At 51.2% G+C, this 115,343-nt stretch carries 104 protein-coding genes and 3 pseudogenes (1 of these 107 running past the window's edge); 45 read left to right on the plus strand and 62 right to left on the minus strand.

The window, feature by feature from the left end; genetic code table 11:
* Nucleotides 1-168: 168 nt before the first annotated feature.
* The 5 genes from B880_RS0116750 to B880_RS0116775 form a co-directional block, all read right to left on the minus strand.
* Nucleotides 169-1,086, minus strand: coding sequence for a nucleotidyl transferase AbiEii/AbiGii toxin family protein (locus B880_RS0116750; protein ID WP_017348601.1), 918 nt, complete (start codon nt 1,084-1,086; stop codon nt 169-171).
* Entirely contained in the window at nt 1,079-1,852 is a 774-nt protein-coding gene (locus B880_RS0116755; RefSeq protein ID WP_017348602.1) for a type IV toxin-antitoxin system AbiEi family antitoxin, read from the minus strand. The genes B880_RS0116750 and B880_RS0116755 overlap by 8 nt, the downstream gene beginning before the upstream one ends.
* A 585-nt stretch (nt 1,853-2,437) precedes the next feature.
* Nucleotides 2,438-2,689, minus strand: a complete 252-nt coding sequence (locus tag B880_RS0116765; protein ID WP_017348604.1) for a hypothetical protein — start codon at nt 2,687-2,689, stop codon at nt 2,438-2,440.
* Nucleotides 2,689-3,045 carry a hypothetical protein gene (locus tag B880_RS0116770; protein ID WP_017348605.1) on the minus strand — a complete coding sequence of 119 codons (357 nt, stop codon included), beginning with the start codon at nt 3,043-3,045 and terminating at the stop codon, nt 2,689-2,691. The genes B880_RS0116765 and B880_RS0116770 overlap by 1 nt, the downstream gene beginning before the upstream one ends.
* Before the next feature lie 325 nt (nt 3,046-3,370).
* Nucleotides 3,371-4,813: an IS1182 family transposase gene (locus B880_RS0116775; RefSeq protein WP_026042722.1), complete on the minus strand. Its 1,443-nt coding sequence runs from the start codon at nt 4,811-4,813 to the stop codon at nt 3,371-3,373.
* Between the two features lie 338 nt (nt 4,814-5,151).
* Between B880_RS0116775 and B880_RS0116780 the strand changes: the two genes are divergently transcribed.
* From B880_RS0116780 to B880_RS26745, 9 genes and pseudogenes are all read left to right on the plus strand, one after another.
* Complete coding sequence (locus B880_RS0116780) at nt 5,152-6,513, plus strand: hypothetical protein (protein WP_017348607.1); 1,362 nt, start codon at nt 5,152-5,154, stop codon at nt 6,511-6,513.
* Nucleotides 6,514-6,848: 335 nt separating this feature from the next.
* Nucleotides 6,849-7,243, plus strand: a pseudogene (locus tag B880_RS27120) (hypothetical protein); the annotation flags it as partial.
* Nucleotides 7,244-7,539: 296 nt separating this feature from the next.
* Nucleotides 7,540-8,703: an FAD-dependent oxidoreductase gene (locus tag B880_RS0116790; RefSeq protein ID WP_071524414.1), complete on the plus strand. Its 1,164-nt coding sequence runs from the start codon at nt 7,540-7,542 to the stop codon at nt 8,701-8,703.
* A gap of 14 nt (nt 8,704-8,717) precedes the next feature.
* Nucleotides 8,718-9,524: a transporter substrate-binding domain-containing protein gene (locus tag B880_RS0116795; RefSeq protein WP_017348611.1), complete on the plus strand. Its 807-nt coding sequence runs from the start codon at nt 8,718-8,720 to the stop codon at nt 9,522-9,524.
* 114 nt (nt 9,525-9,638) lie between these two features.
* Nucleotides 9,639-10,583 carry an amino acid ABC transporter permease gene (locus tag B880_RS0116800; RefSeq protein WP_017348612.1) on the plus strand — a complete coding sequence of 315 codons (945 nt, stop codon included), beginning with the start codon at nt 9,639-9,641 and terminating at the stop codon, nt 10,581-10,583.
* An 11-nt stretch (nt 10,584-10,594) separates the two neighbouring features.
* The gene (locus B880_RS0116805) at nt 10,595-11,410 is read left to right on the plus strand and encodes an amino acid ABC transporter ATP-binding protein (RefSeq protein ID WP_017348613.1); all 816 of its coding nucleotides are present in this window, start codon (nt 10,595-10,597) and stop codon (nt 11,408-11,410) included.
* Nucleotides 11,403-13,412 (plus strand): oxidoreductase, encoded by a 2,010-nt coding sequence (locus tag B880_RS0116810; protein ID WP_017348614.1) that lies wholly within the window; start codon nt 11,403-11,405, stop codon nt 13,410-13,412. The genes B880_RS0116805 and B880_RS0116810 overlap by 8 nt, the downstream gene beginning before the upstream one ends.
* A 26-nt stretch (nt 13,413-13,438) precedes the next feature.
* Nucleotides 13,439-14,251, plus strand: a complete 813-nt coding sequence (locus B880_RS0116815; RefSeq protein WP_017348615.1) for a transporter substrate-binding domain-containing protein — start codon at nt 13,439-13,441, stop codon at nt 14,249-14,251.
* 92 nt (nt 14,252-14,343) lie between these two features.
* Nucleotides 14,344-14,475, plus strand: a pseudogene (locus tag B880_RS26745) (IS3 family transposase); the annotation flags it as partial.
* Nucleotides 14,476-14,644: 169 nt separating this feature from the next.
* Here B880_RS26745 and B880_RS26165 read toward each other — a convergent pair.
* The gene (locus B880_RS26165) at nt 14,645-14,896 is read right to left on the minus strand and encodes a hypothetical protein (RefSeq protein WP_071524415.1); all 252 of its coding nucleotides are present in this window, start codon (nt 14,894-14,896) and stop codon (nt 14,645-14,647) included.
* Nucleotides 14,897-15,099: 203 nt separating this feature from the next.
* Between B880_RS26165 and B880_RS0116820 the strand changes: the two genes are divergently transcribed.
* Nucleotides 15,100-15,288, plus strand: a complete 189-nt coding sequence (locus B880_RS0116820; RefSeq protein ID WP_017348616.1) for a hypothetical protein — start codon at nt 15,100-15,102, stop codon at nt 15,286-15,288.
* A gap of 333 nt (nt 15,289-15,621) precedes the next feature.
* Here the strand turns inward: B880_RS0116820 and B880_RS0116825 are convergent, their stop codons facing one another.
* Complete coding sequence (locus B880_RS0116825) at nt 15,622-16,338, minus strand: GntR family transcriptional regulator (RefSeq protein ID WP_017348617.1); 717 nt, start codon at nt 16,336-16,338, stop codon at nt 15,622-15,624.
* Between the two features lie 117 nt (nt 16,339-16,455).
* On the opposite strand from B880_RS0116825, the gene B880_RS0116830 reads away from it, so the two are divergent.
* From B880_RS0116830 to B880_RS0116850, 5 genes are all read left to right on the plus strand, one after another.
* Nucleotides 16,456-17,250, plus strand: a complete 795-nt coding sequence (locus tag B880_RS0116830) for an ABC transporter ATP-binding protein (RefSeq protein ID WP_017348618.1) — start codon at nt 16,456-16,458, stop codon at nt 17,248-17,250.
* 16 nt (nt 17,251-17,266) lie between these two features.
* Entirely contained in the window at nt 17,267-18,259 is a 993-nt protein-coding gene (locus B880_RS0116835; protein ID WP_017348619.1) for an ABC transporter substrate-binding protein, read from the plus strand.
* On the plus strand, nt 18,256-19,002 hold the full coding sequence (locus B880_RS0116840; protein ID WP_017348620.1) for an ABC transporter permease: 747 nt from the start codon (nt 18,256-18,258) through the stop codon (nt 19,000-19,002). Before B880_RS0116835 ends, B880_RS0116840 begins: the two co-directional genes overlap by 4 nt.
* 15 nt (nt 19,003-19,017) lie before the next feature.
* Nucleotides 19,018-21,381 carry a hypothetical protein gene (locus tag B880_RS0116845; protein WP_026042725.1) on the plus strand — a complete coding sequence of 788 codons (2,364 nt, stop codon included), beginning with the start codon at nt 19,018-19,020 and terminating at the stop codon, nt 21,379-21,381.
* 143 nt (nt 21,382-21,524) lie between these two features.
* Nucleotides 21,525-22,079 carry a GNAT family N-acetyltransferase gene (locus tag B880_RS0116850; protein ID WP_017348622.1) on the plus strand — a complete coding sequence of 185 codons (555 nt, stop codon included), beginning with the start codon at nt 21,525-21,527 and terminating at the stop codon, nt 22,077-22,079.
* Nucleotides 22,080-22,405: 326 nt separating this feature from the next.
* On the opposite strand, the gene B880_RS0116855 is transcribed toward B880_RS0116850, so the two are convergent.
* Together B880_RS0116855 and B880_RS0116860 are read right to left on the minus strand one after the other, a co-directional pair.
* Nucleotides 22,406-23,287, minus strand: coding sequence for an HNH endonuclease (locus tag B880_RS0116855; protein ID WP_202813427.1), 882 nt, complete (start codon nt 23,285-23,287; stop codon nt 22,406-22,408).
* A complete protein-coding gene (locus tag B880_RS0116860) occupies nt 23,284-24,930 on the minus strand; it encodes an AAA family ATPase (protein WP_017348624.1) in 1,647 nt (548 codons plus the stop codon). Before B880_RS0116860 ends, B880_RS0116855 begins: the two co-directional genes overlap by 4 nt.
* A 1,365-nt stretch (nt 24,931-26,295) precedes the next feature.
* Here B880_RS0116860 and B880_RS0116870 point away from each other — a divergent pair.
* On the plus strand, nt 26,296-26,937 hold the full coding sequence (locus B880_RS0116870; RefSeq protein WP_017348626.1) for a helix-turn-helix domain-containing protein: 642 nt from the start codon (nt 26,296-26,298) through the stop codon (nt 26,935-26,937).
* Between the two features lie 33 nt (nt 26,938-26,970).
* On the opposite strand, the gene B880_RS0116875 is transcribed toward B880_RS0116870, so the two are convergent.
* Nucleotides 26,971-27,681: an RES family NAD+ phosphorylase gene (locus B880_RS0116875; protein ID WP_017348627.1), complete on the minus strand. Its 711-nt coding sequence runs from the start codon at nt 27,679-27,681 to the stop codon at nt 26,971-26,973.
* Between the two features lie 502 nt (nt 27,682-28,183).
* Between B880_RS0116875 and B880_RS0116880 the strand changes: the two genes are divergently transcribed.
* Both B880_RS0116880 and B880_RS0116885 read left to right on the plus strand, forming a co-directional pair.
* Nucleotides 28,184-28,960: an MBL fold metallo-hydrolase gene (locus B880_RS0116880; RefSeq protein ID WP_017348628.1), complete on the plus strand. Its 777-nt coding sequence runs from the start codon at nt 28,184-28,186 to the stop codon at nt 28,958-28,960.
* A 27-nt stretch (nt 28,961-28,987) separates the two neighbouring features.
* A complete protein-coding gene (locus B880_RS0116885; protein WP_017348629.1) occupies nt 28,988-29,950 on the plus strand; it encodes a GlxA family transcriptional regulator in 963 nt (320 codons plus the stop codon).
* Between the two features lie 27 nt (nt 29,951-29,977).
* Here B880_RS0116885 and B880_RS0116890 read toward each other — a convergent pair whose 3' ends face one another.
* A complete protein-coding gene (locus tag B880_RS0116890) occupies nt 29,978-30,382 on the minus strand; it encodes a YybH family protein (protein WP_017348630.1) in 405 nt (134 codons plus the stop codon).
* 341 nt (nt 30,383-30,723) lie between these two features.
* Between B880_RS0116890 and B880_RS0116895 the strand changes: the two genes are divergently transcribed.
* Entirely contained in the window at nt 30,724-32,127 is a 1,404-nt protein-coding gene (locus tag B880_RS0116895) for an aminotransferase-like domain-containing protein (protein ID WP_017348631.1), read from the plus strand.
* 108 nt (nt 32,128-32,235) lie between these two features.
* Nucleotides 32,236-32,697 (plus strand): YlaC family protein, encoded by a 462-nt coding sequence (locus tag B880_RS0116900; protein ID WP_017348632.1) that lies wholly within the window; start codon nt 32,236-32,238, stop codon nt 32,695-32,697.
* A 50-nt stretch (nt 32,698-32,747) separates the two neighbouring features.
* Here B880_RS0116900 and B880_RS0116905 read toward each other — a convergent pair whose 3' ends face one another.
* The 3 genes from B880_RS0116905 to zigA form a co-directional block, all read right to left on the minus strand.
* Entirely contained in the window at nt 32,748-33,812 is a 1,065-nt protein-coding gene (locus B880_RS0116905) for a linear amide C-N hydrolase (protein ID WP_017348633.1), read from the minus strand.
* A 145-nt stretch (nt 33,813-33,957) separates the two neighbouring features.
* Entirely contained in the window at nt 33,958-34,806 is an 849-nt protein-coding gene (locus tag B880_RS0116910) for an undecaprenyl-diphosphate phosphatase (protein ID WP_017348634.1), read from the minus strand.
* A gap of 365 nt (nt 34,807-35,171) precedes the next feature.
* Nucleotides 35,172-36,392, minus strand: coding sequence for a zinc metallochaperone GTPase ZigA (gene zigA, locus B880_RS0116915; protein ID WP_017348635.1), 1,221 nt, complete (start codon nt 36,390-36,392; stop codon nt 35,172-35,174).
* Between the two features lie 868 nt (nt 36,393-37,260).
* On the opposite strand from zigA, the gene B880_RS0116920 reads away from it, so the two are divergent.
* The 3 genes from B880_RS0116920 (at nt 37,261) to B880_RS0116930 (ending at nt 39,392) form a co-directional block, all read left to right on the plus strand.
* Nucleotides 37,261-37,809 carry a GNAT family N-acetyltransferase gene (locus tag B880_RS0116920; protein ID WP_017348636.1) on the plus strand — a complete coding sequence of 183 codons (549 nt, stop codon included), beginning with the start codon at nt 37,261-37,263 and terminating at the stop codon, nt 37,807-37,809.
* 160 nt (nt 37,810-37,969) lie between these two features.
* Nucleotides 37,970-38,608 (plus strand): bifunctional 4-hydroxy-2-oxoglutarate aldolase/2-dehydro-3-deoxy-phosphogluconate aldolase, encoded by a 639-nt coding sequence (locus tag B880_RS0116925; protein WP_017348637.1) that lies wholly within the window; start codon nt 37,970-37,972, stop codon nt 38,606-38,608.
* Nucleotides 38,609-38,978: 370 nt separating this feature from the next.
* Nucleotides 38,979-39,392: a DoxX family protein gene (locus B880_RS0116930; protein ID WP_017348638.1), complete on the plus strand. Its 414-nt coding sequence runs from the start codon at nt 38,979-38,981 to the stop codon at nt 39,390-39,392.
* A 156-nt stretch (nt 39,393-39,548) separates the two neighbouring features.
* Here the strand turns inward: B880_RS0116930 and B880_RS0116935 are convergent, their stop codons facing one another.
* Genes B880_RS0116935 through B880_RS0116945 form a run of 3 tightly spaced genes read right to left on the minus strand, consistent with a single transcriptional unit; the run spans nt 39,549 to nt 42,114 of the window.
* On the minus strand, nt 39,549-40,652 hold the full coding sequence (locus B880_RS0116935) for an NADH:flavin oxidoreductase/NADH oxidase (RefSeq protein WP_017348639.1): 1,104 nt from the start codon (nt 40,650-40,652) through the stop codon (nt 39,549-39,551).
* Nucleotides 40,653-40,670: 18 nt separating this feature from the next.
* Nucleotides 40,671-41,621, minus strand: a complete 951-nt coding sequence (locus tag B880_RS0116940) for an alcohol dehydrogenase catalytic domain-containing protein (protein WP_017348640.1) — start codon at nt 41,619-41,621, stop codon at nt 40,671-40,673.
* Nucleotides 41,614-42,114, minus strand: coding sequence for a lactoylglutathione lyase family protein (locus B880_RS0116945; RefSeq protein WP_017348641.1), 501 nt, complete (start codon nt 42,112-42,114; stop codon nt 41,614-41,616). Before B880_RS0116945 ends, B880_RS0116940 begins: the two co-directional genes overlap by 8 nt.
* 93 nt (nt 42,115-42,207) lie before the next feature.
* On the opposite strand from B880_RS0116945, the gene B880_RS0116950 reads away from it, so the two are divergent.
* Nucleotides 42,208-43,074, plus strand: a complete 867-nt coding sequence (locus B880_RS0116950; protein ID WP_026042727.1) for a LysR family transcriptional regulator — start codon at nt 42,208-42,210, stop codon at nt 43,072-43,074.
* 47 nt (nt 43,075-43,121) lie between these two features.
* Here the strand turns inward: B880_RS0116950 and B880_RS0116955 are convergent, their stop codons facing one another.
* The 3 genes from B880_RS0116955 to B880_RS0116965 form a co-directional block, all read right to left on the minus strand.
* Nucleotides 43,122-44,438 carry an MFS transporter gene (locus B880_RS0116955; RefSeq protein WP_017348643.1) on the minus strand — a complete coding sequence of 439 codons (1,317 nt, stop codon included), beginning with the start codon at nt 44,436-44,438 and terminating at the stop codon, nt 43,122-43,124.
* A gap of 82 nt (nt 44,439-44,520) precedes the next feature.
* Nucleotides 44,521-45,468 carry a 2-hydroxyacid dehydrogenase gene (locus tag B880_RS0116960; protein ID WP_017348644.1) on the minus strand — a complete coding sequence of 316 codons (948 nt, stop codon included), beginning with the start codon at nt 45,466-45,468 and terminating at the stop codon, nt 44,521-44,523.
* A 153-nt stretch (nt 45,469-45,621) separates the two neighbouring features.
* Nucleotides 45,622-46,614 carry a LacI family DNA-binding transcriptional regulator gene (locus B880_RS0116965; protein WP_017348645.1) on the minus strand — a complete coding sequence of 331 codons (993 nt, stop codon included), beginning with the start codon at nt 46,612-46,614 and terminating at the stop codon, nt 45,622-45,624.
* A 260-nt stretch (nt 46,615-46,874) separates the two neighbouring features.
* Here B880_RS0116965 and B880_RS0116970 point away from each other — a divergent pair, with 260 nt between their 5' ends.
* Nucleotides 46,875-47,345, plus strand: coding sequence for a YhcH/YjgK/YiaL family protein (locus B880_RS0116970; RefSeq protein WP_017348646.1), 471 nt, complete (start codon nt 46,875-46,877; stop codon nt 47,343-47,345).
* A 40-nt stretch (nt 47,346-47,385) separates the two neighbouring features.
* Here the strand turns inward: B880_RS0116970 and B880_RS0116975 are convergent, their stop codons facing one another.
* From B880_RS0116975 to B880_RS0116990, 4 genes are all read right to left on the minus strand, one after another.
* Nucleotides 47,386-48,777, minus strand: coding sequence for a cytochrome c (locus B880_RS0116975; protein WP_017348647.1), 1,392 nt, complete (start codon nt 48,775-48,777; stop codon nt 47,386-47,388).
* A complete protein-coding gene (locus B880_RS0116980) occupies nt 48,774-50,432 on the minus strand; it encodes a GMC family oxidoreductase (protein ID WP_017348648.1) in 1,659 nt (552 codons plus the stop codon). Before B880_RS0116980 ends, B880_RS0116975 begins: the two co-directional genes overlap by 4 nt.
* 16 nt (nt 50,433-50,448) lie before the next feature.
* A complete protein-coding gene (locus B880_RS0116985; RefSeq protein WP_017348649.1) occupies nt 50,449-51,015 on the minus strand; it encodes a sugar dehydrogenase complex small subunit in 567 nt (188 codons plus the stop codon).
* A 221-nt stretch (nt 51,016-51,236) separates the two neighbouring features.
* Nucleotides 51,237-52,079, minus strand: a complete 843-nt coding sequence (locus tag B880_RS0116990) for an SDR family oxidoreductase (RefSeq protein ID WP_017348650.1) — start codon at nt 52,077-52,079, stop codon at nt 51,237-51,239.
* Nucleotides 52,080-52,173: 94 nt separating this feature from the next.
* Between B880_RS0116990 and B880_RS0116995 the strand changes: the two genes are divergently transcribed.
* Entirely contained in the window at nt 52,174-52,566 is a 393-nt protein-coding gene (locus B880_RS0116995) for a winged helix-turn-helix transcriptional regulator (RefSeq protein ID WP_017348651.1), read from the plus strand.
* A 100-nt stretch (nt 52,567-52,666) separates the two neighbouring features.
* Here the strand turns inward: B880_RS0116995 and B880_RS26950 are convergent, their stop codons facing one another.
* From B880_RS26950 to B880_RS26175, 3 genes and pseudogenes are all read right to left on the minus strand, one after another.
* Nucleotides 52,667-52,993 carry a LysE family translocator gene (locus tag B880_RS26950; RefSeq protein WP_202813428.1) on the minus strand — a complete coding sequence of 109 codons (327 nt, stop codon included), beginning with the start codon at nt 52,991-52,993 and terminating at the stop codon, nt 52,667-52,669.
* A gap of 8 nt (nt 52,994-53,001) precedes the next feature.
* Nucleotides 53,002-53,283 carry a LysE family translocator gene (locus B880_RS26955; protein ID WP_202813429.1) on the minus strand — a complete coding sequence of 94 codons (282 nt, stop codon included), beginning with the start codon at nt 53,281-53,283 and terminating at the stop codon, nt 53,002-53,004.
* A gap of 283 nt (nt 53,284-53,566) precedes the next feature.
* A pseudogene (locus tag B880_RS26175) lies at nt 53,567-53,824 on the minus strand (helix-turn-helix domain-containing protein); the annotation flags it as partial.
* A gap of 780 nt (nt 53,825-54,604) precedes the next feature.
* On the opposite strand from B880_RS26175, the gene B880_RS0117015 reads away from it, so the two are divergent.
* The 4 genes from B880_RS0117015 to B880_RS25190 all read left to right on the plus strand — a co-directional run bounded on the left by B880_RS0117015 (nt 54,605) and on the right by B880_RS25190 (nt 63,471).
* Entirely contained in the window at nt 54,605-59,035 is a 4,431-nt protein-coding gene (locus B880_RS0117015; protein ID WP_017348653.1) for a hypothetical protein, read from the plus strand.
* Nucleotides 59,036-59,227: 192 nt separating this feature from the next.
* The gene (locus tag B880_RS0117020) at nt 59,228-60,775 is read left to right on the plus strand and encodes a hypothetical protein (protein WP_157060578.1); all 1,548 of its coding nucleotides are present in this window, start codon (nt 59,228-59,230) and stop codon (nt 60,773-60,775) included.
* 520 nt (nt 60,776-61,295) lie between these two features.
* Complete coding sequence (locus B880_RS0117025) at nt 61,296-61,766, plus strand: GNAT family N-acetyltransferase (protein ID WP_017348655.1); 471 nt, start codon at nt 61,296-61,298, stop codon at nt 61,764-61,766.
* A gap of 382 nt (nt 61,767-62,148) precedes the next feature.
* Complete coding sequence (locus B880_RS25190) at nt 62,149-63,471, plus strand: hypothetical protein (protein ID WP_051005710.1); 1,323 nt, start codon at nt 62,149-62,151, stop codon at nt 63,469-63,471.
* Nucleotides 63,472-63,515: 44 nt separating this feature from the next.
* Here the strand turns inward: B880_RS25190 and B880_RS0117040 are convergent, their stop codons facing one another.
* On the minus strand, nt 63,516-63,875 hold the full coding sequence (locus B880_RS0117040) for a cupin domain-containing protein (RefSeq protein ID WP_017348658.1): 360 nt from the start codon (nt 63,873-63,875) through the stop codon (nt 63,516-63,518).
* Between the two features lie 242 nt (nt 63,876-64,117).
* On the opposite strand from B880_RS0117040, the gene B880_RS0117045 reads away from it, so the two are divergent.
* On the plus strand, nt 64,118-65,176 hold the full coding sequence (locus B880_RS0117045) for a YeiH family protein (protein WP_017348659.1): 1,059 nt from the start codon (nt 64,118-64,120) through the stop codon (nt 65,174-65,176).
* Between the two features lie 40 nt (nt 65,177-65,216).
* Here B880_RS0117045 and B880_RS0117050 read toward each other — a convergent pair whose 3' ends face one another.
* From B880_RS0117050 to nac, 6 genes are all read right to left on the minus strand, one after another.
* Nucleotides 65,217-65,954 carry an amino acid ABC transporter ATP-binding protein gene (locus B880_RS0117050; protein WP_017348660.1) on the minus strand — a complete coding sequence of 246 codons (738 nt, stop codon included), beginning with the start codon at nt 65,952-65,954 and terminating at the stop codon, nt 65,217-65,219.
* 9 nt (nt 65,955-65,963) lie between these two features.
* Nucleotides 65,964-66,719: an amino acid ABC transporter permease gene (locus tag B880_RS0117055; protein WP_017348661.1), complete on the minus strand. Its 756-nt coding sequence runs from the start codon at nt 66,717-66,719 to the stop codon at nt 65,964-65,966.
* Nucleotides 66,720-66,725: 6 nt separating this feature from the next.
* Nucleotides 66,726-67,421, minus strand: coding sequence for an amino acid ABC transporter permease (locus tag B880_RS0117060; RefSeq protein ID WP_017348662.1), 696 nt, complete (start codon nt 67,419-67,421; stop codon nt 66,726-66,728).
* Between the two features lie 17 nt (nt 67,422-67,438).
* A complete protein-coding gene (locus B880_RS0117065; RefSeq protein WP_017348663.1) occupies nt 67,439-68,191 on the minus strand; it encodes an SDR family oxidoreductase in 753 nt (250 codons plus the stop codon).
* A gap of 130 nt (nt 68,192-68,321) precedes the next feature.
* The gene (locus B880_RS0117070; RefSeq protein ID WP_017348664.1) at nt 68,322-68,738 is read right to left on the minus strand and encodes an acetyl-CoA carboxylase biotin carboxyl carrier protein; all 417 of its coding nucleotides are present in this window, start codon (nt 68,736-68,738) and stop codon (nt 68,322-68,324) included.
* Between the two features lie 123 nt (nt 68,739-68,861).
* Nucleotides 68,862-69,785, minus strand: coding sequence for a nitrogen assimilation transcriptional regulator NAC (nac, locus tag B880_RS0117075; RefSeq protein WP_017348665.1), 924 nt, complete (start codon nt 69,783-69,785; stop codon nt 68,862-68,864).
* A gap of 292 nt (nt 69,786-70,077) precedes the next feature.
* Here nac and B880_RS0117085 point away from each other — a divergent pair, with 292 nt between their 5' ends.
* Nucleotides 70,078-71,280, plus strand: coding sequence for a pyridoxal phosphate-dependent aminotransferase (locus B880_RS0117085; protein ID WP_017348667.1), 1,203 nt, complete (start codon nt 70,078-70,080; stop codon nt 71,278-71,280).
* A gap of 219 nt (nt 71,281-71,499) precedes the next feature.
* Here the strand turns inward: B880_RS0117085 and B880_RS0117090 are convergent, their stop codons facing one another.
* The 4 genes from B880_RS0117090 to B880_RS0117105 are packed head-to-tail and all read right to left on the minus strand — an operon-like array spanning nt 71,500 to nt 74,816.
* Nucleotides 71,500-72,270: a 5-oxoprolinase subunit PxpA gene (locus tag B880_RS0117090; RefSeq protein ID WP_017348668.1), complete on the minus strand. Its 771-nt coding sequence runs from the start codon at nt 72,268-72,270 to the stop codon at nt 71,500-71,502.
* A 14-nt stretch (nt 72,271-72,284) separates the two neighbouring features.
* Entirely contained in the window at nt 72,285-73,271 is a 987-nt protein-coding gene (locus B880_RS0117095) for a biotin-dependent carboxyltransferase family protein (protein ID WP_017348669.1), read from the minus strand.
* A complete protein-coding gene (gene pxpB / locus B880_RS0117100; RefSeq protein WP_051005711.1) occupies nt 73,268-73,927 on the minus strand; it encodes a 5-oxoprolinase subunit PxpB in 660 nt (219 codons plus the stop codon). Before pxpB ends, B880_RS0117095 begins: the two co-directional genes overlap by 4 nt.
* Nucleotides 73,928-73,976: 49 nt before the next feature.
* The gene (locus tag B880_RS0117105) at nt 73,977-74,816 is read right to left on the minus strand and encodes a transporter substrate-binding domain-containing protein (RefSeq protein ID WP_017348671.1); all 840 of its coding nucleotides are present in this window, start codon (nt 74,814-74,816) and stop codon (nt 73,977-73,979) included.
* A gap of 289 nt (nt 74,817-75,105) precedes the next feature.
* Here B880_RS0117105 and B880_RS0117110 point away from each other — a divergent pair, with 289 nt between their 5' ends.
* Complete coding sequence (locus tag B880_RS0117110) at nt 75,106-76,026, plus strand: DMT family transporter (protein ID WP_017348672.1); 921 nt, start codon at nt 75,106-75,108, stop codon at nt 76,024-76,026.
* A gap of 5 nt (nt 76,027-76,031) precedes the next feature.
* Here B880_RS0117110 and B880_RS0117115 read toward each other — a convergent pair whose 3' ends face one another.
* The 5 genes from B880_RS0117115 to B880_RS0117135 form a co-directional block, all read right to left on the minus strand.
* Nucleotides 76,032-76,664 carry a LysE family translocator gene (locus B880_RS0117115; RefSeq protein WP_017348673.1) on the minus strand — a complete coding sequence of 211 codons (633 nt, stop codon included), beginning with the start codon at nt 76,662-76,664 and terminating at the stop codon, nt 76,032-76,034.
* A 156-nt stretch (nt 76,665-76,820) separates the two neighbouring features.
* Nucleotides 76,821-78,191 carry a heavy metal sensor histidine kinase gene (locus tag B880_RS0117120; RefSeq protein ID WP_017348674.1) on the minus strand — a complete coding sequence of 457 codons (1,371 nt, stop codon included), beginning with the start codon at nt 78,189-78,191 and terminating at the stop codon, nt 76,821-76,823.
* Nucleotides 78,188-78,862 carry a heavy metal response regulator transcription factor gene (locus tag B880_RS0117125; RefSeq protein WP_017348675.1) on the minus strand — a complete coding sequence of 225 codons (675 nt, stop codon included), beginning with the start codon at nt 78,860-78,862 and terminating at the stop codon, nt 78,188-78,190. The genes B880_RS0117120 and B880_RS0117125 overlap by 4 nt, the downstream gene beginning before the upstream one ends.
* A 13-nt stretch (nt 78,863-78,875) precedes the next feature.
* Nucleotides 78,876-79,628, minus strand: a complete 753-nt coding sequence (locus B880_RS0117130) for an alpha/beta hydrolase (protein ID WP_017348676.1) — start codon at nt 79,626-79,628, stop codon at nt 78,876-78,878.
* A gap of 148 nt (nt 79,629-79,776) precedes the next feature.
* Nucleotides 79,777-80,190 carry an NUDIX hydrolase gene (locus B880_RS0117135; RefSeq protein WP_017348677.1) on the minus strand — a complete coding sequence of 138 codons (414 nt, stop codon included), beginning with the start codon at nt 80,188-80,190 and terminating at the stop codon, nt 79,777-79,779.
* Nucleotides 80,191-80,441: 251 nt separating this feature from the next.
* On the opposite strand from B880_RS0117135, the gene B880_RS0117140 reads away from it, so the two are divergent.
* The gene (locus B880_RS0117140) at nt 80,442-81,347 is read left to right on the plus strand and encodes a LysR family transcriptional regulator (RefSeq protein ID WP_017348678.1); all 906 of its coding nucleotides are present in this window, start codon (nt 80,442-80,444) and stop codon (nt 81,345-81,347) included.
* A gap of 37 nt (nt 81,348-81,384) precedes the next feature.
* Here B880_RS0117140 and B880_RS27125 read toward each other — a convergent pair whose 3' ends face one another.
* The 3 genes from B880_RS27125 to B880_RS0117155 all read right to left on the minus strand — a co-directional run bounded on the left by B880_RS27125 (nt 81,385) and on the right by B880_RS0117155 (nt 83,701).
* Complete coding sequence (locus tag B880_RS27125) at nt 81,385-81,693, minus strand: hypothetical protein (RefSeq protein WP_237761023.1); 309 nt, start codon at nt 81,691-81,693, stop codon at nt 81,385-81,387.
* A 263-nt stretch (nt 81,694-81,956) separates the two neighbouring features.
* Nucleotides 81,957-82,433, minus strand: coding sequence for an Abi family protein (locus B880_RS27130; protein ID WP_237761024.1), 477 nt, complete (start codon nt 82,431-82,433; stop codon nt 81,957-81,959).
* Between the two features lie 623 nt (nt 82,434-83,056).
* The gene (locus B880_RS0117155; protein WP_017348680.1) at nt 83,057-83,701 is read right to left on the minus strand and encodes a hypothetical protein; all 645 of its coding nucleotides are present in this window, start codon (nt 83,699-83,701) and stop codon (nt 83,057-83,059) included.
* 174 nt (nt 83,702-83,875) lie between these two features.
* Between B880_RS0117155 and B880_RS0117160 the strand changes: the two genes are divergently transcribed.
* A complete protein-coding gene (locus tag B880_RS0117160) occupies nt 83,876-84,571 on the plus strand; it encodes an aspartate/glutamate racemase (RefSeq protein ID WP_017348681.1) in 696 nt (231 codons plus the stop codon).
* Between the two features lie 38 nt (nt 84,572-84,609).
* On the opposite strand, the gene B880_RS0117165 is transcribed toward B880_RS0117160, so the two are convergent.
* The 6 genes from B880_RS0117165 to B880_RS0117190 are packed head-to-tail and all read right to left on the minus strand — an operon-like array spanning nt 84,610 to nt 92,131.
* Nucleotides 84,610-86,007: an amino acid permease gene (locus B880_RS0117165; RefSeq protein ID WP_237761025.1), complete on the minus strand. Its 1,398-nt coding sequence runs from the start codon at nt 86,005-86,007 to the stop codon at nt 84,610-84,612.
* A gap of 49 nt (nt 86,008-86,056) precedes the next feature.
* A complete protein-coding gene (gene astE / locus B880_RS0117170; RefSeq protein ID WP_017348683.1) occupies nt 86,057-87,070 on the minus strand; it encodes a succinylglutamate desuccinylase in 1,014 nt (337 codons plus the stop codon).
* Entirely contained in the window at nt 87,054-88,397 is a 1,344-nt protein-coding gene (astB, locus tag B880_RS0117175) for an N-succinylarginine dihydrolase (protein WP_017348684.1), read from the minus strand. Before astB ends, astE begins: the two co-directional genes overlap by 17 nt.
* A gap of 22 nt (nt 88,398-88,419) precedes the next feature.
* Nucleotides 88,420-89,886, minus strand: coding sequence for a succinylglutamate-semialdehyde dehydrogenase (gene astD, locus B880_RS0117180; protein ID WP_017348685.1), 1,467 nt, complete (start codon nt 89,884-89,886; stop codon nt 88,420-88,422).
* Entirely contained in the window at nt 89,883-90,908 is a 1,026-nt protein-coding gene (astA, locus tag B880_RS0117185; RefSeq protein ID WP_017348686.1) for an arginine N-succinyltransferase, read from the minus strand. The genes astD and astA overlap by 4 nt, the downstream gene beginning before the upstream one ends.
* 17 nt (nt 90,909-90,925) lie before the next feature.
* Nucleotides 90,926-92,131 (minus strand): bifunctional succinylornithine transaminase/acetylornithine transaminase, encoded by a 1,206-nt coding sequence (locus B880_RS0117190; RefSeq protein WP_017348687.1) that lies wholly within the window; start codon nt 92,129-92,131, stop codon nt 90,926-90,928.
* 533 nt (nt 92,132-92,664) lie between these two features.
* Between B880_RS0117190 and B880_RS0117195 the strand changes: the two genes are divergently transcribed.
* The 3 genes from B880_RS0117195 (at nt 92,665) to map (ending at nt 95,073) form a co-directional block, all read left to right on the plus strand.
* Entirely contained in the window at nt 92,665-93,939 is a 1,275-nt protein-coding gene (locus tag B880_RS0117195; RefSeq protein WP_017348688.1) for a Glu/Leu/Phe/Val family dehydrogenase, read from the plus strand.
* A gap of 112 nt (nt 93,940-94,051) precedes the next feature.
* Nucleotides 94,052-94,291: a ParD-like family protein gene (locus B880_RS0117200; protein ID WP_017348689.1), complete on the plus strand. Its 240-nt coding sequence runs from the start codon at nt 94,052-94,054 to the stop codon at nt 94,289-94,291.
* Nucleotides 94,288-95,073 carry a type I methionyl aminopeptidase gene (map, locus tag B880_RS0117205; RefSeq protein ID WP_017348690.1) on the plus strand — a complete coding sequence of 262 codons (786 nt, stop codon included), beginning with the start codon at nt 94,288-94,290 and terminating at the stop codon, nt 95,071-95,073. The genes B880_RS0117200 and map overlap by 4 nt, the downstream gene beginning before the upstream one ends.
* A gap of 37 nt (nt 95,074-95,110) precedes the next feature.
* Here map and B880_RS0117210 read toward each other — a convergent pair whose 3' ends face one another.
* Nucleotides 95,111-96,172, minus strand: coding sequence for a diguanylate cyclase (locus tag B880_RS0117210; protein ID WP_017348691.1), 1,062 nt, complete (start codon nt 96,170-96,172; stop codon nt 95,111-95,113).
* A gap of 333 nt (nt 96,173-96,505) precedes the next feature.
* Here B880_RS0117210 and B880_RS0117215 point away from each other — a divergent pair, with 333 nt between their 5' ends.
* The 5 genes from B880_RS0117215 to B880_RS0117235 are packed head-to-tail and all read left to right on the plus strand — an operon-like array spanning nt 96,506 to nt 102,255.
* Nucleotides 96,506-97,411, plus strand: coding sequence for a polyprenyl synthetase family protein (locus B880_RS0117215; RefSeq protein ID WP_017348692.1), 906 nt, complete (start codon nt 96,506-96,508; stop codon nt 97,409-97,411).
* Nucleotides 97,408-98,679, plus strand: a complete 1,272-nt coding sequence (locus B880_RS0117220) for a glycosyltransferase (RefSeq protein ID WP_017348693.1) — start codon at nt 97,408-97,410, stop codon at nt 98,677-98,679. The genes B880_RS0117215 and B880_RS0117220 overlap by 4 nt, the downstream gene beginning before the upstream one ends.
* Nucleotides 98,676-99,842, plus strand: coding sequence for a lycopene beta-cyclase CrtY (crtY, locus tag B880_RS0117225; RefSeq protein ID WP_017348694.1), 1,167 nt, complete (start codon nt 98,676-98,678; stop codon nt 99,840-99,842). The genes B880_RS0117220 and crtY overlap by 4 nt, the downstream gene beginning before the upstream one ends.
* Nucleotides 99,839-101,317 (plus strand): phytoene desaturase, encoded by a 1,479-nt coding sequence (locus tag B880_RS0117230; protein WP_017348695.1) that lies wholly within the window; start codon nt 99,839-99,841, stop codon nt 101,315-101,317. The genes crtY and B880_RS0117230 overlap by 4 nt, the downstream gene beginning before the upstream one ends.
* On the plus strand, nt 101,314-102,255 hold the full coding sequence (locus B880_RS0117235) for a phytoene/squalene synthase family protein (protein ID WP_017348696.1): 942 nt from the start codon (nt 101,314-101,316) through the stop codon (nt 102,253-102,255). Before B880_RS0117230 ends, B880_RS0117235 begins: the two co-directional genes overlap by 4 nt.
* Before the next feature lie 3 nt (nt 102,256-102,258).
* Here B880_RS0117235 and B880_RS0117240 read toward each other — a convergent pair whose 3' ends face one another.
* The 3 genes from B880_RS0117240 to B880_RS0117250 all read right to left on the minus strand — a co-directional run bounded on the left by B880_RS0117240 (nt 102,259) and on the right by B880_RS0117250 (nt 104,607).
* The gene (locus tag B880_RS0117240; RefSeq protein ID WP_017348697.1) at nt 102,259-102,741 is read right to left on the minus strand and encodes a sterol desaturase family protein; all 483 of its coding nucleotides are present in this window, start codon (nt 102,739-102,741) and stop codon (nt 102,259-102,261) included.
* 65 nt (nt 102,742-102,806) lie between these two features.
* The gene (locus B880_RS0117245) at nt 102,807-103,346 is read right to left on the minus strand and encodes a hypothetical protein (RefSeq protein ID WP_017348698.1); all 540 of its coding nucleotides are present in this window, start codon (nt 103,344-103,346) and stop codon (nt 102,807-102,809) included.
* Between the two features lie 211 nt (nt 103,347-103,557).
* Nucleotides 103,558-104,607, minus strand: a complete 1,050-nt coding sequence (locus B880_RS0117250) for an NAD(P)-dependent alcohol dehydrogenase (RefSeq protein ID WP_017348699.1) — start codon at nt 104,605-104,607, stop codon at nt 103,558-103,560.
* 98 nt (nt 104,608-104,705) lie between these two features.
* Between B880_RS0117250 and B880_RS0117255 the strand changes: the two genes are divergently transcribed.
* The gene (locus tag B880_RS0117255; RefSeq protein WP_017348700.1) at nt 104,706-105,104 is read left to right on the plus strand and encodes a winged helix-turn-helix transcriptional regulator; all 399 of its coding nucleotides are present in this window, start codon (nt 104,706-104,708) and stop codon (nt 105,102-105,104) included.
* Between the two features lie 27 nt (nt 105,105-105,131).
* Here the strand turns inward: B880_RS0117255 and B880_RS0117260 are convergent, their stop codons facing one another.
* The 3 genes from B880_RS0117260 to B880_RS0117270 form a co-directional block, all read right to left on the minus strand.
* Nucleotides 105,132-105,953 (minus strand): Cof-type HAD-IIB family hydrolase, encoded by an 822-nt coding sequence (locus tag B880_RS0117260; RefSeq protein ID WP_017348701.1) that lies wholly within the window; start codon nt 105,951-105,953, stop codon nt 105,132-105,134.
* Nucleotides 105,954-106,192: 239 nt separating this feature from the next.
* The gene (locus tag B880_RS0117265) at nt 106,193-108,253 is read right to left on the minus strand and encodes an FUSC family protein (RefSeq protein WP_017348702.1); all 2,061 of its coding nucleotides are present in this window, start codon (nt 108,251-108,253) and stop codon (nt 106,193-106,195) included.
* Between the two features lie 339 nt (nt 108,254-108,592).
* Entirely contained in the window at nt 108,593-110,665 is a 2,073-nt protein-coding gene (locus tag B880_RS0117270) for an FUSC family protein (protein WP_017348703.1), read from the minus strand.
* Between the two features lie 319 nt (nt 110,666-110,984).
* Between B880_RS0117270 and B880_RS0117275 the strand changes: the two genes are divergently transcribed.
* Nucleotides 110,985-111,932, plus strand: a complete 948-nt coding sequence (locus B880_RS0117275) for a sulfonate ABC transporter substrate-binding protein (RefSeq protein WP_017348704.1) — start codon at nt 110,985-110,987, stop codon at nt 111,930-111,932.
* 38 nt (nt 111,933-111,970) lie between these two features.
* Here the strand turns inward: B880_RS0117275 and B880_RS0117280 are convergent, their stop codons facing one another.
* The 3 genes from B880_RS0117280 to B880_RS0117290 all read right to left on the minus strand — a co-directional run.
* Nucleotides 111,971-113,185, minus strand: coding sequence for an acyl-CoA dehydrogenase family protein (locus B880_RS0117280; protein WP_026042732.1), 1,215 nt, complete (start codon nt 113,183-113,185; stop codon nt 111,971-111,973).
* A gap of 10 nt (nt 113,186-113,195) precedes the next feature.
* Nucleotides 113,196-114,623: an MFS transporter gene (locus tag B880_RS0117285; RefSeq protein WP_017348706.1), complete on the minus strand. Its 1,428-nt coding sequence runs from the start codon at nt 114,621-114,623 to the stop codon at nt 113,196-113,198.
* A 223-nt stretch (nt 114,624-114,846) separates the two neighbouring features.
* Nucleotides 114,847-115,343, minus strand: partial view of an LLM class flavin-dependent oxidoreductase gene (locus tag B880_RS0117290; RefSeq protein ID WP_017348707.1) — the end only. The gene runs 916 nt beyond the window's last position; the window shows 497 of its 1,413 coding nt (coding positions 917-1,413); its start codon lies off the right edge, out of view — the gene reads right to left on this strand; its stop codon occupies nt 114,847-114,849.

Consider the following 115,343-nt stretch of genomic DNA (forward strand, 5'->3'; position numbering starts at 1 on the left):
GCAGATCTCAGCCCTTATCATTAGCAAAAATTAACCATTAAGCTAATCCTTCATAACCATTTGATTTATCAGTTTTTACTACCCTACTGCATTTTGAAAAATGAGTTTAATAGTTTACAAAACACCGAAAACCTACACTAAAGGTGAATCTATAAGTAAAATTCTAAACTATTTTGTCCACTCAGCAATAACTGACTCAAGTTTGACCAGCGCCTGAGCATGCTTATCTTTTGGCATTTGCCCAATATTTTGCAACTTCCATTTTACCGCTGGCAAATGTTGAATCTGCTCTTCAGGAGCCAGACTCCAGTCCGGTTGACCACTTTTGAAAGACATCAAAAAATTATAATCCCGCTGCGTGAATTGTGCTTTGAGAGCAGTAACCATTAATTCGGGTATCGCATTGAGTTCATCAAGAGAGACCACATCGAATGTCATTCCATTAAATTCATTTGCATATGGCAGAGAAATATCTTTCCAATGAGGATCTAAAATTTCTGATAACGGGCGCTTATGTCCCAGTAAATAGGTGATGAAGCCATTAAATATTTGGCGATCAATACCCTGCGTTTCAAGCAGCATTTTGACGTCATAAAAATCACGGGGATGCTGCCTATCGAGCGCGGCACAAAGCTTTCCACCATAGAGATCGGCAAGTGATACAACCTGAATAGTAGCGAAACCGAACTCATCTTCTACCGCTTCAACAACATCACGTTCGTCTGGCGGATAAAGCGTACCTCGTGCAACAGGCGAAACTTCTATTTTTATCTGCGCCCCCTGAGAAGAAACAACAATGCGCATTTCATCAGGATTATTCGTTTGTAGAACTGCCGAAATGCCTGCCTGTTGTTGCAGTCTTTCAGCAATACGCGTCAAAGCAGCCCGAACGTTTGGCAATGCCTCATCTCTGCTTTCCAGTAGAATGTAAGCCAAATCGATATCAACCGATAGGCGTGGAAAATTACGGACAAATAAGTTTATTGCCGTCCCACCTTTTAGCGCAAAGCATCGCTCTGATGCCACAACAGGTAATGCACTAAGCAGCAGCGCAACTTGCTGATAATAAGGAGATTGCTTATCCATATGAGCTCCCTTTGCTAACAAAACTCTCAGGAACAGTGATCTGATATTGTTGATCCAGCTTGCCACCAGATACGATCTGTCGTTTCCCTGCCCCCAAATCAATGCTGGTTTTATCTATTCGCTTAGCCCATGCATGAGCATAGTGATCGGCCAGAAACAGGTAAAGGCGGTTAGTTTTCACTGCTCGACTGGATTGCAACAACACTTCTACTTTACGGGGGCTTAGATTTACCAACCCCTGAAACAGCTCCGCAGCGTGCTCAAATGAAAGCGAACCAGGCACCGCGTTAGTAATCTCGTAAGCAGCTAATTCAGATATACTCGCTCTCAACCGCCCGCCCTTGATTTCTACCTCTGTCAGATACTTTTCGTCATGCATATTGAGCTTCTGATTAGAAAGTAAAAGCCATTCCACATTGGGAAATTCTTTGAACCACTTTGGTAATGAAACTTTATCTTCTACGCAAAGCCAAATTGCCTGACGCGTTAAGTGAAGATAATGAGAGCGTCCCTGCCAGGTCAGGCTAGTAAGCCCCGCCAGATGCACAGAAATCCCCAGCTGATTTTGCAAACATAACACAGCATCGCTCCACTGAGGTTCACGCCCACTCCGCACGTATACACCGGCACGTAGTTTTTGTAACCAGTCACTGTGCATATACTTATTGGCTAATGAAGGGCTAATACCATTTTTTGTCAGCCAGGACTGTAGTACCAGGGAACCCGGCGCAGTATTTTGCAAAAGCCAGTTTAGTTTTGATGGCATACATTCACCATTAGTTTAACTAAGAAGAAAATAGTAAACTCCCGGGTGGGTAAGATGTCAATAGTGAGAGACATCCGTCCAATTACACTAAGGGATATGACTGAGCAGGTACTGACCAGTATCAGTGTTTTTGGAAAGCCCGGCGTTTAAAACGCTGACGCAAGATTTTGGCTGGCCGCAGATTGATACCTGACTGGCGCTGCAACTTCCCTGCATTGATGAAATAAGCAATGCCCCGTGGTTATCTATAGCCAGGCAAACGACCCCACCGCACAGCGACCTGTCTTTGCTGGCGCAGGATGGGGATCTCAGCGCCTGGGATGTCAGCCGCTGGCAGCGCTTGCAGGCTGATTTTGGCGATGTGCCACAGAGAGGAAAAGAAAATTATCGTATTGCTTACATGGCAAGCGGGGCGTGGTGAAAGCTGAGGCTAATAATAGGATGGTATTTCGTATACCCACGGCAAAATGCAGATGCTGTCTGGGACATCAAACATCGACTGGGTTAAACACGTGGTGATGTGTCTTACATAAAATGCCTGCGACATCTTAAAAGTACATCGTATGCCGTAAGATGTCGCAGATCTCAGCCCTTATCAGTGCTTAACTTGCGGCGACGAATCAGCAGTAAACTGATTATAAAAGAGATAATCAGCGCGATACCAAAGGTGAGGTCAACCAGGAGATCCGTTGTTTCTTCCACTCCAATCGTCTTAAACCACGATGCCAGATAGTCAGTGACGTCTGGCCACAACAGCGTAATAAGATTGCCAACGACAATAAACGTCACCACCAAAAGTAATAGAAAAACCATTCCGCGCTTAATCCATTTGAGCATCAATCCAACCTTTGTTGGCCTGTAAGCCTGTTGAGCACAGAAAAAGGGTCTGCGGAGGAATATTCTATAACGTTTAACCAGACTATTTTCTGTTTGTCGAAGCCCCGATGATAGAACTGAAAGCGAAGACCCGGAACGCAGACAAGAAGAGCAGGATCGCGCGTTATCAGCACCTCAATGTCCGACTCGGTATCATCAGCAACAACCTGGTAGTCCATACAGAGCCTATCCAGCTCGCGCTGAAGAGACTTGATAAATTTTTCGGTGAGAGCGTACAGGAAAAAACCTCTTTGCAGCGGTGATCGGCCCAGTGTGGGGTTGGGACTGTGAATAACGTAGATCGTGTTTCTGGTCATAACTCTCCCTGTTTTGTCAGTTCACTGGGATACAGACTGGCAGTTCTATTGCCTTGGTGTCCAGCGAAGATAAGCATAATCGCTCCAGAGCCTCCGCTCTTTTTTGCCATGAATACGGCGGCCTGACTAAGCTGAAGGTCCGCTGTGAGCGCAGGCTGTGTGAAAACTCATAGCGTTAAGTAGCCTAACAATATTTCTCATCTGTGTTTTGAGAAAGCTGTTTAAGTTGACGAGGTAATCTGTGATTCTATTCGGGTGTGTCAGAAGTGTTTATTGCGGGAAAGAGCCTGATATTTGTTACTGGAGGATAAAACGGACGGAACCGTTAGCCGTATTGTTCCTTAAGCTGAAATATCAATCCTGTAGTACCCCATATCGATATCATCCTTTTCAGGTTATAAGCCAATATATGTAGACTCATTTCCGTACTGACATTTTTAAATTTCCGCATCAGAAAGTGCGTTGCACCCATCCACATTTTAATTGTCCCAAACGGATGTTCTACCGTTTGCTTTCGCATGACTACCGCCTGAGGAAATGACTCAAGCCTCGCATGCATTTCTTCCATTTCAGCTTCATGAACCCAACGCCGTATACGCCTTGGTTCACGTTTCGATGTAGTGCATCTGGAGCGCTGACTGCAATCGCGACAGGCAATATTGTTAAAGTACAACTGTTGCTCCAGTCCGTCCTCTATTGAGGTAAAACGATTCTGAAGCTCATTGCCCATTGGGCATACATAAACATCTTTTTCCCTGTTATATCTGAACATTGAGCGATTATAGAGCCCCTTACGTTCAGCACCAGAGGTATCTCCTTTAGGCACTAAGGCTACGGCTCCGCTATCCAGAACCGTTTTAATATCGCTGCGACTGTAATACCCTTTATCGGCAAGTACTGTTATGTCCTTCCGGCCAACAGCTTTCTGAGCCAGTGTTGCTACCAAACCAAGTTGCCCGTTATCTGTTGTGTTGGTGACTTCATGCGCAACAATCAAATGGTTCTTCGTATCCACAGCTGTCTGAACGTTGTAGCAAACTTGCCGATTCATATTATTTGTTTTCATCAACCGGGAGTCAGGGTCGGTTAAAGAGAGTTGTTTATCTGGCTGTTGTGCGACGGCTTGTTGGATCTCCTGAAGCTCACGTAAACGCTTTTTTAGCCAGGCCAGTTTAGTGGCTGTTAACTTTGCGTTTGCATCGGGCTCAGCATTCTTGTCGGCTTCATCCAGCTTATTTAAATAATAAGTAATACTTTGCTCAACGCGCTCAATGTGGTCTTTGGCTTTCTGAGATGTGAAGTTATTGGGTTTACTGTTTACTGCTTTAAATTTGCTACCGTCGATGGCTACAACGGCATCAGTGAACATTTGCATTTGCCGACACAGGCCAATAAAGGCCCGACAGGCATTCCTGATACCTTCACTGTTATCTTTTCTGAAGTCTGCAATGGTTTTGAAATCAGGCGTTAATCGTTCAAGTAACCACATCAGTTCAACGTTCCGATGGGCCTCTTTTTCCAGTCTACGGGAGGACTGAATTCGGTTGAGATATCCGTAAATGTACAATTTTAGTAGGGTGGCAGGGTGATATCCGGGCCGTCCGGTTCGCTTTGCATCAACTCTTCTGAAACCAAGAGAATCGAGCTTTAGTCCATCAACAAAGATATCAACCACTCTGACGGGGTTATCTTCAGTGACAAAATCATCCAGTGCGTCAGGGAGCAATGTCACCTGAAGCCTGCCTTGTCCTTGAATGTGATTGGCCATGTCGGTATCCGCAGTATTCATTTGTATGTTTTTAATTTTAATGAAAAATTCAGTCCGTCGCATGGGTTTATCAAGAATGGTTGATCATATGAAACCATCGCTTAGACCAAAAAGTGATCAGGAGTTTTCACACAGCCTGAGCGAGAAAGAGACATCTAACCTTCTGAACGAATGATTCGTGGTAGCACTACAAAAGTGCCTAGATCAGCCGCAGTAATCCAAGAAGAATAAGTCACACGCCCATATTTTTATCAAAAAAATCCATGATGCAAAACAGCGCTTGTATCTTTTTTAATGAATAGTAGTATTACTTTTTCCCTAAAAATCATCAATCTAAAATGAATATTAGAAAAATAAAGCAGTCCAGATTTGATTCTCTAGCGGCGTATGCGAGGGACCCCCATGCAAAAACCTTTGGTAGGGAGATCGCTTGGTATGAAACTGAAGACAAAAGTATTGTTTCATGCATCATACAAGATTACACTGATAAAGATTTTTTCGGGATATTAATGGCTCGTGATGAATCTGAACGATACCGTTTTATTGATAATTCCGAATGGAATGAAGATTTTTCTCTTTCTGAATCCGCCTTGTTGACCAAAATACTAGAAATACATAAAAATATTGATCAGGAAAGATTGCAAGGGGGGACTCATAAGGCCCCGGTTGATTTTTTTACCCCATTAATAAAAACAAAAAACAAACTATCTCCTCTTTTCAATGAGTTGGTATCTAATTCATTATTTGCTTCTGCAAAGAATATTATTGAACCCATGATGCGTTGGTATGAAGATGCAGATGGTAATTTTGTAGAGCAATTTCAGACAACAGGTTTTAATCAACGAATATGGGAGCTGTATCTATTCGCTCTGTTGACTGAGAATGATATAACATTCAATCAAAAGGAAGCCATTCCTGACTTTGTTTGTGACAGCTTTCAAGGTGAATTTTGCATAGAAGCTACAACTGTCAACCCTTCAATAATAGAGGGTAAAGATGAAGAATTGCCACAATATAACAACTTAAAAGATTTGGAAGATATAAAGAATAACTATTATCCTATTAAATATGGAAGTGCTCTTTTTTCAAAACTTAAAAAAAAGTATTGGGAAAAGCCAGTTTGTAAAGATAAGCCTTTAATTTTTGCTATCACAGACTGCCTCAGTCCTGCTTCCGGTAAGGATTCCCGGGCGTCATTGCCATATTATCTTTATGGGTACAGGCATGAGGCCAAAGTAGACGATAATGGGAGTGTGACAATAGTTCCTGTTAAGATCGAAGAGCATACTTGGGGAAAAAAAGTAATACCTTCAGGGTTTTTTAACCTTCCAGAAGCGGAAAATATTAGCGCTGTGATTTTCTCTAATGATGCATCATTTGGAAAGTTCAATCGTATGGGACTTCTAAATGAATTTGCACCTGAAGGTTCAGAGATGATTAGGGCGGGACTTAGAATTAATCATGATGTCAATGCAATAAGACCTCAATCATTTAGCCTGGAAGTCGGCTCTCCTTCCTACCATGAGCAATGGAGTGAAGGTCTAGAGGTTTACCATAATCCTAACGCTTTACATCCTCTATCCAGGAATGTATTTCAAGAGGCTGCGAATCATTATTTATTAGCTGATGGGCAAATTAAAACATATTTGCCAGACTTTCATCCGCTTGGTTCAATTACTAAAGTAAAACATTTAGAGTAAGCGTTAGTATTTATTTTAAAAGGCTAAAATATACTATTTGGTTACCGAAGGTGGGGCAACCCACCTTCGATTTATGTCAGCAACGTCTGCTTCTGGCACACAGGGGACACCCAGCCCTCTCCGTCCATGGCACGAGGGGTCGCCAGTTCAGGCTAGTGCGTGCATGTCCGCACCGGCGCGGCAGTATCACTGATGCCGGTAAACCTGCCCGGTTTCGTCATTCCTGCCCCAGCTTGTTAGCAACAGTGATACAAGGCCTGAAAACAACACAATTTTTGTCCACTCCACCCAACATGCGCTTCTCATAAGGTTCCTGGGCCTGTCGGAGTTGCCACATGTTAAGCAGAGGGGACTTACTCATGATAAAGCAGATGCGTATTCATGGCGCACACATTATCGACATTGCACACATGTCGGCTGTTCTGAACGCACTGTCCGGAGACACCTTTTCACGCAGAGCAGCGTTTCTCGCCCCCCACGCGAGAAAATGAAAAAGCTGCAGCCTTATATGAACTGGATCGATCAGCGGTTGCGTGAACACGTCTGGAACGCTGAAGTGATTTATCAGGAAATTGCACAGCAGGGGTATACCGGATGCAGAACCCGGCTTCGAAAATACATTCAGCCTAAACGGAGCCTGCGTCCTTCTAAACAGACCGTCCGATATGAGACTCAGCCCGGAGAGCAGCTCCAGCATGACTGGGGAGAAGTCGATGCTGTTATTGCCGGATAGCCCCGATAAGCCAGACGCGGAACACAATTGCAACTCAATCCACTATTGCCGATTTCCTGCTTCACTATGCCGATATAGTTATTTCACGAACTCCCGCCGCCGCCCCAGACTGTCCCCTCTCTATGTGCAGGAATCGATAAGGTGGAGCTGTAGCTTCACCCTGGCGCCCTTCCCCGCACCGCTGATTACCAGACCAGCTGCTAATCAGCCGCATCATAAAAGCATGTAGACCCCCGTGCTGCCCCGTCGCGCGTCGCGCGCACAAGGCGTTTTCTTTCAAAGGTATGGCAATCATGACAAGCAGGATAGCAGTAGTGGGACTTGGTGCGCTGGGCTGCGCGACCTTGCTGGCACTGGCTCGTAAAGGCTATGCAGTCGAAGGCTTCGAACAGTACCGCGTCGGTAATGATATCGGCGCCTCCGGCGGCCGCACCCGCCAGCATCGACTGATTTACGGCGAGGGCGCGGCCTACACCTCGCTACTACAGCGCGCCAGCCAACTGTGGCAACAGCTGGAACAGGAACAACAGACCCAGCTGTTCTGGGGCGGTGGGTTTCTCACCATCGGCACCCCCGAAAGCGCATGGTTTCAGGCGGTTGAGAACTCCGCGAAACAGCAGGATCTGCCACATGAACGCCTGTCGCGCGCAGCGATAAATGCACGTTTTCCACGGCTGAACCTGGATGAAGATGAAGAAGGCCTGTTCGATCCGGCTGGCGGCATTCTGTTGACCCACGAGCTGCTGATTGCCTCGGCTCAGCAGGCGCAACAGCTGGGTGCAGAAGTGCATGAACACGCGACAGTCAGCGAGATTACGGCGAACGAAACCGGCGTGGATCTGCGGGTCAACGGCGAGATCCGCCGCTTCGATCGGGTGATTGTCACCACCGGCGCGTGGAGTAAAAAGCTGCTGCCCGCCCTGCCCATTGCCTCGCGGCGGCTGGGAATGAGCTTCCATCTCGGTAAAGAAAGCGGCTTCGACAGCCAGGCGTTCCCCCCCACTATGCGGGTGACGCCCGGCCGTGCGATGTGGAACACCCAGCCTCTGCCGGACGGCAAAAACTTTAAGTTCTTCGTTGGCGATGCCGAACTGAACGAACAGCACGATCCGCAGCTCGTCGCCACCGAAGCCACCGACAGCCTGACCCCTTTGTTGTATCAGCGCATCGACCAGCACGTGGCCGAAGCGGTCAACGGCGGGCATCGCACGATTGTCGGCGGCGGCACCTGGCCGGAAGCCTACACCTGGGACCAGGCACCGCTACTGGGCGAACTGGCTACAGAGCCGCATGTCTGGATCGGCATTGGCCTCTCCGGGCATGGATTCAAGCTGGCACCCGCGTTAGGCGAGTTGCTGGCTCAGGCTATCGCGGGCGAGGTTGACCTCGCGCGCGACTGGCCGCTTTTTTCGCCTGCGCGGCAATTTGCCGAGCCGCAGGCGGTTTACTCTCGTTAGTTACCAGGACAATCATGAAACGAATCTTACTCACTGCGCTGATCGGCAGCCTGGCGCAGACCGCGCTGGCAGCGCCGTTGCCAACCACCCTACAAAATAAACAGCTGCACGGCATCATGCAGAATGACTACGAGCCGGTGGTATTTGTCGACGATAAAGGCGAAAACAGCGGCTATTTCTACGAAATCGTTGCGGCGGCAGCACAGAAGCTGGGCGCGAAACTGGAGGTGAAAAATGGCACCTTCGATACCTTTATCCCCGGTTTGCAGAGCCATCGCTATGATCTGGCGCTGGGCACCGATGCCACCGTCGCACGTCAGCAGGTGGTGGATATTGTGCCGCTGATTGACGCCGGCTATTCCTTTATCACCCGCAACGACGGCCCGGTAAAACTCTCCAGCGAGCTGACTTCGCTGTGCGGCCATTCCGTGGCCGCGCTGGCCGGGCAGTCGACGATTGATGCACTCAACCAGCAAGTCGCGGCCTGCCAGCAGCAGGGTAAACCGGCGCTGAAAGTGGCGATCTATCCGTCGCGCTCCGCCGCATGGCTGGCGGTAAAAAGCGGCCAGGCCGAACTCACCCCGGTCTATACCGGCGAAGCGGGCTGGATTGTGAAAAAAGATCCGAGCTGGCGCGTAACCGGTCCGGTGTTTAATAGCGGGCAGTCCGGTTTTGCAGTGGATAAGCAGCAAGGTAACGCGAAGCTGTGGGCGCAGGCGATCGATGCATTAATTGCCGACGGCAGCTATCAAAAGATCCTGCAGAAATATGGTGTAGAAAGCGTGGCGCTGAAAAAGGTGGTGGTTAACCCGGCCAGCTAAGCCAGGTAACACGCCGCCGGAAACTGGCAAAGGAATGCACAAATCGGCATTGAGCAGGGAAGTTATTTATGACTCAATGCCTTTTATTTATTGGCATTCTTAACCAGGTAGATCATGAGTGAAATAAATGAACGCTGGGTGGTTTCTGCCCCCAATCATAAAAATAAACTCGCCGTACAGGCTATTTCACGCCAGCAGAGTGAATTCTTTCAGCGTATTAATCAGGCGGAAGAACATCTGGGTATTCGCCAGCCGCGCCGCTGGCGACGCCATATTTCAGCGGTGGCCGTCAGTGCCGTGTTGCTGTTTTTAGTCTGGCAGGCGGCTGAGAACCCGGCATTCGACTGGCCGCTGGTGAGCCATTATCTCTTCGATGCGCAAATTCTCAACGGGCTGTGGACCACGCTCTGGTTGACCGCAGTGGTCACGCTACTGGGCGTGGTGTTTGGCGTAGGTATTGCCCTGATGCGTCTGTCGCGCAACCCGGTAGTCGCGTTGATCGCCTGGAGCTATATCTGGCTGTTCCGCGCCACGCCGCTGCTGGTGCAGCTGCTATTCTGGTTTAACATTGGTTATCTGGTGCCGCGCCTGAAGTTTGGCCTGCCCGGTGCCGAGCCGTGGTTTAGCGTGGCAACCAACGATCTGATCAGCGCGATTGGCGCTTCGATTCTCGGGCTAACCCTGCACGGCATGGCCTACTCTGCCGAGTTTATTCGCGGCGGGCTGCTGGCCGTGCCGCAGGGGCAGAAAGAAGCGGCCGCCATGCTGGGACTTTCTCCCGCGGAGATATTTCGCAAAATCACCCTGCCGCAATCGCTGCGCACCATTATCCCGGCGCTGGGCAACTTTCTGATTGATAATTTAAAAGGCACCTCGATTATCAGCGTGGTGGCAGTCACCGAGCTGCTTTACTCGGCGCAGCTTATTTATAATCGCAATTATAAAATTATTCCCCTTTTGCTGGTGGCGACGTTCTGGTACGTGATTGTCACCTCGCTACTGTCATTATTACAACACTGGAGCGAACGTTATTACGGTCGCGGGTATCGTCGTAAATAATAAGGTTTATTATGAGTGAATCCCTGCTCGCCGTGGAAAATAACCCGGCGACGGTGCTGCGTGCGCGCCGTTTACAGAAACGCTATGGCGCCAACTTGGTGCTACAACATATCGATCTGGATATCGCCGAGGGTGAAGTCCTGTGTCTAATTGGTCCTTCCGGCTCAGGGAAGAGCACCCTGCTGCGTTTACTGGCGACGCTGGAGTCGCCGGATAGCGGAGTGATTTTCTTCCAGAATACCCCCCTCGGTCTGGTCGAAAAAAACGGCCGCGTTTATGCCGCCCCGGAAAAAATCATCCGCCAGCAGCGGGACCGGATTGGCTTCGTCTTCCAACAGTTCAACCTGTTCCCGCACCTAACCGTGCTGCAGAACGTGATGCTGGCCCCGCAGCTACAGGGCCAGCGGCGGGAGGCAGAAGAGAAAGCGCGGGCGCTACTGGCGCGCGTCGGGCTGGCGCACAAGGCGGATGAATGGCCAGGCTCGCTGTCCGGCGGGCAGCAGCAGCGGGTGGCGATCGCCCGTGCGCTGGCTCGCGATCCGGCTCTGATTCTGTTCGATGAGCCGACCAGCGCGCTCGACCCCGAGCTGGTTAATGAGGTGCTGGCGGTGATGACCGATCTGGCCTCCACCGGCATCACCATGGTGGTGGCGACCCATGAAATGCAGTTTGCTCGCCGCGTCGCCAGCCATGTGGCGTTTCTCGATCAAGGCCATATTGTGGAATATGGCCTGCCGCAGCAGGTGCTGGATGCGCCGCAGCAGGCGCGCACGCGGGCGTTTCTGCAGCAAATCTCTTCCCTGCGCAATGAGGTGGCCGATGTCTGACATCATCCTTACCGCCCCGGTGTTTGACACTCTGTTTACACCGCTCCAGGTCGGGCACCTGCACCTGCGCAACCGCATCATCAACTCCGGTCACGGCACTTCACTGGGGCCAGGCACCCACAATGAGGATCTGCTGGCCTATGAGGCCAGGCGTGCGGAAGGCGGCGCTGCGGTGGTGATTACCCAGGCCAATGCGGTCAGCGCCGGCTGCGGTGACTTCTACGTGCTGGATGAGGCGCGGAATGGCAAATATGACCAGCTTGCCGAACGGGTGCAGGCCCACGGCGCGCACTGCTTTGTGCAGCTCAATCACCCGGGCCGCCAGGCGTTTCTGGGGCCGAACCGCGGTGACGATATTCTGTTTTCCGCTTCGGCGATTCCACAGCGCGAATACGGCGGCGTGGTCCGCGTGCCGCTGGCGCTGGATGAGGCGCAGATTGAGCAAATCATCGAGGATTTCGCCACGGCCGCCGCCGCCGTCGCCCGTACCCGGGTGAACGGCATCGAACTGCATTTTGGTCACGGCAACCTGGTGCAGCAGTTTCTCAGCCCGGAGACCAACGTGCGTGAGGATCGCTGGGGCGGCAGCGTGGAAAATCGCCGTCGCTTTGCGCTGGCGATCCTGGAACGGATCCGCGCCCGCATCGGCAATCAGCTGGTGGTAGGTGCGCGGGTCAATCTGGAGCTGGCACCGCAGGCAGAAGCTCAGACCGAGTTGACGGAGCAGATTGTCGCGCTGGGCAACAGCGGCCTACTGGATTATATCTCGGTGAGCGGCGGCAACTTCTCCAGCGGCTGGGGGGTGGCGACCAATCTGCCGGACGCCAGTTTCCCTCCCGCGCTGTGGCAACATGCCGCGGCCACGCTTAAACGCCAGTTACCTCACCTGCCGATCTGGCTGGCCGGGCGGGTGGTGAATGCAGCACTGGCGGAGAGCCTGATTGCCGCAGGCGTGTGCGACGCGGTGACCATGGCGCGTGAGCTGGTAGCCGACCCCGACCTGCCACGTAAGGCGCAGCAGGGCAACAGCGATCGCACCCGCCCCTGTGTCGGCATTCAGTCGGGCTGCTGGCAGCGGGTGGCGGATGGTAAACCCATTCACTGCGCCTTCAATCCGGTTGCCGGGCGTGAAGCCGAGGCAGCACGCTGGCAGGATCCGGCCAATGTGGCAGCGCTGAAAGTGGTGGTGGTTGGTGCCGGTCCGGCGGGACTGGAGGCTGCCCGCAACGCCGCGTTACAGGGCCACCAGGTGGTGCTGTATGACCGGGCCCCGGCGCCCGGCGGACAGCTGGCGCTGATCGAACAGGTGCCACACCGCCAGGATCTGCGGCAGATCGTTGACTGGTTTATCCGCGAACTGACGATCAGCCAGGTGGCACTGCGCTTTGGCCAGTCGGTGACGCTAGAAACGCTCAGAGCTGAAGGTGCGGAGCGGGTAATTATTGCCACCGGTAGTCAGGAATCCTATGCCGACAGCTGGCAGCCGTGGTTCAACGGTGAGATCCACAGCGTAAATCAGGCCCTGCAGCGCCCCGCCGGTCCGGCCGCTTCTGTACTGGTGTATGACGAATGGGGTGGCCGCGCGGCGCTGAGCGTCGCCGAGTTTCTCGCCCAACAGGGTCACCGGGTGCAGTTCGTTACCTCACTGAGTTGGGCGGGTCAGGGACTGAACAGCACGGTGCGCCTGCCGGCGGTGAGTCGGCTGGCGAAGCTCGGCGTAGAGTTCCTGGCGGAGCACCGTATTGCCCCGTGGCAGGATCGGCTGCAACTGCAAAATATGCTTAGCGGTGCCTGGCTGCCGCTGCCGGATGCGCCGGAGCGGCTGGTGACCTCGTTGATCCCTACCGGCAATAACGCACTCTATCTCAGCGCGCTGCATGCGGGGTTTGCCGTGCAACTGGTTGGCGATGCCCGCGCCCCGCGCGGCCTCACGGAAGCCACGCGCGAGGGCTATCTGGCGGCACGTTCATTTGGACAGGTTTCTTCACTTGCGGGGCGCTGAACGCCCCTTATTACCGGGAAAAAAACATGAACAAACTCGTACTTTCGCTTTCAATCCTGCTGGCGGTAAGCCAGGCTCACGCCGCCACCATCAGCCCTTCCCCGTACGAGGGGAAAACGTTGGTGACCGCTATTCAGTACGACTGGACACCGCTCTCCTTTAAGGACGATAAGGGCCAGCCAACGGGTTATTTTTACGACATCGCTAATGCCGCGGCGCAGCGTCTTGGCGCAAAACTGACGGTGACCAGCGGGGATTTCGCGGCAGTCGTTCCGGCGATTCAGTCCGGCAAATTCACCCTGGCGGCGGGTCTGGATGCCACACCGGAACGACAGCAGGTGGTGGATATTGCGTCAACGGTCCGCGCCGGGTACCAGCTGATCGTATTGCAGAACTCCCCGTTGCCGCAGGACGTGAAGCTGAACGATCTATGCGGTAAAACCATCGCTTTGCTTGCCAGCCATCCTTCAACCAAGACCTTTGAGCAGATTTCCCAGCAATGTGAAGCTAGCGGTAAAGCTGCGGTGAAAGTGAGTCAATTCCCCGATCGCGGCGCCACCTGGCTGGCGTTACGTTCCGGCCGCGCGGATGCCACGCTAGGCTATACCGGCGAGAACGGCTGGCTGCTGCAAAATCAGAGTGATTTAAAGCGCGTCGGGCCGATTTTTGACCAGGTATATGCCGGTATTCCGGTTAGCAAATCTTCGGGCAATGCGAAATATTGGGTAGAAGCGATCAATTCGCTGATTAAAGACGGCACCTATCAGAAGATCCTCGCCAAGTATGGTGTGGAGGATGTGGCGATTGACCATTCAGAGCTTAATCCCGCTAAAGGGTAATTGATGTGGGTGGCGCGGTGGAAATCGCGCTGCTGACGTTGGGACGAGGCACAGGGAGTACGGTATTTTGACAGTTCGGGGCTGCGCCAACGGGTGTATCCCTTGACGGTTTTATACAGCAGATGGATGATTACATTCGCGGGTATAACAGTCACCGAATAAAGATGCCTCTGGGTGCAGTCAGCCCTGAAACGTATCGGATAATACTGGGATTCAAATATTAAATTAGTCCAGGTAATCGTCCGCACCCCCTTAACGGTCATTGCTGCTTGTCGCCTTGAAAAAATTAGTTGAGCTACTAAAGGCTGAGGGTACGCCTCGCATGTAGTAAATAGCCGATAAGATATTTACTTAAATTACGTGGCTGGGATTAACTTACCACGTATTTAATCATCAAAGATTATTTGGATTATCCATCATTCTCAAACCAGCCCAATCAGTTACCTCTGATACAACTAAGCGATCGTCACTGTCAATAAATTTTTTAAAGTGATCTCGTAAATGTTTTGATTCACCAGATGTAGACCGAGTTAAACACCAGTTAGATTCGAGCATACGCCGAGCATTAAGTCTTTCTAATTCATCAATAACTTTTGAATAATCTTTGTTTTTAACCAAATCATAACTCACAAAATATAGTACCATGATGTCCCTCGTTATATTATTTTTAGCTTAGCCTAGAAGTAATGAGAATAACCCTGATCACAATATACAGGGTTATTCCTAACATTAATAATCCGTATTTATTTGATCTAAATAAAATTTTCAACATAAGCATTAAGAAGTGCTTGTTTTTTTTAGCCAACGGTTACTGTTTATTTATGTACAACAAGAAAGGATGAAGATGAATGCCTAAGTCAGACTGGGACTATGTAAATACCTCACAAGATTACGAACTTAACGACCTTCTAAGCAAGTATGGCTACAGAGAAACAGCAGCGAACAGAAAATTAATTAAAGATAACCTACCGGCGAACACAAAACACGGTGATGTCGCTAAGTTAATTCACAATATCAAAGGATTAGAGAAAAAATAATCGGTTCACATAATGAAGTTTAGCTCGATAGGCCGCTGCAGTATTAGATTTTCGTAGCGGCCTTAATAACCTTACTGCATGCGGATATCTGAACCTGGCTTCGACATACCGACCCACTTCCAATAGATTAACTTTGCACAATATTGGCAACGTCTGCTCCTGGCACAGAGCAGAAGTAAGCTTCTCAATCAGTCCCCCTCTTTGCTTTTCAGTATTGAGAGGCAAGTATCACTGAAAAGAAAGAGGTCGTATTTGGTATACATCGCCTGAGGGCCGACAGAAATGGCAGGACCAACATCTGAAAAGTGGTCATAGAATAAAACCCGCCATATTTCATCCGTTGCTCAATGTGAACTCATAGTGTTCAGGACGAATGAAGAAACGCGAGTTTTCCGCACACTTCCCATTTTCAAACCAGGATGTCCTCTCCAGCAGAAAGAGTGGCGAGTTTTTAGCGATGCCCAGCACCTCGGCAAGTGCCTTATCGGCAAAGTCCAGCCGGATGGCGATATCTGAACGGCTTATCACACTCTGGGTAGCTTTTTCCAGCAAAGCCCAGGTGGGTTCTTGCTCCGTCTCTTCCCAGCTCAGCGCATGAGGGAAAGCCAGAAAATGGCTGTAACCTACGGCAATTGGCTCGTTATCCACAAGATGCAGTCGTGAGATAAAAGTCAAAGACCGAGCCTTATCAAACAGGTTGAGTAACGACTCGGGGGTGGGAATCTGCTCTTTAGCCAGCAACCGCATACTGGCGTTCAGCCCTTGTTGCTTAAGCGACTCATGAAAGCTGCGTATAACGTTGATGCCATGTGCCACTTTTTTACCTGACACGTAGGTGCCTTTCCCCTGTTTACGCTCGACAATACCCTGCTCGGTGAGAGACTTTAGCGCCAGCCGAACCGTGACTCTGCTGACGGAGAAGCGTTCTTCAAGCGCTGATTCAGAGGGCAGCTTTCCGCTCGGCTGATAGTGTCCGGCTGCAATTTCTTGCTGCAGCGTATCGGCAATCTGTCGGTATAGCGATGTCATATTCTCACGCACCAATGCCATTCAGGTTCCTTCTCCCGTATTCCGTTCGGATCTAGTTTAGTCAGAAGCGATCTAAGACTAACTTGTATTAATACGTATTATAACCATTATCGAATTTACTTACACGTGATGTCCCGCATGACAACTTCTGAGCCATCCGCACTGGCGGTAGACAATATCACCTTTCGTTACCCTGGCGGCGTACCGGTGTTCCGCAACTTCAGCTTCCATGCACGACAGGGCGAATTTGTCGTGTTACTGGGGCCTTCCGGTTGCGGCAAGAGCACTTTGCTCAACCTGCTGGCGGGCTTCACTGAACCGGAGGAAGGGGCAGTTAAAATTGGTGGTCAGCGGACCACACCCGAGAACAACCAACTGGGTTATGTTTTTCAGCAACCACAACTCTTTGGCTGGCTGAGTGCACTAGAGAATGTCCGGTTTGGATTGCGTATGCAGAAACGCGAGGATGTCGCTTCCCAGCGTGAACGCGCAATATCTTATCTGCAACGGGTGGGACTGGCGCATGCCGCCAATCAGTTTCCTCATCAGATGTCCGGAGGAATGCAGCAGCGTGTATCGCTGGCTCGTGCATTGGCACTGGAGCCGAGTGTATTGCTGATGGATGAGCCGTTCGCTGCTCTTGATGCCATCACCCGCGGCGATATGAACGAAGAAACACTGCGCCTCTGGTCAGCCATTGGCCAGACCACCGTATTTATCACGCACGACATTGAAGAAGCAGTCTTTCTGGCCGATCGCGTCATCGTCCTCAATCGTGCCCCGGGCGGCGTGCACAGCGAACTCACCATTTCTCTGCCGCGTCCGCGCAGTAATCTGGAGACGCGCCAGCTTCCGGCTTTTGCTGCGTATCGCAATGAATTACTGAAACGCATTACAGACGTAATGCAGCAGTCCCACAGTCACTCAATCTAATAAAACGGAACGCCAAATGGGTAAATCATTTCTTGCTGTGCTGATATCAGGGGTTTTATTTCAAGCGGCCTACGCAGCGGACTCACAGCCACTGCGCATTGGCTGGGTATATGCGCTGGCAAACGCACCGGCGCTGATTGCCGAAAAAGAAGGTTTTTATAAGCAGGAAGGACTGAATGTGGAGCTGAAGTCCTTTGGCGACGGGCCGGTTATCAGTCAGGCGCTGGCCGCACACGAGCTGGATGCGGCTTACATCGGTGCGACACCGGTGTTTCAGTGGTTCTCTCGCGGGCTCAAGGGGCAAATCATTGCCAAAGTGAACAGCGGGCAGGCCGCACTGATCGTTCCGGCAAAAAGTGGCATTTCAACGCTGGCTGACCTTAAGGGCAAGCGTATCGCTGGAGTGAAAAAGGGCAGCGGGATGGATGTGCTGCTGCGCGGAGTTGTGCTGCAGCCAGCCGGGTTAATCGCGGATAAAGACGTGCAGGTGCTGAGTATGCCACCTGGTAACATGCCCGCTGCATTGCAGCAGGGTGTGGTGGACGCTGCCTTTACATGGGAGCCTTTTATCAGCGAAGCGCTGCTACGCGGTGATGCAAAAGTGCTGCTAGACGTGAATAAAGTTCAGCCTGGATATCCGTGGTACGTACTGATGGCGCTCCCGGAGACCTTAAAAGACCGTCCTGATGACGCGGTGAAACTGATCCGCGCCCACCAGAAGGCGGTGGATTTCATCAACCAACACCCGGCAGAAGCCGATCGCATTATGGCCGAAGCATTTAAGTTGCAGTCCATCAAAACCGCAGACGGCAAAATCCTGGCGCCGGAGGCACTGGTAGAGGAGGCGCGTAAACGCATCCAGTGGTCAGTATCACTGACGCAGAAGGACGGCGCGTTCTTTGAACAGTTGATGAAAGATTCTCAGTCGGTTGGCTATATGCAGAAAGCCCCTGGGCTGAATGAGTTTGTTGATACGCAGTGGCTGAAAAAAGCAGGGATCCCGCAGTGAAGTTAACGCCAAACTGGGGCTGGGCGTCGCTCCCCGTTTTGCTGGTGGTCTGGATAGCGGTGGCCAGTCACTATCCTTCTTACGTGTTGCCACAACCCTGGGATGTCTGGCGTGAAGCTGTGCGCTGGTTCAGAGACGGTTCTATATGGGCCCAACTGGGCGCGAGCCTGCTGGAGGAATTCGCCGGATTTGTTATCGCTGTGGTGTTGGCGCTGATCCTGGGCGTCAGCGCTGGCCTGTCCGATCGATTCAGGGATTTTCTCACGCCGCTGAACAGCCTGTTTATGGCCATCCCGCCTATTGCATGGGCACCGCTTATGCTGCTTATTTTTGGCCTGGGCATCGTCTCTATCGTGGTGGTGATTGTTATCGCCGCACTCTTTCCTATGTGCCTGACTATTCAGGAAGGGATCCGAGGCATTCGCGGGGGAGAAGTGCGCGCGGCGCGCACACTGGGTGCCCGTCCTGCGCAGTTGCTGCTCCATGTCTATCTGCCGAGCTCATTACCGTTTATCACTGCCGCGTTACGTATTGGGTTCAGCCAGGCCTGGCGTGCACTGGTGGCGGCTGAAATGCTGGGAGCCTCCCAGGGTATTGGCTGGATGGTGGCGATGGGCGGGCAGACTGGCAACAGCAGCCAGGTGCTGCTGGGGATCTGCCTGATCGGGCTCATTGCGTGGCTGATGGAAAATCTTGTGTTTCGTCGCATCGAGCAGCGTTACCAGCGCTGGCGTGCCCAATAATTGTGTGAGGTTAATGTGAGTCAGTTTGATATTCGTGATGCAGGTCATTACATCGCCCCTAAAGGCTTATATGAACAAAATAAAGCACGCCCGTTTCTGGGCAGCGTCACCAGCTCACACACTCAGCTAACAGCAGGTGCCTGGGAAGAGATCCAACTGGTCTATACCGTGGGGGCCAGCGGCCTCGCGGATGGCGCATGGCTAAAGCTAGCGTTTAAATTTTACTCAGACTGGGCGCTCTTTCAGACCAGTGACCCTGCTGCTGCGAACTATGTCAGCGCCGAGTATCAGGCCGGCCCCCTGTTGCCGGGACAAAGCCCTGCCACAGTGCAGCACCTGAAAGTACGTTTCGACCAGAAAGGGCATGAGCGGCCATTTCAGAAGGCGATTCTGATTGATATCGTCGACGGCTACATCAACCCTGGAGATAAAATCATTATCCGTCTGGGCGACCGCCGCCGGGGCGGAGGCGGGACCCGCGTACAGAGTTTTGTCGAGAAAGATTTCCGTTTCCGTCTGTTTGTCGACCCGCTGGGCAGCTCAAAATTTGCTGAAGTACCGGGGGACACGCTGCTGGATATCGTTCCCGGTACCCCCGCGTCCCTTTCCGTCATTGCCCCCCGGCTACTGGCTCCCCACACCCCTTTCTCCGTAATCATCCGCCTGGATGACAGCTGGGGTAATACCTGCCGGGAACGACCACTATCAGGACGGCTGGCGCTGACCTCATCGGAAGGGGAAACGCAGCACCATGACTTCCAGCTGGCCGGACAGGGCTGGGCGATTGCACGTATCGGTGATTTGCAGCTTTCTGCGGGAGAGTGGTCAGTCAGCGCGACGCTGGGCGCATTACCGCTACTGGAAGGTAAAGCGTGGGTCACGGCCGAAGAGACAGCGACAGGCCTGCGCCCGCTGTATGCAGATCTTCATGTGCATTCTGATGACACCGTCGGCACCAATGACACGCTGTATAACCTGAGTTACGGACGCGATGTCGCCGGTCTCGATATTCTGGGATATACCGCAAATGACTTTAACGTCACCGAAGCGCGCTGGAAACAGGCGGTAAAGCTGATTAATGAGCTGAACCAGCCCGAGAGCTTTGTCTGCTATTCCGGTACCGAGTGGTGCGGCAATACCTGTGCCGGTGGCGACCACAATGTGGTGTTTCTTGAAGATGACGAACCCCAGTTCCCCTTTGATAATCAGGGCCGACTGGTGCGCTCTTTCGAGTGGAACGAGTTTACCGCCGGCACTATTAAGCCGGGAGCATGGCCGCTGGACGAGCTTTATGCCGCCTATGCGCGCGAGCCGCACAAACATCTGCTTATCCCGCACGTCGGCGGGCGGCGCTGTAACCTTGACTGGCACCACCCCGAACTGGAGAGACTGATTGAAGTCGGCTCTGCATGGGGACAGTTCCACTGGGTCTACGCTGAGGCGCTAGAGCGTGGTTACCGGCTCGGTGCGACTGCTAACAGTGATGAACACCAGGGACGCTGTGGGGGGGGAGTGCCTGCCACGGCGGTATTCGGTTCACGTGGTGGACTGACCGGCGTACTGGCCGAACGTTTTGACCGTAAGGGTGTGGCGATCGCGCTGCGTGCCCGCCACACTTTTGCCACTACTGGTGAGCGCAGCTATGCCGAACTGCGGGCAGGAAATGCACTAATGGGTGACGTGGCTGAGTACAGTTCCGCTGAGGCACTGAGCTACCGGCTGTTGGGTGATGCCGGCTGGGAAGCGATAACGCTTTATGACGGTGAAAAAGAGGTGTGGCACCGGGATTTGCACGCGGAACTGGGCCGTTCACAGCGCCACTTCCGTGTACGCCTGAGTGGCGCGCGTATCAAAGACCGCTACCGTGGGGCTTACTGGACAGGGCATATTGACGTCACCAGGACCCCCATCAATGGCTTTTCCCTGACCGGCGCTGACCACCCTGAACAGACCGTGTGGCGCGAGAGTCATACGCAGATTGGTTTGCGTACGGACACCAATGGAGACAGCGACACGGTAACAGTGAGCACGGGTGGGCTGAATGGGGCAACGGTACGCGTGCATCTGGAGATCAGCAGTTACATCAAAGTAGGTGACCCACTTACACCTCAACCTCATTCATGGTCACCCGTTTTTGACGCAGAGATTGATGGGAAGACCCTTCTGTTATCAGGCAAAGAGACTTTTACGCTGGCGGGCACTGAGCTGCAGGTCGAGATCGAGCTGGTAACAGAACAGCCACTGCCGCGCGACATCCGGGGTGATATACGGCTTTCAGACCTCAATCTGCCTGAAAAGTCTGAACATGCTTTGTTTATCAGTGCAAGACAAAAAGACCAGTCGCGGATCTGGACCTCGGCTCTTTTCCTCACGCGTTAAAATCTTTTGGCAGCGTCTTAGGCGACGCTGTTTTTATCTTTATAGTGCGAAGTGCACTTAATGTGCTGTTGTGAACCTGAAGGATTGTGGTTATAAAAGCAGCAGCGTGAATCATTAAATGAATCAAAAATTCAGGAGGCATTTTGCCGATAACGACTTCCCGACTGCATCTTCGCCCCGTAATCAACTCAGACGGAAATGACCTGTTCAGAATTTATGGCGACCCTGCCACAAATACGTTTAATCCTGCAGGACCGTATCCTGATATTGATTATGCCCGTGATGTTTTGGAACGTTGGCTTAAACACTGGGAAGATTACGGTTTCGGAAACTGGGCTATCTCACTAAAAGATAATCCCGAAAGAATTATCGGTTTTGGCGGGCTAAACATTCGCAGTCATGCCGATATTTCTATCAATAACCTGGGGTATCGCTTCTCCACGGAGTCCTGGGGAAAAGGCCTCGCGACAGAGTTTGCTATCTATGCAGTCAGCTATGGGTTTAATGAACTCAAACTGCCTGATATCTCTGCTACAGTAAGAGCAAATCACCTGGCATCACAGAAAGTCCTGATCAATGCTGGATTAAGGCATGTACAGGACATTAATGATGTTAAAAATTCGCCAGCCAGCATGCTGTTTACACTGACTCGGGACGAATGGTGTTACCATAAGAGCCTGACATCATCCCAACTTTGAAAATAACCTTCTCTGCCATACAGGCCTGAGGCTCTCAGTGCGTTTCGGGGCATTTACGACACATTTCCCCGTGAATATTGTGAAAAAACAAACCTGATGATTTTTTCGTCACCGCATATCCATACTCGAAGATCAGCAAAGAATTATTAAATTCAAATGGTTGCATCACGTGCCTTTGCCATCTAGCCGAAGGGCTTACTGATTTTAAGGTCAGAGCGGAAGTTAGCTTTAAAGGGTAACTAATCCGCTTTACCGGGATACTTATAGAGCCACTTTGCTAAGATACTTACACATAGGCTTATACTGTTCATAAGCCTATGAAAAAATTAGTCAAAATCTAAATCTACCGCATGATTGGACTGTTGATGCAAATTTTCTGCAGGATGCAAGGAATTCATGTAATCAATAATCTCTTGATTTTGTAACAAAGCAGAATAAAATGCACTCTTCCAATCTTTTCCAATGTCTTGCTGTGGAATCTCTGATAAACGTTGCTTTAATGCTGTTCTCACGTCAAATTTTGCATTGGCCAATCTTCTCATCCATTGCCGGAATTCCTTTTTACAATAATGAATAATCCGTGATTTAATTTTTAATTTTCCCGCATGAATAATCACTCTCCTTTGGTCATCAGCCTGAGTTTCTATAATTGCTTTTAACTTTACCACTACAGATATATCATTACTTTCAGTATCCAATGAGACATTCATTGAAAAACGAAAATTCTCCAGAAAATTAAAGTAAATAGGATGTATAAACATAGCTGAATTATTTTCAATGCAATAATATTGCTCGCCTTTTACTGGAGCACAACCCCTACACTGAGGTACTAGATTATTAGGGAAAATAGAAAATTCAGGCCATCTTCCTTTAGGGATAAAATGATCTAAAGTGTCAGGAATCATTGGGTTTCCGCAGTAAGGGCAAAAGGAAAGCTCGTGTTCATTTCGTCTTTCAAGTAATAATTTGTTTAATTCTCTCGGTGCTTTTTCATAATAGTCAATTAATAGATCTGAATATTTTAAGAATGCACTATCAGGTAGCACATTATTACTAGATTCTATCAGGTTGTCATATAACCTGTAATTATCAGAGAGTTCTTCAGCTATAAGATTCAGTTGTTGAACATTTTCTTTTTTACTTTCTCTTGCCGCATTAAGCCATGTGCAAGGCTGATTTTCCATGAGCTCACCTAAGTATTTCATCATTCATCCTCAATAGAAATATTGTCATCATCTGATTTTGAAAGTGCATAGGCTAATGCATCATTGCCGATATACCCCTTAATTTCAGAAATAGATGAGCTGTCTCGAATAAAATATTTATCAATCTCTTTTTGATAAGGCTTGATTACATATTCATCATCGAATACTTCCGAGACTATTACATCTATTGACTCCCCATATGTTTCAACTGAGGATCTAAATACTTTGGTGTTCCCTTCAATTTTTCGCAATATAGTTACTGCATCTCTTTCAACTTCACGTGTCAGTATTGATGAATGAGTGGCAATTATAGAAAAAGATTTTGTTTCATCCAAAATGTTCTTGAGCATGTTTATCAAACCAACTTCAAGCTCAGGGTGTAAGTAAAGCTCAGGTTCATCGAGTATTAATAAACTTTCTTCTTCAAGTTCAGATATTATTGCCGGAATCATATATGTATAAATTTTCTGACCTGAGCTTAGAGGGATTATGGAACCGTTTTTTTTGAAAATTAATCCTTTTTTAAAATTTATGTTTTCTTTAATGCTATTTATTTTGGTTTTTTCGTTTATGCAAACTTCATCACCACCATTATCCAATATCGACACTGAATCAAATTCTATTGAAATAGATAATATTTCTTTTAGAAGTTGAAATCTCGTTTTATCATTCCACCAACCGTTTTCTTCATCATAACTAAGTATTTTAATAATTGATTCAACGCTTTTTAAAACTGGGTATTCTGGGTCAAAGATTCCATCTTGATTTCTAAACCCTATATAAGAGTATTCATTTACATGTAAACGTTTTCGTTTCAAGCTTTTTTTGTTAGCTAATGAGCCTTGCCGTGAATATTTTACGGTCAGCTTGTTGAATATTTCATTTTCCGTATAGAAGTCTTCAAATGGTGAGTGTGCAATAACTATTAACTTGTGAAAATAAGGTGGATGTTCCTCACCGTCTGTAACGCCGGTTATGACTTCACTTATTTTCTTCAATATATGTGTTTTGCCAACACCATTCTTTCCGATTATAAGACAGATATTCGACTTCCCAACCTTTCTTTCCATGTTAAATTTAAAATTAATAGGATCAAAACTATCTCCGAGGCTTTCAATGTTCAGATCAAATTTAGTTTTAGGATTATATCTCCCCAGTGCTATTTGATATCCTTTTTTCAAAATTGCAGCAGAAGAACTCCCTCTCATTAAACTACCTGAATACCCACCCCATTTAGAGTATTCGCCTTGATTCCCGATAAAATACCCAGCATCACATAAAGACTCTAGCAGAATATCTATTTCCTCAAATTCAAATAGTGTGTTTATCTTTTTATAATAGTCTATATCTTCACCAATGGAAACTAACTTAGTTTCAGACAGAGCTCTATTAATGTTAATAATTTTCAATTCAATATCTTTACCATGTTCTTTAAAGTAAATTGATGTATTTTCATTTTCTTTGGAAAGCATTTTTATATTGCCAATTTTTATCTTGTTATTATCTCTGACATAATATACTTTGAACGTAATGATATATCCGAAGTCATCCCATGGGACTCCATAGTTAGTTCCTATATGATCCTGAAGCAAATGAATCCCAGGGTGTTTATCAATCATTAATGTTTCCGAGTAGTAATAATCCATTTTAACTCCTTTGAGTGAATAATTATCTAAAAACGCTCATGAGAATTTATTAATTAAACTTCATACATTCTCTTAACATAGTATGATTTTATAGCGTCGTTCTGAAACTTAATGCTTTGATGGTTTCCAATAAAGCATATAGCCCCAGATTAATAGATACAGTTAACGCCCTAAAACAAGATTTACACTATAAGAAAAATATAACAAAACATTATCATTATGTAACCCCCCTTAGCATAGGTTTATCAGTTTTTTACCGCATAATCTAATAAATATGTGCGTTAGTGAACTATTCATAACTGTTAAACGCTAAGCGAGATTTACAATGTCCGTTGCTGGCACGGAACCGACATATTCAAGAAAAAAAATGTCCGCTCTGAACATGAAGCAGGCGTTTTCCAGATACATAACAAAAGTTGAGCAAGGAGGCCATCCAAGTATTGTTACACCTTGACTGCTGTTATCAAAAGGCCGTAAGTACGATTTCAATGCCTAAAGCTTCGAGTGGCAAACTGAAAACGTCAATTATCGCATAGCGCATCCAACAAAAAAATTTGCAGGCTCATTGGACTCATCGTATGTACGATGCCAGAGCGCAGTCCAAGTGGTATTGATAGCGAATGATTGGCTTAAGAAAATCGGTAAGGCCAGTAAAACCGTAAGCAAACCGATGAGTACTTTTTTGATAATGATATTCATTTACACAACCTCTCAGAGTCTGCTATACATTGCCTAGATCGTATAGGCTTTCTGGCCTCACCCGTTCTTCCACGTGTTCATGAGGGTACCGTAATGAATCAGACTCACACCGTTCCGGAAATCTACAATCCTGATGTGCCGTACGCAGTGAAATGCGAGATAGTCTCGTAGCTTTTCCGGGCGCTGGCTGCCCATAAACAGGTATCTCTCAATGACTTGAGGGATTATCTTTTGGAAAAAATTCACGTTGATTTTGAAACCTTGAGGGCAACCAGGTGGGTATGCTTCTGCTGTATGAGTACCTCTACTGCCAACGCCCTGGAGCCTGCGCCAAAAACAACCTTCACTAATCATCCTCACCACCTCATGGGATAGTTAATGTGATGGTCCCCAACACCTTGTGAGCAATACGCTGACAGGGTGTTTTTTTATTAAGAAGACTATCATCCTAAACGTTACGCTAGTGGTTATCTGATGTTCCCCCATTGCGGGCGATGAACATGGGTATAACTCTAAGGATTTTAGATCTCTTCCCTGATGACACGGTTGCGTTTTGAAAGTGACTTCATGAACTGACAACAAGACACCACTTGTTTACCAGTTCAAATTGTCAAATTGACTAACTGGTAAACTGCGCATATAGTGTTCATCAAATGGAGGTGCAACATGATCAATGCAACTATCGATAAAGATCAGGTCTCTACGGCTGGCCTTAATGAGTACCAGCTTAATCTTCTCAAACGCATCAATAACATCGCTCTGTCTCTGATGCCTGAATTTGAAGATAAGTCAGAGGCGATGGATGCTGTTTGTCTGGATGACAAGACGCTGTTCCAACGTTTATACACGACAATGTTGGAGCAGAACACACGGGTACCGGACAGCCAGTTGCGTAAGAACCGCCGCCGCCGTGAAAATCTTGAGAAGTTTTATGACCAACTTCAGGAGATGGGTGGAACGCTCAAGGTTAACGACGTCGCTGACATCTTAGGTATTACGCGACAGGGCGTGAATGCCCGGGTGAAAAAAAACAAGCTGCTTGCCTTTAAGCAAAACGGCGACTTCCTATACCCACGTTTTCAGTTCACTGATTCAGGCATGCTGCCGGGATTGGAAAAGGTGATGGATGCTTTCAAACCAGGCATTCACCCTGTGATGATTTTGAACCTGCTCAAAGCGCCTGTTGATGTTAATGACGATGGCATTCGTCGTTCCCCTATCGAGATACTGCAACAGGATGCGAATGAAGATGAGATGGCCGTTTTAATCCGTAATGCCGCGCTCTTCGGTTCTGATATAGCAAGCTAAAATAGAGGGGCAGATAGATGCCCCCTCTTAATATTATTGCGGTTCTGACATAATTTCGAAGTTCAAGATGAGCTCAAGCATCTCGTCACCGGACATATAGTCATCTTTCCAGTCCGGCGGGAAAATCGACGAGTCATACTCTTTGTATTCAGCTAACGACACAATGCCCTCAGTGGTGTCTTTGAAGGGCACTTCACTTCCCGGTTTAGACCAAAAAGCGTAACACTTTTTATGGCGTTTATGCCGACTGTCATAGGCGATCCCATCGAACTTATCACCATAGAAAGTATATAGGTGCTCCATAAGCCATTGTGTGAAGTTGTAGTCTTCGCTTTCAAGACTATCCAGAGGGATGTGCAAAAGCTCGCAGAGCCTCACAACATTAATTACCCTCACCTTCTTTGTTACGTCCACAGAGCAAATGACATGAACCGCCATAAGACTCTCTGGGTACTGCACTGTTCCATGCAGCTGTAACACACGACCATAGCTTTCTGCCATACCTGTTAACGCAGCATCGGACGCGTACCATACGGCAATTCGTCCCCCCAGGGGATTGTAACGACCGCAATCACGTGAATCCTGAGGCGCAGTGAAATTGATACTGCTTTCATATCGCTTCCACTGATGACGTTTCAACACTGAGTTTTCACTCAGCTCTATTTTGGTATCTTTACGCTCAGTAACCTTTAGCGCAGCTATTTCTTGCGCAACCTTTTCAGGTACAAAATTCCATTTTTTCATGATGTTTAGCTCCTTCTTCGAACAGATCAAGCCATAGGCTTACTCCATATTGATTAATGTTTAATCTCTGAAGTGCTTGCCCTCCAGAGACGATAACCCATGAAGGGCTGTGCGTATTACACCTTAACCACGTTATTTAACATACTGATTTACATATATTTACTTGAATGTTCGGGGAGTATTACTAAACGAAATTGCATGGGCCCAGAGAGGGGGTTCAAAGTGACGCCAGGCTTTAACGGGATCACAGGCGTAAAAAATGGGCATTGCTGTCAGCCCCACGGGGTATGGGCTGACAGTGAGGCTAGCACGCGTAACATTGCCGGATTCTGCTCTATCATGCGAATCAGTGATACCGCCGTCCCCCCGGACCTTTCTCAGCCTGGCCCAATTCCATCGAAGAATGACCGATGGACATATCACGTCCGGTGCGCCTATTTTCTTATAGTACTTCCTCAACATCTGGGCTGCCTTTGGCGCAGCCTCTAGAGGAGATCACCCCATGAAACTGACGCAAATCCGCAATGCCACACTGAAGCTTGAGTACGCAGGTACACGTTTTCTTATCGACCCGATGCTGGCGGATAAAGACGCCTGGCCAGGCTTTCCTGGTACGGCGCGTTCCCATCTGCGCAATCCCCTGGTGGCGCTACCGCTTTCGCCAGAAGAGATTCTTGATGTGGACGTGATTATCGTCACCCACACTCACCTCGACCACTGGGATGACGCGGCTCAACAGTTAATTCCGAAGGGAAGCCTGATTTACACGCAGAACGAGAGTGATGCCGCGCTGATCCGTTCACAGGGTTTTACCGCAGTAAAGGTGCTGGCAGAGACCAATACCCTCGCGGGGGTTACTATTGTTAAAACCGACGGCCAACACGGCAGTGATGAGGCCTATGCGATCCCCGAGGTTGCCGAGCGGCTGGGCGATGCCTGTGGGTTGGTGTTCTCCCATCGGACGGAAAAAACGCTATATGTCGCGGGAGACACGATTTGGGTAAAACCTTACGAAGATGCTCTGTTAGCCCATCAGCCTGATGTGGTGGTGCTTAATATGGGATTTGCTAACGCCGACGGGATTGGCGCGATTATCATGGGCAAAGACGATGCGTTGCGCACGCTACATACCCTACCCTCTGCGACGGTCGTCGCCTCGCACATGGAAGCGGTTAACCATTGTCTGCTCACCCGTACCGAACTGCGCGAATTTGCCGCACAACATGGCATTGCCGCCAGCGTATTCGTGCCGGAAGATGGTGAAACTCTGGCACTCTGAAAAAACGAACCGCTAAGGTACATAACAATGCCCGCACTCCAGGTTGTGGTTGTCGCCACGCGAAAATTCAGCCCCTTTCACTTTTCAGTGCCATCAATGGTGTTTGATAAAGCAATGCCGGAGCCAGGCTTGTTTAGGGTAGAGATCTGCGCGGAACAACCCGGCCAGGTAGAATCGGATATCGGCATCTCCATCAATGTTGAACATGGCCTTGAGCTAATCGCATCGGCGGACATTATTATTGTGCCGTTTTGGGAACACCCGGAATCAGTCCCTTCCCAGGCGCTTCTTGAAGCACTGCGCATGGCGTGGCAGCGCGGTGCTGAAATCGTCGGGCTGTGTTTGGGTGCCTATGTGCTCGCCTATGCTGGCTTGCTGAACCACCGCCGCGCTTCCACTCACTGGGAGTATGAACGGGATTTTGCCCGTCGTTTTCCTGAAATACGGCTTGATAGCAATGCGCTTTACACTTGCGACGATCGTCTAATCACCTCTGCAGGAACAGCGGCGGGCATCGACTGCTGCTTGCATATCCTACGTGAGCACTGCGGCACAGCCCTGGCAAACCGGGTGGCGAGAAGAATGGTGGTTCCGCCTTACCGTGAAGGTGGCCAGGCTCAGTTTATTGAACGCGTAATCCCGGAGACGACGCGGGATAATCAGATCAATGAGTTAATCGACTATCTGCGGCGCAACCTGGAAAAGCAGCATAATATTGATTCTCTGGCTGCTCATGTCAGCATGAGCAGGCGAACGCTCTCGCGCCATTTCACCAAGGCAACGGGGATGTCCATTGGTGAATGGCTCAGCGTCGAACGCCTGCAACGCAGTCAGGAGCTACTTGAAACCACCGATCACAATATTGAGATTGTCTCCTCACTGTCCGGCTATCAATCCCCTGTCTCTTTCAGGCAGAGTTTCAAGGCCCGTTTCAACGTTAGCCCCAGCGAGTGGCGACGCACCTTTCGGGGCACAAGTGCGGCACGATAAACGTGAGGCCAGTTTAGTCCTGCGGTATCAAACCGCTTCAGCATCCAACAGCGCCGTTCCGTAAGAGTTGTCGATGGTACACAGCCAACGGCCATCACTCTCCTGCCGGAACACATAGGTCGCGCGGCGAGTGGTTTCTACAATGCCATTCTGGCCATCGGGAAAACGCAGCACGGTTTCCATAATCACCAGCGCATTGTCCGCCCCTTCAATGACCTGCATATCGCCCTGTTCTACGACCAACTGCCCCTGAAAATAATCAGAAATCGCCATAAAAGCTTTGCGAATGTTCGCCTTGCCGGTGACGATCATGCCGGGTTTAACCACCAGTGCAGCCTCCTCGGCGTAGTTCTCCATTAAGGCATCAAAATCTTTGGCGGAAATCGCGCTGTCGCAGGATTCAATAACCTGACGTAGTGGATGTGAAGACATAAACATTCTCCCTGTTAACGATATTCACTATCTTACCTTATGCCTCAGACCCGTCTATAAATCGTGCATGGTTCAACTCGCCAGCTCGCGCTGCTATCCGTCATGAGCAGTCATTTAATACACCCACTCATTCAATCACACTTGATTGCTCAATCTATGCGTCAGATCAAAACATAAAAATTAAACATCAAAAACAACAAGATAAAACAATAAAGGTCGAAAAAGACCCGCACTCATTCCAGCACTAAAAAAATCTCATGCAATCAATGATGCAATCAAGTTACACATTGATTTTCGCTGTGCTATTACTGTTTTCACTTTCACCTCCTGAGGGTTGGAAAATGGTCTCTTCACTTTTCATACGCTGGGCAACGCTGCTGCAGCAACAGACCGAACGCCCTGCCTATCTGCGTATTGCAGATTTCATTGCAGAGGGGATTACAACGGGTGAGCTGCCTTCACGTTATCGTTTACCCCCCTTACGCGATCTGGCCGAAACGTTGAGCCTGAACTACACAACCGTCACGCGGGGTTATGCGGAAGCGCGTCGCCGTGGGCTGATTGATTCCCGGCCAGGGCTGGGGAGTTTTATTCGCACTAAGGCGTCCAGCGTTTCTGTCACGCCCATGAGCAATTATGAAATGACCATGAATGCGCCCGTCGAACCCGCAGGGTCTGTTATTGAAGAGGCGCTGCGTACCGGTGCACTCAACCTTTTCAGCAACACCGATATTCAGGGTCTGCTGCGCTACCAGGATTTCGGTGGCAGTGCCGATGATAAAGCGGCGGCTATGCTGTGGATGAATAAAAAATTAACCCTCACGGATGAGTCAGAAGTGCTGGTCTGTGCCGGGATCCATAATGCGCTGGTCGGCATTATGACGCTGCTAAAACGGAAGAAAGGCGCAGTCTGCGTAAGCAATCTCATTTATCCGGGGATGAAAGCGATCGCCAGCCACCTTGAGATTAAGTTAAAAGCGGTACTCTGTGATGAGTATGGGCCCGATCCCGCCGCTTTCGAGGCATTGTGCCGGGCGGGAGAAATCAGCGCGCTGTATATCAATCCAACCTTACATAATCCGACCACGCTGACGATCCCGGCGTTTCGTCGACGCGAACTGGCTGAAGTCTGTACCCGATACAACATCTCCATCATTGAGGACGATGCTTACGCAGCCCTGACCGAAGATAAGATCCCCGCTTTTGCCGAGCTGGTGCCTTCACTGACCTGGTACATCACGGGGATGTCGAAGTGTTTTGGCCCTGGATTGCGCATCGCCTTTTTGAAAGGCCCGGATAACCAAGCTATCGCACGTTTGTCCGGCGTACTTCGGGCGCTGACAATCATGTCCAGCCCGTTAACCAATGCGCTGGCACGTCAATGGATTAACGATGGCACGGCGGATCGCATGCTAAATGAGATAAAAAGTGAAGCCAAAATACGCCAAAATTTAGCGTCTACCTGGCTTTCCGGCTATGAGTATCAGGCAGATAGCAATGGCTATCATATATGGTTGCTGCTGCCAAAAATGATTAACTCAAACTCCTCTGATGTGGCGGCGAAATTGCGCGAAAAGGGGATAAGTGCGGTCTCTGGTATCGCTTTCTGCACTGACAATAAACCGGTTGAAGCATTGCGTCTGTGCCTTGGGGGTTCCCAGACGCGTCAGCAGTGTGAAGACAGGTTAAAAATCTTGTCTGAAATGCTGGCAGACCCGATTTTCTTTTCGAGCATGGCTATATAAATCATGAGCTGAACCTCTATACCTATTTGCAGTAATCAGATTACAGCCCTGACGGGGTTGTATCTCAACACCATTACTACAGCATAACCCGCTGATAAGGCACTATAAATGAACACTGAGCTTAATGTTGTCCTACAGGAAGAGTTGAATAAAATTAACCAGGAAGAGCAGCGTGATGACCGCCCTTATTTTGATGTTTCCTTCATTAAGCAATACCCTGGGCTGTATGGCTTAATGTGTTTCCTGTTTGTCCTCACCATGGGGCTTCTGATGTACTCCGATTCATTTGGCGGCATTGAATACACCGTCTGCTGTGTGATTTTCGCCATCTGTAACTTCTTTTTCTTCTTCCATATCAATCCGTCTTACCGCGTAAAAGACATTGATAAAGGGGCCTGGAAAAATTGCTATACCGGCGACTGGTATATGGAAGTCCATGTTAAAGAAGCCTTTATCGAAAAACTGATTAATGGCAACGTGCTGTCAGAAAATGAAAAAAACACGCTGAACGCGCAGTATAAAAAGAAAGGACATCTTTACTTTGCGGACATTTACCGCCTCAGAAGTTAATCGTCTCATCGCAGGGGAAAGCTACTCAGCCTTTCCCCTTCGTCATCACCTCAACGCCCAAGAAATTTAAACGGTGTCGCTTCCTTGTACGAGGCATTCGCCATCCCCGAATAAATGTGTGTTTGGTTCGGTCCAAGATCGAGCTTCATCACTTTGCCCGTGGCTGCGGAAAAATCGATTTTATTCAGATCGGTCCAGAAGACGTTTGGCGTTAAGGCGGATTCAAAGAAATAGAGGCGACGCTTCTGGTCAGCAACCGTGCGCCAGCGTGTTGAAGAGATATTTGGCTGATCGGGCGTAGAAATCCCATAGGGCACGGAGACATTGCGGATCACGCTGAAGGTACTGGCCACCGCCTCAACGGCACTTTCTGTTTTTGGGATAGCATTGACGTAGAAGCTGGCGCGAGCAAACCGATCCGCAGCCCGGTTGGTGCCAGGTAACATCACCGTCCCCCCAACCTCCTTCCAGTACTCTTCCATTGCGAGTTGTTTATCAAAGGTCGGCGAATTGGTCATCACCTGATAGCTACGGCTGTGATGTATAACCTGTTTGCCATCGATATATTCCACGATGGCGCTGTCGCCCGAGGCATCGGAGATCGCTAAATGCAGGGTTGCTAGCCGCTCCTCACCTGGCACATTGTCGGTGACAATGGTGAATGGTTGTTGACGCAGAGCATCCACGGCTTGCTGCACGGTGCTGAAATTATCCAGCACGTACTGTGCCCAGGCGGCAATGGTTAAGCCCGGTTTGTTATCCCCGTATTCAGGATATTGCGATTCAACCAGCCATAGCACGTTAGCGACCAGGCCCACTTCATTCATGCCATCCGTCGTAGAAATATCATAACCGGTGGCAATCACGCTGCCGTATTTGGAGGTCCAGTGGAGGGAATTAGCGCCGGCTTCCCCTGAGCGCTGCATTCCGCGCGGGAAAATCCACAGGTTGGTGCCAACATCGGTTTTCCAGTCCATCGATCGGGCCGTAATGACCTGATGATCTGCCCCCAGATAGACCAGCCGGGTACAGGCATTTACCGTAGGGATTAATAAACTTACCGCCAGCGCAGAGGCGGTAAGTTTTGCTTTGAGGGTGCTAAATTTCAATAACATAAGCTCAATTCCTTTTGCAGGTGCTGTGCCAGCGGTGAAGTGCCGAGCTGCGACAGCATTAAGCTTAGACTGTTTTACTTATTCGCTTTGAATTTAATCATCGGTTGATAGGCCACAACGCTTGCCCATCAACCAAAGAGTTATCTCAGCCCAACCAGAAGACTAAAGCGGCAGCTGCGATGCAGTAACCGCCAAACAGATGCCAGCGATCTTGTTCCAGCCAGCGCGAAAGCCAGCGCAGCGCCAGCAGGCCAACGACAAAACTCAACACCATGCCAAGCAGTGAGGGCAACAGCAAACCGCTGGTAGCCGAGTCTGATGCGACAGCGCCAGCACCGCTCTGATGAGCAAATACGCGATAGACCTCTTTAGCGACCACCACTGGGGTCAACGTAACGGCCAGCGCAAAGCTGAACTCCTCCGCTCGGCTGCGCGCCATGCCAACTAACAGCCCGGTGGAAATCGTGGCACCCGAGCGGGAAAAACCCCGAAATGGCAGGCACAGCCCCTGAACCACACCAACCACAGCCGCACGCGCCGAGGTCATGTCCCCGCCCTGCCGTTCTTTGATGCGGGCGGAGAGAATAATGAGTATCCCTGCTGCCAGTAATCCGGCGGAGATCAGCTTGCTATTACTGAATAATTGTTCAATTTCAAAACCGGGTGCATTGGCGGCGTAGTAATGGGTAATCAGTTTCAGCAATATCCCACCGGTAATGCCCGTTGCCAGGGTAGCAATGATGATTAGCCAGACGTTACGACGAAATGCCGCACCGGAACTGAAGTACGTCGCTAACCACTGCCGCCAAAAATAGACAATCACCGCAAACATGGTGCCGGTGTGCAACAGCACCAGCAGCAGCGTCATATCTGGCGCGGAGGGATTCAGACCCAACATTTTTTCCGCCATGATGACATGCGCAGAGCTGGACACCGGGAGGAGTTCCGCCAGTCCTTGTACAACAGCCAGTATGGCTACATCAGACAATGTCATGCTTTTACCCTTATAAAGTACGCCATTAATATCGGTGGAATGCGTCGATAGTAATAACCTAACTAAGGGTCAGATTTTGATACGTTTTGTCCGAAACCCGCCATCATTTAACTTCTGTTGAGCTTTTTCTTGCTCTCTATCTGTCAGGCATAAAATGATGACAAAACGATGATCGCGCCACGTACTGCTGCGTTTTGCGGGTATACCGATGACGCAGCCGTGCCAATTTGGTCGTATTGGGGGAAGTGTTAAGCAGGCTAAATCCTGCTCTGGTCGCTATTGACTCAGTAGCCAGGGATAACATTAGCAGTTAGCGCGCCTTATTGGCGCGCCATGCAATTTAAGCAGAGAAAAGATAATGGATGTTAATTAAACCAGGGCTGGAAAGGATCGGCCATTTGCTGCCAGCCTGCACGCCCCAGCGCCATCTCTTCATCGGTCAGCAGCGCCTGCTCAAGTTTTTCTCGCAGCCGTTGCTCGTCCATATCAACGCCGATAAACACGATTTCCTGACGCGCATCACCGGTGCCCTCCTCCCAGTTTTCCATAATGAAGCTGAGCGTTTCATCATCTTGTGGCCAGCGATCCGGTGGCGCACTGACCCACCACATGCCCGCCAGCCCCTGCCGCGATACGCCGCCGGCCTGCGACCATGATCCAGCATGTTGTGGACGAGTCGCCAGCCAGAAAAAGCCTTTTGAACGCACAACACCCTGCATGTCACCTTCAATGACATCAAAGAAACGAGCAGGATGGAATGGACGACGAGCACGGAAAACAAAGTTACGGATGCCATACTCTTCTGTTTCAGGCGTATGTTCACCGCGCAGCTCTTTCAGCCAGCCCGGAGCCTGTGAAGCTGCATCAAAATCAAATAAGCCGGTATTAAGCACTTCATCCAGTGCGACCTGGCCAAAGCTGGATGTCACCACTTTCGCCCGAGGGTTCAGAGAGTGAAGAATAGCCAGCAGGCGCGCCTTTTCAGCCTCATTAATCAGGTCAGTTTTATTCAGGATTAGCACATCACAAAATTCGATTTGATCGACCAGCAGATCAACCACCGTGCGTTGATCTTCTTCACCCAGTGATTCACCGCGAGACTGCAAGCTATCATTAGCTTCGTAGTCACGGAGGAAGTTGAAACTATCGACGACCGTGACCATGGTGTCCAAGTCGGCGACTTCAGACAGGCTTTGCCCCTCTTCATCGGCAAAGGTAAAAGTTTCTGCGACGGGTAACGGCTCTGAGATGCCCGTTGACTCAATCACCAGATTATCGAAACGCCCCTCTTTAGCCAGTCGATCGACTTCCAGCAGCAGGTCTTCACGTAAGGTGCAGCAAATGCAGCCGTTACTCATTTCGATCAGCTTTTCATCCGTACGCGACAGCTCGGCACCACCGTCACGCACCAGCGCCGCATCAATGTTAACTTCGGACATGTCGTTCACGATAACCGCCACACGGCGGCCTTCACGGTTGTTGAGGATGTGATTCAGCAGCGTGGTTTTTCCCGCGCCAAGAAAACCAGATAGCACGGTAACCGGCAATTTTCGAAACGTGCCTGAATTTGAGGTGATGGTTGACATTGCAGCTCCTTACAAAGGTGATCGGTGGCACTGATTTCCCGAAAGCGTGCATAAGCTGCCGGGTGCCACATTTGGTTTTCGTCATGTTATAACATAACAATATACAATGCCACGATCAAAACGTACCGAAGTGGGCAGCCCCACTCTGGAGCCTGGGGATCAAGTGGAACAGTGAGGGGAAAAACCAGGGGAGATCAGCGAAAATGGAGGAAACTCAGAGTACTGCAAACTTGCATATAAAATAAATGTCTGCATCTCCTTAGAGAGAAGCATCGTAAAGATGAAAAAAAGCCACTCTGAAAAACAGAGTGGCAAAATCCTCTTGTAAATCTGATATGACATCAGCATAAATGCAAAACTATCATGCACCGGAATTTATCATTTGTCATCCCCGATGACTTCACAGTTCTTAATGTTTAAAGTGGACTAAATGCAGGTTTAAGTGAAATTTCCTTAAGCTTTTAATATCCTGACATAAAAATGATTCTCTTAACATTTAAACGACAATTATTTCTGACAGTTAAAAATATTTTTCCCTGAAGATTCAATTAATTCATCAATCATACATTTTTCCTATCGCCACTCAGGCTGTTTGCCGCATTGTTACTGGCTTCCTGACGCAGGTCACGCTGAGCACTGAGAAAACAATAAGATAAAACAAAACATACCTGGAATTATCTGGAAATAAATTTCATTAATGGCAGTTAATTAACTCAGGCTCTTGGAAATAACACAGATTTAGCTTGAGTTTTCTTAATCCCTACTATTTACTTATTACTGTAAAAAAAAGGTGGGACGTCTTACACTTTTTTTAATAAAGTGTTAAATACTTAAGTACTCATCGCCAGTATTGATAAGGATAATAACAATGGGCACTGTTCAGGGTAAAACTATTTCACTCCGTTTAGCCGAGGTAAGCGATTACCTCTTCATTCACAGCTTACGTGTTGCTCCAAAAAGCGCACAATTCCTGACGCCGGTGGATGATGATCCACTCCAGCAAAAAACCTGGTTAGAGAATTATAAGTTACGCGAGCAGGAAGGTCGGGAATATTACTTTATTATTCAAAGAACTGATAATAACCAGCCGGTGGGTTCTCTCCGTGCTTACAATGTCAATCATGAGGCCAGCACAGCACAATGCGGCAGCTGGATACTTAACGATCAGAAGACGATCACTTCCGCCATTGAAAGTATTCTACTGATATGCGAATACATGCATAGCATTGGTATCCGCCTGGTGATAGTTGACGCCAGAAAAGATAACAAACCGGCACTACGGTTTATCCGGAAAATATCCCATCGCCCACACAGTGAAGATGAAACCAATCTTTACTATGAAATTGATGTCCCGGTGATGGTGACAGATTTCTATAAAGATAATCATAAGTATATCGATCAGCCGACGCAGTCATAATCAGCGCCCGGGTTACGCTGCCGGGTGTAATTGCAGTGATTCAGTGAGTACGCTCCCCTCTCTTTATGCGAAGGACTTGCAGGCAGCGACATGATTCCACATCATGATGCTACCTTTTCGTCACTGCTGATGAGAGGTATATACACTTTGGGAGCAATACATGGCTGTCACCGCCTACACACCATTACAAATAATGCAGCTCAGCCCGGTAATTCCGGTACTGGTGATTAAAGATGTTGAAACTGCACTGCCCATGGCGAAAGCGCTACTGGATGGTGGGATCAACGTCTTAGAAGTCACGTTAAGAACAGCGGTAGCTCTTGATGCAATCAAGCTGATTGCAGAGACGTATCCTGAAGCAGTAGTGGGCGCCGGTACCGTGCTCAATCCCGCTCAATTTGAGGCAGCTCAAACTGCAGGGGCAAAATTCATCATTAGCCCGGGAATAACGGATTCGCTGCTGAATCATGCTAAGGGTGCCGACCTGCCGTTTATCCCAGGGATCAGCACGGTTTCAGAACTGATGTCAGGTTATGAAGCAGGCTTAAACGCATTTAAATTCTTCCCGGCTGAAGCGAATGGTGGCACGGCAGCACTAAAGGCGATTGGCGGTCCCTTCCCTGATGTTCGTTTTTGTCCCACTGGCGGTATCAGTCCACAGAATGCCGCCAACTATCTTGCGCTCCCTAACGTAGAGTGTGTCGGGGGATCGTGGCTGGTCACCCCTGAGATTTTACAATCCGGTCATTACAGCCGAATCACTGAGTTGGCTAAGGCCGCTCTGGTTCAGTTCCGCTAAGCAAATCAATATACCCGCTGCGAATCCTCTGGCGGTGCGTATAAAAGCCGGGGGTGGCCTCTCACCGCCTGGCCACGTCACATTGATATCACTTCCTTTCACTAAGTCCCGACATCCTCTCTGCTGCAAGGCCACCACTGCGCCAACTGTCAACTAAAATGAGACAGTGATAGCCAAAACTGTAAATTGTTTAACTAATAAGTTTACGTATAATCAGTTTCAGGTCAGGCAGCAAGGTTGCAGATAAGCAACCCACGATGGCTTCAGATAAAGATTTATTCACTGATGAGATGATTGTGATAATGCTCAACAAGCAACACACATCAGGCAACTAAAATTAACGTTAACCTATTTTTTTAAGGAAATTCACATGCGCTACTTTTCATTAGATAATCAAAAAGACGGTATTATCCTGGTTGCCCGTATTGCTCTGATGGTGCTGTTTATTATTTTCGGATGGCAAAAACTAGTGGCATTTAGTTACACCGCAGGCTACATGGCTTCATTGGGCGTACCGGTGCCGGCGGTGGCTACAGCAGTCGCTGTAGCGATGGAATTTGGCGTAGGATTGCTGATAGCGCTGGGTTTTTACACTCGCCCACTGACAGTGATCATGGCGGTTTACGTACTGGCAACCTCATTCATTGGTCACCCATACTGGCACATGACCGGCATGGACCAGTATGCCAACATGATTAACTTCTATAAAAACATCAGTATTATTGGTGGCCTGTTACTGCTGGCTATCACCGGACCAGGTCGTTACTCACTCGACCGTCGTTAATTACGTAGAATAAAACAGGTCATCCATTTCCGGATGGCCTGTTTTACTTTTTAAAGTGGATGACATTCCCACCGGGGAATTTAAACACTTTACCAACTAAAAAAGCCCTCCAATAATGGAAGGCTTTTTTTATTTCTGTTTTAACGATTCTGCGAATCAAGACTCACTGACGCGATAACGTTCCAGCCAGTGCGCGTAAGGGGCTGGCAGCACCCATGACGGTCGATCTTTATTCAGTGCCAACGCAGCCTGATACGGCCAGTTTGGATTTTGTAAATGCGCGCGGCCTACCATCACCAGGTCGAGCTGCTGTTGCTCAATGGTGGTGTTGGCGATCAGCGGCGAATCAATGCCCCACGCTGATGCCACCGGGATCTGTGCTTCACGACGGACGCGTTCTGCAATCGGTGCCAGGAAAGCCGCACCCCACGGGATATTGGCATCCGGTGTTGAGAAGCCGATGCTCACGCTGAGCAGATCCAGACCGTTTTCACGCCAGTAACGCGTCAGTTCGATCGCTTCTTGCAAGGTTTCTTCATCACGACCGTCAAACTCCAGTACGCCAAAACGCGCAGTCAACGGCAGGTTTTCTGGCCATACGGCCCGCACGGCGTCAAAGGTTTCGCGCAGGAAACGACTACGTCCTGCCGCATCACCACCGTATTCGTCGGTACGCTGGTTAGCGTGCACCGAGAAGAAACTTTGCGCCAGATATCCATGGGCAAAGTGCAGCTCTAGCCACTCATAGCCCGCATCACGTGCGCGCTCAGCCGCACGAACAAAATCTTCCCGTACCCGTTTGATGTCATCCAGCGTCATCGCTTTAGGGACGCGCGGCAGATTATTGCCAAACGCCACCGCACTCGGCGAGATCGTTTCCCAACCGGCAGGATCGCCTTCGGCAATGTGATCGTCCCCTTCCCAAGGCTTGTTAGCACTGGCTTTACGTCCGGCATGTCCAATCTGAATGCCTGGCACCGCCCCAGAAGCTTTGATTTCACGCGCAATCTGACCGAGTTTTTCTGCCTGCTCATCATTCCAGATCCCGAGACAGGCTGGAGTGATTCGGCCCTCCGGTGATACCGCGGTCGCTTCCACAATCACCAGTCCCGCACCGCCGCGCGCCAGGCTGTTGTAGTGCACGCGATGCCACTCATTACTGACACCGTCAATGGCGCTGTACTGGCACATAGGCGGCACTGCGATTCGGTTGCGCAGCGTTAACGTTTTTAAACGGAACGTATCGAATAATCCTGACATAACAACCTCTTAGTCTGTTTACAGCACAATAATTTGTTTGCCGCTGAAGTTGCGATACTGCAACGCCTGAAGCTCTGTGGGGAGCTGCTCATAGGGGAATTGCAGTAGCGTCTCGCTCTGCAACCGCCCGTCAGCCAACTGCGCCAGCAACTGCTCGCCCTGCCGGGTTAATGTCTGCCACTGTTGGGCGCTGCCATAGGTGTGAAGTGCACCAAGGGCAACCTCGTGCAGTGAAACGGCACGACCAAAGGGGCTAGAGGGCCACTGTTCCACCCGGCCCTGAATGCAAACCAGATGACCGTTGGCAAGCAGCGCATCTGCCAGGCTTGCCGCATGTTGCGGGCCTACGGCATCGATCACGGCAAAATAGCGTGGCTCCGCATTATGCTCGGTATCTTCCACGCAGCGCTTCGCACCTAATGCCTTAAGACGATCCCAATGCCGTGGGTGGCTGAGCGTGGTCACAACAAAACCACGCACATGCGCCAGCTGTACCAGAAAATGACCGACTGAACCGCCAGCCCCTGCAATCAGGACCTCGGCTCCCGGCTGTAGTGGCAGCTTAGTGATGGCCTGCCATGCTGTCAGCGCCGGACAAGGGAAAGCGGCGGCGCTGGCAAAATCCATCGCCGCCGGGACACGCATCAACACCTGCGCTGCTACCGGGGTATATTCAGCAAAGCTACCGTTGCGTCGCAAACTCTGGTGATAGGCCACACGCGCGCCAAGCCATGCGGGATCAACATCCGAGGCAACAGCAACCACCGTCCCGGCCCCATCGACGCCGGGCACCAGACCAACCAGGCTTTCGAGCACTTTCCAGTCCACCGGGTTGAGGCCAATGGCCGCGTTACGCACCAGAACATCCCCTGGCTGGAGCGGTTGTGCCGTCATCACACTGTCTTGCAGATCCAGCGCTGAATCACCCCCCTGCCACTGCCAGCCGCGCCACTGAGCGATATCAGGCATAGGCACCCGCCGAATAGGTCAGTTCATAGCTGTGGCTATAAATTTCGATGATATTGCCAAACGGATCTTCCATGTACACCATGCGGTATGGCTTCTCTCCAGGGAAATATTCACGTACTGGCATCCGCTGCTTGCCGCCCGCTGCCACAATTTTCTCGGCCAGACCTTCCACATCCGGGTCCTGAACGCAGAAATGGAAGACGCCGGTTTTCCAGTACTCAAAATTGTTTTCTGGCTTTTGCGCGGCTTTGAATTCAAAAATTTCTACGCCCACGCGGTCACCGGTGGAGAGGTGCGCAATACGGAACTTCTCCCATCCCTGACCAAAAACGTCGCTACACATTACGCCAATGGCGGAGTCATCTTCCTGAATCGCCGTCGGCGGCATGATCAAATACCACCCCATGACTTCGGTATAAAATTTTACTGCGGCATCGAGATCGGTAACGGACAGGCCAATGTGGGAAAAAGTGCGTGGATAAGGGGCTGACATGGTAATTCTCCTCTGACAAATTAGCCCCCAGACTAACCAGCAGTCTGTATAATGAAAACAGTGATTTAGTTATAGGTTTTATAAAATATCATTATGCTTAATCCGCAATGGTTGAAGTCATTTGCCATGCTGGCTGACGTTGGCAGCTTTACACAGAGTGCCGACCGGCTGGGAATTACCCAGGCGGGTGTCAGTCAGCATATCCGCCATCTGGAACAACAGCTTGGTCCACTGATTTTACGCAGTAAGCGCCCGCTCGAACTTACGCCTGCGGGGCGTGCCCTACTGGAATATTGTCAACAGGTCGATCGCGCGCAGCGCCACCTTGCCCTGCGCCTTAGTGATGGTGACAGCACCTGTGGTGAAGTCAGCCTGATTTCACCCGGCAGCATCGGCTTGCGGCTTTATCCGCTGTTGCTTTCACTCCAGAAACAGCACCCCGACTTGCTGATCCGTCACCGCTTTGCGCCGGACAGTGAAGTGATTGATGCCGTGCTACACAACCGCTATGAAATGGGTCTGGTCACGCAAAAACCCGATGATAAACGTCTGGTGGCGGAGCAATTTGCTGAGGAACCGCTGGAGTTGGTGGTACCCGCTACCGCTACCGTTAACAGTTGGCAGGATCTGGAGGCGCTGGGTTACATCGATCACCCAGATGGTCAGGCCATGGCAACCCGCCTGTTGAGCCGGCGTTTTCCCGGCAATCCCGGCGTACGCAACCTGCCGCAGCGGGGATTCAGCAATCAAATCGGTTTAATTCTGGAACCCGTCGCGCGTGGGCTGGGGTTCACCGTCATACCCAAATATGCTCGCCTGGCCTTTGCCAGACCAGAGCAAATCAAGGTGGTGTGCAATGAGGTGTTATTGGTGGATACGCTGTGGATGATACACCGTGCGGAGTGGCCGCTGTCGACGCGCGCTCAGCGCGCATTAACGTGGCTACAGCAGCAGCTTTAAGGTAATCGCAAACTGGGCTACCTTTCGCTAGCCCAGTTGCGGAGAGACTACCGTTTTGCCGCGTACAGGCCTGGATTTGCCTTAGCGTCAGTGGAGGGAGTCACCTCACCACTGTCACAGGTTTTAGGCAATCTGATGGCCAACAGTGCTGCCACCAGCAGGAAACCGGCCAGCACGCACATAGCAACACTCTGTCCGTACAGCATGGTCATCAACCCGACCAGATAGGGCCCGCAGAAACCACCAAGATTACCCAGGCCGTTGATAACACCGCGCGCACTTCCGGCCAGTTCAGGGGAAGCGATACGCCCAGGAATGGTCCAGAACGGACTGGTTGCGGCTTTAAGGAAGAAGCCACACAGCACCAGGGCAATATAGGCCGCCACAATATGCTGATGCAGGGCAACCGAAGCCAGCAGTGAAGCGGCGAAGCAAGAGAGTGAGATCGTCACCCACAGACGACGTTTGCCCGAGCGATCGCTGAACCACGAAATCACATAGATCCCCAGTAGCGTGGCGATAAACGGTAGTGTGGCTAGCAAGCCGATACCCGCCATGTTACTGCCCGTCAGATTTTTCAGAATACTCGGCAGCCACAAGGTATAGCCATAATCCCCGGTCTGGTAGAAAAAGTTCAACAGAACCAGTTTAACCAGCGTTGGATGACGGAACACCTCTTTGAGTGACGCTTTCCCCTGTGGAGCCTGTGCCTGTACCGCCGCACGATCCCTGGCTAACTCCGTAAGCAGCCAGGTTTTTTCTGCTTCCGGCAGCCATTTCGCCTCTTCTGGCCGGTCACTAATCACTAGCCACCACACCACCAGCACGACGGCTGAGAGCAGCCCCTCAATGATGAACAACCAGCGCCAGTCGAGCATGTTAATAATTAAGCCTGAAACCGGCGCGGTCAGGATGCCGCCCAGCGGGGCAAACATCATCACCAAGGCATTCGCCCGGCCCAGCTCTTTTTCCGGGAACCAGTTGCTCACCATGGTCAGCACCACGGGCAACATTCCCCCCTCAGAAACACCGAGGATAAAGCGCAGCGCCAGCAGCTCATAGTGGTTTGTCACGAATCCCGTGGCGACAGAAACCACCAGCCATGCAACCAGTGACCAGGCAATAAACCGTTTGCCGCTGCCACGAACCGCGATTCTGCCCCCTGGCACCTGCAAGAAGAGATAGCCAATAAAGAAGATCCCGCTGACGACACCTGCCATCTGGCTGGTAATTGCCAGATCTTGATCCATGCCACCAGGTAGCGCAAAACTGATGTTGACCCGGTCCATGAACGAAATAATGCAGGTAATCAAAATCGGCACTATCACGCGATACCATCGCGTGCGAGGAAGAGACTCGCGCATATGCACCTCCGTGCAGATAAACAGGGAGAACGGGACGTGTCAGGCACGTCCTGTCAGAGGGTTTGACTTGAGCTACGTCGGCTTATAAGCCGTTGGGCAATGGGCGCTGGTGAAAGAAGGCATCCAGGTTGGCAAAGACCACGTCACCCATACGCTGACGGGTTTCATGCGTCGCACTCCCCACGTGCGGTTGTAACACCACGTTATCCAGCGCCAGCAGCGCTTCCGGGACTTGCGGCTCCTCAGCGAACACATCCAGGGCAGCACCGGCAATCTGCTTGTTTTGCAGTGCAGTAATCAGCGCCTTTTCGTCCACCAACGAACCCCGTGCAACGTTGATCAACCATGCATGAGCAGGCATGGCCGCAATGACGTTGGCATCAATCAGATGGCGAGTCGACGCTCCGCCTGAAGCCGCGATGACGAGAAAATCACTTTGCTCCGCCAGCGCATTGACTGACGTTACCGCACGCCATGGCAGGTCGGTTTTCTCAGTGCGACTCACATAGGCGATCTCCATATCAAAAGCCGCTGCGCGCCGGGCAATCGCCTGGCCGATATTACCCATTCCGACAATACCGAGTTTTTTCCCACTGACCTGCACGCCCAGAGAGGGAGCCTGTTTCAACCACTGTTGTTCACGGACGAAACGGTCCCCTGAGCACAGGTTGCGTGCACCGCTGAGCATCAGTCCCAGCGCCATATCAGCCACGTCATTGGTCAGCACACCGGAAGTAATGCTGATGCGGATGTTTTTCTGACGGGTGTAATCGAGATTGATCGCGTCTGTCCCCACACCGAAGACAGCGATCATCCCAACGTTGGAGAGGTTCTCCAGCACGGCGTCACTCACGCCCACATCTCCGCGCGTGACCACGGCCTGAATCTGGTGGCCGGTTTGCGCCAGAAATGCCAGCGGTTCGGCCTGTTCATACAGTTTGTACAGGGTGTAAGTCGCGTTGAGACGCTGGATCAGCGCATCAGGTACGCTGGCAATCAACAATACAGCAGGACGGTTAGAATCAGTCACTGGAACACTCCCTTTAAAAGTCTTAGCCCGATGGCTATCTATTAAAGAGAGTCTGGTAACTATTTGTGAGATCTGCCTCACGCTAAAGCGTGTTAAAAAAAGCTGTTACTGACAGCGTGATCGTACAGACAAATCAATAAGATGCCGCTGGGTTTACAGGCTGGCTCCCATCGACAGACGATAATGCAGATTGACCCGTTCTATCGTTGGTCGCTGCTGAATTTTTTTGATCAGGATTTCAGTCGCCACTTTGCCCATTTCAAAACGCGGCGTCACCACACTGGCGAGCTGTGGCGTAGTCACCTGACCGATATCGAGGCCGTGGAAACCGGCAATGGCCATCTGTTCCGGCACGCGTATCCCTGAAGCACGGCACTCCTGTAACACGCCCACAGCCAGATCATCGTTGGTACAAAGAATACCGTCAATCTCAGGATACATCTGCCTTGCCAGCGTCATCATGCCGGTGCCAATCGACACCGAGGAGACCTTATTCGGTACAATGCGCCCTTCCGGTAAATTGGCCGCCAGCATGGCATCGCGATAGCCTTGATAGCGCTGTTCATCACGCACATCCGACATGGAGCCAAAATAAATAATGCAGCGCCGGTTACTGGCAATCAGCATGTTGGTCATATCATATCCGGCCTGGTAATTATCAAAGCCGACATTAATACGGTTCAGATTCGTGCTGATCCCCATCACTTCCGCGACGGGAATATTGGCAGCATTAAGGTATTTTTCCGCGCGCAGCGTATGCACCGTTTCGGTTAATAACAACGCCTTAACGTTAAACGCTAAAACGGTGGCTATCTGTTCCTCTTCGCGTTGCAAATCATAATCATAATTGACCACCACGGTCTGAAAACCTTGCGCTGTAGTGACCGATTCAATCCCGGCCAGCAAGTCGGCAAATATTTGATTATTGAATGAAGGGATCAACACACCGATGCGCGGCAGTGAATTACTGGCGACAATCGGATTATCCGCATCCGGCTCATAGCCGAGCTCATCAATCACGCTGGCGATACGGGCGGCAGTCTCTTGCGAAACCTTGTGCGGCATACGCAGATAGCGGCTGACGGTCATTTTTGTTACGCCGGAGAGCGTGGCTATATCATGCAGTGTAATACGTTGCATTTTCATCAGAGAATTCCGCCAGACGGCAATAACATCGCGCTATTATGCGCGGGATTGGGTGAAAAATAAATTATTGAAATCGCGGGGTTCTGTGCAATCTTATGCCGGACGGGTGCAGTCGATCACAGCAGAAGTAACGCCGTGAAGTAACATGGCAATAAGTGACGTGCGTCACATTTTCCCCGGCACAAAATTTGTCAGAGTGTACCCATCCTTCAGCGTTTTAAGCGCAATGTATCTGCGCAGCGGTTTAACATGGAGACATTATGATTATTGATGCCTTACAGCATGCACTGGAAAACCCTCTTTATCCGGCCATTATTCGCCAGACATTGCAGCAAATTCAGCTAAGACAGCCCGATGAACTTCCACCTGGTAAATATCCGATTGATGGTGATGAAATATTTTTCAGCGTGATGGAAACTGAAACGCGGGATATCAATCTGCAACAACCCGAATTTCATCATAAGTACATCGACATCCATCTGGTATTAACCGGTGAAGAGATCATTGGCACCGGCACTTCAGCCCTTACCCGCAGCTTGATCGAACCTTTTGATGAGAGCAAAGACTTAGGTTTTTGCCACAGCATTGATAGCGAAACGCTGGTGCATCTGCAACGGGGTGAGCTGGCGATTATCTTCCCGTTAGAACTGCATCGTCCCATGTGTACCCTGAGCGTGGCCCAGCCGCTGCGTAAAATCGTGGTGAAAATCAATCAGGCGCTACTGAAATAGCGCCTGACCCGGCCCCGCAGATCACGCGGGGCCAGTTTCATTAACGCGGGCGACGACGTCGCAGCCAGAATCCAGCCACCAGTAACACAATCACCAGCGCCGCAATGCCGCCCGGCAAGATCCATGGTTGCGCCTGCGCCAGCAGCGGTGGATGACCGCCTTTACGCACCCAGGCCACATCCCCGGCTTGTACCTTGACGTCTGGATTGCCGTAATGGGCCAGGACAAAGTTACTGATGTCCGCCACCTGCTGATCGGTCAGTTGCCCGACATAAGAAGGTGAACTGAACCCAGGCATCAATACCTGATGGTCGGCAGTATCGCGCTGCACGCCAAACAGAATCGCCGCAATCAGGTTATTGGGATTACTCATTCCGGTGGCAGTGTTATGGAACAACGACGGATAGGCCTGGTTCGCACTGCCAGATCCATCCGGCTGGTGGCAACTGGCGCAGTTACCGCTGAATAACGCCGCGCCATTGGTCAGAGACTGATTGGCATTATTCGGATTTCTGCCGCGTACGCTGTTTTCCACATCCATTGGCGCACCGTAATTAAAGGCTGGCTGCGTCTCTCCCTCGGTACGGATCGGCTTAGTGCTTTTCAGGTAGACGGCAATGGCACGCAGATCGCTTTCTGGCAGATATTGCAAGCTGTGCTCTACCGCTTCTGCCATTCCCCCGGCAGCCTGATTCTTACCTGCGGCTCGGCCAGTTTTCAGATACTGCACCAGCTCATCATCGCTCCAGCCACCAATTCCACTCACTTTATCGGAGGTGATGTTTGGCGCGTACCAACTGCCCAGCGGACTGCCAGCCAGCGGCTGATCGTTTTTCTCCTGCATTAACAAACCACGTGGCGTATGGCAGGTATTACAGTGAGCCAAGCCGTTGACCAGATAGTTGCCTCGGTTCCACTCGGCGCTTTGGCTGGCATCGTTTTGATATACCTTGCTGTCCGCAAACATCACATTCCACATCCCCATGCTAAAGCGCAGGTTGAACGGGAATGGCAAGTCGGTTTGCTGATTCGCCTCATCAACCGGCTTTACCCCATGCATGAAGTAGTAATAGAGCGCATGGAGATCGGCATCGGTCATTTTGCTGTAGGAGGTATACGGCATCGCCGGGTAAAGGTTCGCGCCATCTGCACGCACGCCATGGCGCACGGCGGCAGAGAACTCCGCTTCGCTGTAGCGCCCGATCCCGGCCGCAGCGGGAGTGATGTTGGTTGAGTAAATCACCCCCATCGGCGAGGCAATGCCGTAACCGCCGCTAAAGGCGCTTTTGCTGCCCGGCGCGGTATGGCATGCCTGACAGTCTGAAGCGATAGCCACCGCTTCACCCTGTTGTAACAGATGGCTGTCTAACGCTTCCGCCTGCACACCGAATGTCAGCGTGGCGGCTACGAAGCCCGCAAGTAGGTTTTTCATGCGAACTCCTTCATACGCAGGCTCATATCATGTGCCGCTTTTAATGCCAGCGCAGCCATGGTCAGCGTACTGTTCACCACGCTAGCAGATGGGATTGCGCCACCGCCCGGCAGCCACAGATTTTCATGGTCGAAGGCACGACAATTGCCATCAACCACCGCATCCTTACCGCTTTTGCCCATAATCACGCCGCCCATAATGTGGTTGTTGGCGTTGAGCGCCGTGGTGATGTTGAACTCTTTGGCATTAAACAGCTGACCAATGTGTTCCAGCTGCGTATGGCAGGCTTCCGCACCTTTGCGCACGTAGTCACCCACGTCGTAGTGAATATCCGGGCAAGGTAAACCGTGGGGATCTTTACGGGTACTGCTTAAGGTCAGGCGGTTCTCCGGGTCTGGCAGAGGTTCAAGACTGATGGAGAGATCCACGCCGTGGGTGGCACGATAACGAATCTCTTCATCCAGCGCTTTGCCCACCAGGCCTTTTTTCAACGCCTGTTGTGTGGCAGGCACCACGCGGGAAATATTGTTCAGGATCACTTTGTTCGCAGAGTAGTCACGACGGAAATCACCGTCCCGGAAACCGACCATGCAACTGCTTTGTGCCGGCCCGCGTCCCAGCCATACCGGCTCTTCGGTCAGGAATGAGCAGTGGAAGCCAGAGTGATCCATCATGTTACGGCCAACCATATCCGAGCCGTTGGCAATCCCGTTGGGGTTAGCTTTATTCGCTGCCATCAGCAGCAAACGTGGCGTTTCGATACCGTTGCAGGCCAGCGCAAAGGCTTTCGCCGTCGCCTTATGTGATGCGCCAGAGCTGTCGAGCCAGTGAACCGCAGTGATACGGTTGTTGTCATCCGTGTCCATTTTGTAGACCACCGCCTCTGCCAGTACCACCGCACCTGCGCGTTCTGCGCGCTCAACATGGTGGATGCCGTTATACATGGCGCCAATCGGGCAAATGGGCTGGCAGTTATTGTTGCCACAGCAGGTAGGGCGACCTTCCCATGGGCGCGTGCTGCGGCCCTGTGGGATCGGCACCAGGTTGTAACCATGGGGATTCACCACGCTGGCAAAATAGTTGTCGCCATGACCGAACGGCACCATGTCCATCGGATACGGCTGACTGCGCTGGGCAGGAGATTGACGAACAGGGTCGTTTGGCCCGGCGACGCCAATTTCATTTTCAGCACGGCAGTACCAGGGTTCCAGCTCCTCATAGGCGATAGGCCAGTCGCGTCCCACGCCGTATTTTGACTGCATGACGAAATCACTGGGGTGATGACGCCAGCAGGAGGCCGCCCAGTGCCAGGTGGTGCCCCCTACCGTGCGCAGGTAACCCTGCTGGAAACTCCCGGCGCTTGGCCCGGTGACGTTGACATAGTTGTTCGGTGGGAAGTAAAGCGGTGCTGGGGCGAATTTCGACTGAGGATAAAGCCCCTGGAAATCCGAACCCGCGCGATTGGCAAACGGCATGTTACGCCAGTTTTCTACTGCCTGCGCGCGCTCAATACGCAAGCCCGCTTCCAGAACCAGCACCGAATAGCCCTGGCTCACCAGTTCATTTGCCACCATACCGCCGACAATGCCCGAACCGACGACCACAATATCTGCCTCAGCATCACCCTGAGCAGTAAAAACAGGTTGTTTATTCATTATTAGTATCTGTGTGTTAGAGAGAAGAAATCAGCGAGTTGTTGTCATCCGGCAGCGGTTGTGTCCACCACAAAGGCCCGTTGCCGCAGTAGGTCGGAACGATGAGTCCATCACTGACCGGCTGATACATCAATGCCTGCTTATAGGCGATGAGCTTGCCGTGATAATCATTGCCAATCGTGCCGGTATACCAGGCGGTGACAATGGCAGAGAGAAAATCACCCAACCCAGCAGCTCGGGCACGATCCATCAGCTGCTCGGCGCTATCGCCGGGTTGGATCAGACGAGCTAACTGGCCTACACGTTCCGCGAAATGTGCATCACTCTCCGTAAAACCGGTGAAGAAACGCGCACCCAGTTCAACATCCAGGTGCTGATGTTCAGTGATGGAGTGTGATACGGAAATAAAGTCGCGAAGCGCATCACGACCACTGGTGACGCTGGCGGCAAAAGCGCGGCCCGGCAGCGCAGTGAGTGCGCCAGTGAGCGTTAATCCGGCGGCAGCAAGCAGGAACTCTCTTCGGGTGGAACCGGTTCCATTTTTTGATGCAGCAGTAGAATTTGTCGTTATTCGTTGTTTCATCGGGAGCCTGGTGTGAGAAGTTGGAGGTTATTACGTGATTAACCTCACAAATGATACCGGTAACAAAACATTTTTGTTAATAAATATCGTTACTTTTGTGTGGTTTTCGCAGAAAAAGCGCAAAATGATAAAACAGTACAAATATCAACCAACCCTGATTCTTCACACATCAGAATGGACAAAGCCTCCTTGCGGAGGCTTTGTCAGGCTACCCATGTTGGCTACAGTGCCGCCTTCACGCTCGCTTTTAATGGCGTAGTAGGACGACCAATCAGTCGGGAAAGCTGATGATCTTCATCAAACAGCGCATTGTGTGAAGCGCCGGTATCCCATGAGGCAATCGCCTCGGCGAAGAAGTCAGGCAAACCTGCCTGCTTCAAGGCTGCGGCATAATCCGCTTCCGGGAGATTGGTGTAAGGGATGGTTTTACCACTCTGCGCCGAGATTTCAGCTGCCAGCTCGCTTAAGGTATAGGACGCATCGCCCGCCAGTTCATAGGTCTTACCCTGATGGCCCGCACTGGTGAGCACCACGGCTGCCGCTTCCGCATAGTCAGCGCGTGCTGCCGATGAGATCTTACCCTCCCCTGCGCTGCCATAGAGCGCACCTAGTCCCAGGGCTGGCCCCACGGAAGCGGTATAGTTCTCGGTGTACCAGCCATTTCTTAGAATAGTGTAGTCCAGACCAGAGGCTTTAATTGCCTGTTCGGTTTGCGCATGTTCTGGTGCCAGGCTCAGAGGAGAGCTGTCCGCACGTAACAGGCTGGTATAAACGAAATGCTTTACACCGGCTTTTTTGGCCGCTTCGATCACATTGGCGTGTTGCACCGCACGCTGACCAATTTCATTGCCCGAAATCAGTAGCAGGGTATCAACCCCTTGCAGCGCTGCATCCAGCCCCTCAGCCTTACTGTAATCAAATGCACGTGCCGCCACACCCAGATCCGCAGCTTTTGCCGGATCGCGCACTAACGCGACGATCTCACTACTCGCCACTTTCTGTTTCAGTTTTTCCACGACCAAACGGCCCAGTTGGCCAGTCGCACCGGTAATTGCAATTGTCATCATCCGATCCTCGTAATGTTGTTTCGACGGGTTTCAGTTACTATAGTTGCCTAAATTACTTTTAGTAAGTACTTACAAAAAGGTTAGTGATTGAATGACTACAACAAAAAAACTGAATAAGAGTGCTGAAGGCGCAGCACAATTCGAACGCTGCAATGTGCTGGCAGCGGGCTGCCCTTCCCGGAAAGTCTTACAACACCTCAGCAGCCGCTGGGGTGTGCTGATCATGTTAGTGCTGCTCTCTGGCAAACACCGTTTTAGTGAAATTCGCCGGGAAATAGAGGGAGTGAGTGAGCGTATGCTGTCGCAAACGTTGCAGTCACTGGAAGGCGATGGCATGTTGATTCGCAAATCGATGCACACCGTGCCGCCCCATGTGGAGTATTCACTTACCGAGTTGGGTACAGAAGCGGCGTTGAAAATTCAGGGGCTGGTTGCACTGATTGAAGAGAGCCAAATGGCAAAACTGCTGGCGGAGCAAGCTTAGTTTCTACCGCAGCAGTCGGAGAGATCCTGCATTGCACAGCGGGCATTAATGCCCTGCAAATGCAGGGCTATCCCCAGTTTGCTGCGTATCCCTGTTCGTTTCAGAGGAACATTTTTCCAATGGTGATCGCGGCAATGATCATAAACAGAACCGGTGGAACATAGTCAAACCAGCCTGCACGGTTCATCAAGGATTTCATCTTTAAGCCAAGCATTCCTACTGCAGAATTCACAATGATTCCGCCAAGATTAAACACCAGCCCATACGCCAGTAAATACATCCAGGCTGGGCTGGCATTAGCCGGGATAAACTGCGGCAGCAAACTGACAAAGAACAGACCAATTTTTGGGTTGGTTAAATTGATCAGCAAGCCTTTGCTGAAAACATGCCTTGCATCCTGATCGGTTTTGACTTCCTCTGTCGTCATCGTTTTATTTAAAGTTTCGGCCAGGACGCCACAGCCAGCCAGATCAGATACACAGCACCGACTATTTTTATTGCCTGAAAAACCAGTGGGAAGTGGTTAAAAAACACCACTAAACCAAAGCTTACGCAGATCACATAAAAAAATACGCCAACTTCAACGCCAGCCGCCGCCTTAAGGCCTTTACCTATGCCAAATTTGACCGACTGGTTTAGCACATAGAGCATTGCTGGCCCTGGCGCTATATTGATGATAATCACGGTGAGTAAGAAATAATAAAAAACGCCATCCATATTGCGCTCCAGAACAAGTCTGTTGATTTTCACATCTTCAACAGGAAACTTTAAACAAATGCAGCCACAGCTGACATTAAAACGGAATCTGCCAGCCTGTCCTTGTGGAAAGGTAAATTAAGCACCAAGAATATAATCATCAATTTAATTAAAGTAAATAAATAAAATGAAAATATGAGGGTTTCATTTACCACTGGACTCCTGTCAATTTATTTGGTTGCTTTAGAAATCAATATGCAAAATAAATCCTGCTGTTTTTCATTGCGGGTTATTGTGTCATTAGAGTGTGTTTTATCAGTTCAAGTAAAAGTGTGCAGCTCTGCTCAAAAGGCCAGCGTCGAGAGCGGCCTGCGGACAAGGATTTGAGTCCATCAATACCTGACAGAGTAATCAACCAGTTAATCCAGTGGCCGGCAGAGGAGCGGGCACAACAGAGCGTTCTGGCAACGTCACCTACGCGAGCGCCCCGATGCAACATCAGCATGGCAGCTAACCTGCGGACATGATTTTTATCGAGGGTTTTATAGATTGCTTTTTGCATCAGACGTCATTCGTCACCAGGTATTGGTGCTCTCGTCGGCATCGCACAATCCGGGTTGAGTCAACAAAATTCGCCCTGGAAATGTTTTCCGTCTCGGGTACAACTGCACTCAACACGCTGGGCGTTATGGCTACTGCAAAAAGCAACACTCATGAAAAGAAGGATTTATTCAGGGAGAATCTGGCCCGGATAGAGGCGGCTGAAAATGAAATGCTAAGGCAGGACAATAACGTTCTGAGGAGCAGACCTGTCACGAATCGCCGGAGGTACTCGCTTTCGTTCTAACGATACACGCGCCACTATCCGAAAAAGTAGACCCACGATTTGCGTCTTCTGTACTATTTACTATTCTATAGATACAGACCGTCATACTGTACCTAAAAACTACTGACCCTATGCCTCCTCAGGAGAAACGAACCTCATGAGCTATGCGATGGATGAACAGTCCGGGCTCCCTGTTCCTGATAGATTGTATACTGCGGATGTCGATAGAAGCCAGACGACCTCATATTATGGCCGCCGTGGCTCAGGTAGATGCCGGAATATAACATTTTTACCGGGCGTATCAGGGGGAGAATCTGTGTTCACGTTGGTCCAGAACACGCAATGCATACAATTATTCTGAAACCACCTATTTTCATTCAAAAAATCTTCATTGTGCTAATGATTATTTAAATCTGAAATTTTTACACATTAAATAACCCCCAGCAACAGGAAGCGTTTTATTTATTATAACCTTTTCAAGGTTGCCCTCATAAAATCCGTCACCAGGAGCCAATCATGTCTGAGCATTCTTATATCTCTGCGAAAGAAAATTCGGAAAACACAAATAAACATGAAGGCCAAAATACGTCACATTTTTCATTTAAAGCCGTAGCTGATGCACCAAACATACCAAATAACCCAATGCATCAGGCGCTGACAAATACATTAAGTTTCTTTATTAACGGTATCGCCAATCAATGGCTTGTACATTTAGAAAAGCATTTTCTAGGCAGCTGGGTTAGTGTAGCACAAGATCGAGAGAAAATTCGTAGTATACTCGCCAGTACTAAGCCTGTTGCTGAAAAACTCAAGGCCGTAAAAGAGTTAGCTGATAAGGAATCGCACACACTCTGGGCCAGTCCAGCCAGTAATGCCGTTGAATTATTTTTAAGACTGGATGAAGTACTGCGCGTTGGTAAGCGATTGGGTGGTTCATCATTACTTGAGCGTTTCGATAAGGTGATGGATCTGAGTGAGCAGCTATTAAATGTTGTCTCAGTAACGATGAACACCTCTAATATTGAACGCTGGCATGAAGATTTAACGAAACTACGCCATTTCGGAAAAATACTCCTACAGTTGCATAAGGCCCCTGCACATGATCCAAAAGCGATACTTGGCCTATTACTTGAACAAAATTTATTACCAGGTAGCGTTTCTGGTATGATAGAAGAATTAAAACGTTCCTATGACAGGATTAATGAATATCTTGAAATATTAAAAGATGGTGGAAATAATTTATCAGAATCCCAACTCTGGCTTAGTGGCAATATCACCGCAATTGGCATTGCATTAAAAAACAATAGTCCCTCTGATGCATTGTCTCTTTTTATTAATATGGCCTCACAACCCGATGTACTAAAAGAAATTGAACCTCTTTTGAAAGCAAATGCTCCTGAGCTCTCATCTTCCCTGCGTATTTCTGGGTTGGTGAGTAAAGAGATGAGCCTGGTGGATGAGAATGCGGGGCAGATTTGGGGAAGCATAGATCTGGTACAGCGGCTGACGCGCCCACAATTTCTTGAGGCGTTAAGCGATCCATCTGGCCCCCATTCAGAACTCACCAATGGTACGTTAAAAATACTGGAGTATACCGGCAGCTATCTCACGCCCGATACATCAACAGGAAAAATTATAAACAATATGTTCGAGGTTATTCGCGGTGAGAATGATCAAACATGGCGCAAATTCGTTCTGAATTCTCTCAATACCCTTGATTACTGGCAGGCGGGTAGCTTTATTTTTCGTAAGGGCCTGCGCCTGGTTGGCTGGAAAATAGTCTTAGCATCTCAGTTAGCCTATGCTGCGTGGAACAGTGATTTTATCAACCAGTTAAAAGATATTGATTTCAAGGATATTCCAAAATTTGCCATATCCTCGCTAAACAACACACTGCATAAGCCCGATTCACCACTTAATCGGGCTCTGGCCGATATTCCTGTATTTGGTACAACCATACGAATGACAGTGCAGGTACTTAATTCACTGGTAGAAAAAGGCCTGTTAAACAATGACCGCTGGATGGAGGAAGTCGCGGAATATATTCAACAATTCGGTGCTGATAATCCTATGATCATCCTTTTCGAACAGATGACCAAAATCGGCTTGATGATAAAACTCTGGCAAGCGTGCCGCCGAGGTGGCCAGGAATCTGATATTGAAAGTGTACAGGAAAAACTGGCCTGGATGATGGAAAAATTCCCGCAACAGCGCTTTCGTTTTCTGCAGCAGTTTGTCGAACTCATCCCTCTATTGCGCCGCATTTACGATCACAGTAAAGAACTACCTGCCATGCAAGCGGGTGAAAGTGCGCTTGGCTGGGGAGCCAGACTTGCAGCCTTGTTGAATGGTCAGGCGGGAGGAGATGCCGAGGAGGTTCGCAAAACCCAGGCCATGATTGCCGAGAAATTGCTTGGATTTAGCTTCCAGGCAATGGAACAGAGTGTTGAAGCTGCATTGGCAGACGATCGGCCTGACAAAGAAACCAGACCTGAATTACCCACTATGTCTGTTGCAGAGAAGGGGCGAAAAACGGCCTACGGCACGTTTGAGCTTGCCCCTGCACCCGTACCAGATTTTTCTTTACCCGGCTTCAATTTTAAGCAATGGCAACAAAGCTTGAATAAAAGTCGTGAATCTCAGCCTCTGCTAATGGAAGAGAGTAAATGGCGTGAGCAACAGCTGGACAAGAAATGGCAAGCGCTGGAGAAACAGCTAAAAGCTCAGGTTGAAGCAAAAGCAATCAGTGCGCACAGGGTCCTCAACTATGTCACCCATGAGATGAATCAGCGCCTGCACGAAGCTGGCCAATCTGGCGCGGAATTGTTAGCGGCTGCGTCAGAAAAAAGCAGCCGTATTCTTCAGGTTGCGGGAGATAAGGTCCGGACTACGGCAACTAAAACCAAAGAAAGATGGAATGATCTTTCTTACGATCAAAAAGCAATAGTTGGTCTTACCGCTGGCAGCGTCGCCTTCGGCACAGGACTGGGAGTCGCAGCATATTTCATGTCGGGAAGTAGTGAAGAGAATTTCCTGCAGAATATCACGCTGGAAAATCTTGAAGAAGCACGTGCCGAAGTAATCCGCGAACTTGCGTCTGTTAAACGTAAGAGAAATATTGCACGCGGAGTTACGCTGGCAAGTGGCGTTCTATCGGCGACTCTGCTGGGGGGGCGGTTAGCATTAAGAACAGGAAACAAAATAAAAGATGCAATTACTGGCGTGAATAAACCTGCGAATATTCGATATGAGTCTGATAGTGCAGAAGAAGCTCGAGAAAATGAGCAAGCAGCACAGCTTGCAAGAACAGGCGGGTTGGCACAGATAGTTCGGGCAGCACCTGGGGGTAAGGATATTTTAGATTCTTCGTATATTAATGAGGAAGGTAAATATGTGATAAATCCAGGCGTTGCAAAACGTGAAGAAATAGAAAGGATAAGGGAGGAAACAAAAGAACATGAAAACAGGTGGTTCAAAACGCCAGAGAAAATTGGAGCTGCATTAATTGTTCCCACAGGTATTGGCGGGCTACTTTGGTGGCGATACGCAAAACAAGAAAATAATCTTAACAGGAGGCGAGATGTTCTGATGAACAGGCACCTTCCGATAAGGATTATTTTAAACAACGTCATGAGTAAAATAAATAATTTGAGTGATGAGCACATTAAAAATTTAGACTCTATCTCTAAAATACATGGAATGGAATATAATATTTTTAAATTAGAAAAAATTGCGATCGAACTGACTAAGCAATTAGCGCAGCCCGTCACTCAGGATAATACCGCAGATAACTCTATTTTAGGGAAAGATACTCTGGCTATGCCGCTTCGGCTTATCAAACTTGAAGATGGAACCTTCGAGGTAGATATCATTACGCCAAGAACAACCACTCCAGTTGTTGAGACGCAGGAAGATGATGAAGAACCTGCATGGATGGTTTCATACTCCGATATAGCAAAAGCGGGTGCAAATTACCATAGGGCTTTAAGAAATTTTAACAAAATTCACAAAGAATATGTTGCTGATGATTTAGACATGAGTAAAGATAATTTGAGAATAATTAATGAAGCCATTGAAGCCTTAAGAGAAGCCAGAACCAAGTTTAGTAAATTAATATCCAGAATCAATCTTGGTATATTAATATTACACCAGCCTGAGAGTTTTGTCGCTGCAGACTATATCAATGTTTGGCTTGAAGAGGAGTATGCAGGAAGAATTGATGGATCGAAAATCATCCCCGTTGAATACACTTTCAGATCTAGTCAAGCAGGTGACACTGTAGTAAAAAAAACTAAACAGCATTCTTTAGCAGAAGTCCTTTCCCCTGGTTTTAAAATCTGGGCATGGTATGGCGGTGAAGATAGTGTATCAAAAATTGAAGTTAAATGGGGACCCGACATTCCAGAAGAAATAAAGTTGGCTTACCAGAATCGTGAATCTCTTTCCGATTATGATGAGGCTAATGAAATCCTGTCTAAAGATGTAAAAGTGGATGATTTTGAATCAGAAATATCAGGTTTTGTCAGTGAAGCAACGCAGAAATTATCTGATGATCTAACGAGAAATAAAAGACTGGCGCAACTTTATTCCCCCCCTGTTTGGTTACATAGTAAGATAAATGAAGTGGCAAGCAGATTTAATCTTAACAGAACTATAGATCTTAAAACAAAATACTCATTAAGAATAGATTATTATAAAGAAGATGACTCTACTCCTACAAGAAGTGGATTAGTTGGCACTCATATAAGTCGACCAGGCAAAATAAAAACATCTTCGGATACAAAAAGCATCACTATTGTTGATTATCTTTTTTTTAAGAGATCAACGCACAGTGGTTATGAAGATTCTCACGGTGGAAAAGGTGAAATGAATGGGTTTTCATGGCCTGATTATATAAAAAATACACCTGGATTAATAGATGCACTTGAAGGTATAAATTTTGAATAAGATTACAAAGATGATGTAAGCAACATTCCCAGCAGCGATAGAGGTTTTTATAACGACTATGCCAGAAATAAAGTCACTGAATTAATAAAAAATTATTCCTATGCGAAGAATAAAACAAAAGAATTGCTCGATGGATCTAAACGTGTTGCAAAAAAAATGGTTATAGGCATACCAAAGACCATAGTTGCGTCAGTGTTACAAGCGACTCCAGTAGGAGGATGGATATATAGCCATATTGATCAGGAGTCTAAAAAAAGAAATATAGAAGATCCTATCAGTGATTTGGATTATTTCGAAGTTCCTGGCTTGCTGGCAATCCCAGCTGATTTGTCATCGGGTGAGAACAGAATGGTTCTGGTTTCATTGCTCAAAAATAAAATCATAATGTTTGATCGAAAAAAAAACCCGCTGAGACAAACAGTAAGTTATACAGATGAAACAGAAGGCAGAGATAAAAAGGAGCCTGCAACGAATCATTTTTTCACAGAGGATGTTAAAAAACTCATTAAAGAGCATATTTCTATTTATTATGGTTCGGTTGATTTAGTTTATGATACAGCTCCTAAGCTCCCACCACATGCTTTGTACATGTATCAAAACGGCACCATGAATAAAACCAAACGGTTTAAACCTGTAGTTTCATTTTCAACCGAGAAATTTAATCTCGATGAAATGTCGTCTTATTTGATGGATTCCACCTTCAATAAAAACGCTATGGACATTAGTGCATCTTATGTTACATCAGGTGAGGTATTTTTTAATAAAATCAAAGAAATTCTCGCTTCTCTAGCCAAGGTAATAGCCATTATTTTGGCCGCAGCAGGTATAGTTACCGGAAATGCTACTCTACCGTTGGCTGCACTTTTTACAGCCGCCGCAATGGTACTGGTCCCCGAAATTATTAATTATTACACTGCTGATACATTAGCTGAAAAGAATGCCGCGGAAGTAGCGATACTTGCCTGGTTTATTGGGCAAGCCATTGGTTTTTTAGCTGGAAAACTAATTGATGTGGGTTTGCAAAAACTGCTTAGCACCTCACTTGGCATTAAGATTAGATCAGCAATTGAAAAGATAGTTAGATCACGTGCAAAAAGTGATTTGTTGCAATCGGCCGGTGGTAGAAATCTACAATCGAATCCTCTCCAACCAACATCAACATCAACATCAACATCAACATCAACATCAACAGTAAGCTCAGGACTTCCTCGTAATTCAGGAAGTGTTATCTCGAGAGGTACGATTAGGAACCCTGCTTCGTTGGGCACCGGGAGGCAATCTGGGTCAGTAAGATCACAGGCTAAGGCAAAATTAACTTCTCGCTCTACTTTAAAAGTCTCTCGGGCACGGGAAGAATTACCTCCTCAAAGCCCTCCCGTAATCTCTCGGGCCCGGGAAGAATTACCTCCTCAAGGCCCCCCCGTGATCTCTCCGGCCAGGACACAATTACCGGGTAAACTAGTTGGTACGCCTGTTCACTCTCACGCCAGAGCTGAAATGCTGTCACCTGCTGCTCCCAACGAAGCTACCTCAGCTAGTTTAGGAACCGTAATAAACACCCAATTGGGCCAAGCCCTGTCAGGTATGCTGGGCACTATTTATGAAGCTGAAATAGACGATCCGGTAGGCGATTTCGTTGAAGATTTATTTACTGGAAGCGTGACAGATGAGGACGATAATTCAGCGGTTGACGACTTATTAGCTGAAGAGGGTGAACAGCCAGTATCATCAAATAATTAAAATAATTCAGATGATTCAGAAGCGTACGATCCTCATCTAAGTGAAAACATCCTTCCAGGAATCAAGTGGTGATGCGACCGGCAGGGCTGGTGTGGGCAACCACCTGCGCGCGCGGTGCACGCCAGCGCGCTCACCTCCAGCCAGGTTTCCTCGCCACAGTAACGTCCCGCGCGATAATAGCGGTAACGTGTTTCGACGAGTGCGGGGGTAAAAGAGGCTTTGAGTCGCCCTGCCGGGTTCCAGTCCGTCCACCGCTTCACCGGCCGCATTCCACCAGCGGGCAGGTAAGCAGGCGTTTACTTATTCACACCAGGAAAGGGATTGGAAATATAATTACACGTATCGCTAACGCGAAATAACAGAGTTCACCGTGGCGGGAAATATTTATTGCGAGAAAGCGCACAATAAACCGCTTCAATGCGTCATCCGGCAAAGCAAATGCCTTTTTCTCACTTCTCTTCTCTGTGGGATCTCATAGCTTAGGGCGATCAGGTTGAAACGACGTACCACAGGAGTAAGCATGGCCCCCACAACGGTAGTGAAACAGGTCCCCTACGAAGATACAGATGCACAAAGGCTACGAAACCAGATGGTCGAAGAGATTGGCCCACGTTATGCCGATCGAGAATCAAAAACTCAGCCGCTGCCGGAAGGGTTTTATGTAAAACCGCAGAGTGTCGAATTTGTTGCACTGGCTTTGTTAGAGGGCGAGCCCGTAGGCCATATCCTGGTCCGCAGGCTGGATAACGAGCTGGAGATTAAAAATTTCTTTGTTACGCCAGAAGTGAGAGGCAAGAACGTAGCGAGCCAGCTTATTCACGCAGCTGAAGCCTTTGCGATTCAGAAACAAGCCAGAAGAATTATTCTTCAAACCGGCGATCGCCAGCCTGAAGCGGTAAAATTTTATTTTAAACAGGGTTATTCCCGCATCGCGATTTATCCGCCGTATACCACTATGCTGTATTCTAACTGCTTCGAAAAAGCATTTTAAAAACGGCTTTCAGCATGACCTGTCTGTGAAGTCAGGTCATCACCCTCGTGACGATAACTCGCTGCACCATCAACCCTGGCAGGGTAAAAAAGTTCAATATTTCTGCGTAAGCTTTGTCGTTATTTTTCGATAATATGTTGCTAAACGGTATATGCCTGTTACGCAATAACTTTAATTCATTTTCATTATCCCATACGATTATTTTTTTCATCAAGGCTGCCCGACGTCTTAAGAAAAACTTAATCTCTACGCGCTAACATTCATTCCCTGACTCAACCATTATTCAACAAGAGAAAAAATCCCCACAGTGGCAAGAACTTCTACCGGGGGGTGACATATCTAATAGCAACGTTGGGTTTTAATCTTCGTCGGGGTATTTCAATTGCTGAGATTGTTATTTCTGTTAATAGGTGGTACTGCACTGCGGGCGAAATGGCCATGGCTGATGCTGGCTGCCCTTGGTTGTATGGCGGGTGCCGGGGGGATCGTCTCTGATCTTATCCGCCATGGTACGCTCTCCGCCCCCATTACCCTGACCGGACTTTTCATCCTTATGCAGGGTGTGATCGAAGGGTTGCCTGCACTGTCGGGCACTAACCGGCTGACGCTGGGCAAATCCCTGTTGTTAATCACGGCTGGCGCGGGCATTTTGTTCCTGCCCCACTTTGGCAGACCGAGCGCCGCCTGGCTGTTAAGCCTGCTTTTGCTCATGGATGGCGGATTCAGAGTGATTTCCAGCGGGCTGATGCGCTGCCGTCGCTGGCAGATAAAAATGTCTACCGGCTGCGGTGAATTCTTGCTCTGCGCGATGATCATCACTGACTGGCCGGTGCCGCATCACATCTTGATTCCGGTGATGTTTATTTTCCTGCTGCTGGGATGGAGCCTGAATTTGACTAAAGTCGCGTGGCAAATCCACCGACTGCCGGTGCAAAGCAGTGTCGCCACTCTGGAACTGTTTACCAGCAAGGGGTTACGTGAACCCCATGGCCTCGATTATTGCCATCCGGATGTCAACGACAGCGCACCGCAACAGCCACTCAATCTGTATATCTGGACACCCACCGGCTCCGGGAATGTTGCAGGAAGTCGCCCGTGGTTTGATCGTTGGGTTGCCGCCATCGATCACCGGGGCGTGGTGTCTACCGGCCATACCTCGCTCGCCATGGGCAACGAAATCTATATCAGTCTCTATCCTGAAAATGATATTGAGCTGGATTTAAAAGGTTTTTTACAGACCTTGCGCGCACGGCAAGAGTTTGATGTTGCCGGCCGCTTGCAGCCTTCACTGGAACAGGAGATTCGTTCCTGGTGTGTCCCCGATCGCCGCATTAGCCTGAGCCACTACAATCAGGCAGCACTGCGTAACTACTGGGAGAAATACGCCACGGATACGCACTACAACCTGACTTCGAGGAACTGTTCCACCAGTGTGATTCAGGCGTTGGATGTGGCAACCGAAGGCTTGCTGGGCAAGTACGGACTCTATGGTTTACTCACCGTGTTCAAGCCTGATTTCTGGTTATTAAGCCTGATACGCAGCCGTGCAGAAGGAATGACCTGGACCCCAGGTCTGGTGATGGATTACTGCCAGACACTTCAGCGTTTACTGGAATGCCCACAGCGTGCTGCCGCAAGAAAACAGGCTTCCGGATGGTTACGTTCACTGCGCCAGGTAAGGCGTGCGCTCCGGGGAATCCATTAATTTCATTTGGCTACCCGGCTCGCCGCACCGGGTAGCCGGGGGATTTACACCGGCTGATCGCCCATGATAAAGAACGCCTTGCGGACCGTTTCACGCACATCCCAGGTGCCGTGTGTCTGCTGTGGGAAAAAGATGCTATCCCCCGCTTTGATTTCGAGGGTTTCACCACCGTCAGGGGTAAAGAAACAGTGTCCTGACAGGAAATAGCAGTATTCCCGCTGCATCAAACCCCGCCGCCAAATGCCTGGTGTGCAGTCCCAGATCCCCATTGAGGTACCCGGATACTGCGCGATCTCCGTTTCGGCCGCACGGTGCGTGGAACAAGGTTCACTCAGCGGTGAGGCGATCGGTTCCCACGGGGATAAATCCTGCTGCTGCTGGGCAGTAAATAAAACGGGCTTCATCACTTTCTCTCTCAATCGGGTGAGTAGGATGGTGAATTAACGGTACAACTTGTTGATTCACCAGACACTTTTACTGTGCCAGAAAGTGCCAGCAGAAAGCGTGCGGTTTGCTACGGCTCTACAGCATAATGCTCCGTCCTGTCGCCCTCACTTACCTGTTATAACGATTAATCATAACTATATAATCAGTTTTTCTTTTAAAGAGAAAAGCGGCATTCTCCTTGTCAACCAAGGGGGCTTTTATGGCTGACATCACTTATCCGCGTCACACCTCATCTGTGACGACTTTCTTACCCGGCATTTTGCTGACTCTCGCGATTGCCACTCTGGCGGCAGGCGCCGGAAACATCCCCTGGATTGCCAACCTGGGTCTTGGCGCACTGACGTTAGCGATTGTCGTTGGCATCGTACTAGGTAACAGCGTTTACCCGCGCTTCGAGCCGCAATGTCATAGTGGAGTGATTTTCGCCAAGCAAAAGCTGTTGCGTCTTGGCATCATTTTATACGGTTTTCGCCTGACCTTTCAGCAGGTGCTGGATGTAGGCATCAGCGGCATCCTTATTGATGTCCTGACGCTGAGCAGTACTTTTATGCTGGCTTGCTGGGTGGGTCGCCGCTGGTTAAAGCTGGATCGCGATACCGTCTGGCTGATTGGTGCAGGCAGCAGCATTTGTGGTGCCGCTGCAGTATTGGCAACTGAACCGGTGATTAAAGCCGCTCCTGCCAAGGTCGCCGTGGCCGTTGCCACCGTGGTACTGTTCGGTACTGCAGCTATCTTCCTTTACCCACTGATCTGGCATGAGGTTGCACAGGTTTATCCGGCAATGAGTGCTGCGCAGTTTGGTGTCTATACCGGTTCCACCATGCATGAAGTGGCGCAAGTCGTTGCCGCTGGGCACGCTATCAGTCCTGAAGCGGAGAATACCGCCGTGATTGCCAAGATGCTGCGGGTGATGATGCTGGCACCTTTCCTGCTGTTTATTGGTATGCAAATTAGCCGGACAGCGCCACAGGCGGGCGGAAAGAAAACGCCGGTGACTTTCCCCTGGTTTGCCCTGCTGTTTATTCTGGTCGCCCTGTTCAACTCATTCAACGTGCTGCCCGCGCACTGGTTGAGCTACATCAATCAGGCCGACAACATTATTCTGGCGATGGCAATGGCCGCACTGGGGCTGACTACCCGCTTTAGCCAGTTAAAACAGGCCGGGGTTCGCCCACTGCTGCTTGGGCTGGTATTGTTTATCTGGCTGATTGCCGGTGGTGGGGCCATCAATCTGGCCGTTCATCAGTTGGGGATTTAGTGTGAACAACGGGAAAGGCACTTCCTTTCCCGTTTTGGTTTTAATGCGCTAACAGATCATTGAGGAACTGACGCGAACGTGCATGTTGTGGCCGCGTGAAGAAGTTTTCCGGCGACGCTTTCTCCAGAATTTGTCCCTTATCCATAAACCAGATGGTATCCGCCACTTCCCGGGCAAAGTTCATCTCGTGGGTCACACACATCATGGTCATCCCCTCCTGAGCCAAACCGCGCATCACATTCAGCACTTCACCCACCATTTCAGGGTCCAGCGCGGAAGTCGGCTCATCAAACAACATCACCGGCGGCTTCATAGCCAAAGCGCGCGCAATAGCAACACGCTGCTGCTGCCCCCCCGATAGCTGCGAGGGATAGGCATCGGCTTTATGGGACAAGCCGACACGCTCCAGTAACTCTCCTGCGTGCTGCCGGGCTTCACTGCGTTTGATACCCAACACTTTTACCGGTGACATCATGATGTTTTCCATCACAGAAACATGCGGGAACAGATTAAAGTTCTGGAAAACAAAACCAATGCGGGTACGCAGTTGATTCAGACGCGTGCTGCTTCCGTGAATATCCATGCCGTCGAACAGAATTTCGCCCTGCTCAATCGGTTCTAGTCGGTTTACCGTGCGAATCAGCGTCGATTTCCCCGAGCCGGAAGGACCGCATACCACCACGACCTCACCGCTTTTGATCTCCGCGCTGACGCCGGTCAGTGCCTGGTATTCGCCATACCATTTATTCACCTGGTTAAACAGAATCATCGGGCGCATGGTGGCTCCTTATTGTGATTGTGATTTAGTGAGCACCAGCGGTGCGGTGACATTTGCCTCATCAGTACGTTGATTAAGGCGTTTATTGGCGATATTTCTTTCCAGCCGGTTCGCAAGCCAGGTCAAACTGCTGTTGATGATGTAATACCCCAGCGCGACAATCGCAAACACCTGGAACGGCTTGGTCAGCAGCTGGTTGTTTACCTGATTCGCCGCAAAGGTCAGTTCCGGCACATTAATCACATAACCTAACGTGCTGTCTTTAATGATAGAAACCAGTTGGCTCACCAGGCTGGGTAAGGTGTTGTAGAGCGCCTGAGGCAAAATCACTAACCGCAGCGTCTTAATATGCCCCATACCCAATGCACGAGAGGCTTCATATTGCCCCGACGGTAATGACTGAATACCACCACGCACGATTTCCGCGATGTAGGCACTTTCATAGATCACCAGCGTACATAACATGGTGCTGAACCCGCTAATGTTATGTCCGATCAACAAAGGCACACAGAAGTAGGTCCAGAACACCACCATCATTAGCGGGACACCACGCACCAGGTAAACCCAGCAGGCAGCAAATATGCGTAACCAGCGCCATGAGGCGAGACGGGCTAACCCCAATAACAGTCCAACCGGAAAAGCAAACACAATGCCGAGGAGTGAAATCACCAACGTACACAGCAATCCGCCCAACGGCCCGTTAGGGTACTGCCCCATCAGTAACAGCATGCCGTTGTCATGCAAAATCGTGAAGAAGTCGAGCATGTTCTATTACCTCGCGTAAGCGCGCTGAAAGCGCCGAGCCAGTACCGCACCCACGGCCATCAGGAACAATGAGCAGGCCAGGTATCCCACCGTCGCGACCGCATAAGACTCAAAAGTACGGAAGGTCTGGTTTTCAATATCTCGCGTGACATAAGTCAGTTCTGCCACGCCAATCGCCATCGCAAGGCTGGTATTTTTGAACAACAACACTGTGTGATTGATCAACGCAGGCCACGCATTACGAATGCCCTGCGGCAAAATCACCGACCACATTGCACGCAGATAGCTCATTCCAAGGGCGCGTGCACCTTCAGTTTGCCCGGCAGGAATGGCCCGCAAACCACTGCGAATATCCTCAGAGAAATAGGCGGACTGGCAGAGCCCAAGTGCAATCATGGAAAAGATGAACTCAGCATTACGATCGTTGATCCACATCTGAATCGATTCCGGCAGCAGGGTGGGCAGCGCGAAATACCACATCATGAGCTGAATCAACGTCGGCACATTACGGTGATAAGAAACCCATGCCGCAACGAAAAAAGTCAGGATGCGATGATTAGCCAGACGCATCACCACCAGTACCAATGCAATGACCATGGCGGATAGCCAGGCACCCACTGCCAGCTCCAGGGTCACTTCCATACCCTGAACGATCATCTGGCCATAATTGCCGCTTAAAACTGCGCTGAAATCGAGTGCCATGGCATCTTCTCCGGTGTTCAGGAAACACGGTCGCCGGGACGCATGGTGGATAATCCGCCAGGTACCTGCAACGTGGGGGTAATCTCAATATTGCCGATGTTCACGGCAATAGGCGCAGAGACGGCAAACGCTACGCAGTCAGCGATATCTTTCGCTTCCGGTAACTCAAAACCGTCAATATATTGACGCTGTGCTTCTTCATGGTTGCCCGACACATTGCCAAAGATATCGGTCGCGACACGGCCAGGGCAGATTTCAGTAATGCGCACGCGCTTACCGTAGCAATCCACGCGCAGTTGGCGTGAAAGTGCATGAACAGCCGCTTTTGTGGCGTGATAGACCGAGTTGCCATTGAAGTTGTAGATGGCCGCAATCGACGTGATGTTGATGACGTGGCCACGATCGCGCTCAACCATTCCCGGCACCAGTAAGCGGCACAGGTGCAGCACAGCACGTAAATTCACATTAATCTGAGTATCAATGACGTTTTCATCCGCTTGCAGAATCGAACCCGGATGAGAAACACCAGCGTTATTCACTAAAATATCAACCTGCAAATCACGACACAGTTCGGTCAGCGCCGCGAGGTCAGCCACATCCACCGCATGGGGAATGCAACCGGTACGATCGGCCAGGGCCGCCAGCTGTTCTTTACGGCGGGCAACCGCGTGAACCGTAATCCCTTCCTGGCACAACCGTTCAACAATCGCTTCGCCCATACCTGCTGAAGCCCCGGTCACTAACGCCACTTTATAATCTGAAAAAGGCATCGCATTTCTCCTGTTCGGGCAGCTTAACTGCCATTTTTTGTCTGTGGTTTGACTGTAAGCAGTAATGCAATCTGGGTATAAGACATAAAAGATTTGAGGCAATAAGGGCCACTTATAACACCGTGCGCACTCAATCGGCTCCGCTTAACTGCATGATTTCGCTGCCATACTCAACAATCTGGCCCGACTCCACCAGCACATCGATTACCCTCCCTTCCGCCGGGCTGTGCACCGGTAAATAGAGTGGTCCGACTTTAAGTAAGGCCAGCAGCTGGTGCTGCTTAACCCGCTGTCCGGGCTGCACCAGTGGTTCACCCGCGCTGGGGTGTGCCAGCACGACCTGACCCGGCAATGTCGCCACAACGGGGGTCAGCGCAGCAGGTTTACTTTCTGGCTCGAGGAGCACCGGGGCCTGCACCGCTGCAGGCGCAAAACGCAAACGCACCGAGGTGTTTTCGTCTTGCCACTGAATTTCGCCCAGACCCGCACTGCGCATTTTTTGTGCCATCAGGCGTATGTGTGTTAAGGCAATGCCGTTTCTTTCCATAACTTTTCCGTTGCAGCTACATTATTTGCGCGTGCCGAAGCCACACGCGGTGAAGATCACTGTAGCGTGCGGATCGATCGGCCAGATAAGAGGGTTTTGCTTTGCGCCAATAAGGCTGGCTTATTACATCACCAGCGTCAGTGGGCGGTTATCAGCAGTGCGTTTCGCCATTAATGACAGGAGAATATCCTTCACCGCTTCTGCCGGTTGAGAAAGCGGCAAATGGTCTGACATACAGAAAGAGAGCGAGGCCTGAACATCCGGCTCAATGATTTTTGCCATCCAGGCATCGGCGTGATCCAGCATGGCCCGCGCGGCGGATTCCGGCATGATGGTGCACCCCATCCCCGCCATCAGCGCGGCATTCAGCGTGGTTTGCGATTCAATTTCGCACGTCACCCGATAATGAATACCTTGTTGGGCAAAGGCATCGTCCACCACTTTGCGCATGATGTTGTAGATACGCGGCAAGAACAGTTCAAACTGAGCAACTTGTTGCAGGGTAATCTCTTTCAGCGGTTTTGACAGTTTGCGTGGGCAAACAAAACAGAGGTTCTCTTTCATTAAGGGAAGAAAACGCAGACCATGAATATTGCGGTTATCATAAATGACCGCCATATCCATGCGGCCATTCATGATGAGCTCACTTAATGTGGTACCAAAGTTTTCATTAAAATAGAGCACAATGCCCGGATGTTGACGTTGCACTTCCGCCATCAGGGGTAAAGCTAACTGCTGCGCAGCCGTGCCTGGTGCCAGGCCTACTGACACATTTCCCGTTAACTCGCGTCCTGCCCCATCCACCGCACTTTGTGCCTGATCGCACTGACGCAAAATGGCCTGAGCATGGGTATAGAGGATTTTGCCTGCTTCCGTGGGCGTGACGCCACGTTTGGTACGAATCAAGAGCTGCTGATTAACCTCCCCCTCCAGGGTAGCCAGTTGTTGGCTCAATGCTGGCTGAGCAATATGCAAGACATCTGCGGCCTGGGTCAGGCTGCCCACATCCACAATTTTAATAAAGTACTTCAGGCGACGAAGGTTCATAGCACACTCCTGCGTAATACGTTCCCTTTATCATAAGCAAGAATTATGCCAACGCATTTGCAGCCCCCTGCGACCTTTTGACCGCCGAAGAACAGCCGAAACGCCACCTTTTGCACCATCACAGTGCGGATGCACCAGCCATCGGGTTGGGTTATGTCACCACAACAAAGCACTATTACAGCCGCGAAGCGCAGCGCTCTATGCTTTTCCCACGTCACTGCTGCTTCAACGTTGCTCTCCTGGCGTTGCCATGCGGCTTGTTTGCTGATCAACCAACCTGGACCTGTTTTCTATGCCTGATATTGCAGATCGCCTAAAGAACGTTACTGTTTCCGCCTCTGTCGCCATGACGCAAAAAGCGCGCGATCTTGCCGCACAGGGTATTGATGTCGTGACACTCTCCACCGGAGAGCCGGATTTCCCTACACCAGACCATGCGATTGAAGCCGCTTATGCCGCGGCACGCGCAGGCGACACGCGTTACCCGCCAACAGACGGTACGCCTGCGCTGCGCGCGGCGATCCAACGCAAGTTCCTGCGTGATAATGAATTGCGCTACGACGTCAGCCAGATCCTGACAGCAGGTGGTGCTAAGCAGATCATCTTCAATGCGATGATGGCGACCATTAATCCTGGTGATGAAGTGGTGATCCCTGCTCCGTCATGGATCAGCTATGCCGATATTGTCAAATTTGCCGGTGGTGTGCCCGTACTGGTGAACTGCCTGGAAGAGAACGGTTTCAAACCGCTGCCAGAAGATATTGAAGCCGCCATTACGCCTAAAACCAAATGGCTGTTAATTAACTACCCTGGCAACCCTACCGGTGCCGTGGCCACCCAGGCGGAATTGCAGGCGGTGGCGGATGTGCTGTTACGCCATCCGCAGGTCTGGATACTGTCTGATGATATTTATGAGCACCTGTTATATGACGGCGTGACCTTCTGGACCATCGCGCAGGTCGAGCCACGCCTGCTTGACCGCACGCTGACGGTAAATGGGGTCTCCAAAGCGTATTCAATGACCGGTTGGCGACTGGGCTTTTGTGGCGGCCCCGCTCCCCTGATCAAAGCCATGAGTAATGTGAATACGCAGAACAGCGGCGGTATCACCACCCTGACGCAGGCAGCGGCTATCGCGGTACTGGATGGCCCACAAGATCTGTTGCAGGAACGCGCCGGGATTTACTGCCAGCGCCGTGACTATGTACTGAATCGTCTGAAAGACATTCCGGGACTGCGTTGTCATCAGCCACAAGGGGCATTCTATCTGTTCATCAATGTTGCGGCTTTCATCGGCAAAACCAGCGCGGGCGGGCAAAAAATCCATAATGATACGGACTTCGTCATGGCCTTGATTGAAGAGCAGCATGTCGTCACCGTTCAGGGTGCCGCTTACGGTATGAGCCCTTATTTCCGCATCTCTTATGCCACCAGCATGGAGCGTCTGGAAACGGGCTGCGATCGTCTTGCTGCCTTCTGTGCCGGTTGCCGCTAAACACTGTACTCAGAGCAGGCAAGTCGCCTGCTCAAAGATTATAGGGCGTGACCACGTTCACTTTTGAGAAGGCTTCTGTGTGCAGCGTTACAGGTAGAAAGCCATCTTTTCTTCAAAGGGTACTCCCACCGAAAGAGGTGGGAGTACCCTTTGAAGAAAAGATGGATGCAGTGACACTCTGAAAGGAAAAAACCTCGCCGTTAACGGCGAGGCTCAGCGTTATTGAGCAAGAACATCGCTGGCCGGAGCGACACTGTTGCCGCTGGCTTCGATTTCACTGCGAATGATGGTCGCAAGTTCGACGGAACCCGGCGTGTCGCTGTGTACCAGGATAGAGCGCGCACGCAGCGGCAGGTTTTCACCCTCATAGGTGGTGACGCTGCTGGTCTGGAGAAACTGTCGCACGCGGGCACGCAGCGTCGCCTCATCATTGATCACTGCACCTGGCTTGCCGCGTGGGACCAACTGGCCATTCGCCTGATAGGCACGGTCCGCCAGAAACAGCGTCAGACTCCGCAGGCCTGCTGCGATGGCGGCGCGTTCAATGATGGTGTCCGATTGGGAAAAGATGATGAACGATGCGTCCAGCCGGGCGAGACAGCTCATCACCCGCAGCGCCAGTGCCTCGTCCCGGTTGATCACATTACCCAGCGCCGCATGGAAGCTAACATGTGCAACCCGCACTCCCTCCGCCGCCGCAATCCCCATCAGGGCACCCACCTGATACGCGACCAGTTGGCAAATTTCATCATCGGAGAAAGGGATCTCACGGCGACCAAACCCCTGGCGATCGGGGAAACCCGGGTGTGCGCCGATACCCACACCGCGCGCCTTCGCCAGCCGGACCATGTTGGTCATGATGGCAGGATCACCCGCGTGAAAACCGCAGGCGATGTTGGCTGAGGAGACAATATTCATCATGGCATCGTCATCACACAGCTGATAAACGCCGAAGCCTTCTCCCATGTCGGAATTCACATCAATTTTCATCATCAGTTTCCTTTTTAAGCTCCACAAGCCTCTCTGAATAGCGGGATCGTGCGTTGAATCCGCTGTAACCAGCGTTCAATCGCCGCACGGGCTTCAATGGCTTGTTGCGCATCACACAGCACCAGTTGAATAGACTGGCCTGGCTGTAGCTGTCCCAGACGCCACAAATCCTCTTCTATCACGCAGGCGATTTTCGGATAGCCTCCCGCGGTATTGGCATCACTGAGCTGAATGATCGGCTCACCGGCTGGCGGGACCTGGATAATGCCGGGGATCAGGCCATAAGAGCGCATCTCAATCACCTTTTCAGGCTGAATCGGCTCACCCGCCAGCCGATAGCCGGTGCGGTTACTCTGCATGGAGATTTTCCACGGTTGCTGCCAAAAGCGTGCGGCATCCGCAGCGAATAAAGGATATTCACCTGAAGGCATCGCACGGATCTGCACCAGCCCCTCAGGATTTCGGCCAAAATCGCACTTAAGCGCCTCGTCGGGTGGCTCAATGCCCACGCCTCCAGCAGGTAACGCGGCCCCTTGCCGAACGCCTGTAGCAAGACGATCTCCGCGCTGTAGCGGACGACCCGAAAAGCCGCCAAAGCTACCGCGAAGTGCGGTGCTGCGCGAACCCAAAACCTGTGGAACATCAATACCCCCGGCGACGCAGAGATAGCTCCGTGCCCCCGTACGTGGAAAACGCAACACCAGTCGCTGGCCCGCTTTTACTTCACATCCCCACCATGCCGGGAGATCGATGCCATCAAGCTGCGCACGACAATCCGCACCGGTTAACGCTATCGCCGTATCAGTGCGAAAAGTGACGCTAAAAGGAAACATCTGGATTTCAATAGCCGCAGCATCCTGCGGGTTGCCCAGTAACAGGTTACCCGCACGGAGTGCCAGCGGGTCCATGACCCCACTGACTGAGACCCCCAGATGACGCCACTGCGTCCGCCCCAGATCCTGCACCGTGTTCAGTGCGGCACTTTGCTCGATTTCAATCACAGTTCGATCCTCTCCGGCACAAAGCGAATTTTGTCCCCAGGCGCCATCAACGCAGGGATTTCCGCATGGGGATTGAAAACTTCCAGCTCAGCGTAACCAATCGCGTTCCAGCCATTCGGCCCGGTCAATACGGAAACCCCCGCTTGCGGTCCGCCAATGGTGACCGTGCCTTTTAACATATTAAGCGACGGCACTTTTTTTCTCGGGGTTGCGAGCAACGGGTCGAGCCCATGCAGATAGCCAAAACCTGGCGCACTGCCTACAGCGAACACCGTGTATTGTCCCTGATAGTGGCGGCGAACCACCTCTTCAGCACTCAGGCCCGTGTGTTCACACACCGCCACCAGGTCTGAAGCATGTTCGCCGCCATACCACACCGGGATCTCAATCAATTTGCCCTGGGGATCTACGGCACGGGCCAGTTGCCAGTAGTGGCGCAAACTGGCTTCCGTCGACTGCGGATCTGCTGGCGTATGACGGAACAGCACCAGCAAGTTCGTCACACCTGGAATCAACGCTTCAATGTCCTCACGCTGATTGAGCTGCTGTGCCAGCGACCAGATCCGGCGCTGCGCGGGCAGATCAAAGGCCCCTGGCGCTTCCACCAGCCAGGCACGGCTTCCCATAGTAGAAAGGCGGACATCCTGATCCTTCATTACAATAGCCACTGGCAATCGCTCCCGTGTGCAGACACACTCATTAGTTCTATTCCAGTGGTTCAAACTTCAGACTGGACAAAGGTTGTACGCGATCTTCACGTACCATTTTGTATTCGGTATTGGGCCCAATCCAGGTATTCCAGATGGAATCGATGGTGCCTGCATCATCCATCGCTTTCAGGCTGGCATTGACGCTGGTCAGCAACGATTCTTCCCCTTTTTTCATGCCAATGCCAATCGGCTCCAGCGCCATCGGTTCTTTCGCCATTGCCAGCTCAATACCGTCTTTTTTCGCCTGGGTAATCAGTTTGATCGCCGTCATGGTATTGGTCACAAAGCCCACGGACTTATTCTGCTCAAGGGCGAGGAAGCCGGAAGCGGTATCCTGGAAGGTGACCGCTTTGCCCCCTTTCAGCCCAATCGACTGCTCAGAGGTGGTGCCTTTTGTCGCGCTGATGCGTTTGCCTTTAAAGTAACTCAGCGGTTGGTCGGCATTTGCCTGCTTGACTAACAGCATTTCCTTAGCGATGTAGTACGGGTCGCTGAACTGAATCTGGCTGCCACGGGTTTTGGTGTAAGCCAGATTGGCGATCAACACGTCTGCCCGTCCTGTGGCAATCACCGCGATGCGTGCTTCCACAGAGGTTGGCATCAGCTGTAATTTCACGCCCATTTGCTTCGCCAGCGCCGTACAAAGATCAACATCCATACCCACCAGTTGACGCGTTTGTGGATCGGGTGAAGAGAACGGGGGAACATCCGAGTAGACTGCGCAACGCAATTCTCCGCGAGCCTTAATATCTGACAGCATATCCGCTTTAACCGCAGTGACCGTCAGCAGCGCTGGTAATGCCAGTGCCAGATAAGAGAGCGTTTTTATTCTCATACTGATTTCCCCGTTGTTAAAAGTCGCGCAACGGCTGCGCGGTCATTAATTTCGCTGTGTGCATCGTTTTCTCGATGTTTTGCGACTATATCCGCTTTGCCTGAAGCCGGGTAAGAGGTTAAGCCTGTTGGCAGATAGGGGATTTATATGACTGCCCGGCGTGATAAGGAAAGGCTATCCAACCACAACAAAATTATCTTATCGGGCACCTGCTGTTGCGCTCTAAGGTAGGCCTTCACTGGCTGACATCACGCTCCGTCGAGCCATCACGCGAATGAAAGGTACTCACATGAATCCCCGTCTTGGTATTTCCCTGAAAGTGCTGGCGACGCTCTGCGCCACATTAATGCTGGCCTGTGTTAAAGGGTTACAAGGCAGCATACCAACCGGCGAAGTGATCTTTTTCCGTTCTTTCTTTGCCCTGATCCCGCTGTTGATTTGGTTAAAAATTCAGGGTGACGTGATTGAAAGTATCAAAACCAAAAACCTGTTTGGTCACTTGATTCGGGGCTTTTCCGGGACCGGTGGCATGTACTTTAACTATCTGGCGCTGGTGTATATTTCATTGGCCGATGCCACAGCCATTAGCTACGCCGCGCCATTGTTCACCGTTATCATGGCCGCCTTGCTGTTGAAGGAAACCGTGCGCTTTACTCGCTGGCTCGCCGTGGTGGTGGGGTTCAGTGGGATTATTATTATGCTTTCCGCCAGCCTCACCGCTGACGGAGGACTATTCTCCTCCACAGGGGCACAGTCTGGGGCCGCGCTGGGCGCTGCTTTCGGGATTATTGCCGCGATTTGTACCGCCACCTCCAATATTCAAATCCGTTTTCTCAATGGCGTGGAAAAACCCGGTGCGATTGTGTTCTATTTCTCTCTGATGACCACATTCATTGGCCTGGCGAGCTGGGTATTCGGCTGGAAGATGCCTTCCACTCTGCAACTGGTGCTGTTGATTGGCTGCGGCTTATTTGGTGGGCTGGCGCAGATTCTGGTCACGCTTAGCCTGCGCTACAGCGACGCTTCCCTGCTGGCACCGTTTGATTATACGACCCTGGTCTGGTCAATGATCATTGGGTACTTGTTCTTGCACAACCTGCCAGCGTCTACCACGCTGATGGGCGCAGCCATTGTGGCACTGGCAGGTATCTTTGCTGTCTGGAGCGATAAACGTCAGCGTCGTGCGGCGATTTTGCGCGCCAGTTCGTAACCGCTTTAGCTTTTACCTTGTAACACCATTCTGATCGCCAGGGCCGCCAGTACCGACCCCATGACATAACGCTGCGCCTGCTGCCAACCTGGGCGCATCACCAGAAACGCCGCGATAGTGCCCGCCAACAGCACAATCAAGGCGTTCACAGAGAGGCTAATGGCAATTTGCGTGATCCCCAGCGCGAGAGACTGCGTCAGGACACTGCCATGATCGGGGGTTAAAAACTGCGGCAGCAGGGAGAGATACATCACGGCAATTTTCGGGTTCGCCAGGTTGGTCAGAAAGCCCATGGTAAACAGCTTCCTACCAGAGTCTTCTGACAGCTCGCGCAGCGTAAAAAGGGATTTCCCGCCGGGTTTCACCGCTCCCCAGGCCAGATAGAGCAAATAGCCCGCACCAGCGAAGCGTAAGACGTCCCAGGCATAGGGGATCGCGAACAAAAAGGCAGTAATACCGAACGCGGCGCAGAGCATGTAGAACACAAAGCCCAAGGCCACCCCACCCAGCGAAATCAACCCGGCTTTTTTCCCCTGACACAGGGCGCGTGAAATAAGGTAAATCATGTTCGGGCCGGGGGTTAATACCATGCCCAATGAAACCAGGCCAAAGGTGAGCAGATGCGTAAGTTCAGGCAAAACTTAATTCCCTCAAGTTATTTATGCCAGTGTTCGGGCAGTTTTCCCATGGCAGAGATGAAAACCATTCAGCCATGCTTATCAATGGCGCTCTTTATACTCCATTCCTGTTACGTCAGCCACACTCCCCATAGGTAAAGTGTGGTCTTGCGCAAGTTATTCCGGTAGCACCAACGTAAAACAGGTTACACCCTGCTCACTCTTCACCTCACAACGCCCCTGATGCAATTGCATAATGCTGGCAACAATCGATAAGCCGAGGCCACTGCCGTGGGTAGAGAGCTGACGTGAATCATCTGCACGCCAGAAACGGTCAAACAGACGTTCCTGTGCGGAGAGCGCTAAAGTAGGGCCAAGATTCTCCACGCTGATGGCATGAAGATGATTAAACACGCGAACCTCGGTTCCCTCCGTGCCGTAGCGCAGCGCGTTGGACAACAAATTAGCCAGCGCGCGCCGCAGCAGATCCGCATCGGCGTTGACGGTTCCCTGCAAATTGACCTGCAAAGTCATCTGCCGCTCTTCTGCGATGCCCTCAAAATAGTCCGCCAATACCTGCCCCAACGCGGCCAGATCGAGGGATTGAATAGTGATTGCCTGACGCGGATCTTCAGCTCTGGCCAGGAACAGCATGTTATCGATCATGCGAGACATCCGTTCCAGCTCTTCATAATTAGAGCCGAGCAGCGCCTGGTAGTCAGGCACGCTGCGATCCTGACTCAGTGCAACTTCCGTTTGTCCCAGCAGCGTATGTACCGGCGTACGCAGATCGTGTGCCATGTCCGCAGAGACCTGGCTCAACCGCTGGAAGCCGTTTTCCAGCCGCGTCAGCATCTGATTAATCGCCACCACCAGCGGTTGCAACTCCTGCGGTAAATTATCCGGCTGGAAACGGTAAGCCAGTTGCCGCACGTCAATGGCGGCGGTGGTATGCGCCACGTCGTGCAAAGTGCGCAGTGAGTAACGCACCAGCAACCAGGCGGCCAGCATGACAATCAGCGTTGCCAGCGCAGTCAGCCCCACAATCTGTTGTCGGTAGCTCGCCAGCGTTGCCGTACGTTCTGTCATCAAACGACCGGTAATAATTTCGATATCTCCGATCCCATCCTGGGTGGAAGCCAGCGCAGCGGCAGCAATAAAGGGGGTCCCGTCTGCGGCATACTTATGGCTGACAGCGGCCAGCGTGAGCGGCTTATTGGCGGCCACGGGGGTAATGTGCGGAATAGTCCTTTTGCCCGGATTGACCTCAATTAAGGGAGGATGGTGGGGAAAACGCAGCACCAGCAGAGATTCGGTGTTGCCCAGCATGTTGGCAAACAATCCCGGTTTTTGCTGAATCATCTGCACAGCATCTTCATTCCCCAGCAGGGTGCGGACTTGATCCAGCCGCGTCACCAGCGCACCGTCATCGCGTTGTTCAATTTGCCGTGCCAGCGAGTGATAGAGCACGATGCCGCTTAATGCCATCACGGCTACCACCACCAGCGCCAGCATCAGTGAGAGGCGCAGCGTGAGTGAGCGTTTCATTGGGTATCTTCGCAGCGATAACCCACGCCGTGTACGGTATGGATAACAGGGTGAGCAAAAGGCTCATCAATTTTTTGCCGTAACCGCCTGACAGCCACATCCACCACATTGGTATCACTGTCAAAGTTCATATCCCAGACGCGTGAGGCGATGATCGTGCGCGTTAACACCTCACCAGGATGCTGCATAAACAGCAGCAGCAGGTTGAACTCTTTATTGGTGAGATCGATACGCTGACCCGCGCGCTCAACCCGACGTCGGGCTACATCCAGTTGCAGATCCTGTATTGTCAGCATATCAGGCCGCTTAAGCTGACTGCCCCGCCGCAATAAAGTGCGCACCCGCGCCAGGAGTTCGGCAAAGGAGAACGGTTTCACCAGATAATCATCGGCTCCGGTCTCCAGACCTTTGATGCGATCTTCCAGCGTGCCTTTTGCCGTCAGAAAGATCACCGGGGTTTGCACTTTATTGTGTAATTGAGCCATCACTTCCCAGCCATTCAGCCCCGGCATCATCACATCCAGCAAAATCAGGTCATAGTGATGCTCAAGCGCGTAGAACAGGCCATCCTGACCATTGTCGGCTACATCCACCACGTAACCCGCTTCTGTCAGGCCGTGGCGCATGTATTCGCGCGCTTTCGCTTCGTCTTCTATGACCAGAATTTTCATGGTTGCTCCAGTATCAAGGTAAGGCGTGTTGTGCCGCTTGTTCAATAAGTGCTGCCACCTCACGCGGATGGGACTCATACACTGAGTGGCTGGCACCACTGATTTCCACAGTATGGCTGTGCGCGCGTTTTGCGTACATCCGCTCCAGATCAGGATTAATGATTTTGTCTGCCTTCGCTACCATGTACCAGCTCGGTTTGGTTTTCCATGCCGGGTCAGGAATATTGGCCGTAAAGACGCTCGCCGAAGTGGGCATTTGCGCGTGCGCTTCAAAATCAGCCTGAGCGGCAGGTAAATCTGCGGCAAAATCAGCGTGATAATTCTCCGGCGCAATGGTCAGGAAGCCGTCGGGAGATTTCGCAAACGGGTGCGCACTGTTGGGGTATTTTTTACCGTTGATCGCTTCGGTTTCCCCCTGATCCAGCGCATGTGCGGCGATGTACACCAGTCCGGCAACGTGAGAGTCATTACCCGCCTCGGTGATAATAGCACCGCCGTAACTGTGGCCGACCAGGATGGCCAGGCCATTCTGTTGATCGAGGATACGTTTGGTTGCCGTCACATCTTCAGCGAAGCTGGTCAGCGGTTCCTGCACCAGCGTCACGTGGTAACCGTCATGCGTCAGGCGATCGTACACCGGACGCCAGCCCGCTCCGCCAACAAATGCGCCGTGCACCAGCACGATATTTTTAACGGGTTGCGCCTGGGCAACGCCCATCAATCCCAGCAACAGACCAGCGGCCGCAGCGATACGTGAATATTTCATGATCTACTCCTCATTGGTTGGATGTGATGAGGATAGGCGCGCGCCACTGACAGCGGCATGAGGCAGTTATGACAAAAGAATGACAGAGGTCCAGGAAGGGAATGGTCAAGGCATCAGCTTTTCGTGTTGTTGATGCCTGCGATGATCATTACTGAGTGAGCTGTGGGATCAGCGGCAGTAAATGATTTTCGGTTAAGGGTGCCAGCGGAACCTGACGACCGTCGTCTGCCGGATACCACATGACTTCGGCTATTTCAGCGGCGGGAACAAAATCTTTTTTATCCGTCCGCAGATGATAGATCTCCGCGATCACCTCGCAGCCCGGCTCATTAATGGCGCTGTCGCTGAATTTCCCCAGGTAGAACAGGTCATCGGAGGTGATGCTCACCGCCAACTCCTCAGCTAACTCACGCACCAGCGCGGCGGTAGCGGTTTCGCCTGTGTCTATCTTCCCGCCCGGCTGCATAAAGTGCGTGGTGTTCTGTTTTCTCACCAGCAAGCAACGCCCTGCTGTATCGGTAATAATCGCCGCCGCTATATGAATCTGTTTGTCTGCGCTCATGTTTTCCTCAACCTTAGATCATCATCTGCCTTGCCTGGCACCGGGAGCAGTATACGTCTCTCACTGCGGCCAGAGAATAATTGACAGTATCCGCCAACTTTAGCGGTTGTTGGATCGAATTCAGAAGATTCCTTGAGCGTAGGTTTTAGCAGGAATCGGGGGATTATCCCGCTGAGAACCGAGGAACTGGGACCGCCAATCTGCTATGCTTTCCGCCATCGCATATCGCTTTCCCATCACCAGGCAACTACATGCAACTCGATGATTTAAAAATCTTTCTCAGCGTGATCCGCGCAGGCAGTTTTACCGATGCAGCCGAACAACTGATGCTGTCAAAGCAGTATGTCAGCCGTCGTATGGCGGCACTGGAAGAGACGTTAGGCGCACAGTTGCTGCTACGTAATACGCGAAAGCTTTCTGTCACCGAGGCTGGCCATCGTTTTAGTCAGCATGCACAGCGGATTCTGGATGATGTAATTGAAGCACAGCAAGACATGTCCTCAGACCAGCAGGCATTGCAGGGGATATTTAAGATCAGCCTGCCTATGTCGTTTGGTATGAGCCATCTTTCTCCGCTGCTGGCCGAATTCCTTGCGATGCATCCTGCACTGCAATTCCAGGTAGAGCTGGCCGATCGCTATGTTGATATGGTGGGCGAGGGTTTTGATATTGCGATACGCATCGGCACCCTCCCCGACTCTTCTCTGATGGCCCGTCGTTTTGGCGAGCTGAAGCGTCTGATCTGCGCCAGCCCTGATTACCTGCTGCGCACTGGCACGCCGCAAATGCCTGAAGAATTGCGCCAGCACGCCTGCCTGCGCTTTGGCCGCGAAGGCATAAACGGTTGGGAACTGCGCCACAACGGCAGCACAAAGCTGTTTGATGTGAGCGGCCCGATGGTGAGTAACAACGGTGAAGTGCTGCGTGATGCTGCCGTGGCCGGCTTGGGGCTGGTGTTGCTGCCTGATTTTATCGTCGCCGAGGCGTTACAGGAACGCAAACTGGTACAAGTGCTGAGTGGATTTGAACCCGCACCGCTGAACCTGACGGCAGTTTTCCCTCAGCACCGGCAGCGCAGTAAATTTACCCGCCTGTTTCTTGATTTCCTGCAACAAAAGCTCAGCCAACGCTTTAACGGCGGCGGGCCACGGCTTTAATGGTGGCTAATAGTATGAGATGATTAATAACATTTAATTAAAGCTTCACAATATTCCTTGCATTAGGATATTTTGCGGAGCTTGCTTCTGGTGTGAATCGAACCTTATCATTAAGGGAAAAAACATTGATTCCTCCCAGCATAGCCTTATCTTCTCCATGAAAAACCTCCTGATTTTTTTCACTCTTAATCAACACTTTGGCAGCAGTGATATTTATTATTTCCCCCGTGTGTTCAGGGTTAAGTTTAATCCCTTTCGACCAATTTGTCCTCACTTGCAGAGTGGGAATTCCTACAGGCAGCTGTTTATTCTTCCAGAGAGAATGTAAGGAGCAAAGTTCAGACATTCGCGCATTACTCTCAATTATGTCAAGTAACTTTAGATTAGAGGGATTTATCCAATAGATCACTTTTAGGCATCTATCATAATGTTCAATAACTTTGTTTATTACATCCTCAACCTAGTATGCTTTTTTATTGCGCAACAAAGGTTCATGATGAGAAAGCCTGTTTCTTATCTTATTGATATCTTTAAGTTCATTCCCTATGCTATTTATTGACAATGGAGATACTGAGATAGAATCTACCGCATTCGGAAAGACTCGGTGCCTTAAATGTGGCCATAATGTAAGGTAAGATTTTTTTGTACATCAAAATCTTTTTGTACCATAGAGACCCAAAAACCCAAGGTTAACTTGGATATAAAATTTTCTTGATTTAAAGGTTTTCTTTCATAATTAAGTTGTTTTTCCGCTGTTTGGATATTACTCCATGCAATGAAGTTATTATGCCTTGTAAACTTATTAACAAACCAGAGCTTATCAATTCTTCCTTTTTCTTTCTCCCAATCTTGCGGCTGGAAATTCAGCTCAACTTGCTCTTCTTCATGTGCTATCCAGGACTGATAGATAGCGTTACGAAGCGAAATTTCAATGACTTGAAGTGCAGGTAGAAAAGCACTCGCAAGCTGCTTATTCCACAGATAGATGCCAAGGCATTGTTCTGGAGAAGCGCCGCCCAAGATAGGTAGCTGGTATGTTGCGAACCTGGCTGTTGAGAGGGACTCTGTGATAGCTTTAATTGTCATTGTTCTTATCCATAAGGTTTCATAGATTCAGTATACCTTCCATGAACTTAGACAAAAACGCCAAATTTGTGATCGGCACGTGACTATCTTCGTGACAGATTGAGGTTGACATGCTGAATCCAGGCAACCATAATTCGTTCCCAGAGGAAACTCTATATATGTAAGCGCCCGCCCCTACTCAACGATGGTCGGAACGCGAATAATTTTTCAATGAAGGCTTCCTAATGGAAGCCTTTTTTGATCGTGTTGCATAAAAGAGTATGTTCACTTAACGATATCAGGGTAAGTTGCGTCTAGCTTAACATTTAAACGTCCAGTTTCTGCCGCCTACGAATCTTGTACACCATAAGCAATCTGGAACTTATGTTACTTTTCAACATAAAGATAAGGTCATCGCCCCGGCCAAAAATGGCCTGTTTTCCCTCCCCACGCTTCCTTCCAGACGACCTTTTTGTGTAAAATCTTACCAACTGCACCTTCGCCTCTTTTTTCTCCAGATTTCTCCGGCAAAGATGAAGATTTGCATCATCGGTTTTGGCGCTATGCCATTTAGCGAGAATGGCTGTCTCTCGACCATAAAATCTGAATGAGAGACAGCGCACCTGTGCAGCCTCAGCTCATCCTCAAGACAGCGGGTTGCCTGAAATATCACTAAAGGTGCCGTTGGTGAACATACGATTGATATCATTGCTTTCATCAGTAATGCCCATCATCGCGTCCACCTTCGCCAACAGCGTATCCGCCGCGCGAGAGGTATAATTCACGTCAATATCGTTCATTTCTATAAACGTCTTGATCGGTTGATGCACATCGCGGCTTACCGTGAAACGATAATTGACGATATAGATGGCATCATCGGTGTAGGCCTCGCCCTGAGTCGCATAGCGGGTGATGAGCCGAACCGGGATGCTGGCATGGAAGGTGCCCGTCAGGCGGTTACCGCGGAACAGCTCATACAAACGTGCCTTTATCGCTTCATCGGGAACGTAAATGGCATGGGCATCCATATAGGTTTCGCTGGTGCCAATTTTTTTCGGATAGACCATCGTCATCGACAAGATATGCTTGTCGTCACCCAATGGCCGCAGCTGTACCCCACCCTTCAGGCTACGTGCGTAATCACTGTAAACAATGACTTTTTCATTGTTGCCATACAGTGCTTTTAAAGTGATTTGATTATTCCATGAGACCAGCAATGCCAGCAGAGAAAGTATCAACGCCATGAATTCGAGTGGCTTGCGTTTTAGTCGTGCGATCATTTTGTTCATTTAGCCGTCATTGCGCCCTGCAAAGGCTTGAAGTGTGCTCTGTTTCCGGGCCAGCCCGGTAAAACCGTGGCTCATTGTATACGGCTTTTCGCCTCGCTGTAATCTCCCCATGAGGCGATTAATAGTGATAGTCTGACCCCTATTCTGTCTGTCCTGTTTTGTAAGGAAAATTTAATGAAAACGCTAGGGCTGTTAGCAGGTATGAGCTGGGAATCCACGATCCCCTATTATCGACTGATTAACGAAGGGATAAAACAGCGCTTAGGTGGACTGCACTCCGCACAACTCTTGATGCACAGCGTGGATTTCCACCAGATTGAAGCCTGTCAGGCCAGCGGTGAATGGCATAAGGCCGGTGAGATACTGGCACAGGCGGCGCGCGGCTTGCAGCAGGCGGGAGCCGAGGGCATGGTGCTCTGTACGAATACCATGCATAAGGTCGCCCACCAGATTGAGCAAGCCATTGATGTGCCCTTTATTCATATTGCTGATGCCACGGGCGACGCACTTCAGGCGGCGAGCATGAACCGTGTTGCGCTGCTCGGTACGGCGTATACCATGGAACAGGATTTTTATCGGGGCAGGCTGGAACAAAATTATGCCATTGAGACGCTGGTCCCTGATGCAGTGGCACGTAAAAACATCAATCGCATCATTTTCGAAGAACTTTGTCTCGGCAGTTTTACCCCATCCTCACGGGATTACTACCTTCAGGTGATCGAGCAGCTAAAACAGCAAGGCGCGCAGGGCGTGATATTTGGCTGTACTGAAATTGGGCTGCTGGTGCCAGAAGAAGAGAGCGCCCTGCCGGTATTTGATACCGCGCGCATTCATGCAGAACGGGCAGTGGAATTTATGCTCGCGCAGTAAAGAAAATCAGGCGATGTAGTGACATCGCCTGACTGGATTTAAACGCTGACTTTGTCCGCCTCTTCAGGCTGCTCGCGCTTCTCCTTGATCTTCCAGAAGACCCACAGCGCAATAAACCACAGCGGCGAGGCCTCAAGTGCCATCAGTGTGTCCGGGTCAAATACCATGATCACCACCGAGAAGATGAAGAAAATCAGTGTGGCCCAGGTCATCACAACACCACCGGGCATTTTGAACTTCGACTTCTCATGCAGATCCGGGCGCTGCTTGCGGTATACCAGATAGGCCACCAGAATCATCCCCCAGCTGTAGATCACCAGAATGGCCGCCAGGGTTGAAACAATGGTGAACAGCGTGGTGACGTTTGGCACCAGGAACAGCAGCAGCGTCCCACTCAGCATACAGAAGCAGGAAAACAGCAGACTGCGCACCGGAATACGGGTCGTGCGCGAGAGAATGCGGAACTGCCAGTGCGCATGTTTCTCTACCGACAAACCGTACAACATGCGTGTGCTGGAGTAGACACCGCTGTTAGCAGAAGACATTGCTGAGGTTAACGCCACAAAGTTAATGATGGCCGCTGCCGCTGGCAAACCGGCTTTAGCAAACAGCGTCACAAACGGGCTGGAATCGGGTGATACTCCCTGCCACGAAGTCACGGCGATAATCACAATCATCGACAGCATATAGAAGATGACGATACGCAGCGGCAGAGAGTTCACGGCGCGTGGCAGGATCTTCTCTGGATCGCGGGTCTCCGCCGTCATCGTTCCCAACAGCTCAATCCCGGTGTAAGAGAAAATAGCGATCTGGAAGCCCGCGAGGAAGCCAGTGAAACCATGCGGCATAAACACGGCCGGATCGGTCAGATTATCCACTGAAGCTTTCACGCCATCCGGCGAGGTCCAGCCGGTGAACACCATCCAGCCGCCGGTCAGGATCAGTGCCACAATCGTGACCACTTTAATCAATGCAAACCAGAACTCCGCCTCACCAAAGGCTTTCACCGACATCAGGTTAAACAGACAGAGTATGCCCAGCGTAAACAACGCCGGTATCCACGCCGACATATGCGGGAACCAGTACTGCATATAGGCTCCGCATACCACCACATCGGCAATACAGGTGACAACCCAACTGAGCCAGTAGGACCAGCCAAGATAGAAACTGGCCTTGGGGCCAAGATATTCACTGACAAAATCAGCAAACGAGCGGTAATCCAGCCGGGTAAGTAGCAGCTCACCCATTGCTCGCATCACCATATAGCTAAAAAAGCCCACCAGCACATAAATGATTAATATCGAGGTACCCGCTACCGCGATGTTACGACCCGCACCCATAAACAGGCCGGTGCCAATCGATCCCCCCAGGGCGATCATCTGAATATGGCGTTCACTAAGGCCCCGTTGGAGTTTATCCGGGGCGTCAGCCGCCAGGGCAGGCTGAACCTGCCCTTGAGTCGATTTGTCAGTCACGACGATTCCTTCAGTCTGGCAAAGAAAGGCATGGCGAAGCAGGCTGTAACAGCATTCCAGCCCTCAGGCCAAGCGCCACACCCGCGTTGGGGAACAGAATGTACGGGGCTTTAGCACTGACTGTCCAGTGCTTGCCCGGCTGACTGGCGATCTCATAACCAACGTCCAGCTCGGTGAAATTTTCCGCCTGTGGATCGAGGTTAAGCGTAAAACGCGCATCGCTTTTAATGATGCTCTCCGCGACCGAGAAGTAACGCACGGGCGCTTTATCGCGGGTGGGCAGTGCTTCCCCGGCAATCAATGCGCGCAGTGCCGCTTCTGTGGTGGCAAACTGAGTGAGATCATTTTGTCCGAACGGCAGCGCTTTACCCAGCTCCAGCGTACAACTCTGCGCACCGAACGCATCGCTGGTAAAGTTGCTAAACGTACCGCCAGGCGCGGTGTGTTGCACCACCGCATCGAGGCCACAGGCTTCCTGTAATGCAAAGAAACTGGGGTGATAAGCGTGACGATGGAACGGGATCAGTGAAAACTGTGCAAAGCGCGAGCCGCGAATCGCGGTGTGCAAATCGAGATGTAATCGATTGCTCTGCGACTGTGAAGCCGTGCTGGCAAAGAAGTCAGCCACCACCTGCTCCAACTGTGCAGCACGGCGACTCTCATTTCCCGGTTTCGCCTGTGCATGCCGACCGCCAAACAGGCGGTTCATGTCATTGTGCAGATAACGTTTATTCGCACGCATCGACGGGAGATTGCCGAACACCACCAGGATAGCCTGACGCAGCGGCTGTTTGCCGCTGCTGATATCGGCCAGAATGCGCAGTAGCATTTCAATCGGTGCCGTTTCGTTACCGTGAATACCGGCAGAAATCACCGTGGCTTGCTGCCAGGGCTCTGCGGGAATCAACTGCAACACCCCTTCCGCCAGCCATGTGCCTTTCACGTCCGCCGGAAAAGGCAGCGACGCCAGCTTGCACGCCAGCAATGCCTCAACGAGTTCGTCTTCTTTAGCGCTGGAAGTCATAGATAGCACCCAATTGCAGGATCTGTGTCAGTTCATCCAGCGCTTGCCAGACTTCACGCGGCAGCTGCGGATCGGCCAAATCACTGGCGTGCAGACGATCGCGATAGTGTTTTTCCACCCACTGAGTCAGCTGCTGGTAACGCGGTTCCGTCATCAGGCTGCCCTGATTGACTGCGGCCCGTTCCTGTTCATTCAACACGACGCGCAAACGCAGGCAGGCTGGACCGCCGCCGTTGCGCATACTTTCACGCAGATCAAACAGGGCAATTTCATTGACGGGAGAACCGGATGCGTTGGTCATCCCGGTCAGATAGCGCCAGACATTGTCGCGCTGACGGCACTCTTCTGGCACCACAATCACCATACTGCCATCCGGCTTGCTGAGCAGCTGGCTGTTAAACAGGTAGCTGGCAACGGCATCCTCGACACTGACCTGATCCTGCGGCACCTCGATATTGACAAAGGGAACGTCAAGTAAGGCACTTTTTTCACGCAGGGTGTTCAGCAGAACGGACTGATCAAGGAATGCCTGCTGATGGTGGAACAGGACCTGTTTATTACTGACCGCGATCACGTCGTTATGGAACACGCCGCTGTCAATCACCGCCGGATTTTGCTGTGCGAACACGGTAAATTCCGGGTTGAGCTGATGCAGTCGCGCAATCGCTTCGCTGGCTTCACGGGTCTGACGCGCGGGATAACGCTGCGGTGCTGGCCCGCCACCAAACGCCTTACGACCGTAAATAAACAGTTGAATGCCCTGGCTGGCGTAGTCATTGCAGAAACGATTGTGGTTGGCGGCCCCTTCATCGCCAAAATCACTTTGCGCTGGCAGCGCCGCGTGATGGGCAAAATGCGCTTCATCACGGAAAGTAGCGCGCAAAATCGCCGAGGTCGTCGGGATTTCCATTGCACGGTGTAGTTTGTTGTTCAGGTTCGCAACCGTAAAGTGTACCTTGCCGTCCGCGCTGTCCGCAGAGGGCGAAACCGTCGCTGCGTTTGCGGTCCACATAGATGAAGCCGAGCTCATGGCCGACAGCAGGTGCGGAGAGGTCTGCGCTGCCTGCTGTAAAACGTGCTCATCGCTGCCGCTGAAACCTAAACCCCGTAACGCCGCCAGGTTCGGGCGCGGCTGTGGAGGGAGAATGCCCTGGACGAAGCCCCGATCGGCCAGGGCTTTCATTTTCGCCAGCCCTTGCAGTGCCGCTTTACGTGGGTTTGATAACCCATCGCGGTTCAGCTGTGAGGCTTCATTACCGGTCGACAGACCGGCGTAATGGTGAGTCGGTCCCACCAGTCCGTCAAAATTTACTTCAAAACCAGACATAATTTCCTCGCATCACGGCGATTTAGAACGGTAAACCCGGCGAGCGCGCAGCAGGCAGGCTAAGAGTGTCACTGGTCAGTGAGGCCATCGGCCATGCGCAGTAGTCCGCAGCATAATAGGCAGAAGCGCGATGATTACCCGACGCCCCGACGCCACCAAACGGCGCATTGCTGGAGGCGCCGGTTAACGGTTTATTCCAGTTAACAATTCCGGCGCGGGCTTCATCGGTCAAACGCGCAAACAGCGCTGCGTCTTCGGCAATCAGCCCCACCGCCAGCCCATAGCGGGTATGATTAGCAATGCGCAGAGCCTCATCAAAGCTGTCATAGCGGATAACACTTAACAGCGGTCCAAAATACTCTTCATCCGGCAGCTCGAGTCCGGTGGTTTCAATAATTCCCGGCGTTAACAGGGTTGACGTCACATCCGGCTGCGTCAGCGTCAGCAAGCTTTTTGCCCCTAATGCCAACAGATTTTCCTGTGCCTGTAACATGGCACTGGCAGCCTGAAGCGAGATCACGCCGCCCATAAAGGGCTGTGGCTCTGCGTCCCAGCGGCCAACAACAATGTTGCGGCTGGCTTCAACCAGACGCGCAATAAGTGCGTCTCCTGCGGCTCCGCGCTTCACCAACAGACGACGCGCACAGGTACAACGCTGCCCGGCTGAAATGAACGCTGATTGAATGATCAGATGGACTGCCGCATCCAGATCGCTGTAGCTCTCTGCAATCAGGGCGTTATTGCCACCCATCTCCAGTGCGAGGATTTTTTCTGGCTGTCCGGCTAGCACCCGGTGGAAGTGGAACCCAGCCGCAGCACTACCCGTAAACAGCACGCCATCGATTTCACGGTTTTCCAGCAGCGCCGCGCCTGTTTCTCGTCCACCTTGCACCAGGTTGAGCACACCTTCCGGCAAGCCCGCCTGCTGCCAGAGTTTAAGCGTCAGTTCAGCGGTGGCTGGCGTCAGTTCACTGGGCTTAAACACCAGCGTATTACCGGCAATCAGAGCCGGGATAATGTGTCCGTTTGGCAGGTGGCCTGGGAAGTTATAGGGACCAAAGACCGCCATCACCCCGTGTGGCTTATGCTGCAACAGCGCTTTACCGTCCGCCATCGTGGTTTCTGTCGTCCCGGTACGTCGATGGTAAGCGTCCTGAGAAATCGTGGCTTTGCCGATCATCGCCTGCACTTCAGTGCGCGTTTCCCACAGCGGCTTGCTGGTTTCCTGGGCGATCACTGTAGCCAGCGCCTCTTTGTGTTCTGCCAACAGGGCAGCAAAGCGCTCAATGACGGCAATCCGATCGGCAACGGCTAAATGCGACCAGCTGTAAAAGGCTTTGCGGGCAGCTTCAGTGGCAGCCGCCACGTCTGCGGCACTGGCACTGTTGGCCTGCCAGATGATTTGCTGATCGAGTGGAGAAAACTTAGTCAGGCGCGGGCCGTTACCCGTCAGCCATTGACCGGCAATAAAATGGGCAGCATGACTCATGTCGCGCTCTCCTCAGGTTGAAGTGTGACCAGCCTGACAGGGTCATTGGCACTGACCTGCAAAGCATCGAGTTGGGTTTGATCCAGACCGGGCATCGTGCCCTGCTCATCCGGCACAACCAGGATGGCACGAAAATGTTCGAACTGGGTGTTAGCCACCAGTGTTGGCACCGCAGGCAGTGAGAAGTTGGCATCAAGCGCAACCCGACGGCTGTCACGAATGGCGCGAATCTGATCGGTTTCTGCCTCCAGTACCGGGCCTGCATCAAAGATGTCGACCGAGCCACGGTAGCTGAAACCCTCTTTTTCCAGAATGGCGCGAGCAGGAGCCGTGCGCGGATGCACTTTCCCGATCACCGCCTGCGCATCTTCAGGGAGCAGCGAGACGTAGATCGGGTAGGAAGGCATCAGTTCGGCAATAAAGGTTTTTGCGCCGCTGCCGGTCAGACGATCGGCATCCACAAACGGTATATCGAAGAAGTGGTGGCCCAGCGCATCCCAGAATGGCGACTTTCCGTCGTCTCCCAGTACGCCGCGCATCTCCGCAAACAGGTGCGCGGAAAACAGCTCGCGGAAAGTGGCAATAAACAGGAAACGCGCCTTGGAAAGAAAAAGCCCGTTGCGGTTCTTCTGGTATTCCGGATCGAGGAACAGCGTACAGAGTTCACTGTGACCGGTGTGATCGTAGCTGATGGTCAGCAGCTCAAGATTTTTGTAGATCCCTAATTCGCGCGAAGCCCGCACCGAGCGCTGAATGCGAAAATTATAAAAGGGTTCATTGAGGCCCACAGCCACTTCAATGGCGCTGATCCCCACCACCTGGGCCGTTTCGGGATCTTCCAGTACAAACAAGAAGCCCTGCTGACTGCGTGGTAAGCGACCGGCAAAGGTATCAACGCTGCGCTGGATGCGCGCCTGCAAGCGTTGCTCGTCGTGGGGTAACGAGGTCATTCCCACACCGGCACGCCCTGCCAGCCGCATGACGGCGGGCAGATCGCTTTCACAAACGGGACGAAAAAGCATCATAGACTCCTCCGCGATTAACCCAGGATACGTACAACAGCACGTTCCAGTCGCACAAAGGCTTCTTCAATATCTTCCAGCGGAATGTTCAACGCCGGCGCAAAACGCAACACGTCCGGGCCCGCAATCAGGGCAATTAATCCCTCTTCGGCCGCGAGATTGGTCAGCGTTTTCGCTTTGCCACGCAGGGGCTCCGCCAGTTCAGCGCCGATTAACAATCCTTTACCGCGAATTGCCGTAAACAGACCGTGCTGCGCATTGAGCGCCTCCAGTCGGGCGACAATCAGCTGATGACGCTCGGCCACACCGCCCAGTAACGTTTCATCCAGCTGATCCAGTACGCTGTTCGCCACGGTAGCCGCCAGCGGGTTGCCGCCAAAGGTGGTGCCATGTGTACCCGGCTGGAAGACCTGCGCCCAGGCTTCTTTCGCCAGCATGGCACCAATCGGGAATCCACCGCCCAAACCTTTTGCGCTGGTGAGCAGGTCAGGCACTACCCCATAGTGTTGATAGGCATAGAGCGTACCAAGACGACCCGCACCGGTTTGAACTTCATCAAAAATCAGCGTCGCATTGTGCTTATCACACAGCTCGCGCAGCCCTTGCAGGAAGGCCGGATCGGCAGGCAGAACGCCGCCCTCGCCAATCACGGGCTCAACAATCACCGCGCAGGTCCGGTCAGAAATCTGGGCCGCAACCGCGTTAAGATCATTATAGGGGAGATGGGTAATATCCTGTGGCAGCGGTGCAAAGTCAGCAGAATATTTTGGTTGGCCACCCACAGTGACGGTAAAAAGCGTACGGCCATGGAAGGCATTTTTGAAGGCAATGATTTCGCTTTTATCCGCACCAAAACGATCGCGTGCATATTTGCGCGCCAGTTTTAACGCCGCTTCATTCGCTTCTGCACCGGAATTACAGAAAAATACTTTGTCAGCGAAGGTCGCGTTCACGAGTTTTTGTGCCAGCATCAGCACCGGTTCGTTAGTGAAACCGTTAGCCATGTGCCATAGCTTATCGATCTGCTCCTTCAGAGCCTGCGCCAGCACTGGGTTGCTATGCCCCAGGGAATTAACCGCGATGCCTCCTGCCAGGTCAATGTACTCCTTACCCTGTTGATCCCAGACGCGTGATCCTGCGGCTTTAACGGGAATAAAAGGTGCCGGCGAATAGCAGGGAACCATATATTTATCAAAGTATTCGCGATTAACATTGCCTGACATAGCATTTCTCCTGAAACTTTTTTTAACTGTGACGATGCCTGCCCGCAAGCATCAATAACATAAGAAAAACTTTTACCCTTTCGGATAACGCAATAATTTAACGTGCCCCTTTTACGTGTTAACAGGGACATCCTTTTAAAGAGATGTGAATAAAAAAAGCAATTTTGACTTAATTCATCGGTGAAAAATCCCGTTTAGTTTTCCTCATAGTGGTTCTGCACATTAGCAAAGTCAATATGCAAAAACACCTGTTTATTCACTTCATGACAACCTTCAAAGATCTGAAAAATCAGAAAAAAATTCTTACTTATGCACTTTAGTGAATAAAATGTGCATATAAATTCACTCATAGAGCGCCATTTTTATGCTTATTTATTCATTTAAAAATGCGGGTTTGGTCGCGAAAAAGAAAAAATGGGCGATCACAATAAACACCTTTTATTGCAAAAGTGTTAAATTTAACAGCGCATAGTGCATTCCATTATGTTTCCACGGATTTTCAATATAAATAACTCTGATCAAACAGGCTTTTTATGGAAAAGTTATCTTACGCTTCAGAAAGCAGTACATCTCCCTGGACTACCTACCTACGCCAAATCGATCGCGTTGCACCTTATCTCGGCGAACTGTCACGCTGGATTGAAACGCTGCGTCATCCTAAACGCGCATTGATTGTCGATATTCCCGTGCAAATGGATGACGGTACTATCCGTCACTTTGAGGGGTATCGCGTACAACACAATCTCTCTCGCGGTCCGGGTAAAGGGGGGGTGCGCTATCATCCGGATGTGGATCTGAACGAAGTGATGGCCCTCTCCGCGTGGATGACTATCAAATGTGCTGCCGTCAATCTGCCGTATGGTGGTGCGAAAGGCGGTATTCGCGTTGATCCTTTCTCGCTTTCAGAGGGTGAACTGGAGCGTCTGACGCGTCGTTACACCAGTGAGATCGGCGTAATTATTGGACCGCAAAAAGATATCCCGGCCCCGGATGTCGGCACCAACGGCAAAGTCATGGCATGGATGATGGACACCTACTCCATGAACCAGGGCACCACCATTACTGGCGTTGTCACCGGCAAACCGATTCACCTTGGCGGTTCCCTCGGACGTGAAAAAGCAACCGGTCGTGGCGTCTTTGTCACCGGTCGGGAAGTGGCTAACCGCGCGAATATCACCATTGAAGGTGCGCGTGTGGCGTTGCAGGGCTTTGGTAATGTGGGCAGTGAAGCTGCGCGCCTGTTCGCTGAAGCGGGTGCCCGCGTGGTGGTGATTCAGGATCATACTGCCACCCTGTTCAACGATGCAGGGATTGATATGGCTGCCCTGAGCGCATGGCAGGCGGAGCACAAACAAATTGCGGGCTTCCCTGGCGCGCAGGAGATCGATAAAGCCCAATTCTGGACCACCCAGATGGACATTCTGATCCCGGCGGCACTGGAAGGCCAGATCACCCGCGAACGTGCTGCCACCATTACCGCCAAACTGGTGTTGGAAGGGGCGAACGGCCCGACCTTCCCGGAAGCAGACGACGTGCTAGCGGAACGCGGTGTGCTGGTCGTGCCCGATGTGGTGTGTAACGCGGGTGGCGTCACCGTCAGCTACTTTGAGTGGGTGCAGGACATGGCGAGCTTCTTCTGGAGCGAAGAGGAGATCAACGCCCGTATGGACCGCATCATGACCGAAGCGATGGTGCATGTCTGGGAGAAAGCCGCTGAGAAATCCTGCTCTCTGCGCACCGCCGCCTACATTGTGGCCTGTGAGCGCATTCTGCTGGCGCGTAAAGATCGCGGCATCTACCCTGGCTAAACGCGATTTTCGCGGCTGTTAGTCTCCTGAACCGGAAGTGCTCCACCACTTCCGGTTTTCTTTTGCCTGTGGCAATATATAAAACATATACGTTTTATATAACAGGTGCTTTATGGGTATCGTAAAAATCTCTGACCTGATGCATGAAAATCTGCGCATAGCGAGCCAGGCGATGAGCCGTTCGGTAAACGCACAGGCGGAGCACTGGATGAAGCTCGGCATGCTCGCGGAGTTAAATCCGCAACTGAGCCAGCATCAGTTGGCACAAGCGCTGGTTCGTCTGGAGCTCGAAGGTAGCGCCGATATCCGTCAGGTACTGCAAACCGTAACGCAACAGGAAACCCGTGGATGAGTACAGTAAAATTACACACTGCTGAAGAGATTGAACTGGCGCGCGCCGCAGGACATGCCGCCGCGCAGGTACTGGCGATGATCACTCCCCACGTTCAGCCCGGTGTCACCACCGAATATCTGGATCAGCTGTGCCATGACTTTATTGTGAATGAGCTGAAAGTCGTCCCTGCCAATATTGGTTACCACGGTTATCAGCACACCAGCTGTACTTCGGTCAATCACGTGGTGTGCCACGGCATTCCGGCGGATAAAAAACTGAAAGCAGGCGATATCGTTAATGTCGATGTGGCGATCATCAAAGATGGCTGGTACGGCGATACCAGCCGCATGTATTTCGTCGGCGAACCTTCTGTACGCGCGAAACGTCTGGTCGAGATTACCTATCAGTCAATGGTCGCGGGTATTCATACCGTTCGTCCTGGCGCCACGCTGGGTGATGTCGGTGCAGCGATCCAGAAAGTGGCAGAAGGTGCCGGTTTCTCTGTAGTGCGCGAATATTGCGGCCACGGTGTCGGTCAGGTTTACCATGATGCCCCGCAGGTGTTGCATTACGGTCAGCCTGGCACCGGAATGAAACTGGAGCCGGGGATGATCTTTACCATTGAACCGATGATTAATGCCGGTAAAGCAGGTACCAGTCTGCTGTCAGATGGCTGGACAGTGGTCACCAAAGATCGCTCGCTATCTGCTCAGTGGGAACATACCGTGGCGGTAACAGAAACCGGTTTTGATTTGTTAACGCCATGGCCAGACGGCACTGGTAGCTACAGCGCGATTTAAGCATAAAAAAACAGGGCCGCTTTGGCTCTGTTTCTCGCTACATCTTTCCCCACAGCCTGATGCCGTTGCGCCCTGCCCGTTTCACCTCATACAGTGCGTCATCAGCGTGACGTAACCACTCTGACAGCGATGCGGCACTTTGCGCCGGCGCGATACCAATGCTGACCGTACAGTAAAAGTCTGTTGATGCGGGCAGACGTAACTCATTGATGCGTTTACTCAGCGTTTGCGCCAGCAGTGAAATGGTCACTTCATTGGCATCACGCACTATCACCACCAACTCATCACCGCCAAAACGCGCCGGGATATCTTCCATGCCGACCTGATTGCGCAACAGTGCAGAAATCTCAGATAACAAAAAGTCGCCCGCTTCATGGCCAAACGTGTCGTTAACTCGCTTGAAGTGATCGACATCGATCATCATCAGCCAGGCGGCAGTTTCACCACGCCGGGTCCGGAGGTATTCACTCTCCAGTCGGCGTTCAAACAGACGTCGGTTCGGGATCTGTAGCCCGGGGTCCATCAGCGCAATACGTTCCAGCTCGCGATTTTTTTTGCGTAGATTCAGCGTCAGGTTATAGGACACCACGCTTAAAACCAGCATATAAAAGGTCGCCAGTGGCAGCGTCAGCCAAACGGTGCGTGCGCTAAAACCCAGATGGATCGGCATCCCTTCCACTAACCACATCAGCACGAAGGCGAGCAGAAACGCCTGCATGGCGGCTATCAGCTGCGTCATCCCACCTGCGGCATAACGATCGGCGACTAACACCGCAATGATCACCAGAGAAGGCACCGGGCTTATCGCCATCACCGCCACCCACAGTCCACCAAATGCGGCATCCAGTGTCAGATTCAGTTTTTCACGGCCCGTTGGGTCGCGTGAGCGAAGCGCCATGCGGTAGGCCAGCCACGGCCAGACCCAGGCATTAATAAATAAAAGTGCGCACAGTGCCCTGCTCTGTCCGGCTTCGAGTAACACAGAGAGGATCGGGAGAAAGCACAGGAACGTGCCTAACTGGCGCATGACAAACATTCGTCGCACAAAGCGCGTGGAACGTAATTTTAACTGGCTCTCATCAGGTAAGTAGTAGTTCATCAATAAATATAATTATTCGGTCATAGTTGGAGTTTATCGGGAATCGTTCTTGTTCGGCGCGATTTTTTGCAAATTTCTATGTGTTGCACAAATTCAGCGTCGGTAAGCACGCAAATATTGATGAATCATCCCCGCCTAAGCCACTTTGCTGGCGTTTTGCCAAACCTCAGCCATGCTTAGAGTAACGGTCAACAGACCGACTATAACGAAAGCATGACTCACCGCCTGGCGGTATTTTCGGGACAATCATGAATGACAGTGACTTCTCCGCTTTGTCAGCTTACCTAATCGGGCTGACAAGTTAAGCCCATGCTGATAAATAAGGACAGCCGAATGACCACCTGCGTGATTCCTTCCTTGCAATCCTTTGTGACCCGGCTCTCGCCGCGTCAGGAAATTGAACGTCGTCTGGCCCAACTGTTGCCAGAAAGGGGCGATCAGGATCTGGTGAACCAGGCCATGCGTGAAGGCACGCTGGCCCCCGGTAAGCGTATACGCCCGCTATTGCTGATGATGATTGCAGAAGATCTCGGATGCAGTGCCAGCCATAAAGGCTTAACTGACCTCGCCTGTGCGGTTGAAATGGTGCACGCCGCTTCATTAATGCTGGATGATATGCCTTGTATGGATAACGCCGAATTACGGCGCGGACGTCCCACTATTCATCGGCAATTTGGCGAGAGCGTGGCCATCCTTGCGGCCATTGCCCTGCTGAGTAAAGCGTTTGCCGTGGTCGCCGCCGCGGAGGGATTAGCGCTGCGCGTGCGTAACCAGGCTGTTGCGGAACTGGCCGATGCGGTTGGAATTCAGGGGCTGGTGCGTGGTCAATTTCAGGACCTGGCAGACAGCCACCAGCAGCGTAGCCCCGAAGCCATTTTGCTGACCAACGAATTTAAAACCAGCATGTTGTTTGGCGCCTCGATGAAAATGGCAGCCATTGCGGCGGGCGTTTCCAGTGACATTCACCACAGCCTCCATCACTTCGCACTGGAGCTGGGGCAAGCCTTTCAATTGCTGGATGATCTGTGTGACGGACACAGCGATACCGGTAAAGACAGCCATCAGGATATCGGCAAATCAACCCTGGTGAATCTCCTTGGGGCGCAGGAAGTCAAACAGCGTCTGGGCTACCACTTGCTGCGTGCGGACCAACATCTTGCCGCCGCTTGTGGTGACAAGATGCGCACCCGCCAGTTTGTAAATAGCTGGTTCGAACAGAAGCTCGCGGCGGTGGCATGAGTCATTTTGCGGTGATCGCACCGCCTTTTTATAGCCACTTCCGTGCCATGCAAGCGCTTGCCTTGCAGTTAGTGGCGCGCGGGCATCGCATCACCTTCGTGCAGCAACCGGACGCCGCGATCCTGCTGAACGATCGCCAGTGCGGCTTTTGCTCCACTGCGGCCGACCGTTATCCGCCGGGTTCGCTGCACAAGTTGATCCAACTCGCCGGTCATGCATCCGGTCTTGGGCTGTTCCGACTGATTAATGCCTTGTCCAGTCTGACCGAAAATCTTTGCCGCGCGCTCCCCACCACGCTAAATCAGCTGGCGGTGGATGGCGTGATTGCCGACCAAATGGAACCCGCAGGGGGACTGGTGTCAGAAGCGCTTGGCCTCCCGTTTATTTCCGTTGCCTGTGCTTTGCCGGTTAATCGGGAAAACGGTATTCCCCTGCCAGTGATGCCGTGGACGTATGGCCAGGCTCCCTCAGAGATACAGCGTTGTCACGCCAGTGAAAATACCTATGACTGGCTGATGTCACGCCATGCCGAGGTGATTCAACGTTATGCCCACTATTTCGGCCTCCCTGCGCGTCGCTATGCGCACGAATGTTTGTCGGAACTGGCGCAAATCAGCCAGCTGCCGCTGGCACTCGACTTTCCCCGCAAGCAACTGCCTCCCTGCTTCCATGCGGTAGGGCCGTTACGCACAGTGACAGAAGCCCCCGCGCCTGTGCCGATTGCCGAGAGATCGCCACGCGTGTTTGCCTCGTTAGGCACGTTGCAAGGCCACCGTTTACCCCTGTTTAAAACCTTTATACGTGCCTGCCAACAACGCAAAATTCCCCTGACGATTGCCCACTGTGGTGGCCTGACGCCACGCCAGTGTGCTGAATTAAGCGGATTTCCTGATGTGGAAGTGACTGATTTTGCGCAACAGGAGCGCGCTTTGCAGTCCGCCAGCGTGGTGATTAGCCACGGTGGGTTAAATACCATGATTGATGCGGTACAACAGCAAACGCCGTTACTGATTGTCCCACTGGCTTTTGATCAACCCGGCGTGGCGGCCCGAGTGACCTGGCATGGCATTGGACATCGCCTGTCACGTTTTGCCAAAGCCGACGCCCTTGGTGAACGGTTAGAACAATTGATCGGCGACGAAGCCGTTCACCATAACCTTGCGCGTTTACGCCCAGCGCTGCTCGCGGGTGGAGGTGCGACACGTGCCGCAGCCATTGCTGAACAAGCCCTGCTTTCTCGTCATCGCATCACTGCTGAGGTCGGATGAACAGACCTGATTTCGATATTATTCTGGTGGGTGGAGGCCTGGCGAATGGCCTGATCGCCTGGCGTTTACAGCAACAACGTCCAGGCCTGCGCGTACTGTTAATTGAGCAAGCCGCGCAGATTGCCGGTAATCATACCTGGAGCTTCCACCATCACGACCTGACGCCCGAGCAGCATCACTGGATCGCCCCACTGATCAGCCACCACTGGCCACATTATGATGTCCGCTTCGAGGCCTGGACCCGCCGCCTTGACAGCGGTTATTACAGCATCAGCGCCGATCATTTTGCCCGGCAGGTCAGCCAGCTTGAAGGTCTGCAATGTTTTCTTCAGGCTCACGTCACTCAGGTGCAACCCAATGAGGTTAGGCTGGATGATGGAATGGTGTTACACGCCCGCGCAGTGATTGATGGACGAGGCTTTTCGCCCGATAGCGCGTTAAAAACCGGCTATCAACTGTTTGTGGGCCAGGAGTGGACGTTACAGCAAGCGCACCGCCTGACCGGACCGATACTGATGGATGCGACCGTGGCGCAGCAGGGGGGCTATCGTTTTGTCTACACTTTGCCACTGTCATCGCACCGTCTGCTGATCGAAGATACCCACTATCGTGATGGCGGGACATTGGACACCGATCAGGCAAAACGCAATATTCAGACGTATGCCACGGCACAGGGTTGGCAACTTGCGTCACTGGAACGTGAAGAACAGGGTGCCTTGCCAATCACGCTGGATGGGGATTTTGAGGCTTTCTGGCATGCGCGGCGCGAGCAACCATGCAGCGGATTACAGGCAGGTTTGTTCCACGCAACCACCGGTTATTCATTACCTCAGGCGGTAGCGCTGGCCGATCTCATCGCTCTGACACAGCCGGAAGCCACCGCCATGTATGCCGCTATTTATCAGTTCGCTCGCCACCAGTGGCGCAGGCAGCGTTTTTTCCGTGCGTTGAATCGAATGCTGTTTCTCGCAGCACCGGCCGATCAGCGCTGGCAGGTCATGGCGCGTTTTTACCGTTTAAACGCACCGCTGATCCAACGATTTTACGCCGGAGAGTTAACCTTCAGGGACAAAGTTCGCCTGCTGGCCGGAAAACCCCCGGTGCCAGTGCTGGCCGCAGCTCAAGCCCTTTTCAAACCCGATTACCCGCAAGGAGTGAGATGAAATCAGCCATTGTTATAGGCGCAGGATTTGGTGGACTGGCCCTGGCAATTCGCCTCCAGGCTGCGGGCATTGCGACTCAGTTGTTCGAACAGCGGGATAAACCCGGTGGTCGAGCCTATGTCTATCAGGATCAAGGCTTTACCTTTGATGCTGGGCCAACAGTCATTACCGATCCCACCGCCATTGAAGCCCTCTTTACCCTTGCCGGTAAGCGGATGGCGGATTACGTCGAGTTATTGCCGGTGAAACCGTTTTATCGCCTGTGCTGGGAAGATGGCCAGCACTTTAGCTACGACAATAATCAGCCACTGCTCGAACAGCAAATTGCCCGCATCAATCCGGCAGACGTCGAGGGATATCAACGCTTTCTCGCCTATTCACGAGCCGTATTTGCCGAAGGTTATCAGAAACTGGGTCATGTACCGTTCCTGTCATGGCAGGATATGGCCCGCGCCGCGCCGCAGTTGATGAAGCTTCAGGCCTGGCGCAGCGTGTGGGATAAGGTGGCGAGTTTTATTCAGGATGACCATCTACGCCAGGCTTTTTCGTTTCACACCCTGCTGGTCGGCGGAAACCCGTTTACCACCTCGTCTATTTATAGCCTGATTCACGCGCTGGAACGTGAATGGGGAGTCTGGTTTCCTCGCGGCGGCACCGGCGCACTGATTGCAGCCTTAACCAAACTGTTTCGCGATATCGGCGGCGAGATAATTTTAAATGCCGAGGTTGAACAACTCACCACCGAAGGCAACCGGTTAAGGGGGGTTATCTTGCGCGATGGCCGCCAGTTTAGCGCACAGGCAGTCGCTTCCAATGCAGATGTGGTGCATACCTATTCTAAACTGCTACGAGCGCATCCCCGTGGTCAGCGGCAGGGCCATAAGCTGGCGCACAAGAGCATGAGTAACTCGCTCTTTGTCCTCTATTTTGGTCTGAACCAGCCGCACCCCCAGTTGGCCCACCACACGGTATGCTTTGGACCGCGCTATCGCGAATTGATCCATGAGATCTTTAACAGCGATCAACTGGCGCAAGACTTCTCGCTTTATCTGCATGCGCCTTGTGTGACTGACCCTTCCCTCGCCCCGCCTGGCTGTGCCAGTTTTTATGTGCTGGCACCCGTGCCGCATTTAGGCACCGCCGATATTGACTGGTCAACCGAGGGGCCAAAATTGCGCGATCGCATCTTTGCCTATCTCGAAGAGCACTACATGCCAGGCCTGCGCGAACAGCTAGTTACGCAGCGTATATTTACCCCGTTTGACTTCCGCGACACCCTGCATGCGTGGCATGGCTCAGCGTTTTCCCTTGAGCCGGTGTTGACGCAAAGTGCGTGGTTCCGCCCACACAATCGCGACAGTCAGTTAAAAAACCTTTATCTGGTCGGTGCCGGAACCCATCCCGGCGCCGGTATTCCCGGTGTGCTGGGCTCTGCCCGCGCGACGGCCACGCTGATGCTGGAGGACCTTCGATGAGTGAAACGTTATATGACCATGCTGCAGTCACCATGGCCGCGGGTTCGAAAAGTTTCTCCGCTGCCGCCAGGCTGTTTGATCCCGCCACCCGGCGGAGTGTGCTGATGTTGTATAGCTGGTGTCGTTTCTGTGATGACGTGATTGACGATCAGTGGCTGGGGTTCACGGCCCCGACGCCGAGCCAGATCGGGGCCGATCAACGTCTGGCACAGTTACATACCCTGACACGCGAGGCATGGGAAGGTAAAACCATGCAGGAACCGGCCTTTGCAGCGTTGCAAGAGGTGGTTCAGCGTCATAATCTTTCACGTCAGTATGCCCTTGAACACCTTGAGGGATTCGCCATGGACGTACGTGAAACCCGCTATTTCACCTTTGAGGATACGCTGCGCTACTGCTATCACGTGGCGGGGGTGGTGGGTTTGATGATGGCACAAATTATGGGTGTGACGGATGCCAAAGTCCTTGGGCACGCGCGCGATTTGGGCATTGCTTTTCAGCTCACCAATATCGCCCGGGATGTGATTGAAGACGCCAGCAATGGTCGTTGCTACCTGCCGGACAGCTGGATCGCGGAAGCCGGATTAACGCGGGAAAACTACGCGGAAGAAGCCCATCGCATGGTGTTGGCAGTACTGGCAAAACGGCTGGTGACGGAGGCAGAGCCTTACTACGCCTCCGCGCAACAAGGTTTGCCTGCCCTGCCCTGGCGCAGTGCCTGGGCTATCGCGACCGCTTCTGGCGTCTACCGTGCCATTGGCATCAAGGTGGTACAACGCAGTAGTCATGCGTGGGATCAGCGCATCTCCACCAGTAACGCAGAAAAAGTCGGGCTATTGATAAAAGGATTGTGGGTGGCTTTGCAGTCCCGCAGTCACAAATCTGCCGATCACAGTGAACGGTTACTGGCAAAAAGCAGTTCTCTCCCGCCGAAGTAGAGGCTAGGTTTTCCTTTTCTTGCTCGTCGACTCACGTAGCTGCCGCTGTAATTTTTCCAGCGGCGGCGCATAAATAAAGCCGAATGACACACAGCCCTTCCGCCCGCGCACAGCATGGTGCATACGGTGAGCCATGTAGAGGCGGCGGAAATAACCGCGTCGCGGAATATATTTAAACGGCCAACGCTGATGCACCAGCCCGTCATGCATAATGAAATAGAGCAGCCCGTAGGCCGTCATGCCTGCGCCTATCCACTGTAGCGGCCACATTCCCTGCGCACCAAACCAAATCAGCGCTATCGCCAGCAGGGCAAACACCACGGCATACAGATCGTTAATTTCAAACCAGCCACTGTGGGGTTCATGATGCGAGCGATGCCAGCCCCAACCCCAGCCATGCATAATGTATTTATGCGATAGCGCCGCCACAATTTCCATTAACACCACGGTCAATAAGACAATCCCACCGTTGACCAGCCATTGCATAGGGCGCTCCTGTTTTCCCGACAGACACCTGATCATAGCAGTCTGGGGCCGTTCTGCTGAGAACGTTACTCCGCCGTAGGGGGTTGCTGCGCCAGCTGCTGGATATGCACGGACGATATCCACATCAGCGGGTGAGACTCGGGCAGCCAGTGATGATCCGTTTGTCGGGCAAATGCAGGTAACATAGGATGACACAACGAGGGAGCACATAAGATATCTGCCAGCGTTGTGGTCTCTGGCAAGAGGTTATTCACCATATCGCCTCCTTGCTGGTGCCAGCGTGTACACTGTTGCAGGCGGATTTTCATATCGTCAATCCGTTGTGCTACACGTTCAGAACAGGGCGCGCATTCGCTGGCATACCAGCGGTTATCGACCTGGTTCACCAGACCTTCATTTTCCAAATGCAGATGCCATTGCTTGAACAGCGCGTGATAGCAACGGTCAATCCGGGCACGGTTCCCGGCGCTTTCCAGCTCCCACCCCTCCGCCTGTACGACGTCGAGATGCAGCAATAGTTGCCACATCATTAATGGAGCCAGCGTTTCACCTTCCGCCAGAAAAGCGGCCAGTGCTGCGCGTTGTTGTTCGTCCCACTCATCCATGCTGTTACCCTTTACGAATCAGGTTACTGAACCCTCAATAATAAAATGATAATCATTTGCATTGATAATGCAAATGGCCTGAAAGAGGCATGAAGCGAGGAGTGGCGAAGGAATATTGAGGGGGTTATTGTAAATCAATGAGTTAAAGGTGTTTTTTCTGGCGAATTCAGCCTGAAATTCTGCGCCCGCAGTGGCAGGCGCAGTGTCCTGATTACCAGCGAGTACGCTGCATATCAATGACGAAGCGATACTTCACATCGCTGCGTAGCATACGGGCAAAGGCAGTTTCAATCTCTTCACCGGCAATCAGTTCGATATCTGCGGTGATGTTGTGTTGACCACAGAAGTCCAGCATCTCCTGCGTTTCACGAATACTGCCGATGGAAGTCCCGGTAATGCTCAGACGACGAAATACCATCGGTGTCACGTCTGCCGCAGGGTGTGGCGCATCCGGGATGCCCACCAATACCAGTTTACCGTTGGTTTTCAGCGTCGCGAGATACGGGTTCAAATCATGTGGCACTGCGACACAGTCCAGGATCACATCCAGAGAGGTTTTGGCCGCGGCCATTTGCTCAGCATCACGTGAAACCACGACATGGGTCGCACCGAGACGACGGGCATCCTCGCCTTTCTGTGGTGAAGTGGTAAACAACGTCACTTCCGCACCCAGTGCACTCGCGAGTTTTACCGCCATGTGTCCCAGGCCACCCAGGCCAATAACGCCGACACGGTCGCCCGGTTTAACATCAAAATAGCGCAGCGGTGACCAGACCGTGACACCCGCACACAGCAACGGGGCAACAGCTTCCATCGCGAGATTTTCTGGCACTGAGACAACAAATTTCTCATCCACCATTACGCTTTGTGCATAACCGCCCCAGGTGGTACCGCCAGTGTACTTATCAGTACCGTTATAGGTTGCCGTGAAACCGGCTTCACAATACTGTTCTTCCTGCTGCTGACAGAAATGACAGGTCTGGCAGGAGTCGACCATCACCCCTACCCCAACCAAATCGCCCGGCGCGAAACGGGTTACCTGAGCGCCAACCGCCTTAACGCGCCCGACGATTTCATGCCCTGGCACCATCGGATACTGGCTTACACCCCATTCGTTACGCGCCATATGCAGATCTGAATGGCAGACACCACAGTACAGAATATCAATACTGACGTCGGCCGCCTGCAGATCACGCTGGCTGACTGTGCCGGCTTTTATGGGTTGATCAGCATGTTGCGCTACCAGTGCGTTAATTTTCATGGTTGTTCTCTTCCGGTCTGACAAATTATGCCGCACACTATAAACTTCAGGTTACTTAATAGATAGTAGTTACCATTTGGTTACCACTGTGAGGAACTATGCCAGCCTGGGTTGATGGAAAACTCTGTTTTTATGCCGATTCGCCGCCACGCCGCCTGCTCGACTTGTTTAATGTCAAATGGAGCACCATGGTGTTACATGCACTGTGGCACTGGCCGAATGGCGCAGCACGCACCGGAGAGCTGCAACGCAGTCTGCATGGCATTTCTAAAAAAATGCTGATCCAGACGCTGCGCGAGTTAGAACAGCGTGGATTAATCGAACGTGAAGTGTTTGCCGTGGTACCGCCCCACGTCGAATATCGCCTGTCCGCTCTAGGACGCGTGTTTGCCCAGCCCATTGAACAGATGTACCAATGGGGGCTGGAAAATCAGCAGGCGCTGGATGAAATGGAAGAGAATTATCGTCGTGCTGGGAGCATTCAGGAGCCGGAATAATGGCTCCTGCTTTTCGTGTTCTGGCGATCAGGCAAAGGGTTTTTCCCGCGCCAGCAAACGGGCAATCACATTGAGCACGCCTTCGTCTTCATTACTTTCCGTACGCCAGGAAGAGACGGCTTTAACACTGTCTACCGCATTTTCCATGGCAAAGCTGTAACCCGCCTGACGCAGCATTTCGAGATCGTTGTCGCTGTCGCCAATCGCCAGGACTTCGCAATCGGGGATGTTCCACTTTGCCTGTAACAACCCAATACCATGGGCCTTATGGCAACCGGGGATAATCAGATCCACGAAGCCGAAACCGCTGGAAACCGGATGCATGATGTTTTCCACGGCCGCCAACTGTTCATGCAATCGCGTCATTAGCGCGTCCACACCGGCGTTGTCCAGCTGGAGGGCGATTTTGAAAAAGGTATCATCAATATTTTTCAGGTCGTCCCGTTTTTCCAGGCGCGCGTAGTGATTACTCAATTTCTTCATCACCGCATCAGAGGCTGAGTTGTGAATGTAAGCGCCATTGCGTCCGCACAGTACCAGGGTGAGATCGGTCTCTTGCGCCAGGATATCCAGCACCTGATGCACTTTTTCTTTGGCCAGTTCACCGCAGAAAATCTCTTCATTGTGATCGGAAACCCAGGCACCATTCTCAGCGACAAACGCAATTTCATCTTTAATTTCAGGGAAGTACTTCTGCAACTGATAATATTGATTGCCACTGGCGACCACAAAGCGGACGCCCTTCTGTTTCAACAAAGCGTACTGGCGCAAAAAGCGCTGCTTGTTGTAGCTTTTGTTGTCATCCAGAAAAGTGCCATCCATATCCACTGCAATCATCTTTACCGTCATGCTTGCTGCTCCCGTAAGGCGGATCTATCCCGCAATCTGATTGTGATTATTTGAGCTTACTCGCAGCAGGGGTTAATGAGAATGCAATTTGTCACCAGAATGTAGACTTTCATCATATTCCGCTGCGAACTGGCGAAATATTCTGCACATTTACCCTCTACAGTGAATCTGTTAGTCACGGTGATCAAAAAGGCTGCCGGAAGGCAGCCTTGTCAGACACTTTCAACCCAGGAAACCGCCTAGGAGAGCAGGATCTCAATTTCCGGCCAACGGGCAGCCGGGAACAACGTTAAACGCACATTGAAGAGATGGCAGAGCGGATGAAACAGACGCGGGTCCTTACGCGCCCGCGTTTCAAGGCTAATCAGTAACAGATTCAGCTCGAACAGCAACGCTTCATGGGGCTGCGTCTGCAGTTTTTCCAGGCGCGCGGCAAGGTAGAGTTTTAGCTCATGGAACATCGCCTCTATGCCAACATGGTTTTCATTCAGTAGCTCGCGGTAGCGGCCATAGAAATCAAAACAGTTTGCCCCCAGCCAGGCTTCAACGATCAGATTGCCTCCCGCATCCAGTTCGGCATCAGGGTCATTGCGTTTGCGCGGCAAGATAAAGTTCACCCGGTCTAACATCCGCGCCACAAACTGCTGGCGCAGGAGCAAGGTTGCCACACCACGATCAATCGCAGAAACAAAGCGGATGAGATCGCGCAGGCCTCGCCGCACTGCCCTTTTCGCAATCCACGAAGGGCGGCGATTACGGATCAGGGCGGTCATTACCACCGCCACAATAATGCCAAACAGCGAGGAGAGCGCCACATTGCTAATGGATAAAATATCCGAATGAAAATGATGCCCCAGCGCGATGAAGCTCGGAAGTTGGGTCGCCACAATCAAACCCACCAGGCTGGTGGTGGCATTCGCGATAATCAACCCTAGCAGGAACAGCCCAGGAGCAAGACAAATGATCAGCGTTTCAAAGGTCAGCGCCTGTGGAATGAGGACCACCACATAGAACAGGCTCAGTGCCATCGCCACCAGCGCCCCATGCAGGAACTTTTTCATCGGCTTCACTGGACTATCAATCGTCGCGAAGAAGGAGCAGACAATCGCGGACATCATCGGCGCACTGGAACCGTAGGACCAACCGCTGGCGATCCAGAACAGGCAGCTGATAAAGGTTGCGAGGAAAGCGGTGGAGGCGGATAGCAGCAGCAGCCCACTGTCGATATGCCGGGTGTTACGTGCTGCCTGGCTGGGCCGGGCATGTAAGGTTTCCTCACTGATGCGATCGCTGACGTTTTGATACGCCGATGAGATACGGACAAAGTGGTCCAGCCGCTCCAGCAAACCGCTTAATAAAATCACACTCTCTGCTGGCATGCTCTCTTCACTCCAGGCCAGCTGTAACTGCGCCTGTGCATCCATCAGTTGCGCCTGAATATCACCGCTGCGGGTAAAGTTTTCGGCGTGTTGCAGCCACGACAGAAAAGCGCTGAACGTTTCTGCAACATACTGCGGGAATTTCACTTCTAGTTCAGCCAGTGATTGCAAACGGGCTTCAATCGCCGTCAGCGTGGGGAGCAGATAGGAGAGATGCTGATACTGCACGCTCACCAGACGCACCATTTTCCTTGCCGCATCCCCTTCGTACACCAGGTGCGTAATGAGCCCTTCCACGCTCAGTGGATAGTTCGCCATCTGGATCAGGATATCTTGCTGCTCCAGCGATTTATGCTTTGGCTTGTGGGTGATCAACTCAATACAGAGGTGGCTGGCGTGCTGATACCAGGTTTTCATGTTCTGTTCCAGCATCCCCAGCATCGATACCGGCCAGAGCAGGCTGTGGATCAGGCTACTGCAAACAATCCCAAGGGTAATCTCTTCGATACGTGAAATGACGGTATAGGTAATCGCGGTGGGATCTGCGACGGGGGGAAACCCCATGATTGCCGCACTGTAACCCGCCAGCATGAAGACATAACTTTTTGGTGTGCGATCCATCAGCGACAGATAAAGACAGCCCGCGACCCAGAGCGATACAATCAGACTGAATAACAGCGGATACTCCACCGTGTTGGGATAGATCAGCAAGACAAATAGCCCTCCCAGCACCGTGCCGAGAAAGCGAAACACCGACTTTGAAACCGTTGAAGCAGAAAAGCGCTGTGACACCACATACACCGAGGTCAGCGCCCAGGCCGGTTTATCCAGATTTAATTCAAGAGCGACATACAACGCCAGAAACGCCGCCAGACAGGTTTTACCTGAAAAAAGCAGCGCACTTTTTGAAAACAACTTCATTGAGGAGAACCACAACGTCAGAAGGGATAATTTTGACGTATCCTGACAGATGCTAAGGAATTTAGCACTTATATTTTTAATGCAAATTATTAATTTTATAAGTCACTAATTTTTATAGAATTTATTAATGTTATCAGATGGTTAAATTAGCATAACCTTCAGGGATATCTAAATATGAGACTTCTAACTATTTCTTAAATCATCTTATTAAAAATCCATTCAGTTAAAAGAAAAAGATATGGAAGAGATGTGCTTTATAGTTTGAATTTATTATCTGGATAGGGGACGGATCGTTATCTGGAAAGAACTGGCAGAGCATATCTCTGCCAGTTTACCCCGTTAAGACGTTAGCGCTATTGTACTATCGCGTTCAGGCCAGCGCGCCGTCGGGAACAGCGATAGCCGAATATTGAACAGATGGAACAGCGGTTGAAAGACACGGGTATCGGCATGTGCGGTCTGTTCCAACGCCAGCAAAAGCTGGTTTAGCTCCTGTAACAAAGCGTCCTGAGGTGTGGCATATAGCGACTTCAGTCGGCGTTTGAGAAACATGTTTAACTCGTGAAACAGGGCTTCTGTCGGCAGGTGATGGGCTTCCAGCAGTTCACGATGGCGGATATAGAAATCAAAGCAGTTCGCCCCTAACCAGGCTTCCGTGATGAGATTCCCACCGGCATTCAGTTCTGCATCGGCATCACTGCGTTGGCGCGGCAGGATAATATTGATGCGGTCCAGCGTTCGCGCCACAAACTGCTGCCGCGTGAGCAGCGTTGCCACGCCGCGTTCGATGGTGGAGACAAACTGGATCAGATCACGAATCCCTTTGCGTACAGCACGCTTCGCAGTCCAGGCAGGTCGGCGGCTGCGGATCACCACGGTCAAAATCTGCGCGACCGCAATGCCTACCAGCGTTGAAACGGCGGCATTGATGATCAACACCAAATCAGGCTTGAAATCGTGTCCAAGACCGATAAAACCAGGGATCTGTGTCGCAATAATCAGCCCAATCAGGTTAGTGGCCGGATTAGCGATAACCAACCCCATGGCGATTAACCCCGGTGCCAAAATAATAATCAATGACTCAAAGGTGATCGCCTGCGGGATCAGGAGTGTGGCATACAAAATACTGATGACGATTGCCACCACCACGCCTTTCAGGAACAGCTTCATTGGTGCAATCGGGCTGTCCATGGCGGCGAAGAATGAACAGAGCACGGCTGCCATCATGGGTGCGGTAGAACCATCTGGCCATCCGCTGCCGATCCAGAACAGGCAGGTAATAAAGGTGGCGAGAAACGCCGTGAAGGAGGAGAGAACCATCAGCCCGATATCCATGTGCTTGGTGGCGCGAGCCGCCGCTTTACCCGGCTCCGCCCGCACGGTGACCTCACTGACCCGCTCGCTGACGTTATGATATGCCGAAGTAATACGGACGAAGTGCATCAAACGTTCCAGCAGGCCGATCAGCAAAATACTCTCTTCAGCACTCAGCGTTTGCCCTTCCCAGTCCTGTTGCAAGCGTTGCTGAGTGGCGGTTAATTGCTGCTGGATTTGTTGCGTATCGCGCAGATTGTCACTGTCTTCCAGCCATTGAATAAACGCCGCGAAAGCCTGTGCAACAGACTCAGTAAAGCGGATTTCTTGCTGAGCCAGTAAGTTCAGTCGCGCTTCAATCGCGGTGAGTGTCGGTAGCAGGTAAGACAAGTGTTGATACTGTACGCTGACTAGCCGCACCATTTTCTTTGCGGCATCCCCTTCATAAACCAGATGGGTAATCAGTGTTTCAACATTGAGCGGGAAGTTGGCCATCTGTACCAGGATGTCCTCTCGCTCCAGCGACTTGTCGCGGGGAATGATGGTGACTAACTCACTGCACAACTTGCGGGCGTTTTGATACCAGACGTTGACGCTCTGCTCCAACATCCCACGCATCGATACGGGCAAAATTAAACTGTGCACCAGGCTGCTACAAACAATAGCAACAGTGATCTCTTCAATACGCGAAATCACCGTATAGGTGATAGCGCCGGGCTGAGTCACGTCCGGGAACCCCATGATCGCTGCGCTGTAACCCGCCAGCATAAAGATATAGCCTTTTGGCGTCCGGTCGCGTAACGACAGAAACAGGCATAACGCCACCCACAGGGAAATCGAAAGGCTAAACATCACCGGATGTTGCACCGTGGCCGGATACACCAACAAGACAAACAAGCCACCTAACACCGTGCCGAGAAAGCGAAACACCGATTTTGATACGGTAGAGGCAGAATAGAGCTGTGAAGCCACATAAACCGTGGTCAGTGACCACGCGGGTTTATCCAGATTAAGCTCAAGTGCAGTGTAAAACGCCAGAAAAGCAGCCAGACAGGTTTTAGCTGAGAACAGCAAGGCATTTTTGGAAAACCATTTCATAAGGCAACTAACCATTTGAGGATCTTTTTTCGTATCCTGGCAGAAGATATGTGGTTTTTCATTTTTATTTTCAATACAAATTATTACCTTGCTAAGTATTTAATCAGAAGAGTAGATATTATCTGTATATCAATAAGTTAATGATGAACTTCGTCGGAGATGCTCATTTATCACACGACAAAACTACTGATTACAGTGAATTATAGTGCTAAACCGCCATAGCAATCCCACTTTGGTTATAAGTAAATGACATTGAGTAATTTAAAGTTATAAAACCGCTTTGCTATGGTGAGGTTAAAACTCCCCAGGAAAAGCAAAAATGAAAGCAAAAGGTTATTTTTTCAGCGCACTGGCGCTGAGCATCAGCCTGATGGCTGGCACCAGTTATGCCGCTCAACCAGAGACGGTGAACGTTGGCTATCAGAAAGCCAACATCTTCGCACTGCTTAAATATCGCGGCACGTTAGATGCGCGTTTCAAGCAGGAGGGGATTAATGTTAAATGGGTTGAGTTTCCGGCTGGCCCACAAATGCTGGAAGGGCTAAATGTCGGCAGCATCGACCTGGCCGCCACTGGCGATGCGCCCCCGGTCTTTGCTCAGGCGGCACAAGCCGACCTGATTTATCTTGGTCACTCTCCGGCCAATCCTAAAACCGAAGCGATTGTCGTCCCTAAAGCCTCTGCGATTAAATCCGTCGCCGATCTAAAAGGTAAACGTGTTGCTCTGAATAAAGGATCAGACGTTAACTATTTGCTGGTGGCTGCACTGGAAAAAGCCGGCTTGAGCTACAAGGATATTACGCCGGTCTATCTCGCCCCTGCGGATGCCCGCGCGGCATTTCAACGTGGCTCTGTGGATGCGTGGGTAATTTGGGACCCGTATCTGGCCGAAGTCGAAGCGCATACAGGCGCACGTGAAGTGGCGAACGCAGAAGGATTAGTGCCGCATTACACCTTCTTCCTCGCCAGCCGGAAGTTTGCTGAAGGCTACCCTGAAGCGGCAAAACAGGTGATTGATGAACTGGATAAACTGAGTTCATGGGCAAATGCTAACAAGAGTGATGCAGCGGCTATCCTGGCGAAATCCACCGGCTTAGATCAAAGCATCTGGCAGGCCTCGCTGGCAAGAATGCCTTACGGTGCCTCACGCATGACGCCACAGGTATTTGCTGAGCAGCAGAAGCTCGCCGATGACTTCTCCCGCGTTGGCCTACTGCCGGTGAAAGTGGATGTGAGCAAAGCCACCTGGTCTCAGGATAAAAAATAGAACCTCAAGGAAGCCGGCGAACCGGCTTCCTCACTCCCCTACCCTTCTCCCCGACCAATCGCCCAGATGCTGGTAGGCGCGACGTCATTAACCAACCAGTTACCAATATCACGCGCTTTGTAGATCACCGGATTGTGTGAGGCAATCGTCCGGGCGTTACGCCAGTGGCGATCCAGTGCCTTACTCAATCGTGTATCTGATGCGCCCAGGGCGTTAAATAACAGCGTTGCCGCACGTGGCACCAGATCGCTCGCGATCACCTGAGCCTGCCCGGCCTCCGCTTCAGCGACAGTGTTGTAATCCCGGATCACGCCTTCATCACTGAGAATGTGTGCCTCATATGCTGATTGCAGTGAATGTGTCGCCCGCTGCACGCTCGCTTCTACGGCAAATGCCAGGCTGCTGATCTCACCAATCACCTGTAGCACCTGCACATCATCACGCGAGGCGTTACCGTTACTGTGGCTGTAAATACGTTGACGGGCTTTAACCCCCGCTGCGGCATCACGCACCACGGCCCGGGCGATACCTGCAAGCGTCGCCAGTAACACGTGCTGATAAAACGCAGTCTGGTAGCGGAAGCGCTCGGAGAAATCATAGACGTGATCTTGCTCGACATCCGCTGCGACAAAACGCGTGGTGCCACTGCCGGTCAGTCGCTGACCAAATCCATCCCAGTCATCTTCCCGGCTGACGCCAGACTGATGTGTATTGACGATAGCAATCACGTCGCGCTGGTTGTCGGTGCGTCGGGCAAAAACATCAATCCAGTCGGCAAACAGCGTACCGGTGCTGTAAAACTTCTCGCCGTTTAGCTCCCACCTCTCTCCTTTAGCAGTGACCTGCGTGATGACATCGCCCAGCTTAACGTTGCCGATTTCCGTCCAGCCGCTGCCAACGATTTCGCCATCGAGAAAACGGCGGAACCAACGGTCTTGTACCGGGCTGTCCGGCTGATTTAAGCGATCCTCCACGAAGGCAAAATGCGCGCGCAGCGCCTGCGGTATGTTTGAGTCGGCTTCGGCCAGCTCCGTTAATAACTGGAAGAGCTGCGGCAACGAAGCCCCCCATCCACCTTTTTCAACAGGGATGCGCACCGCGCCAAACGTCGCTTCCTTTAACCACTGGATTTGTTCTACCGGCAAGGTGCGAGTGCGCTCTCGTTCCACGGTGCCAGCCGCAATACGATGAAAAACAGGGCGAAAATGGTTAGCCAGCTTCTGATAGTCTGTGCCGGTTGCAAGATGAGTCATGGCAATATCCTTAATCGGTTGTGTCATCAATGTCCTGACGCGTGGGTTCATGACGCACCGCCAGCAGGAAGAAAATAGGGATGATGGCGCTCAGAGAAACCACCCAGAACATGTTGGTGCCCAAAGAGGCCTGCAAAATCGGCAAAATAAACAGCGCCAATGCACTACCAATGCCGGAAAGCGCACGGCTGAACCCCACACCGGTTGCACGTATTGACGTTGGGTAAGAGAGTGCGGGGTAGATCATGAGTTGTGCGCCAGGACCGAAGCCTTCAGCAAACAGCCACACCCCTAACATCAAAATCGCAAACACTACCCCTATTAGTGCCTGGGGATGACCAATTAACGCCAGCGAGATCAGCGCAATAAACTGAATCGCGAACCCGGCAATCGCCACATGACGCGAAGGATATTTCCACGCCAGGCGCATGCCCAACAGCCCACCGGTAAACGCAAACAGGGCGTTCAGGCCAAGGGAAGCTGAGATAGTTTCAAACACGCCAGCACCGAGGAACTGGGCGAGGATAGACGGCAGGAAAAAGGCAATCGCGGTGTACTCAAAGGAGATACAGATATTCATCACGCCCGCCACGATGGTGCGTTCCCGCCAGGGTTTCTCGAATAACACCGTAAAGCTGACTTTGGGTGGTGCAGGCTGAGTCGTTTTCTCTTCCGCCACCTCGTGAGCATGTATGCCATACGAGTCACGCAGGATGCGCACCGCCGCTTTGAGATCGCCCTGGTTGGCCGCCCAAAGTGGAGACTCATTCATAAACTTGCTACGCACGGCGATGATCAATAAAGCCGGTACCGCACCAAACAGCAGTGAAGCGCGCCAGAGCCAGTCGAGATGCTCTTTAGGCAGCAGGAAATAGAGGCCAAAAATCAGGAAGAAGCAGACAGAAGAGGCGGCATACCACATCGGGCACCATGCAGCAAGGCGAGACGCTTTATTGGCTTTGCCAGCAAACTTGGAAAATTCAGCCAGGTAAGACATCGCCACCGGCAGGTCAATCCCTACACCTACGCCCATCAGGAAGCGTGCCCCAATGAGCACCCAGACATTCGGGGCTAAACCGGCGGCGATCGCAGAGACGACAAAGAACAGCATATCGGCCATAAAGACCGAGTAGCGCCCGTATTTATCGGTTAACCATCCGCCGACCAGATTCCCGACAATGGTGCCCACCATAATCGATGAGGTCACTAAGCCGGTGAGAAACGGCGAGAGTTGAAACTCTTTCACGACGTCATCAATGCCATACGACAGCGTTGTGAGATCATAGGCATCGAGAAATACGCCCCCCAACGCCAGAAACACAATCATTCGGGCATAGGTATTTTTATTACTTCTGGTGTTAATTAAACGCGCCACATCACTGACCGAGCGAACGGGCTCAGAGACGGGCAAAGTACTTTCCACGGAAACAGAACTCATGATCCTTACCTTTATTTTAGTAGCAGGTAAGGCGTGTTATACGGCGATTATGGGTCGAGGCAAAACAACTTATGATCATATATTATTGTTTAAAATCAGATATATAATTAATTTTCCTGCCAACAAAAATACCCAGATAAGACCGCTTATCCGGGTGATGATATTCCCACTGCCTGGCGGCAACGCAACGCCGATCTTCAGCGTATGGCCTCTTCGCAAACCGTTATCTTGTCTCCTGTGGAGACAATGCAGGTTGTGATGGCGTAGTACTGCGGCGATAACCTGCGCCTGGGTGGGGGTGCTGTAACTGTGGTCCCGCTGAGAACAGCTTCTCTCGCAGCGTCCCTTGGGCATAATCCTGTTTGTAGACCCCGCGCTTTTGCAGTTCCGGTATCAACAGCTCCACCACATCGCTGAAGGACTCATGAGTCAACGCATACGCTAGATTGAAGCCATCGACATCTGTCTCTTCAACCCAACTCTGTAGCTCATCCGCCACGGTTTCTGCACTTCCCACCAGTAATGGGCCAAATCCACCAATTCCTACCCAATCTGCCAGGGCACCCACCGTCCACTGGCGATTGGGATCGGCAGTGGAAAACGTCTCTACCGCTGACTGAATGGCGTTGGTATGAAGATATTTGAGCACCTGGTCAGGCTGATACTGCCCGAAGTCGATGCCCGTCCAGCCAGAGACCAGCGCCAGCGCCCCTTCGTAGC

The sequence above is a fragment of the Pantoea sp. A4 genome, assembly GCF_000295955.2.
Taxonomy (GTDB): domain Bacteria; phylum Pseudomonadota; class Gammaproteobacteria; order Enterobacterales; family Enterobacteriaceae; genus Pantoea; species Pantoea multigeneris.

Coding starts and splice junctions, on each gene's coding strand:
- B880_RS0116750 (WP_017348601.1), bottom strand. CDS start 1,086: ATGGATAAGCAATCTCCTTATTATCAGCAAGTTGCGCTGCTGCTTAGT.
- B880_RS0116755 (WP_017348602.1), bottom strand. CDS start 1,852: ATGCCATCAAAACTAAACTGGCTTTTGCAAAATACTGCGCCGGGTTCC.
- B880_RS0116765 (WP_017348604.1), bottom strand. CDS start 2,689: ATGCTCAAATGGATTAAGCGCGGAATGGTTTTTCTATTACTTTTGGTG.
- B880_RS0116770 (WP_017348605.1), bottom strand. CDS start 3,045: ATGACCAGAAACACGATCTACGTTATTCACAGTCCCAACCCCACACTG.
- B880_RS0116775 (WP_026042722.1), bottom strand. CDS start 4,813: ATGGCCAATCACATTCAAGGACAAGGCAGGCTTCAGGTGACATTGCTC.
- B880_RS0116780 (WP_017348607.1), top strand. CDS start 5,152: ATGAATATTAGAAAAATAAAGCAGTCCAGATTTGATTCTCTAGCGGCG.
- B880_RS0116790 (WP_071524414.1), top strand. CDS start 7,540: ATGACAAGCAGGATAGCAGTAGTGGGACTTGGTGCGCTGGGCTGCGCG.
- B880_RS0116795 (WP_017348611.1), top strand. CDS start 8,718: ATGAAACGAATCTTACTCACTGCGCTGATCGGCAGCCTGGCGCAGACC.
- B880_RS0116800 (WP_017348612.1), top strand. CDS start 9,639: ATGAGTGAAATAAATGAACGCTGGGTGGTTTCTGCCCCCAATCATAAA.
- B880_RS0116805 (WP_017348613.1), top strand. CDS start 10,595: ATGAGTGAATCCCTGCTCGCCGTGGAAAATAACCCGGCGACGGTGCTG.
- B880_RS0116810 (WP_017348614.1), top strand. CDS start 11,403: ATGTCTGACATCATCCTTACCGCCCCGGTGTTTGACACTCTGTTTACA.
- B880_RS0116815 (WP_017348615.1), top strand. CDS start 13,439: ATGAACAAACTCGTACTTTCGCTTTCAATCCTGCTGGCGGTAAGCCAG.
- B880_RS26165 (WP_071524415.1), bottom strand. CDS start 14,896: ATGGTACTATATTTTGTGAGTTATGATTTGGTTAAAAACAAAGATTAT.
- B880_RS0116820 (WP_017348616.1), top strand. CDS start 15,100: ATGCCTAAGTCAGACTGGGACTATGTAAATACCTCACAAGATTACGAA.
- B880_RS0116825 (WP_017348617.1), bottom strand. CDS start 16,338: ATGGCATTGGTGCGTGAGAATATGACATCGCTATACCGACAGATTGCC.
- B880_RS0116830 (WP_017348618.1), top strand. CDS start 16,456: ATGACAACTTCTGAGCCATCCGCACTGGCGGTAGACAATATCACCTTT.
- B880_RS0116835 (WP_017348619.1), top strand. CDS start 17,267: ATGGGTAAATCATTTCTTGCTGTGCTGATATCAGGGGTTTTATTTCAA.
- B880_RS0116855 (WP_202813427.1), bottom strand. CDS start 23,287: ATGATGAAATACTTAGGTGAGCTCATGGAAAATCAGCCTTGCACATGG.
- B880_RS0116860 (WP_017348624.1), bottom strand. CDS start 24,930: ATGGATTATTACTACTCGGAAACATTAATGATTGATAAACACCCTGGG.
- B880_RS0116870 (WP_017348626.1), top strand. CDS start 26,296: ATGATCAATGCAACTATCGATAAAGATCAGGTCTCTACGGCTGGCCTT.
- B880_RS0116875 (WP_017348627.1), bottom strand. CDS start 27,681: ATGAAAAAATGGAATTTTGTACCTGAAAAGGTTGCGCAAGAAATAGCT.
- B880_RS0116880 (WP_017348628.1), top strand. CDS start 28,184: ATGAAACTGACGCAAATCCGCAATGCCACACTGAAGCTTGAGTACGCA.
- B880_RS0116885 (WP_017348629.1), top strand. CDS start 28,988: ATGCCCGCACTCCAGGTTGTGGTTGTCGCCACGCGAAAATTCAGCCCC.
- B880_RS0116890 (WP_017348630.1), bottom strand. CDS start 30,382: ATGTCTTCACATCCACTACGTCAGGTTATTGAATCCTGCGACAGCGCG.
- B880_RS0116895 (WP_017348631.1), top strand. CDS start 30,724: ATGGTCTCTTCACTTTTCATACGCTGGGCAACGCTGCTGCAGCAACAG.
- B880_RS0116900 (WP_017348632.1), top strand. CDS start 32,236: ATGAACACTGAGCTTAATGTTGTCCTACAGGAAGAGTTGAATAAAATT.
- B880_RS0116905 (WP_017348633.1), bottom strand. CDS start 33,812: ATGTTATTGAAATTTAGCACCCTCAAAGCAAAACTTACCGCCTCTGCG.
- B880_RS0116910 (WP_017348634.1), bottom strand. CDS start 34,806: ATGACATTGTCTGATGTAGCCATACTGGCTGTTGTACAAGGACTGGCG.
- zigA (WP_017348635.1), bottom strand. CDS start 36,392: ATGTCAACCATCACCTCAAATTCAGGCACGTTTCGAAAATTGCCGGTT.
- B880_RS0116920 (WP_017348636.1), top strand. CDS start 37,261: ATGGGCACTGTTCAGGGTAAAACTATTTCACTCCGTTTAGCCGAGGTA.
- B880_RS0116925 (WP_017348637.1), top strand. CDS start 37,970: ATGGCTGTCACCGCCTACACACCATTACAAATAATGCAGCTCAGCCCG.
- B880_RS0116930 (WP_017348638.1), top strand. CDS start 38,979: ATGCGCTACTTTTCATTAGATAATCAAAAAGACGGTATTATCCTGGTT.
- B880_RS0116935 (WP_017348639.1), bottom strand. CDS start 40,652: ATGTCAGGATTATTCGATACGTTCCGTTTAAAAACGTTAACGCTGCGC.
- B880_RS0116940 (WP_017348640.1), bottom strand. CDS start 41,621: ATGCCTGATATCGCTCAGTGGCGCGGCTGGCAGTGGCAGGGGGGTGAT.
- B880_RS0116945 (WP_017348641.1), bottom strand. CDS start 42,114: ATGTCAGCCCCTTATCCACGCACTTTTTCCCACATTGGCCTGTCCGTT.
- B880_RS0116950 (WP_026042727.1), top strand. CDS start 42,208: ATGCTTAATCCGCAATGGTTGAAGTCATTTGCCATGCTGGCTGACGTT.
- B880_RS0116955 (WP_017348643.1), bottom strand. CDS start 44,438: ATGCGCGAGTCTCTTCCTCGCACGCGATGGTATCGCGTGATAGTGCCG.
- B880_RS0116965 (WP_017348645.1), bottom strand. CDS start 46,614: ATGAAAATGCAACGTATTACACTGCATGATATAGCCACGCTCTCCGGC.
- B880_RS0116970 (WP_017348646.1), top strand. CDS start 46,875: ATGATTATTGATGCCTTACAGCATGCACTGGAAAACCCTCTTTATCCG.
- B880_RS0116975 (WP_017348647.1), bottom strand. CDS start 48,777: ATGAAAAACCTACTTGCGGGCTTCGTAGCCGCCACGCTGACATTCGGT.
- B880_RS0116980 (WP_017348648.1), bottom strand. CDS start 50,432: ATGAATAAACAACCTGTTTTTACTGCTCAGGGTGATGCTGAGGCAGAT.
- B880_RS0116985 (WP_017348649.1), bottom strand. CDS start 51,015: ATGAAACAACGAATAACGACAAATTCTACTGCTGCATCAAAAAATGGA.
- B880_RS0116990 (WP_017348650.1), bottom strand. CDS start 52,079: ATGACAATTGCAATTACCGGTGCGACTGGCCAACTGGGCCGTTTGGTC.
- B880_RS0116995 (WP_017348651.1), top strand. CDS start 52,174: ATGACTACAACAAAAAAACTGAATAAGAGTGCTGAAGGCGCAGCACAA.
- B880_RS26950 (WP_202813428.1), bottom strand. CDS start 52,993: ATGACGACAGAGGAAGTCAAAACCGATCAGGATGCAAGGCATGTTTTC.
- B880_RS26955 (WP_202813429.1), bottom strand. CDS start 53,283: ATGGATGGCGTTTTTTATTATTTCTTACTCACCGTGATTATCATCAAT.
- B880_RS0117015 (WP_017348653.1), top strand. CDS start 54,605: ATGTCTGAGCATTCTTATATCTCTGCGAAAGAAAATTCGGAAAACACA.
- B880_RS0117025 (WP_017348655.1), top strand. CDS start 61,296: ATGGCCCCCACAACGGTAGTGAAACAGGTCCCCTACGAAGATACAGAT.
- B880_RS0117040 (WP_017348658.1), bottom strand. CDS start 63,875: ATGAAGCCCGTTTTATTTACTGCCCAGCAGCAGCAGGATTTATCCCCG.
- B880_RS0117045 (WP_017348659.1), top strand. CDS start 64,118: ATGGCTGACATCACTTATCCGCGTCACACCTCATCTGTGACGACTTTC.
- B880_RS0117050 (WP_017348660.1), bottom strand. CDS start 65,954: ATGCGCCCGATGATTCTGTTTAACCAGGTGAATAAATGGTATGGCGAA.
- B880_RS0117055 (WP_017348661.1), bottom strand. CDS start 66,719: ATGCTCGACTTCTTCACGATTTTGCATGACAACGGCATGCTGTTACTG.
- B880_RS0117060 (WP_017348662.1), bottom strand. CDS start 67,421: ATGGCACTCGATTTCAGCGCAGTTTTAAGCGGCAATTATGGCCAGATG.
- B880_RS0117065 (WP_017348663.1), bottom strand. CDS start 68,191: ATGCCTTTTTCAGATTATAAAGTGGCGTTAGTGACCGGGGCTTCAGCA.
- B880_RS0117070 (WP_017348664.1), bottom strand. CDS start 68,738: ATGGAAAGAAACGGCATTGCCTTAACACACATACGCCTGATGGCACAA.
- nac (WP_017348665.1), bottom strand. CDS start 69,785: ATGAACCTTCGTCGCCTGAAGTACTTTATTAAAATTGTGGATGTGGGC.
- B880_RS0117085 (WP_017348667.1), top strand. CDS start 70,078: ATGCCTGATATTGCAGATCGCCTAAAGAACGTTACTGTTTCCGCCTCT.
- B880_RS0117090 (WP_017348668.1), bottom strand. CDS start 72,270: ATGAAAATTGATGTGAATTCCGACATGGGAGAAGGCTTCGGCGTTTAT.
- pxpB (WP_051005711.1), bottom strand. CDS start 73,927: ATGAAGGATCAGGATGTCCGCCTTTCTACTATGGGAAGCCGTGCCTGG.
- B880_RS0117105 (WP_017348671.1), bottom strand. CDS start 74,816: ATGAGAATAAAAACGCTCTCTTATCTGGCACTGGCATTACCAGCGCTG.
- B880_RS0117110 (WP_017348672.1), top strand. CDS start 75,106: ATGAATCCCCGTCTTGGTATTTCCCTGAAAGTGCTGGCGACGCTCTGC.
- B880_RS0117120 (WP_017348674.1), bottom strand. CDS start 78,191: ATGAAACGCTCACTCACGCTGCGCCTCTCACTGATGCTGGCGCTGGTG.
- B880_RS0117125 (WP_017348675.1), bottom strand. CDS start 78,862: ATGAAAATTCTGGTCATAGAAGACGAAGCGAAAGCGCGCGAATACATG.
- B880_RS0117130 (WP_017348676.1), bottom strand. CDS start 79,628: ATGAAATATTCACGTATCGCTGCGGCCGCTGGTCTGTTGCTGGGATTG.
- B880_RS0117135 (WP_017348677.1), bottom strand. CDS start 80,190: ATGAGCGCAGACAAACAGATTCATATAGCGGCGGCGATTATTACCGAT.
- B880_RS0117140 (WP_017348678.1), top strand. CDS start 80,442: ATGCAACTCGATGATTTAAAAATCTTTCTCAGCGTGATCCGCGCAGGC.
- B880_RS27125 (WP_237761023.1), bottom strand. CDS start 81,693: ATGTCTGAACTTTGCTCCTTACATTCTCTCTGGAAGAATAAACAGCTG.
- B880_RS27130 (WP_237761024.1), bottom strand. CDS start 82,433: ATGACAATTAAAGCTATCACAGAGTCCCTCTCAACAGCCAGGTTCGCA.
- B880_RS0117155 (WP_017348680.1), bottom strand. CDS start 83,701: ATGAACAAAATGATCGCACGACTAAAACGCAAGCCACTCGAATTCATG.
- B880_RS0117160 (WP_017348681.1), top strand. CDS start 83,876: ATGAAAACGCTAGGGCTGTTAGCAGGTATGAGCTGGGAATCCACGATC.
- astE (WP_017348683.1), bottom strand. CDS start 87,070: ATGACTTCCAGCGCTAAAGAAGACGAACTCGTTGAGGCATTGCTGGCG.
- astB (WP_017348684.1), bottom strand. CDS start 88,397: ATGTCTGGTTTTGAAGTAAATTTTGACGGACTGGTGGGACCGACTCAC.
- astD (WP_017348685.1), bottom strand. CDS start 89,886: ATGAGTCATGCTGCCCATTTTATTGCCGGTCAATGGCTGACGGGTAAC.
- astA (WP_017348686.1), bottom strand. CDS start 90,908: ATGCTTTTTCGTCCCGTTTGTGAAAGCGATCTGCCCGCCGTCATGCGG.
- B880_RS0117190 (WP_017348687.1), bottom strand. CDS start 92,131: ATGTCAGGCAATGTTAATCGCGAATACTTTGATAAATATATGGTTCCC.
- B880_RS0117195 (WP_017348688.1), top strand. CDS start 92,665: ATGGAAAAGTTATCTTACGCTTCAGAAAGCAGTACATCTCCCTGGACT.
- B880_RS0117200 (WP_017348689.1), top strand. CDS start 94,052: ATGGGTATCGTAAAAATCTCTGACCTGATGCATGAAAATCTGCGCATA.
- map (WP_017348690.1), top strand. CDS start 94,288: ATGAGTACAGTAAAATTACACACTGCTGAAGAGATTGAACTGGCGCGC.
- B880_RS0117210 (WP_017348691.1), bottom strand. CDS start 96,172: ATGAACTACTACTTACCTGATGAGAGCCAGTTAAAATTACGTTCCACG.
- B880_RS0117215 (WP_017348692.1), top strand. CDS start 96,506: ATGACCACCTGCGTGATTCCTTCCTTGCAATCCTTTGTGACCCGGCTC.
- B880_RS0117220 (WP_017348693.1), top strand. CDS start 97,408: ATGAGTCATTTTGCGGTGATCGCACCGCCTTTTTATAGCCACTTCCGT.
- crtY (WP_017348694.1), top strand. CDS start 98,676: ATGAACAGACCTGATTTCGATATTATTCTGGTGGGTGGAGGCCTGGCG.
- B880_RS0117230 (WP_017348695.1), top strand. CDS start 99,839: ATGAAATCAGCCATTGTTATAGGCGCAGGATTTGGTGGACTGGCCCTG.
- B880_RS0117235 (WP_017348696.1), top strand. CDS start 101,314: ATGAGTGAAACGTTATATGACCATGCTGCAGTCACCATGGCCGCGGGT.
- B880_RS0117240 (WP_017348697.1), bottom strand. CDS start 102,741: ATGCAATGGCTGGTCAACGGTGGGATTGTCTTATTGACCGTGGTGTTA.
- B880_RS0117245 (WP_017348698.1), bottom strand. CDS start 103,346: ATGGATGAGTGGGACGAACAACAACGCGCAGCACTGGCCGCTTTTCTG.
- B880_RS0117250 (WP_017348699.1), bottom strand. CDS start 104,607: ATGAAAATTAACGCACTGGTAGCGCAACATGCTGATCAACCCATAAAA.
- B880_RS0117255 (WP_017348700.1), top strand. CDS start 104,706: ATGCCAGCCTGGGTTGATGGAAAACTCTGTTTTTATGCCGATTCGCCG.
- B880_RS0117260 (WP_017348701.1), bottom strand. CDS start 105,953: ATGACGGTAAAGATGATTGCAGTGGATATGGATGGCACTTTTCTGGAT.
- B880_RS0117265 (WP_017348702.1), bottom strand. CDS start 108,253: ATGAAGTTGTTTTCAAAAAGTGCGCTGCTTTTTTCAGGTAAAACCTGT.
- B880_RS0117270 (WP_017348703.1), bottom strand. CDS start 110,665: ATGAAATGGTTTTCCAAAAATGCCTTGCTGTTCTCAGCTAAAACCTGT.
- B880_RS0117275 (WP_017348704.1), top strand. CDS start 110,985: ATGAAAGCAAAAGGTTATTTTTTCAGCGCACTGGCGCTGAGCATCAGC.
- B880_RS0117280 (WP_026042732.1), bottom strand. CDS start 113,185: ATGACTCATCTTGCAACCGGCACAGACTATCAGAAGCTGGCTAACCAT.
- B880_RS0117285 (WP_017348706.1), bottom strand. CDS start 114,623: ATGAGTTCTGTTTCCGTGGAAAGTACTTTGCCCGTCTCTGAGCCCGTT.